87 protein-coding genes, 3 tRNA genes, 1 pseudogene and 1 riboswitch (2 of these 92 only partly in view) are annotated in these 115,343 nt (G+C 59.5%); of the genes and pseudogenes, 55 read left to right on the top strand and 36 right to left on the bottom strand.

Going from position 1 to position 115,343, the window contains the following annotated elements; all coding sequences use genetic code 11:
- Positions 1-3,097 carry the 3' portion of a M56 family metallopeptidase gene (locus tag Enr8_RS14040; protein WP_146432539.1) on the top strand. 1,010 nt of this gene lie to the left of the window's left edge, so 3,097 of the gene's 4,107 nt are visible here — the last part of the coding sequence; its start codon lies beyond the left edge, outside the window; it ends in the stop codon at positions 3,095-3,097.
- Between the two features lie 411 nt (positions 3,098-3,508).
- A complete protein-coding gene (locus Enr8_RS14035) occupies positions 3,509-4,807 on the top strand; it encodes an MFS transporter (protein WP_186767652.1) in 1,299 nt (432 codons plus the stop codon).
- Between the two features lie 348 nt (positions 4,808-5,155).
- Here the strand turns inward: Enr8_RS14035 and rsfS are convergent, their stop codons facing one another.
- A complete protein-coding gene (rsfS, locus tag Enr8_RS14030; RefSeq protein ID WP_146432535.1) occupies positions 5,156-5,611 on the bottom strand; it encodes a ribosome silencing factor in 456 nt (151 codons plus the stop codon).
- Between the two features lie 374 nt (positions 5,612-5,985).
- On the opposite strand from rsfS, the gene rpmI reads away from it, so the two are divergent.
- From rpmI to pheT, 4 genes are all read left to right on the top strand, one after another.
- Positions 5,986-6,189, top strand: coding sequence for a 50S ribosomal protein L35 (gene rpmI, locus Enr8_RS14025; RefSeq protein ID WP_146432533.1), 204 nt, complete (start codon positions 5,986-5,988; stop codon positions 6,187-6,189).
- A gap of 113 nt (positions 6,190-6,302) precedes the next feature.
- Entirely contained in the window at positions 6,303-6,659 is a 357-nt protein-coding gene (gene rplT / locus Enr8_RS14020; protein ID WP_146432531.1) for a 50S ribosomal protein L20, read from the top strand.
- Positions 6,660-6,759: 100 nt separating this feature from the next.
- The gene (gene pheS / locus Enr8_RS14015) at positions 6,760-7,788 is read left to right on the top strand and encodes a phenylalanine--tRNA ligase subunit alpha (RefSeq protein WP_146432528.1); all 1,029 of its coding nucleotides are present in this window, start codon (positions 6,760-6,762) and stop codon (positions 7,786-7,788) included.
- Positions 7,789-7,809: 21 nt separating this feature from the next.
- Positions 7,810-9,825, top strand: a complete 2,016-nt coding sequence (pheT, locus tag Enr8_RS14010; protein WP_146432526.1) for a phenylalanine--tRNA ligase subunit beta — start codon at positions 7,810-7,812, stop codon at positions 9,823-9,825.
- Between the two features lie 105 nt (positions 9,826-9,930).
- Here the strand turns inward: pheT and Enr8_RS14005 are convergent, their stop codons facing one another.
- Genes Enr8_RS14005 through Enr8_RS13995 form a run of 3 tightly spaced genes read right to left on the bottom strand, consistent with a single transcriptional unit; the run spans position 9,931 to position 11,945 of the window.
- Positions 9,931-10,269 carry a zinc ribbon domain-containing protein YjdM gene (locus Enr8_RS14005; protein ID WP_146432524.1) on the bottom strand — a complete coding sequence of 113 codons (339 nt, stop codon included), beginning with the start codon at positions 10,267-10,269 and terminating at the stop codon, positions 9,931-9,933.
- Position 10,270: 1 nt separating this feature from the next.
- Positions 10,271-11,203 (bottom strand): lipoyl synthase, encoded by a 933-nt coding sequence (gene lipA, locus Enr8_RS14000; RefSeq protein ID WP_146432521.1) that lies wholly within the window; start codon positions 11,201-11,203, stop codon positions 10,271-10,273.
- On the bottom strand, positions 11,178-11,945 hold the full coding sequence (locus tag Enr8_RS13995; protein ID WP_146432519.1) for a lipoyl(octanoyl) transferase LipB: 768 nt from the start codon (positions 11,943-11,945) through the stop codon (positions 11,178-11,180). The genes lipA and Enr8_RS13995 overlap by 26 nt, the downstream gene beginning before the upstream one ends.
- Positions 11,946-12,158: 213 nt before the next feature.
- On the opposite strand from Enr8_RS13995, the gene smpB reads away from it, so the two are divergent.
- Positions 12,159-12,653: an SsrA-binding protein SmpB gene (gene smpB, locus Enr8_RS13990; RefSeq protein WP_146432517.1), complete on the top strand. Its 495-nt coding sequence runs from the start codon at positions 12,159-12,161 to the stop codon at positions 12,651-12,653.
- Between the two features lie 100 nt (positions 12,654-12,753).
- Here the strand turns inward: smpB and dgt are convergent, their stop codons facing one another.
- Positions 12,754-14,130, bottom strand: coding sequence for a dGTP triphosphohydrolase (gene dgt, locus Enr8_RS13985; protein ID WP_146432515.1), 1,377 nt, complete (start codon positions 14,128-14,130; stop codon positions 12,754-12,756).
- 493 nt (positions 14,131-14,623) lie between these two features.
- Complete coding sequence (locus Enr8_RS13980) at positions 14,624-16,153, bottom strand: AAA family ATPase (protein WP_146432513.1); 1,530 nt, start codon at positions 16,151-16,153, stop codon at positions 14,624-14,626.
- Between the two features lie 1,409 nt (positions 16,154-17,562).
- On the opposite strand from Enr8_RS13980, the gene Enr8_RS13975 reads away from it, so the two are divergent.
- The 5 genes from Enr8_RS13975 (at position 17,563) to thpR (ending at position 23,083) form a co-directional block, all read left to right on the top strand.
- The gene (locus Enr8_RS13975) at positions 17,563-18,927 is read left to right on the top strand and encodes an MFS transporter (protein WP_146432511.1); all 1,365 of its coding nucleotides are present in this window, start codon (positions 17,563-17,565) and stop codon (positions 18,925-18,927) included.
- A gap of 140 nt (positions 18,928-19,067) precedes the next feature.
- Entirely contained in the window at positions 19,068-20,414 is a 1,347-nt protein-coding gene (locus tag Enr8_RS13970) for an MFS transporter (RefSeq protein ID WP_146432508.1), read from the top strand.
- A gap of 69 nt (positions 20,415-20,483) precedes the next feature.
- On the top strand, positions 20,484-21,245 hold the full coding sequence (locus tag Enr8_RS13965; RefSeq protein ID WP_146432505.1) for a DUF3891 family protein: 762 nt from the start codon (positions 20,484-20,486) through the stop codon (positions 21,243-21,245).
- Between the two features lie 288 nt (positions 21,246-21,533).
- A complete protein-coding gene (locus Enr8_RS13960; protein WP_146432502.1) occupies positions 21,534-22,436 on the top strand; it encodes a PfkB family carbohydrate kinase in 903 nt (300 codons plus the stop codon).
- A 77-nt stretch (positions 22,437-22,513) separates the two neighbouring features.
- Positions 22,514-23,083 carry an RNA 2',3'-cyclic phosphodiesterase gene (gene thpR, locus Enr8_RS13955; protein ID WP_146432500.1) on the top strand — a complete coding sequence of 190 codons (570 nt, stop codon included), beginning with the start codon at positions 22,514-22,516 and terminating at the stop codon, positions 23,081-23,083.
- Positions 23,084-23,194: 111 nt separating this feature from the next.
- On the opposite strand, the gene Enr8_RS13950 is transcribed toward thpR, so the two are convergent.
- On the bottom strand, positions 23,195-23,929 hold the full coding sequence (locus Enr8_RS13950; RefSeq protein ID WP_146432497.1) for a hypothetical protein: 735 nt from the start codon (positions 23,927-23,929) through the stop codon (positions 23,195-23,197).
- A gap of 101 nt (positions 23,930-24,030) precedes the next feature.
- Here Enr8_RS13950 and Enr8_RS13945 point away from each other — a divergent pair, with 101 nt between their 5' ends.
- A complete protein-coding gene (locus tag Enr8_RS13945; RefSeq protein WP_246120082.1) occupies positions 24,031-25,326 on the top strand; it encodes a sialidase family protein in 1,296 nt (431 codons plus the stop codon).
- 28 nt (positions 25,327-25,354) lie between these two features.
- On the opposite strand, the gene Enr8_RS13940 is transcribed toward Enr8_RS13945, so the two are convergent.
- Positions 25,355-26,689 (bottom strand): voltage-gated chloride channel family protein, encoded by a 1,335-nt coding sequence (locus Enr8_RS13940; protein WP_146432494.1) that lies wholly within the window; start codon positions 26,687-26,689, stop codon positions 25,355-25,357.
- Between the two features lie 532 nt (positions 26,690-27,221).
- Between Enr8_RS13940 and Enr8_RS13935 the strand changes: the two genes are divergently transcribed.
- Positions 27,222-27,434 (top strand): hypothetical protein, encoded by a 213-nt coding sequence (locus tag Enr8_RS13935; RefSeq protein WP_146432491.1) that lies wholly within the window; start codon positions 27,222-27,224, stop codon positions 27,432-27,434.
- 84 nt (positions 27,435-27,518) lie between these two features.
- Here the strand turns inward: Enr8_RS13935 and Enr8_RS13930 are convergent, their stop codons facing one another.
- From Enr8_RS13930 to Enr8_RS13915, 4 genes are all read right to left on the bottom strand, one after another.
- A complete protein-coding gene (locus Enr8_RS13930; RefSeq protein WP_146432488.1) occupies positions 27,519-28,400 on the bottom strand; it encodes a hypothetical protein in 882 nt (293 codons plus the stop codon).
- 36 nt (positions 28,401-28,436) lie between these two features.
- Positions 28,437-29,018: a hypothetical protein gene (locus Enr8_RS13925; protein WP_146432486.1), complete on the bottom strand. Its 582-nt coding sequence runs from the start codon at positions 29,016-29,018 to the stop codon at positions 28,437-28,439.
- Positions 29,019-29,229: 211 nt separating this feature from the next.
- Entirely contained in the window at positions 29,230-29,730 is a 501-nt protein-coding gene (locus tag Enr8_RS26625) for a DUF1883 domain-containing protein (RefSeq protein WP_146433354.1), read from the bottom strand.
- Positions 29,689-29,761, bottom strand: a tRNA-Ala gene (locus tag Enr8_RS13915). The genes Enr8_RS26625 and Enr8_RS13915 overlap by 42 nt, the downstream gene beginning before the upstream one ends.
- A 197-nt stretch (positions 29,762-29,958) precedes the next feature.
- Here Enr8_RS13915 and Enr8_RS13910 point away from each other — a divergent pair.
- Positions 29,959-31,032 carry a lysylphosphatidylglycerol synthase transmembrane domain-containing protein gene (locus Enr8_RS13910; protein ID WP_146432483.1) on the top strand — a complete coding sequence of 358 codons (1,074 nt, stop codon included), beginning with the start codon at positions 29,959-29,961 and terminating at the stop codon, positions 31,030-31,032.
- Here Enr8_RS13910 and Enr8_RS13905 read toward each other — a convergent pair.
- A complete protein-coding gene (locus Enr8_RS13905; protein ID WP_146432481.1) occupies positions 31,022-32,065 on the bottom strand; it encodes a right-handed parallel beta-helix repeat-containing protein in 1,044 nt (347 codons plus the stop codon). The two genes, Enr8_RS13910 and Enr8_RS13905, sit on opposite strands and share 11 nt — an antisense overlap.
- A gap of 165 nt (positions 32,066-32,230) precedes the next feature.
- Here Enr8_RS13905 and Enr8_RS13900 point away from each other — a divergent pair, with 165 nt between their 5' ends.
- From Enr8_RS13900 to Enr8_RS13885, 4 genes are all read left to right on the top strand, one after another.
- Positions 32,231-32,773, top strand: coding sequence for a macro domain-containing protein (locus tag Enr8_RS13900; protein ID WP_246120081.1), 543 nt, complete (start codon positions 32,231-32,233; stop codon positions 32,771-32,773).
- 295 nt (positions 32,774-33,068) lie between these two features.
- Positions 33,069-36,431, top strand: a complete 3,363-nt coding sequence (locus tag Enr8_RS13895) for a PSD1 and planctomycete cytochrome C domain-containing protein (protein WP_146432474.1) — start codon at positions 33,069-33,071, stop codon at positions 36,429-36,431.
- A gap of 11 nt (positions 36,432-36,442) precedes the next feature.
- Positions 36,443-37,855 (top strand): DUF1501 domain-containing protein, encoded by a 1,413-nt coding sequence (locus Enr8_RS13890; RefSeq protein WP_146432472.1) that lies wholly within the window; start codon positions 36,443-36,445, stop codon positions 37,853-37,855.
- 187 nt (positions 37,856-38,042) lie between these two features.
- Positions 38,043-38,115, top strand: a tRNA-Lys gene (locus Enr8_RS13885).
- A 641-nt stretch (positions 38,116-38,756) separates the two neighbouring features.
- On the opposite strand, the gene Enr8_RS13880 is transcribed toward Enr8_RS13885, so the two are convergent.
- The 5 genes from Enr8_RS13880 to Enr8_RS13860 form a co-directional block, all read right to left on the bottom strand.
- The gene (locus Enr8_RS13880) at positions 38,757-39,215 is read right to left on the bottom strand and encodes a DMP19 family protein (RefSeq protein ID WP_146432470.1); all 459 of its coding nucleotides are present in this window, start codon (positions 39,213-39,215) and stop codon (positions 38,757-38,759) included.
- A 338-nt stretch (positions 39,216-39,553) separates the two neighbouring features.
- Positions 39,554-40,369 (bottom strand): rhamnogalacturonan acetylesterase, encoded by an 816-nt coding sequence (locus Enr8_RS13875; RefSeq protein WP_146432468.1) that lies wholly within the window; start codon positions 40,367-40,369, stop codon positions 39,554-39,556.
- Between the two features lie 170 nt (positions 40,370-40,539).
- Positions 40,540-41,211 (bottom strand): class I SAM-dependent methyltransferase, encoded by a 672-nt coding sequence (locus tag Enr8_RS13870; protein WP_146432466.1) that lies wholly within the window; start codon positions 41,209-41,211, stop codon positions 40,540-40,542.
- Positions 41,212-41,354: 143 nt separating this feature from the next.
- Complete coding sequence (locus Enr8_RS13865; protein ID WP_146432464.1) at positions 41,355-44,771, bottom strand: PVC-type heme-binding CxxCH protein; 3,417 nt, start codon at positions 44,769-44,771, stop codon at positions 41,355-41,357.
- A gap of 67 nt (positions 44,772-44,838) precedes the next feature.
- A complete protein-coding gene (locus Enr8_RS13860; protein ID WP_146432462.1) occupies positions 44,839-46,035 on the bottom strand; it encodes an SGNH/GDSL hydrolase family protein in 1,197 nt (398 codons plus the stop codon).
- Between the two features lie 198 nt (positions 46,036-46,233).
- Between Enr8_RS13860 and Enr8_RS13855 the strand changes: the two genes are divergently transcribed.
- The 4 genes from Enr8_RS13855 (at position 46,234) to leuB (ending at position 51,205) form a co-directional block, all read left to right on the top strand.
- On the top strand, positions 46,234-47,466 hold the full coding sequence (locus Enr8_RS13855) for an LL-diaminopimelate aminotransferase (protein WP_146432460.1): 1,233 nt from the start codon (positions 46,234-46,236) through the stop codon (positions 47,464-47,466).
- A 264-nt stretch (positions 47,467-47,730) separates the two neighbouring features.
- The gene (locus tag Enr8_RS25825) at positions 47,731-48,378 is read left to right on the top strand and encodes a hypothetical protein (protein ID WP_222434871.1); all 648 of its coding nucleotides are present in this window, start codon (positions 47,731-47,733) and stop codon (positions 48,376-48,378) included.
- 186 nt (positions 48,379-48,564) lie between these two features.
- On the top strand, positions 48,565-49,950 hold the full coding sequence (locus Enr8_RS13845; RefSeq protein ID WP_146432458.1) for a hypothetical protein: 1,386 nt from the start codon (positions 48,565-48,567) through the stop codon (positions 49,948-49,950).
- Positions 49,951-50,119: 169 nt separating this feature from the next.
- Positions 50,120-51,205, top strand: coding sequence for a 3-isopropylmalate dehydrogenase (gene leuB / locus Enr8_RS13840; RefSeq protein WP_146432456.1), 1,086 nt, complete (start codon positions 50,120-50,122; stop codon positions 51,203-51,205).
- 76 nt (positions 51,206-51,281) lie between these two features.
- On the opposite strand, the gene Enr8_RS13835 is transcribed toward leuB, so the two are convergent.
- From Enr8_RS13835 to Enr8_RS13825, 3 genes are read right to left on the bottom strand one after another with little or no spacing between them, the layout of a single operon-like run.
- Positions 51,282-52,832, bottom strand: a complete 1,551-nt coding sequence (locus tag Enr8_RS13835; RefSeq protein WP_146432454.1) for a sulfatase family protein — start codon at positions 52,830-52,832, stop codon at positions 51,282-51,284.
- A gap of 51 nt (positions 52,833-52,883) precedes the next feature.
- A complete protein-coding gene (locus Enr8_RS13830) occupies positions 52,884-54,572 on the bottom strand; it encodes a LamG-like jellyroll fold domain-containing protein (RefSeq protein ID WP_146432452.1) in 1,689 nt (562 codons plus the stop codon).
- Entirely contained in the window at positions 54,572-55,114 is a 543-nt protein-coding gene (locus Enr8_RS13825) for a sigma-70 family RNA polymerase sigma factor (RefSeq protein WP_186767651.1), read from the bottom strand. The genes Enr8_RS13830 and Enr8_RS13825 overlap by 1 nt, the downstream gene beginning before the upstream one ends.
- A 599-nt stretch (positions 55,115-55,713) precedes the next feature.
- Between Enr8_RS13825 and Enr8_RS13820 the strand changes: the two genes are divergently transcribed.
- The 3 genes from Enr8_RS13820 to Enr8_RS13810 all read left to right on the top strand — a co-directional run bounded on the left by Enr8_RS13820 (position 55,714) and on the right by Enr8_RS13810 (position 59,116).
- The gene (locus Enr8_RS13820) at positions 55,714-56,796 is read left to right on the top strand and encodes a DUF1559 domain-containing protein (protein ID WP_146432448.1); all 1,083 of its coding nucleotides are present in this window, start codon (positions 55,714-55,716) and stop codon (positions 56,794-56,796) included.
- 66 nt (positions 56,797-56,862) lie between these two features.
- Positions 56,863-57,258 (top strand): carboxypeptidase-like regulatory domain-containing protein, encoded by a 396-nt coding sequence (locus Enr8_RS13815; protein WP_146432446.1) that lies wholly within the window; start codon positions 56,863-56,865, stop codon positions 57,256-57,258.
- A gap of 52 nt (positions 57,259-57,310) precedes the next feature.
- Positions 57,311-59,116: a DUF3472 domain-containing protein gene (locus Enr8_RS13810; protein WP_146432444.1), complete on the top strand. Its 1,806-nt coding sequence runs from the start codon at positions 57,311-57,313 to the stop codon at positions 59,114-59,116.
- 556 nt (positions 59,117-59,672) lie between these two features.
- Here the strand turns inward: Enr8_RS13810 and Enr8_RS13805 are convergent.
- Both Enr8_RS13805 and Enr8_RS13800 read right to left on the bottom strand, forming a co-directional pair.
- Positions 59,673-59,745: transfer RNA gene (locus Enr8_RS13805), tRNA-Arg, on the bottom strand.
- Between the two features lie 353 nt (positions 59,746-60,098).
- Positions 60,099-61,199 carry a glycoside hydrolase family 5 protein gene (locus Enr8_RS13800; protein WP_146432442.1) on the bottom strand — a complete coding sequence of 367 codons (1,101 nt, stop codon included), beginning with the start codon at positions 61,197-61,199 and terminating at the stop codon, positions 60,099-60,101.
- A 404-nt stretch (positions 61,200-61,603) separates the two neighbouring features.
- On the opposite strand from Enr8_RS13800, the gene Enr8_RS13795 reads away from it, so the two are divergent.
- Positions 61,604-65,101: a tetratricopeptide repeat-containing glycosyltransferase gene (locus Enr8_RS13795; RefSeq protein ID WP_146432440.1), complete on the top strand. Its 3,498-nt coding sequence runs from the start codon at positions 61,604-61,606 to the stop codon at positions 65,099-65,101.
- 2 nt (positions 65,102-65,103) lie between these two features.
- On the opposite strand, the gene Enr8_RS13790 is transcribed toward Enr8_RS13795, so the two are convergent.
- From Enr8_RS13790 to Enr8_RS13780, 3 genes are all read right to left on the bottom strand, one after another.
- On the bottom strand, positions 65,104-68,193 hold the full coding sequence (locus Enr8_RS13790; protein WP_186767650.1) for a tetratricopeptide repeat protein: 3,090 nt from the start codon (positions 68,191-68,193) through the stop codon (positions 65,104-65,106).
- Positions 68,194-69,030: 837 nt separating this feature from the next.
- The gene (locus Enr8_RS13785; protein WP_146432436.1) at positions 69,031-69,324 is read right to left on the bottom strand and encodes a hypothetical protein; all 294 of its coding nucleotides are present in this window, start codon (positions 69,322-69,324) and stop codon (positions 69,031-69,033) included.
- A gap of 108 nt (positions 69,325-69,432) precedes the next feature.
- Positions 69,433-69,849, bottom strand: coding sequence for a VOC family protein (locus tag Enr8_RS13780; RefSeq protein ID WP_222434870.1), 417 nt, complete (start codon positions 69,847-69,849; stop codon positions 69,433-69,435).
- 183 nt (positions 69,850-70,032) lie between these two features.
- Here Enr8_RS13780 and ccsA point away from each other — a divergent pair, with 183 nt between their 5' ends.
- From ccsA to Enr8_RS13765, 3 genes are all read left to right on the top strand, one after another.
- Complete coding sequence (gene ccsA, locus Enr8_RS13775; RefSeq protein WP_146432432.1) at positions 70,033-70,935, top strand: cytochrome c biogenesis protein CcsA; 903 nt, start codon at positions 70,033-70,035, stop codon at positions 70,933-70,935.
- Complete coding sequence (gene hemA / locus Enr8_RS13770) at positions 70,932-72,209, top strand: glutamyl-tRNA reductase (RefSeq protein ID WP_315851760.1); 1,278 nt, start codon at positions 70,932-70,934, stop codon at positions 72,207-72,209. Before ccsA ends, hemA begins: the two co-directional genes overlap by 4 nt.
- 131 nt (positions 72,210-72,340) lie before the next feature.
- Positions 72,341-73,414 (top strand): PP2C family protein-serine/threonine phosphatase, encoded by a 1,074-nt coding sequence (locus tag Enr8_RS13765; RefSeq protein ID WP_186767649.1) that lies wholly within the window; start codon positions 72,341-72,343, stop codon positions 73,412-73,414.
- 183 nt (positions 73,415-73,597) lie between these two features.
- Here Enr8_RS13765 and Enr8_RS13760 read toward each other — a convergent pair whose 3' ends face one another.
- Positions 73,598-74,914 (bottom strand): polysaccharide pyruvyl transferase family protein, encoded by a 1,317-nt coding sequence (locus tag Enr8_RS13760; protein WP_146432428.1) that lies wholly within the window; start codon positions 74,912-74,914, stop codon positions 73,598-73,600.
- A 197-nt stretch (positions 74,915-75,111) separates the two neighbouring features.
- Here Enr8_RS13760 and Enr8_RS13755 point away from each other — a divergent pair, with 197 nt between their 5' ends.
- The 5 genes from Enr8_RS13755 (at position 75,112) to Enr8_RS13735 (ending at position 78,489) form a co-directional block, all read left to right on the top strand.
- Positions 75,112-75,963, top strand: coding sequence for a uracil-DNA glycosylase (locus Enr8_RS13755; RefSeq protein ID WP_146432425.1), 852 nt, complete (start codon positions 75,112-75,114; stop codon positions 75,961-75,963).
- Positions 75,964-76,029: 66 nt separating this feature from the next.
- Positions 76,030-76,089: riboswitch (guanidine-III (ykkC-III) riboswitch) on the top strand.
- An 18-nt stretch (positions 76,090-76,107) separates the two neighbouring features.
- Positions 76,108-76,428, top strand: a complete 321-nt coding sequence (locus Enr8_RS13750; protein ID WP_146432423.1) for a DMT family transporter — start codon at positions 76,108-76,110, stop codon at positions 76,426-76,428.
- 180 nt (positions 76,429-76,608) lie between these two features.
- Positions 76,609-76,806: a CPXCG motif-containing cysteine-rich protein gene (locus Enr8_RS13745; RefSeq protein WP_146432421.1), complete on the top strand. Its 198-nt coding sequence runs from the start codon at positions 76,609-76,611 to the stop codon at positions 76,804-76,806.
- Positions 76,807-77,107: 301 nt separating this feature from the next.
- Entirely contained in the window at positions 77,108-77,686 is a 579-nt protein-coding gene (locus Enr8_RS13740; RefSeq protein ID WP_146432419.1) for a hypothetical protein, read from the top strand.
- Between the two features lie 293 nt (positions 77,687-77,979).
- On the top strand, positions 77,980-78,489 hold the full coding sequence (locus tag Enr8_RS13735; RefSeq protein ID WP_146432417.1) for a hypothetical protein: 510 nt from the start codon (positions 77,980-77,982) through the stop codon (positions 78,487-78,489).
- Positions 78,490-78,694: 205 nt separating this feature from the next.
- Here Enr8_RS13735 and pgi read toward each other — a convergent pair whose 3' ends face one another.
- The gene (pgi, locus tag Enr8_RS13730; RefSeq protein ID WP_146432415.1) at positions 78,695-80,329 is read right to left on the bottom strand and encodes a glucose-6-phosphate isomerase; all 1,635 of its coding nucleotides are present in this window, start codon (positions 80,327-80,329) and stop codon (positions 78,695-78,697) included.
- Between the two features lie 335 nt (positions 80,330-80,664).
- Between pgi and Enr8_RS25820 the strand changes: the two genes are divergently transcribed.
- From Enr8_RS25820 to Enr8_RS13705, 6 genes and pseudogenes are all read left to right on the top strand, one after another.
- Positions 80,665-80,991: an amidohydrolase gene (locus Enr8_RS25820; RefSeq protein WP_222434869.1), complete on the top strand. Its 327-nt coding sequence runs from the start codon at positions 80,665-80,667 to the stop codon at positions 80,989-80,991.
- A 41-nt stretch (positions 80,992-81,032) separates the two neighbouring features.
- Positions 81,033-81,299: an amidohydrolase family protein gene (locus Enr8_RS25815; protein WP_222434868.1), complete on the top strand. Its 267-nt coding sequence runs from the start codon at positions 81,033-81,035 to the stop codon at positions 81,297-81,299.
- A gap of 257 nt (positions 81,300-81,556) precedes the next feature.
- Positions 81,557-83,965, top strand: a complete 2,409-nt coding sequence (locus Enr8_RS13720) for a DUF1592 domain-containing protein (RefSeq protein WP_246120080.1) — start codon at positions 81,557-81,559, stop codon at positions 83,963-83,965.
- A gap of 34 nt (positions 83,966-83,999) precedes the next feature.
- Positions 84,000-85,289 carry a DUF1552 domain-containing protein gene (locus Enr8_RS13715; protein ID WP_146432409.1) on the top strand — a complete coding sequence of 430 codons (1,290 nt, stop codon included), beginning with the start codon at positions 84,000-84,002 and terminating at the stop codon, positions 85,287-85,289.
- 493 nt (positions 85,290-85,782) lie between these two features.
- Positions 85,783-86,067, top strand: a pseudogene (locus Enr8_RS13710) (DUF1559 family PulG-like putative transporter); the annotation flags it as partial.
- 181 nt (positions 86,068-86,248) lie between these two features.
- Positions 86,249-86,515, top strand: coding sequence for a hypothetical protein (locus Enr8_RS13705; protein WP_186767647.1), 267 nt, complete (start codon positions 86,249-86,251; stop codon positions 86,513-86,515).
- Between the two features lie 89 nt (positions 86,516-86,604).
- Here Enr8_RS13705 and Enr8_RS13700 read toward each other — a convergent pair whose 3' ends face one another.
- Together Enr8_RS13700 and Enr8_RS13695 are read right to left on the bottom strand one after the other, a co-directional pair.
- Complete coding sequence (locus Enr8_RS13700) at positions 86,605-86,997, bottom strand: hypothetical protein (RefSeq protein ID WP_146432407.1); 393 nt, start codon at positions 86,995-86,997, stop codon at positions 86,605-86,607.
- A 158-nt stretch (positions 86,998-87,155) separates the two neighbouring features.
- Complete coding sequence (locus Enr8_RS13695; protein ID WP_186767646.1) at positions 87,156-88,352, bottom strand: Gfo/Idh/MocA family protein; 1,197 nt, start codon at positions 88,350-88,352, stop codon at positions 87,156-87,158.
- Positions 88,353-88,700: 348 nt separating this feature from the next.
- On the opposite strand from Enr8_RS13695, the gene Enr8_RS13690 reads away from it, so the two are divergent.
- The 4 genes from Enr8_RS13690 (at position 88,701) to Enr8_RS13675 (ending at position 93,239) form a co-directional block, all read left to right on the top strand.
- Positions 88,701-89,567, top strand: coding sequence for a phosphatase PAP2 family protein (locus Enr8_RS13690; protein WP_186767645.1), 867 nt, complete (start codon positions 88,701-88,703; stop codon positions 89,565-89,567).
- Between the two features lie 12 nt (positions 89,568-89,579).
- The gene (locus tag Enr8_RS13685; protein ID WP_146432402.1) at positions 89,580-90,722 is read left to right on the top strand and encodes an LptF/LptG family permease; all 1,143 of its coding nucleotides are present in this window, start codon (positions 89,580-89,582) and stop codon (positions 90,720-90,722) included.
- A 13-nt stretch (positions 90,723-90,735) separates the two neighbouring features.
- Complete coding sequence (locus Enr8_RS13680) at positions 90,736-92,334, top strand: ArnT family glycosyltransferase (protein WP_146432400.1); 1,599 nt, start codon at positions 90,736-90,738, stop codon at positions 92,332-92,334.
- A gap of 125 nt (positions 92,335-92,459) precedes the next feature.
- On the top strand, positions 92,460-93,239 hold the full coding sequence (locus Enr8_RS13675) for an FkbM family methyltransferase (protein ID WP_186767644.1): 780 nt from the start codon (positions 92,460-92,462) through the stop codon (positions 93,237-93,239).
- 222 nt (positions 93,240-93,461) lie between these two features.
- Here the strand turns inward: Enr8_RS13675 and lepA are convergent, their stop codons facing one another.
- Positions 93,462-95,273, bottom strand: coding sequence for a translation elongation factor 4 (gene lepA / locus Enr8_RS13670; protein ID WP_146432396.1), 1,812 nt, complete (start codon positions 95,271-95,273; stop codon positions 93,462-93,464).
- A 327-nt stretch (positions 95,274-95,600) separates the two neighbouring features.
- Here lepA and Enr8_RS13665 point away from each other — a divergent pair, with 327 nt between their 5' ends.
- From Enr8_RS13665 to Enr8_RS13635, 7 genes are all read left to right on the top strand, one after another.
- Complete coding sequence (locus Enr8_RS13665) at positions 95,601-97,307, top strand: aspartate:alanine exchanger family transporter (RefSeq protein WP_146432394.1); 1,707 nt, start codon at positions 95,601-95,603, stop codon at positions 97,305-97,307.
- Between the two features lie 514 nt (positions 97,308-97,821).
- The gene (locus tag Enr8_RS13660) at positions 97,822-99,243 is read left to right on the top strand and encodes a hypothetical protein (RefSeq protein ID WP_186767643.1); all 1,422 of its coding nucleotides are present in this window, start codon (positions 97,822-97,824) and stop codon (positions 99,241-99,243) included.
- A 180-nt stretch (positions 99,244-99,423) separates the two neighbouring features.
- Positions 99,424-99,912, top strand: a complete 489-nt coding sequence (locus Enr8_RS13655) for a MarR family winged helix-turn-helix transcriptional regulator (protein WP_146432390.1) — start codon at positions 99,424-99,426, stop codon at positions 99,910-99,912.
- A gap of 24 nt (positions 99,913-99,936) precedes the next feature.
- A complete protein-coding gene (locus Enr8_RS13650) occupies positions 99,937-100,263 on the top strand; it encodes a hypothetical protein (protein WP_146432388.1) in 327 nt (108 codons plus the stop codon).
- A 46-nt stretch (positions 100,264-100,309) separates the two neighbouring features.
- On the top strand, positions 100,310-101,107 hold the full coding sequence (locus Enr8_RS13645) for a peptidase associated/transthyretin-like domain-containing protein (protein ID WP_146432386.1): 798 nt from the start codon (positions 100,310-100,312) through the stop codon (positions 101,105-101,107).
- A 385-nt stretch (positions 101,108-101,492) separates the two neighbouring features.
- A complete protein-coding gene (locus tag Enr8_RS13640) occupies positions 101,493-102,377 on the top strand; it encodes a DUF1559 domain-containing protein (RefSeq protein WP_146432384.1) in 885 nt (294 codons plus the stop codon).
- Between the two features lie 213 nt (positions 102,378-102,590).
- Entirely contained in the window at positions 102,591-102,989 is a 399-nt protein-coding gene (locus tag Enr8_RS13635; protein ID WP_146432383.1) for a hypothetical protein, read from the top strand.
- A 253-nt stretch (positions 102,990-103,242) separates the two neighbouring features.
- Here Enr8_RS13635 and Enr8_RS13630 read toward each other — a convergent pair whose 3' ends face one another.
- From Enr8_RS13630 to dxr, 3 genes are read right to left on the bottom strand one after another with little or no spacing between them, the layout of a single operon-like run.
- Positions 103,243-103,935: an HAD-IA family hydrolase gene (locus Enr8_RS13630; RefSeq protein ID WP_186767642.1), complete on the bottom strand. Its 693-nt coding sequence runs from the start codon at positions 103,933-103,935 to the stop codon at positions 103,243-103,245.
- A gap of 7 nt (positions 103,936-103,942) precedes the next feature.
- Complete coding sequence (locus tag Enr8_RS13625) at positions 103,943-106,030, bottom strand: site-2 protease family protein (RefSeq protein WP_146432381.1); 2,088 nt, start codon at positions 106,028-106,030, stop codon at positions 103,943-103,945.
- The gene (gene dxr, locus Enr8_RS13620; protein ID WP_146432380.1) at positions 106,012-107,178 is read right to left on the bottom strand and encodes a 1-deoxy-D-xylulose-5-phosphate reductoisomerase; all 1,167 of its coding nucleotides are present in this window, start codon (positions 107,176-107,178) and stop codon (positions 106,012-106,014) included. The genes Enr8_RS13625 and dxr overlap by 19 nt, the downstream gene beginning before the upstream one ends.
- 350 nt (positions 107,179-107,528) lie before the next feature.
- Here dxr and ftsH point away from each other — a divergent pair, with 350 nt between their 5' ends.
- Positions 107,529-109,589 (top strand): ATP-dependent zinc metalloprotease FtsH, encoded by a 2,061-nt coding sequence (gene ftsH / locus Enr8_RS13615; protein WP_146432379.1) that lies wholly within the window; start codon positions 107,529-107,531, stop codon positions 109,587-109,589.
- Between the two features lie 239 nt (positions 109,590-109,828).
- Positions 109,829-110,842 (top strand): methionyl-tRNA formyltransferase, encoded by a 1,014-nt coding sequence (gene fmt, locus Enr8_RS13610; protein WP_246120079.1) that lies wholly within the window; start codon positions 109,829-109,831, stop codon positions 110,840-110,842.
- Here the strand turns inward: fmt and Enr8_RS13605 are convergent.
- Positions 110,820-111,821 (bottom strand): quinone oxidoreductase family protein, encoded by a 1,002-nt coding sequence (locus tag Enr8_RS13605; RefSeq protein ID WP_146432378.1) that lies wholly within the window; start codon positions 111,819-111,821, stop codon positions 110,820-110,822. The genes fmt and Enr8_RS13605 overlap by 23 nt on opposite strands.
- Positions 111,822-112,561: 740 nt before the next feature.
- Between Enr8_RS13605 and metG the strand changes: the two genes are divergently transcribed.
- The gene (gene metG / locus Enr8_RS13600) at positions 112,562-114,613 is read left to right on the top strand and encodes a methionine--tRNA ligase (protein WP_146432377.1); all 2,052 of its coding nucleotides are present in this window, start codon (positions 112,562-112,564) and stop codon (positions 114,611-114,613) included.
- A 384-nt stretch (positions 114,614-114,997) separates the two neighbouring features.
- Here the strand turns inward: metG and Enr8_RS13595 are convergent, their stop codons facing one another.
- On the bottom strand, positions 114,998-115,343 hold the 3' end of the coding sequence (locus tag Enr8_RS13595) for an ATP-binding protein (RefSeq protein WP_146432376.1). Its footprint extends 422 nt past the window's final position; 346 of the gene's 768 nt are visible here — the last part of the coding sequence; its start codon lies off the right edge, out of view; the stop codon is at positions 114,998-115,000.

Raw genomic sequence — 115,343 nt, 5'->3', positions numbered from 1 at the left:
TGGCGCCGGGTTGCTGATGATCGTGGGACTTACGATCGCGCTGCTCGGGAACATGGCCCCAAATGCGACGGCGGACGATGCGATTCCGCCGGTAGAATTGTTCATCGAAACCCCTACCCTCCGGCTGCAACCGATCGCGGGACGCGTTTTCGGCTCTGACGTAAAGCCGGCCGCCGACGTCGAAGTCATCCTCCGCAGCAATCATTGGTTCTCTACGAACGACGTCCTCTCGAAGCCGCGAGGAGATATCGCAGCCACGCGCACCAATGCCGAAGGGCGATATCGATTCGAGGACGTTCCTTTCAACCTCGGGCAGCGGCATGAGCGCATTCAACTTAGCTACCTGCCGCTCGACGTCGCCGCCGTCGGACAAGGACAATCGGTCGGCTGGCGGCATCTCCAGGGAGACCAACCTCATTTAAGTGCCGATATCACGCTCTCGCCGCCGGCAACGCTGGCTGGTCAAGTTGTCGATCCGCAAGGCCGCCCGGTCGCCGGAGCGCAGGTTCGGGTGATGTACGGCATGTCGATCCGGCACATCACCCAGGCCGATCTGGAAGAGGGACGGTGGCCCAAATACTCGGACCGCGACTTCATCAATTTTCGCGACAGCCGGGCAATGCCCCAAACAACCACAGACGCCGAAGGCCGTTTCCGATTGACCGGCCTGCCGCCGCGGCGCGGCTTTGGCCTTCAGATCCGGCATCCTAATTTTGTCGATGACTTCGCCTTCGCCGCCACGATCGCAGAGCTCGAAAAACGTGATCGCGATTTGATGAAACGAAACGTCCAAACCGGCGAAGTTCGGATCGAACTGCAAGAAGGGCGGAAATTGACGTTCCAGGTCGTCGCCGACGACACCGGCCAGCCGCTGAAAGGGGCAAAGCAGCACGATTACGGCCACTATCGCGAAACTGCCAAGCAAATCGCCGACGAGCATGGACGCATGACTTCGGTAGAGCCGCCAACCACCAAGTCGGTCGCTTATATCATCAGCCCGCCGGCTGGCGCCGACTATCTGCCTACCTCTAGCATCTTCAACTTTGAGGAAGACCAGCGCGAGGCCCTGATTACCGTACGACTGCAAAAAGGGGCGGTCATCGCCGGAAAGGTCGTCGATCAGGAGACAGGGAAAGGGATGCCCAATCTGGCATTCAACCTCACGAACACAAAGGGATCTCCAGAGCGTTCTGGGTATAACCCCGTCGCAACGGACGCCCAAGGGAAGTTTCGGACGGTCGTCGCGCCCGGCAAGATCGTCGCGACACACGGCGGTGCTATCTACTCGCAACCATCGTATGAGTTCGCGCGGGAAGACCAGCGACCGCCCAGTTGGGACGCGGCGCTACAACGTCCGATTGACGATGCGTTAATCCCAATCAAATTGGCTCCAACGATCGACGGCATGATCTACGACTCGCACGGCCAGCCGCTTGGCGACGTGGCGATCAACTATCAAATTCCGTTCGCCTCGTCCGCAGATGGAATTCGAGGTTACATAAGCCAACAAGTCCTGGCTGACGACCAGGGACGTTTTTCCCTGATTCACCTGAATCATGTTTGGAAGCAGGATTGGGTCAAGACGATTCCCGTAACTTTTCGGGATCGCCGCTCGACCCAACAACGAACGATCTCGCTAGATGAGTCGGCCTGGCAAGCGCCGCTGGAAGTCTACATGCGATCGACATCGGTCGTTTCCGGCCGCCTGATCGACGCCGACCTGAAACGCCCGATCCGCAAGGGCTCGGTCGATCTCTACTATTTGGTTCCGCCAGCCGACGGCGAAGGCGCCGCCAAGCGTCATCATGCGAGCTTCCATCCGAATCAGGAGGGGAGATTTCGCCTGGAGATTGAGCACGAAGGGGAGTGCGAAACGCTGCGACTCACGCCGGCGGACTACCAAGAGCGGATGCTGTCTGGCGATGGGGCGCAAAGACAGCTCTCCTTCGACAAGCCGCTTGACCTGGGAGACATTCTCGTCGAACCAGTCGGCTCTCCGGAAGAGCGCCAAGTCGATCGCTTTGTCATGCCTCCGTATGACCCGGCGCTTGGCAAAGCCGAATTTGCGCGGTTAGAACGGCAGTTCGCTGTTGATCACGCGGCCTACCAGCAAGAGCGGACCGCGACCAGCTCGCGCCGGATCCAGCAACTACTCGATGAACGAGCCGACCCAACGCCAGAGTATCTTTTCGCAATGCTGGCGATCGCCAAGGCCAACCGCGATACCGAAACCTGCTTTGCCGCACTCCACTGGATTGCGAAGCTCCCCTACGATCACCGCCGTGCGGCAGCCCACTACCCACAGCAACGTCACGAAGCGGTCGAGATGTTGCTGGCCGGCTACGCACATCGCCCTCAGCTGGCCGACTGCGTCGACAAACTCCTTTATCGGCAAGATCCAGATGCCGATCCGATTTCAAAACGAATGGAGCGGGCCGACCAATTGATCGCCAAAAACCAAAGCCGCGTCGCACGGGGACGGGCCTGCTATTCGATCGGCATGCAACTGACCGAAAAAAACTACCCACCCCTTCCATCCCCCAACAAGGCGAACGAACTGGCGAAACAATACCTGCAACGCGTGATCGACGAGTTCGCCGACATACCGCTCTACCAAGGGCGAACGATTGGCGAATCGGCCGAACGTCAACTTTACGAGTTGCGATACCTGCAGCCAGGATCGCCGGCGCCGGAAATCTCCGGCATCGATTCAGATGGCAAGCCGCTGAAACTTTCGGACCTGAAAGGCAAGATCGTGCTGCTCAACTTCTGGGGCAGTTGGTGCGGCCCCTGCATCTTCAAGCTGCCAGGCCTACAAAAGCTGGCGGAAGATTTTCCCGACCAGCTTGTTATCCTGGGCGTCATGAGCGACACGCCGGAAGCGGCGCGAAAGGCGATCGACGAGCATCAGGTCCAGTTCCGCAATTTGGTCGACGGTCCGCACGCCGAAGGAAAAATCGTCCGCCAGTGGAACATCAACCGCTGGCCGACCTCCTATCTGATTGATGGAGAAGGCAAGATCGTGTCGGAAGTGCAGGGCGAAGAAATGATTCGCGCGTCGATCGAGCGTCTGGCAACCCAGGCGTCGCCACGCTAGCAGCACGCTTCGTCCCTATGCCGCCGCGATTAAGAGGAATTAATCGCGCCCGCGCATTTTGAGTTTTTCTCGACCATTCACCGTACACACGGCATCTACGCTCAAAGCCCCATCCGCGATCGCCAAATGGGGCCCCTATTCTGACCATCGCCCACTTTGCGGCAATCAGACCGCCAATGCAACAAGGGAATTCTCGCCCCTTAATTCTCAATATTCCGTGAGGATTGTCGCAAATTCTCCCGCAAGGAAAAACACAACTTGTCGACTTGGCGATCGATTGTGAGAATCTAAGCACTCTCTCCCACCCCATGGATCGTCGACAAGCAGTTCGCCCACATGGCGGACGATACCGCTGTCGACGACGCCCACCTGAGATTACCCTGCCACTTTTGTTGGAATCTGAGATCGCATATGGATGCGTCTGCTGCCGCTGCTTATGAATCGTCTGTCGGACCTGTACCGAAGAACCCTGGCGCCGCGTTGCTGGCGCTGGGCATGGGCAGCTTTGCCCTGGGCACGACCGAGTTCCTGCCGGTCGCACTGTTGCCGACGATCGCTGGCGACCTAGAGGTGACGTTGCCGGCGGCCGGACTGCTGGTCTCGGGCTATGCAATGGGCGTGACGCTGTTGACCCCGATCTTGTCGGCGGTCTTTTCGGGCTTGCCGCGCAAGGGGATGCTGATCAGCTTGATGGTCCTTTTCTTTGTGACCAACATGGCGTGCGCTTTGGCGCCCAGCTATGGCTTTCTGCTCGGCGTGCGATTCTTTACCGCAATCTCGCACGGCGTCTTCTTGGCGGCGGCAACCACCGTCGCGACACAGTTGGTTGGGAAGGGAAGAGAAGCGCATGCGATCGGCGTCGTCTTCGCAGGCCTCTCGGTGGCGATGGCGACGATCGTGCCGCTCGGTTCACTATTGGGACAAACGCTCGGCTGGCGCGTCGCTTTTGGCGGAACCGCGTTTCTCGGGCTCTTCGCTATGCTTGCGCAAGCTCGCTTTCTGCCGAAGACTCCGGCGCCAACCAAACGGATGACGCTTGCCAGTCAGGCAGCCGTCATGAAACAACCGCGGGTGCTGCTCGCGTTGGCGATGACGTCGATCGGTTATGCCGGCACCTTCGCCACATTCACTTACATGACCGCGATCCTCGAAGAAATCTCTGGCTTTCACGCGATTGCAGTGACGTTGATCCTGGGCGTGATCGGCGTCTGCATCACCTTTGGCAACATCATCGGCGGCAAAGCGGCCGACAAGAAGATCTACCCAGCGCTGGCCGGACTCTTCTGCCTGGTCGTGGTCGGCATGCTCGGCATTTGGCTGGCCGCTCCGTTCAAGATCGCCATGATCGCGGCGGTGATCTTCTTTGGAGTTTTCATGTTCAGCCCCGGGGCCGGACTGCAACTGTTGGCGGTGAATCAAGCTCGCCGCTGGACTCCCGGCGCGGTCGACGTCGCCGCCGGGTTGAACCAATCGGCCTTCAATCTGGGCATCGCGATGGGCGCCGCAATCGGCGGTCAGGTGGTCGCTTCGCCGCTGGGCCTGGGCGGAACACCGCTGGTCAGCGCTGGCGTGGTGATCGTGGCGATCGGCATGGTGCTGATTGGCTGGCGCATGGATCGCGATGTCGATCCGGTCAGCGCAGAGGCAACCGAGCCGCAAGCGCGGAATCTCGTCTTGGAAGCTGAGCCGGCGACATCTGCCGCCAGCTAACGCAGCATCTCTAGCGCAGTAGAGCGTTTTTCTGATCGCTGTAGCGTTTCTGGCGTTAGCAGTCCGTTGATTTTCTCGACGGACTGCGTGATCGCACGGATGCGATCCCAAAATAGCGACGTAAGTCGTTATTTTGCGAGCCGCGAAGAGCTACGCTCTGAGCCTGGCGAGGTTGAAAAATGCCACGATGGCATTTTTCAACAGGCAGTTAGTGAGGCAAGCTGGTCAAGGCGACCGAAGCAGGCGAATCCTCAAGATTCGTCGATGCAGGTCAACGCCGACCAGCGCGGCCACAACCAGCCAGAACGATACAGATGGAGGAAAACCGCTCTAGAAACTCTCGTCCGACTAGAAGCCTTCGTCGGACTGGGCCGCCGCCTTCGACGCTTCGTTGGCGGCATGATCATGCAGCACTTCGCTAAGATCAAGCCGGGGCGCTTCAGCCCACAACTCTTCCAGCGAGAAGTAGTCGCGGGTCTCTTCGTCGAAGATGTGAATCACGACATCGCCGTAGTCGAGCAGAATCCACCGCGAGTCGTCGTAACCTTCGCGGCCCAGGCGCGTATCGCCCAGATCTTTCTCGAACTTGTCGTCGATTTCGTCGCTGATCGCATGCAACTGCCGGCGGCTAGCGCCGGTGACGACCACAAAGTAGTCGAACGCGGCCGTCAGCTTACGCATGTCGAGGACGACGATGTTCTTAGCGCGATTCTCTTCCGCAACAACGGCGGCCGCGTGGGCCAACTCTAAGCTGCTGGCGGTGGTACCTGAAGCGCGTTTTTTGGGGGAAGTCGTCTCCGACACGTCGGTCCTCTGTGGGTCTAAAAGCGAAAAATCGGCGTGAGAAACTCGGGCGTTTGCCCGGTAATAGAGCGCCGTGCAGTCAATGCATTCTACTGACGAACGCGGGGTCGGCTAGACGCAACCCGCCAAGGAAAGGCGCAAGAGAGGGGCCGAAGGTTCGTTTGGAGGGACCGGGGAGTAAATATTCACGGGACGGCCGCGCCAGACCCGAAATCGCCAAACACTTACCCTGAAACCACTTTCGACAAATCCTTGTTCCCCGTGAACCGGATGCGAATTTTTCGCTTCCCCCTTACGAAGTTGCCCAGAAGGGCGTATAATCTTGGGTTTTCGACCGTTTCCAAACCTTCCTTAGAGAGAAAGTGGGTCTAACGATGCCAAAGATGAAGACGCACAAGGGAACGAAGAAACGGTTCCGACTGACGGCCAAAGGCCACATCAAGCATCGCCAATGCGGCACCAGCCACTTGGCCACTCGCCTGACTTCGAAGCGCACCCGCAATCTTCGCGGCACCCGCGTCTTGGCCGAAGTTGACGAGCCGATGCTGATCAAAGCCCTGAACGGATACAGCTACTAGTAGCGATATCCTCGTCGGAATTGTGGATTCGAGCTTTTTATTCCCAGTGCACGGGCACAAACGCTTCGCCGCCAATTGAGCGAAGGGCCTAGTGGACGAAACGAGGTGACACGATGAGAACGACTTACGGCGCCGCACGGCACAAGTCGAAGAAGCGTCTGTTTAAGAAAGCCCGCGGTTTCCGCGGCGGTCGCGGTAAGCTATTGCGTACCGTGAAAGAAACCTTGCTCCGCGCCGGCGTTTACGCCTATCGCGACCGTAAGGTGCGCAAGCGTGAATTCCGCAAGCTGTGGATCATCCGCTTGAACGCCGCCGCCCGCATGCGTGGCGTCCGCTACAGCCAGTTCATCTACGGCCTGAAGAAGGCTGGTATCGAACTGGACCGCAAGACGTTGTCGGAAATGGCGATCCACGATCCGGGCGCCTTTGACGAAGTGACCGAGCTGGTGAAAGCCGCCCTGGCCGCGTAAGGCGCACGTACAACGTGCAATCGATGCCGAAACAACATGAGCCGCCGGGACCTCTCGGCGGCTTTCTTACTTTCCAGAATGTGCCGCGAGCGAGAAAGCGATGTCGCTGAACGATTTCATTCGCGAATTGGACAACTTGGTCGACTCGGCCGTCGAGCGTTTCAATGACGCGGTCGACAAGTTTGACGGCGAAGTGCTGGAAGCGGCCCGCGTCGAGTTCCTGGGCGCCAAGAGCGGCAAGCTCAAGTCGGCTCAAAAGGGACTTGGCAAGGTCAGCAAAGACGACAAGCCGGTTGCCGGCAAACGCTTTAACGAAGTCAAACAGCGAATCGAAGAGCTGTTTGAGTCGGCCGTCGCCAAGCTGAGCGAAAGCGGCGGCGACGGCAAGTCGAGCGAAGCGTTCGACGTCAGCCTGCCCGGTACGCTGCTGCCGGTCGGTCACGTTCACCCGATCACCCAGACGATCGAAGAGCTGAAAGACATCATGGGTCGGCTCGGCTTCTCGGCCGTCGAAGGGCCCGAGATCGAAGACGACTGGCACAACTTCGAGGCGCTCAACATTCCGCTGGAGCACCCGGCCCGCGACCCGCTCGACAACTTCTACCTGAACGCCGCCGCCAAAGCGGCTGGCGGCGACATGCTGCTGCGAAGCCAGACCAGCACCGTGCAGATCCGCGTGATGGAGAACACGAAGCCGCCGGTCCGGATCGTTTCGCTCGGCCGCGTTTATCGCCCCGACGAAATCGACGCGACCCACTACGCGATGTTTCATCAGATCGAAGGGCTGATGATCGACACCGACGTCACCATGGCCGACCTGAAAAGCGTGCTGCACCTCTTCGCCAAGACGTACTTGGGCCAGGACGTGGAGATTCGCTTTCGCCCGTCGTTCTTCCCGTTCACCGAACCGAGCGTCGAAGTCGACATGCGGTGGAACGATACCTGGCTGGAGTTCGGCGGCGCCGGGATGGTCGATCCCAACGTACTGCGGTCGGTCGGCTACGATCCGGAAGAAGTGACCGGGTTCGCCTTCGGCCTCGGCGTCGAGCGACTTTGCATGCGTCGCCACGGCGTCAACGACATTCGGCATTTGTACAACAACAACGTGCGATTCCTGTCGCAGTTTTAAGAGCGGAGAGAGCAGGGCGCCATGTTAGTTTCCTGGAAGTGGCTCAACGATTATCTGCAGCTGGACGTTTCGGAAGCGGAATTCTGCGACCGCGTCACGATGGCGGGCCTTAACTATGACGGCTCGGAGTCGGTCGGCGACGATCGCCAGCTCGATCTGGAAGTGACCAGCAACCGCCCCGACTGGCTTGGCCATGTCGGCATCGCGCGAGAAGCGTCGGTGCTGTTCGATCTTGATCTGAAAATCCCGCCGGCCGACGTCAGCGGCACAGGCCAGAAGATCAGCGATTACGTCACCGTCACGATCGAGGACGAAGCGTTCTGCCCCCGCTACATCGCCCGGGCGATCAAAGGCGTGAAGGTTGGCCCCAGCCCCGAGTGGCTGACGCGCCGTCTGGAGACGCTCGGCATCAACGTGATCAACAACGTCGTCGACATCACCAACTATGTGTTGATGGAAATCGGCCAGCCGCTGCATGCGTTTGACTTGGCCAAGATCGACGGCGCCGGGGTCACCGTTCGCCAGGCTCGCCCCGGCGAGAAATTCATGGCGATCGACCACAAGACGTACGACCTGGAGCCCAACGACTACGTTATCGCCGATGAAGTAGGCGCCGTCGCCATCGCCGGCGTCATGGGTGGCGCCGACTCGGAAGTGACCGAAGAAACGACCGACCTGCTGATCGAAGCGGCTCAGTTCGCCGCCCTGCCGGTTCGAACCACGTCGCGCCGGTTGAAGCTGAAGAGCGACTCCAGCTACCGGTTTGAGCGGGGCGTCGATCCCGAGATGATCGACTGGGCTAGCCGACGCTGCTGCGAGTTGATCCTCGATCTGGCCGGCGGCGAATTGGCCGAAGGCTCGATTTATGCCGGCAGTCAGCCGCAGCCCCGCAAATCGGTCACGCTTCGCCTGCCGCAGCTGAAGCGCATCCTTGGCATCAATGTTCCGGCTGACGAAGTGGAGCGAATCCTCTCGCGTTTGGGGAACGACATCGAATCGGTCGCCAGCCAGAAGATCACCGTCATTCCGCCCAGCTGGCGTCGCGACATTGATCGCGAGATCGATCTGGTCGAGGAAGTTGCTCGGATCCATGGCTACGACAAGATCCCGCAAGACGCCGCGGTGAAGATGTCGGCCTCGCACCGTAGCGACGCCGACCGCGTTCGCAATCGCATTCGCACGCTGATGGTCGCCGCCGGGATGAACGAGGCGGTCACGCGGAGCGTCGTCAGCAAAGAGTGGTCGGCGGCGTTCCATGGCTGGAGTAAAGCCGAAGCGCTGACCGTCACCACGCCGATGGTTCGTGGCGAAGATTGCCTCCGACTGAGCGTGCTGCCGAGCCTGCTGGGCGCCCGGCGGATGAACGAGAAGTTCGACAACACGCCGATCGAGCTTTACGAGATCGCCAAGGTTTACCTGCCGCGGAAAGGCGAGCTGCCGGATGAACGGTACGTCGTCAGCATAACCAGCGGTCGCGACTTCCGCGGACTCAAGGGAGTGGTCGAAACGCTCGTCCATTCGCTCAGCCCCGACGTTCGCGTTACCGCGTCGCGGTTCGCTGATTCGCTGCTCGACGTCGAACAGGCGTGCGAACTGAAGGTCGACGGCAAGACGCTTGGCTATCTGGGCCTATTGAGCGGTTCGGCTCAGAAGGCGTTCGAGCTGCAGCAACCGGCGACCGTCGCCGAGCTCGATCTGCGGGTGCTCGAAGAGCTGACCGTACTGATCCCGCAGCATCACGACTTCGGCACCTACCCGACGATGACCCGCGACCTGAACCTGATCGTCGACGAGACGCTCGCCTGGGATCAGCTGGAAGCGACCGTCACCACGTCAGCTGGCGAACTGCTGGAGCAAGTCGAGTACCGCGAGATCTTCCGCGACACCAAGAAAGACGGCCCAGGCAAAAAGCGGGTGCTGCTGACCATCACGCTACGCGCCGAAGATCGCACCCTGACCGGCGAAGAAGCGGACGCCGTCCGTGACGCCATCGTCACGTCGTGCGAAAAGCAACATGAAGCGAAGCTGTTGGGGTAATGCGCTAGACGCCATGGCCACGTCTTTGTGGCCATGCTTGCGGCAGGGCAAAGACATGCTTACCCGGCGAAGACGCCGTGAAAGCATGGCGCCGCAGATCCGCGCCTACGCCTTCTTCACAAACTCCGACTTCAACTGCATCGCGCCGATGCCGTCGATCTTGCAGTCGATGTCGTGATCTCCGTCGACTAGGCGGATGTTCTTCACCTTGGTGCCAACTTTGACCACCAGCGACGAGCCTTTCACCTTCAGGTCTTTCGCGACCGTCACGGTGTCGCCGTCTTGCAGCTCGTTGCCGTTGGCGTCGCGAATGATCGCGGCGGCGGCCGCTTCTTCAGCAGCCGCTTTGGTCCATTCGTGCCCGCAGCTGGGGCAGACCAGCAGATCGCGGTCTTCGTAGGTATATTCCGAAGCGCACTCGGGACAGTTGGGTAGTTTGCTCATCTTAGTAGGCTTCCGCCATATCGCGGGCATGGTAGCTAGAGCGAACGAACGGGCCGCTGGCGACCTGCTTGAAGCCCATCTCTTTTGACTTGCGGCCGAACATCTCGAACTCTTCCGGCGTCACGTAACGCTCTACCTTCAAGTAACGCTTTTCGTCAGGCTGCAGGTATTGACCAAGCGTCAGGAAGTCGACGTCGTGCGCTAACAGATCTTCGAGCACCGCAAAGACCTCGTCATGCGTCTCGCCCAGGCCCAGCATCAAACCGCTTTTGGTTTTGACCTTGGGATTCAGCTCTTTGACCCGCTTCAACAGGCCCAGCGTCCAGGCATAGTCCGACGTGACGCCGCGAACTCGCTTGTAGAGCCGCGGAACCGTTTCGGTGTTGTGATTGAAGACGTCCGGCGAGGCTTCGACGATGATCCGGTCCAGCGCGTCGCGGCAGTGAATGAAGTCCGGCGTCAGCACTTCGACCGTGGCGCCGGTTCGCTCTCGCACCGCAGCGATACAGCGGATGTAGTGATCGGCGCCGCCGTCGGGCAGGTCGTCGCGGGTGACCGACGTGATGACCACGTGCTTCAGTCCCAAGCGATAGGCGGCTTCGGCCAAGCGTTCCGGCTCGTCCCCAGACAGTTCTTCCGGCTTGCCGCGGGGGACCGAGCAGAAGCTGCAGGCCCGGGTGCAGACATTCCCCAAAATCATGAAAGTGGCGGTCTTCTGCGAGTAGCACTCCATCCGGTTCGGACATTTAGCGCTGTCGCAGACCGTTTCCAGCTGCAGTTCTTCCAGGAGACTCTGCGTAAAGTGATTGGCGTTCCCCTTGGGGACGTTTCGCTTCAGCCACTTCGGCAGACGTTGTTTGGGATGGTTGCCTGGTGCGTCGATGACCGGCAATTCGACGACCGGTAGGTTAACCAACTCGTGCGAGTCGCTCACGTTGATGCTCGGAGATTTCAAATAGCAAAGGATGCCCCTCGTGCCAGCGTCGGTCGACGCAGTCGAAGGAGTCAGCCAGCCGTCGCGCTGCGACTCGGGCCACAGTCTCAATTCTAACTGGTTGATCCGTTTCTGACAGCAGGCTCCCCATAATGGGCGAATCGCCTGGCGCCGCCAATTCGGGCGGGTTGGCCTCGACAAACGACTGAGCGTCGCCGCTGGCGTGGATGTTGAGGAAGGCCCCGTGACTGGTGATCCAGTTCTGCACGGCGGCGCCAACCGCCGCTAAGAGGCCGCTTTTTCCCCATATGCCGTAGCGACCAGGTCGAGCGTACGCCGGCACGCCGTGTGCTACTGCGGTGGCGACCATCGCTTGCTGCAGTCGCTCTAAATATTCGCCGACGGTCCAATTGCGGCTTCTCAGCGGTACAATGGGATAAATCGCAAGTTGGCCAGGGCCATGCAGTACGCAACCGCCCCCCCGTCCGACCCAGCGAACCTGCCATCGCAGCGTTTCGAGCTCGTCCTGCGTCAGGCGAATATGTTGCCGCGAACCTGCTCGGCCGACAGTGATCATACTCGTATGTTGGCACAGCAGGACGGTAATCCGTCCGTCATCGCGGCCCCCGGCTTCGTAAACCAGACGGCGCTGTAATGCCAGGCACAAGTCGAAGTCGATCGTTCCCAGGTAGTGGAAGTCGACGCCTGTCGATTCGTAGTTGTTTTCGATACGAGAAGACACGGAATATCGTCACCGCAAGAGGCTGATTTTTAGCTGCGATCAAGGACGGGGAGAGTAGCAATTCCCTCCACCCGGGGAAAGGCCAGCCGGGAAGCCAGATTGCAGCTAAACCCGTAGCCCATAACGACTAGCAATCGAAGCGGCGATTTTCCGCTTCGCAAGATCAATTCATGAAAAAGCGCCCCGCCGCTAGCGACGAGAGCGAAAGCACCCATGGCGAAAAAAAAAGACTCCAAAGAAGACGACAAGAAGAAGCTGGAACGCCCGATCGGCGAAAACCGGAAGGCCCGGCACGATTACGAAATCATCGACACGCTGGAGTGTGGCATCCAACTGGTCGGCAGCGAGGTAAAAAGCCTCCGCGACGGCAAGCTCTCGCTCAGCGAGTCGTTTGCCCGCGTGCTGCGCGGCGAGGTCTTTCTGGTCAATTGCGAGATCCCCGAATACAGCAATACCAGCATGTTCCTCAACCACGAGCCCAAGCGTCCTCGCAAGCTGCTGCTGCACAAAACGGAAATCGCCAAGTTCGCCGGCAAGAGCGAAGACCGCGGCCTCAGCCTGGTCCCGCTCAAAATGTATTTCAAACAAGGCCGCGTCAAAGTCCTCCTTGGCGTCGGTCGCGGTCGCAAACAACATGACAAGCGTGACAAGCTGAAATCGCAAGACGCCAAACGAGACATGGCCCGGGCGATGCGCAATCGGGGGTAACGATAAATCAGGGGTGCCGTTGCCACGTCTTCGTGGCAATGAATGCGGCCCGACGAACACGATCGACATCCCACCGCCAACACGCTCCCCATCCAACCTCTTACCCTTCCAACGCCAACCCATCCAACTCTCGCGACAACCGCGTCGCGTAGTTGTCGGTCATCCCGCTGACAAAATCCATCACCTGCCCCAACCACCAGGCGTGCGATTTGTCGAGGTTCGCTTCGACGTACTCTTTGCTCCACGCCAGCTCGGCGCAGTTCTTTGATAGGAAGTGTAGCTCTCCATAGTTGCTGGCATTACCGATCGATTCGACCGTCTTTAGCAGCGCTCTTAGAATTCGCCCCAACACCCGGTAGGCGCCCAGCTCGGTGACGATCTTTTTGCGGTGGCCGAAGATCTCTTCGTACATCTCGGCGACCTGCTGCAGGTGCTCTTTGAACTCACTGGGAAGCGACGACTTCAGATCGTCTTGGCGGTCCCCCTGCATGATCGCCGCATAGTCGCTTTCAAACACCTTCCAGAACTCGCCAACCAGCTGGTTGATCGCCTGACCGCGCAGCTGGGCCAGTCCCATCCAGTGGTTCTCCTGGTTGCCGGTAATCTTGAGCATCAGTTGGTGGACTCGCTTCTGCTCGAAAATATGCATCGCCACCGCATCTTCCAGATCCAGAATCCGGTAACAAATGTCGTCGGCCGCTTCGGTCAAAAACGAGAGCGGATGCCGACAATAGCTGCCGTCACCGCGAACCAGCCCCAGCGACTGGAACGTCTCGGCAAAGATCTCCCGCTCGTGCGAATGGAAATTGTGCTTCCGCTTGCCGCAGCGTTTGGCGTCGACCGATCCCCACGGATACTTCACCACGCTGCCGAGCGTGGCATACGTCAGTCGCAAGTAGCCGGCTTGCGGGTTGTCGCGCCGCGAGGCGATCCGAAAGCCTTGAGCGTTCCCTTCAAAGATCTCCCAGTCGGCCCGAATCTGCGCTTCCTCTTCCGCGGTCCAGTGCTGGCGCTCGGGGTCATTGCGCAGCGACGCCGGAAAGATGTAATCCCAATGCTTCTGCGCCCAGGTCCGGATCACCTCTTCGCCGGCATGGCCAAAGGGCGGATTGCCGATGTCATGGATTAAACAGGCGGACTGGACGATCCAGTCGATCGAGGTCCGTTGCTTGGCCGAAAGATCCGCCGGCGCGATCAGCGCCGCTACCCGCCGGGCAAACGACCGGGCGACGCTGGCGACTTCAATCGAGTGGGTCAGCCGATTGTGAATATGGTCGTTGCTGGCCATCGGATGGACCTGGGTCTTTTTCGCCAGCCGCCGAAACGGGGGAGAAAAGACAATCCGGTCGTAATCCTGCTCAAACGAGGTCCGCCGTTCGCCATCGGGAACTTGCCGCGACGGCGTCGTCTCGCCGGCCGGTTTGCGGCGGGTCCGCTCGCTCGATAGCAGTTGCGTCCAATTCAAAGGGCAATCCATTCGTCTCCGCCTCTTACAATTCCAAGACTCCGGTGCAGTATAGCGAAAATAGGCGATCCGCCGGCTGCCTGGCAAACGCCCAAAGTAGTAGCCCGATGCGCCAGCGAGGGAAATGCGGCCGCAAGGCAAAGCGGAAAGCGGACGAAAAATCCCACACTAACCCGAGGCGCAAGCCGAGGGAATGCGGCGTCCATTCCCAATGACGAATGCCGAAACCAGAATGACGAATCGAATCCGAATGCCCGAATAACGAACCGGACCGGACGATTCTTGAATTCCCCGGGTGGCCCGACCAGTCTGCCAAGACTGGCTCACGTTGCGCAGCAACAAGATGCCTCAACATTCGGTCTGCCCCTTAACAAACGCCGCCATCACCAATCTCTCAGGCCGGGAGGGCCGTCCCAACCTAGCCTGGGGCGCAGTCGCGCTTCGCGACGCAGCCCCAGGTTGGTGCGATTCAATCGATCGTTGACGCTGGACTGGACCGTTTCTCTTATTGGGTCGCCCCTCCGGGGCTTGCGATCATGGTGGCGACTTTTCCTAGGGCTGCGTCGCTGGCGCGACTTCGCCCTAGGCTAGATTGGCGGCGCCCCTCCGGGGCTTTTTGGGTCGGACTCGACTGTTTCGTGGATTCGTGCGGTTCGACGGGACTGGACTGTTTTGGTTTTTCCGTGACGGGACTCGCTGGCGACTCTTTCTTGTTCGTGGCGTTGTTGATGACTTGATCATCGTCATCGTTTGGCGGGGTCTTGGTCCGCATAGCGGACCCTACGGGCGGTTCTTGCAACTCGGGCGGACCGGACTGGACTGTTTCGTTTTTTGGGGTGGGTGGACTTTGTTCGGGGTGGTCGCTCGTGCTCTCGGCAGGCACGGCCTGCCCTACGCTGGATTGCCCTACGTTTTTCAACTGGAAGGTGGCGAAGCCGCTTCGCCGGGCGGGGGTTACTGCTTCGATTTCGCCATTCGCCAACAAGCGCTCCCACGCGGCCGCGAACATTGTGCCGTTCATCCCGGCATGTTCGCGAACCGTTTGCTTCATCGCTCGGTCGGGGCCGAGGTTTTCGATCACGACGCGCAGTTTTGCATCGTGCCGCTCGTCGCGGGTCATCGCTTCGCGGGCGGCTTGTTCGTTCTTCAGCGACTCCGGCGAACGAACGCTCGTCTGCCATCTTCTTCCCGTTGCATCACTCAACCGACCTTCGTCGACATCAACGCCCCACAGATCATCTTGCCCGGCGTCGCCGCCAACAGTCAGCCATAGTTGATGCCTTCCGCTGCCGAGTTCATAGCTTTGGCGGCGATTCACCAGCAGCCATTGCCGGGCCAGGTCGTGACAGCCGGCGCTTTGCAAGTCGGTCACATTGAGCGTTCGCGGCCGAATCGTCTTGCGCGTCGCGCAGCACAAAATCGGCGTCGCGCCGCACTCGAGACAACAGCGGATCATCGCCTGCAGATGCAGCGTGTGGGCCCGTTTTGTTTTGGCCGCGACGTCGAGCGGGTCGATCATCACCACTTCCAACTCGTACTTGCCGATCCACGCGCGCAACTGCCGCAGCTGTTTTTCAAGATTCGCACTCGCCCCTTGCAGCGCGCAGACGAACCGGGGCGTCTCTTGTTTCTGTTTGCTCGTCATCCACCGCCGCGTTAAGTCGGTCAGCGCATGCTTCGCTTGCTCGCCGCTGAAGATGCCGACGCGCACCTTGCGCTTGGTCGCAAATCGCCCCAAGAACTTTTCGCCCGTCGACAAGGCCGCCACCAGGTCGACCGCCAGCGACGTTTTCAAACATTTGCTCGGCCCGCAAATCACCGCCGGAGCGCCGCGCGAGAGCAGGCCGGGCACCAGCCAGTCGACTTCGTGCGGCTGCTCGAGCAGTTCGACCGAGGTGAACTCTTGCAGCGGTTTGTTGGTCGAGTCAAACCGGTCGACCGCCGCCTCGATCATCGGATCAGGCACCGCGATCGGGAACATCCCTTGCCCTTGCAACAACTCCCGCAGCCGCTCGATCCGATCACTACGATTCATGATTTTGCCTCCCCAAAAAGTTGAACGAGAAACCGGCCGGAATGAGAAACAGGGCCGATTGAGAAACAGGATCTGGTCTCTTTTTCGCGAGTAAGTTTTCCACACGCGCAGCACGCGACCGCGAAAAAGCGACCTGACCCTTTTTCGAATCGCGCAAGCAAACGCGCTGCCGTAGTCCGCACAGCGGACCCTACGAGTTATTTACGTTGCCTGCAGACGTTGCTGGACAAGCCAGCAGTGGCACACGTTTCGTTACATTTCGTCATGTTTGATGGCCACGGCGAAGAGCGTCGCCAGGCCGGCGGGAAGAATCGACGGGCATCCGTCACCCATGTTGCGAGAGGCATTAGCCCAAAAGTCGAGCAATTTGTCAAACCAATTTTGACCCGAGAAAACAAGGGCGAAATCGCACAAAATCGTAGCCCGACGCGCGAGCCGAGGGAATGCGGCGTCCATTTCAATGACGAATGTCGAAGGAGCGAATGTCGAATCAAATCCGAAGGTCCGAATGACGAACGTCATCAGGCCCGGAGGGCCGTTCCAACCTAGCCTGGGGCGTAGTCGCGCTTCGCGACGCAGCCCCAGGAACGGTGCGCGAAATCAATCGTTGACGTTGGACCGGATTGGTCGCTCGTTAGGTTCGCCCCTCCGGGGCTTTCGATCAGGGTGGCGACGTTACCTAGGGCTGCGTCGCCTGGTGGGCGACTTCGCCCTAGGCTAGGTTGGCTTGCCCCTCCGGGGCGGAAGAAGGATGGGGATGTTGGTTGCAGGGCATGACGGATGGAGGCGTTGCTGAAGAGACAATCCGGATGGTGAGGCATCTTGTTGCTGCGCAACCCGGCCAGTCGGAAGCCGACGTGACCGGGCCACCCGGTTTGTTGTTCGTCATTCGTCATTGACCTTGCGGCCGCATTCCCTCGGCTTGCGCTGCGGGCTACAACGACGCCGCTTTCCGCACTATCGTCTTGGCTTCTTTGTTTTCTTGGCTTGCTTTTTTTTCAGTGTCGTGCGGCGTTTCTTCAGGCGATCACGGCCCATTCTTGGCGTTTTTATGCGCGATTCTCCCCTCTTTCGCTCGTCACTTGCGCTTGCCGCGGACTAGCTGCCTGTTGAAAAATGCCATCGTGGCATTTTTCAACCTCGCCAGGCTCAGAGCATAGCTCTTCGCGGCTCCCAAAATAACGACTTACGTCGTTATTTTGGGATCGCATCCGTGCGATCACGCAGTCCGTCGAGAAAATCAACGGACCGCTAGACCGTGTCTTTCCTGGGGCTTCATTTCGGTTCTAATCAATTTGTCTTGCGGTGAACGACAATCGCGACTATCTCTCTTGGTTTGACCAGCATCGTGGGGCGGCAACTGCTTTTCCGCTCTAGACTTACCACCCCGACCGCCCATTTAAGCCCTCATGTCCGCCGACGACGTCCCGCCAACTCCCTTCGCCCCCCGCTCGGTCTTTGGACCGCTGCTGCGCCATCCCAATTTTCGCTACTTCGCGTTTGGCCAGGCAGTTTCGCAGACCGGCACCTGGCTGCAGTACACGTCGATGGCGTGGCTGACCTATGACCTCGGCCATTCGACGTTTGTGCTCGGCCTGGTCGCGTTCGCTGGGCAGATCCCGACGTTCTTTCTCGCGCCGCTGGCCGGGGTGCTGTCGGATCGCGTGAACCGCCGCCAGGCGATCATGCTATTGCAGTGGATCGCCATGCTGCAGGCCGCGACCCTATCGGCGCTAGTCTGGGCGCGGCAGATCAACCAATGGGAGATCATCGCGTTTAGCTTGGTGCTGGGGATCGTCAACGCGTTTGAAGTGCCGCTGCGGCATGCGCTTGTCGCCGATCTGGTCGATGACCGGGAAGACCTGGGTGGCGCCATCGCGATCAACTCGGCAATCGTCAATGGCTCGCGGCTGGTCGGACCATTGGTCGCCGGCCTGTTGCTCGCGACGCTGGGAGAAGCGTACTGCTTTCTGATCAACGCGATCACTCACATCCCGGTGATCACGGCCCTGTTCTTCATGCGCAACCTGGCCGAACCGGCGCCGGCCAAGAAGATGGCCGTCCGCGATGGCATGGTCGAAGGGTTCACCTATGCGATCGGCTTGCCGCCGGTCTATTCGCTGCTGCTGTTCATGTGCCTGGTCAGTGTGATGGGGATGCAGGGCTCGGTCGTGCTGCCGGCGATCGTCGAAGATCTGGTGCACGCGGGTCCCGATCTTTATGGCGAGATGACCGGCGCTACCGGCGTCGGCGCCATCCTGGCCGGCTTCTACCTGGCGACGCGCAAGACGGTGATGGGAATTGGCCTGCGGATCGTCATGGCAGGCTTTGTCTACGGCGGCGGGATGTTGCTGTTTACCTGGACGAAGGTCCCTGGTTTGATGCTGGCGATTCTGGCGATCACGGGGTTCGCGTTGATGCTGATCAAGGCTGGCGCTAACATTGTGCTGCAAACGGTCGTGCGAGAGGAGATGCGCGGCCGGGTGATGAGCTTCTACACGATGGCGGTACTAGGGACGGCGCCCTTTGGCAGTTTGATCGCCGGGACGATCGCCCAGTTTTATGGTCCGCTGGCGTCGATCACCGTCAGCGGCGTCGTCTGTATCGCCGGCAGCCTGGCGTTTGCCTGGATGCTGCCCAGTTTGCGGAAAAAAGCGATCGAGATGCTGGACGTCGCCGAGGGAGGTTCTCCGCTGGGAGACGCCATGGAAACGACCGCCGAAATCCCGCTCCCTTCCACCGGTTCACCGCTTCGGCCGCCTGAAAAAGAGTAGTGATCTCGCCCCCAATGGCGGCCGCCCGCACGCCAACATGAACGAAAGTTCATCCGATTGGCCTTGCCTCGACTCGTTTGCATGCGAATTATTAAGGGAATATCACGCGCCTTTCCCTTTTGCAGGACCGTTCGCACGCCATGGCAGGCCATTCCGCCGAGATCTCCAGTCCCCGTTCGCAATCTGGAGGGATCGTGCGCGCCCTGGCGCATCGGAACTACCGCCTGTTTTTGGTGGGGCAAAGCGTCTCGCTGATTGGCACCTGGATGCAGCAAACGGCGCTCGCCTGGCTGGTCTACGAGATGACCAACTCGCCGCTGCTGCTGGGCATTGTCGCGTTCGCCGGGCAGATTCCGACCTTTTTTCTCGCCCCGGTCGCCGGCGGACTTTCGGACCAATTCAGTCGCCGCCGCACGCTGTTGGTCACCCAGGCGATCGCCATGTCGCAGGCCGCAATTCTGGCGCTGCTAATGTGGACCGGGCAAATCGAAGTCTGGCAGATCATCTTGCTCAATTTGATCTTAGGGGCGACCAACGCGTTTGACATGCCGACCCGCCAGGCGTTTCTGGTCGACATGGTCCCTAATCGAGAAGACCTGCCCAACGCGATCGCGCTTAACTCATCGATCGTGACCGGCTCGCGGCTGGTCGGACCATTTGCGGCCGGTTTGATGTTGGCCGGCATCGGCGCTACGCTTTGCTTTGCCGTCAACGCGATCAGCTATGTCGCGGTGATCGGGGCCTACCTGCTGATGCGCGATCTCCCCCAGATTCGGCCTGCCCCAGGAGCGAAGCTGGGCGCCGGCATTGTCGAAGGGTTTCGCTATGCGTTTGGCTTTCCGCCGATCTGCGTGCTGTTGCTGTTGATGGGGATGGTCAGCATGATGGGAATGCCGATGTCGGTGTTGTTGCCCGCCGTGGCGAGCGAAGTATTGCATGGCGGCCCTGACCTGTTTGGCCTGCTGACCGGGGCGACCGGCGTGGGCGCGCTGGGAGCGGCGGTCTATCTCGCGTCGCGACGGTCGGTGTTGGGACTAGCGCGACGGATGGCGCTGGCCGGCGCCGTACATGGCGTCGCGATGATCACATTCGCCTTCTCGCGCAACATCCCGCTGTCGCTCGGTTTGTTGATGGCGATCGGTTTTACGATGATGATGCAGTTGGCCGGCGGCAACACGCTGATCCAAACGATCGTCGACGAAGACAAACGAGGCCGAGTGATGAGCCTCTACACGATGGCCATCATGGGCGCCGCTCCGATTGGCAGCCTGATCGCCGGCGCCATCGCCAACCATTTCGGCACGACGGTCGCAATCGTCATCTGCGGCGGCTGTTGCCTGCTGGGGAGCGCCGGGTTTGCGGCGGTATTGCCGAGACTACGCAAACACATTGCGCCCGTCTATCGCCGCAAAGGAATCTTGCCGGCCATCGCCGAAGGACTCGAAGCGAGCGCCGAGATTCAGGTACCGCCGGAACGTGCGGCGTAACGCGATTGCGCCTCTTTTCACAACCACATGCCCGCGACGATCGCGTAGAATAGAACATGGAGACGCCCCATGATTGTACGCGAAGCTATCGACAAATTCGGTGAGCCGGTTTTTCAGCTCATTTTTCAGACTGCCCATGCGCATGTCTCAGGCCGCTTTGCCGAAGCCTGGGGCGCCGGGCCGTTTCTCGATTTGCCCTGCCGCGTGAACACCTTGCCGGCGATCTACCATCATGACGACGGCTGGGACCAGTGGGATCCGCTGCCGCGGGTCGATCCCGAGACCGGCCGCCCGATGTCGTTTCTCGACATGCCGCATGAAGAGGCCGAGACGATCTGGCGGCATTCGATTGACGCCGTCGCGCCTTGGGGACCGCTGGCGCAGTACATTGTCGCCCGGCATTTCTCGATCCTGCGGTCCGAAAGTCACTCGGCCAATACGCCCGGCGGCCGGGCCTTTCTGTATCACTACGAAAAGAAATGCGCGTACTGGCTGGCTGGTTGGATGGCCAGCGATCGCGATCGGAGCGAAGAGCGGGCGCAGCGGGCCTTGGAAGAGCTCCGCTTCTTCGACTGGATCAGCCTCTGGTTCTGCATTGCCGAGCGGACCGAGCCCCACCAGATGGAGACGCCGGACAAGATCCCGCTGCAGATTCAGCCGCAGGGAGACGGGCGATTCACCATTTCGCCGTGGCCCTGGAAAGTGAACGAGATCGATCTGTCGATTATGGCTCGCGAAATCCCGCGGAAGTCCTACTCCAGCGACAAAGCGCTCCAGGCCGAGCAAGGGCGAATCACCACTCTCCGCTGGGAACTCGTCCCAGGCGGCTAGCTGCCTGTTGAAAAATGCCATCGTGGCATTTTTCAACCTCGCCAGGCTCAGAGCGTAGCTCTTCGCGGCTCGCAAAATAACGACGTACGTCGCTATTTTGGGATCGCATCCCTGCGATCACGCAGTCCGTCGACAAAATCAACGGACTGCTCGCCAAGCCGGTCCGCTCCTTTCGCCCTGGTCGACGGAACCGCCCCAGATTTCTTATAATCAGCCCTTTTGCTGGGCGTCTGTGGTCAAAGCGGGCGCGAATGGCTTCGTCCGTCCCCTTGTTTGGAAACCATCGTTATGCCACTGCTCGTCGTCGGTTCTATCGCCCTGGATAGCGTTCACACCCCCACCGAAGCCCGCGAAGACGTGCTCGGCGGTTCGGCCGTTTATTTCTCGTATGCGGCCAGCTATTTCACCGGCGTCAAACTGGTCGGCGTCGTCGGCGAAGATTGGCCCGCCGCCCATACCGAACTGCTGCAGGCCCGCAACGTCGATACCAAGGGTTTGGAAATCGTCAAAGGGGGCGAGACCTTCCGCTGGACCGGCAAGTACCAGTCGAACATGAACGACCGCGACACGCTGGAAGTTCATCTGAACGTGCTGGAAGACTTCAGCCCGACCTTGCCCGAAGACTTCTGCCGTAGCCCCTTCCTGTTTCTGGCCAACGGCGCTCCGTCGACCCAGATGAAGGTGCTACAGCAGATGACCGGGCCGAAGCTGGTCGTCGCCGACACGATGGACCTGTGGATCGAGATCGCCCGCGACGATCTGGAAGCGATGCTGAAGAAGGTCGACGGCCTGGTGCTGAACGACAGCGAAGCGAAGAAGCTGACCGAAGACGAGAACCTAGTTCGCGCCGGCCGCAAGGTGCTGGAGATGGGGCCGAAGTTCGTCGTGCTGAAGAAGGGGGAACATGGCGCCATGTTCTTCTCGGAGCACGAAACCTACGTGATGCCCGCTTACCCGACCGAAGAAGTGGTCGACCCGACCGGCGCCGGCGACAGCTTTGCCGGCGGCATGATGGGTTACCTGGCCGAGAAGAACGACTTCTCGCCGGCCGCCCTGAAAGAAGCGATGGCGTACGGCACGGTCGTCGCCAGCTTCAATGTCGAAGACTTCAGCCTCGAAAAGATGAAGAAGATCGAACGAGCCGAAGTTGACGCCCGATTCGCCGAGTACCGTCAAATGCTCAGCTTCTAAGCGAAGCGAGCCAAGGAAAAATCGATCCGCTTCACTTGGGAAGCGGATCCCTACCGCGAGCAGCCGAGAACCCCGCTATGAACGTCACGCGCTGCTTTATCGCGATGGCCGTCACTGACGAAGTAAAACGCCGCGCTCAAGACCTGATCCGCCTGCTGGCCGCCAGCGAAGCGGACGTCAAATGGGTCGAGCCGGAAAACATGCACATCACCCTCAGCTTCCTGGGGGATGTGACGCCGGAAGAAACGGTCGACATCAGCCGGGCCGCGATGCGCGGCGCCGAAAGAGTTGCGTCGTTCGACTTCACCATCGCTGGCGCCGGGGCATTCCCCGATATCGAACGTCCCCGCACGCTGTGGCTGGGTATGACGCAAGGCGAAGAGCGGTTCTGCGACATGCAGCATGCCATCGCTGAAGAACTGGCCGATATCGGCTACCCCGAAACGGCCCGCAAGTTTCACCCGCACCTCTCGCTGGGCCGCATCAAACGCCCCACGCCGCAGCTAAAGAATCTCACCGAGCTGCTGAAAGAACACGCCCACTTCGAAGCGGGCGTCAGCCCCGCGATGGAAGCGAGCATCTACGCCAGTCAACTGGAACGACGCGGGCCGAAGTACACGCTGATTGGGCATGCGGAGTTGGGGTGATTTCGTCAATTCGACGATTAGTTTCCGAGGCGATCCAACAAACGCCAATCTGGACCAAATGCTTGGATCGTTTGTAGATCCTATTCCGCATGAACTAGCTTCGCCTTCGCCTTATCTGCCTCTTCCTGAGTCATCAGCTTCGCCTTCACCATCAATTGAACTCGATCCGTCATCGGCATCGCCTTCAATTGTTTGACTGCTTTCTTGATCTTCAAACTCGATGTCGATCGAGGAAGCTTCTTCACTTTCTTTGACGCCATCGGAACCCTCAAGTTCTTTTGTGTGGTAAAGCCAAGTGCCTAATATACAGGCTTGATTTCTAACGCAAACCTGAATGTGGGTATCTCTGGAAATCCAGCTTCTTTCCCAAATCCGCTTGGTCGAATCGGTAGGAACGTAAACGGCACGTGCGGAGTCGACCTTTTCTCCACTTGCTTCGATTGCTGCATAGGCATATTGGAAGATCGCGCAATCTAAGTACTTGTAGTGATTAGCATTCCTTGGAATCGGCACGCCCGCCGCAGTGTTTACAGTCTTGTACTCTTGGTGAATTTCGTCCAGATAATTGATATTGTGCGGGTCGAGAAGATCGAAACAAAACCCAAGGCGAATCATCGAGGCGACGATCGCAATCGGTTCGTTCCAATTATGGCGTTTTTGCCGCCGCTTAGCCCACCATAAGGCCTGCTGAGGGGCATACTCCCAAAAATACACACCATGTCCTAACCAATCATCTCGGTTCTTACTGGCTCGGAATTTACTCTTGCCACCGACTATGCCCTGGGCAATACTCGCGCGAGTTCCGTGATACCCAATGATTGTCCGGTGATAATCATCAAAACGCATGATTTAGCCAATCGAATTTCACCTAGAGCGACCACGCCAAATCATACTACACCACCCCACCCAACAGAGGCAAGCAATTGCCGGACGCAAGAGACGATTCGATGAACCTGCTTTCGCTCACAGCCTGCGGAAACGACATCATGCAGAACTTAAGATGCAAATGTTACACGGCACTAACTCTCCTTATCACTCTTGCTGCCGCCCATGCCGAAGAACGCGACTTTGCTAACATCACGCCCGAACAAGCGAAAGCCTACGAAATCGAAGTGATGGAATCGATCGCCGATCTCGCGCTGATTCCTCCGACACTCAACACCATGCCGCTGCCAAAGTACGGGCTCGACAAGCTTGACTATGGCATGACGATCGGCATCGCTCAGACGCCCGGTGGGCGGATCTGGGCCAGTTGGGTCGCTGGGGGTGATAGCCCCAAGGCGTTCTTTGTGTTGGCCAGCAGTGACGACAACGGCGAGACCTGGTCGCCGCCGCGACTTGTTGTTGATTCGCATTCGCCGTCGCTGCCGATGGACCGCAGCGTGCTGGTTGGCAATCTGTGGACCGATCCGCTGGGACGACTCTGGCTGATTTTTGATCAGTCGATGGAGATGTTTGACGGGCGGGCCGGCGTGTGGGCGACCGTTTGCGAGAACCCGGACGCCGATCAGCCGGTCTGGTCAAAACCGCGGCGGATCTGGCATGGGGTAACGCTGAACAAGCCGACCGTGTTGTCGACCGGCGAGTGGATGCTGCCGATCTCGCTCGACCAACGGCCCGGCTTTGGCAAGTTCAAACGTTGCTTTACCGAGCTTGATCCGCTGCGCGGCGCCAATGTCTTCGTTTCGACCGACCAGGGAGAAACGTGGCAGCGCCGCGGCGCCGCCACTTTCCCCAACCCTGACTGGCACGAGCATATGATCGTTGAGCGGAAGGATGGTTCGCTCTGGATGCTCGCCCGGACGGCGAAAGGGATTATGGAGACGACCTCGCCCGATGGCGGCAAGACCTGGGCCGAACCAACCGAGCCGAAAGGGATTCGCCAACCGAACGCCCGATTCCATGTGCGGCGTTTGGCCAGCGGCAAGATCTTGCTGATCAAACATGGCGACCAGATCGACGACCACCACGGCCGCGTGCAACTATCGGCCTGGCTATCAAACGATGAAGGCAAAACGTGGACCGGCGGGCTGATCCTCGACGAGCGCAAGGGAGTCAGCTATCCCGACGGCTTTCAGGCGGCGGACGGGACGATCTACATCTCGTACGACCGCAACCGCGCGACCGACGGGGAGATCCTATTGGCCCGATTTACCGAAGCCGACATCGAAGCGGGGAAGCTGGTGAGCGAGCAGGGGAAGCTGAAGATGCTGATCAGCAAACCGCTAGGCGGGAAGAAATAAATGCGCTCACCATCGTAGCCCGAGGCTCCTAGTCCGTTTCTGGCGTTTGCGTTTCTTCGCGCGGCTCCTCATCCCGCTTCTGAGCATGATAGATGCTTGAGCTTCCGCTCAGAAAGTACGACAGGAAACAAGCGACCGCCGCATAGACGACCAATCCGCTGCTGAGTAGCGTGCCGTGCCCGGGGCCGAACAGCTCGATTGCCATGATCGTGCAGGCGAGCGGCGTGTTGGTCGCTCCGGCGAAGACGGCGACAAAGCCCAGCCCCGCCATCAAATCGACCGGCGCTCCCATGGCGACGCCCAGCACGCTGCCCAGGGCGGCGCCGATGAAGAACAACGGCGTCACTTCGCCCCCTTTAAAACCGCTGCCGACGGTGACCGCGGTAAACAGCAACTTCCACCACCAACTCAGCCAACCGGCGCCGCCAGCGTAGAAGCACGACTCGATACAGATGCGCTCGGCCTCGGGCGGATGGGACGAAACGCCCAAGCCCAGATAGTCGCGGGTACCCAGTATCCAAACGAGCGCGATGACGACGCAGCCGCCCACCGCCGGGCGCAGCCACGGAATCGGAATAAGGCGTTTCGCCGTCCAGCTGACGCCATGCGTTAGCTCGGCGAAGAGCACGCTGGCCAGGCCAAAGAAGATCGCCGCGATCGCCACCTTGGCGGTCAGCGCCCAGTCGAGCGACACCGCCGACATGTTGCTGGTGATCGCCGCTTCGAAGGCGATGTGGTAGTGCGTGTGCCCGATTCCCCAGGCGGTGTTGACCTGATCGCCGATGACGCTGGCCATCAGGCAAGGGATGATCGCCCTGTAGCTCATCCGCCCGATCGCGATCACCTCGACGGCGAAGATCGCGCCGGTGAGCGGCGTACCAAACACGGCGCCAAAACCCGCCGCAACGCCGGCCGAGAGCAAGATCCGCATTTCGTCAGGCGACAGCTTCAGCAGCCGACCAAGCCCGCCGGCCAAACTTCCCCCCATCTGCACCGCGGTTCCTTCGCGACCGGCCGAACCGCCAAACAAGTGCGTGATCAACGTACCGATCAAGACCAGCGGCGCCATCTTCAGGGGCACGCCGCCGCCGGGCTCATGGATTTGCTCCATGATCAGGTTGTTGCCCCCTTCGGCCTCTGGCCCCAGATAGTGATACATCAGCCCGGAGGCGATTCCGGCCACCGGCAACAGGTACAGCAGCCAAGGATGGTCCCACTGCGTCAGCGTGACGACGTGCAGGGACCAGAGAAAGAAAGCGACGCCTGAACCGACGAAGATGCCCACCGGTAGACAGATCGCCAGCCATTTCAGCACAAACCACGCGAGCGAAACGTGCTGTCGATAGTCCCAACGAAATGGCATGCGGCGAAATCTCCTGCGATCGATCGCAGGCAAGAGGTCGCCTGCGTTGGATGCAAGCGTAATTGAGCCGCCGCTTTACGACAAGGCGAAGCGGCGAGGTGGAAAGCCCAGGCCGTCTTCTGGAGCGCCGTCGCGCAAGTCTGCGCCAACAGCCCAGCGATTTTTTGCGATGATCTGATGAACGAGCCGATCGTCCCCGGCGGCGCCAAACCGCAAGCGAATTGGCTGGGGCCTGGGCGATAAGTTCTTTGTGCAGTTCATTACCCGCGATCGTGCGGGCCGCGACCGCGCCGACGTGGCGCTCGCCTGGCTCAAGACGCTCGTCGCAGCGATTCGCCAACATGACGAGTAGCATCTGATCACGGTCGACCTGGTTCCGTGGAGTCTCGATCGGCCTGGCCTGACCGGCGGCTTCGCGTCCGAGAAGATCGCCGCCCCGCTCGACTTCGTCGCCGTTCACCTTTATCCCGAGAAAGACAAACAGGCCGACGCGTTAGAAACGCTGGCCGGCTTCGCCGCGGCTGGCAAACCGGTGATCATCGAAGAAATGTTCCCGCTGAAGCGTTCGGCGGAGCAACTGAGCGACTTCATCGACAAGTCGAAACCGCACGCGAGCGGCTGGATCGGCTTCTATTGGGGTAAGACGCCGGAAGAATACCGCAGCGGCGAAAAGTCGATCGGCGCCGCGATCACACTGGCGTGGCTCGAGATGTTTCAAGCGAAGTCGGAAGCGATCAAACACTAGCCCGCAGCGCCAGCGAGGAAATGCGGATGCAATCACAAAATACGGTGCGCCGTCGGGCGAAAGCCTGACCTGCCTTTGCTCTGTTCAATCGAAGCCAAAACTGTAATACGCTCGCTTCGCATCGCGGTCGTAGACCACGCGATACCCACTACCTGCTCCATCGTTGTATCGAGAAACTAGTCCGGCTTTCACGGTGGCAGTATTTGGGCCCGAGAACTCCTCCGCACGCAATACGGTTTCTGGCGTGACGATCTCCTTGAATTGCCGATTGGGAGTCTCGTCATGGAACGGAAAGGTTTCCTCCTGCAGCCAAACTTCCAGTTCATGCTCGTCGACGAGGAACTCCGCCTCGAAGCCGTAGCGAAAGCGGCGACAATAGGAAACGTCGTTCGCGCCTTCTGGTAAGTCTAAAGGGACGCTTGCGGCATCAACATGATCTGCGACTAAGGGCGGTATCGAGCGCGCCGTGGCGGTAGCGATCGCCAGCATCGCGCAGATCGTCGCAGAAAGGGTCATAATCTCCAACAGCGTGAATTGAAATCGACGACTTAGTTCTATGCCCCGTGAAAAAGCGACCAATAGACGATCCCGCCAGCGGAGATTTAGGAAGACTCCAACCGCACAATAAACGGCGACCGCAAAACCTATCCCAGCGTTAAGCCGGTCGTGCTCGAAGGAGACACTTCCCAAGCAAAATGTCGCGATGACGGCGATTGATTGCAAGAGGGCTGCTAGTAGCGTGCTCGACTCGCGACGCCAAAACGTTCCATCGTATTGCAAGAGCGCGAATAGGGCGAAAGGTATCGCCAGAACGCCAAACGCAATCTTCTCACATGGATGCAATCGAGAGGTTAGCCCTCCTAGCACAATTGCAACGAACAGGAGCGATCCCCCGATCGCAACCAGCGAATGCATCGCCAGCCAGATCGAAGGACGCGGCGGCGGCTCCTCGTCAGGTTCTTGCATCGCGTAGACTTTCCTTGCGAGGTTCGACCGAACTGCTCAGTTCGCCGGCAGACATTGGCCATCATCCAGTCGAAGCCGATAGACGTCGCCGTTGAAATCGACAACACGAACCGCGTCTTCTTCCAGCTTGCACTGGCCCGTGAAAATATCGGGGCCGCCGGTCTGCCATTCTACTTTGCCTGCCCGTGAGAACCGAGCGATCGTTAGTTCGCCGTGCGTAATTAAGCAGTCGCGCTGCTCGCAGTAGAAAACTCCAAAGCAAGTTGCGTTGTCCGCCTGGGCTGACCACGTCAGCTTCAATGTGGGAAGCGACAGCGCCGCAAGTTGATCTCCCACCGCAATGTACAGAACATCTTCCACCGGCACCGCAGAATTGTCATGAATCGCCGAAGCTCCACCGCCAGCGATCAAGATGCAAGACGCGATTTCCTCGTCGTTGCGGAGGACGCGGACGACATGGAACGAACGGGGACGATACGCAGCGCTCGCCTGCAAAACATACTCATGACCCACGCGAATCGAGTTGTCGGCTGACGCAGGATCGTAGACGGGGCAGTCCTCCAAAATCACTTCGTAGCTTTCGCCGGCCATCTCCATTACTGCCCCCTGGCTAATCATTAGCTGCCTGTTGAAAAATGCCCTCGTGGCATTTTCCAACCTCGCCAGGCTCAGAGCGTAGCTCTTCGCGGCTCGCAACATAACGACTTACGTCGCTATTTTGGGATCGCATCCCTGCGATCCAGCAGCCCGTTGAGAAAATCAACGGACTGATAGCGGAGCTACCCGGTATTCAGGAGAGGGCTGTTCTTGCGTCATGCAATGGACACTTTCAAACAAGCCGAACAGATGCGGTCACTTGTCCCGCAGCGCCACCCAAATCGATAGCAACGTGCCACTGTCCATTCCGCGGAATACGGATGCGAAAGGGACTTTTAGTAACATGGCCGCCATAGTATCGATACGACTCACCTCGCTTTTGGAGAGCGAGATTTGCTGCATCCATCAGTTGAACATTAGCACTGCCGCTGAGCTTGACCTCAACAATTCGATCTTTGGAGCATTCCCCCCAAGTCGTAGTGCAAAAACTGCGGAGCTTGTGTTGTCGCCATTTAGACCTCCTCGCTGGTTTGTTGAATTCTAATCTCCCCCCTATCTGGGAAAAGAGAATTCTTTGCCCAAGAGCGTTTGGTTCGCTTGCACGACCTGCACAACCCCTATGGACACTGGCTTCTGCCGCAAAGCGCAGAAAAAAAGGCCGCTTGCGATCTAACGCAAACGACCTTTTTAGTGGAGGATACAGGGATCGAACCTGCGACCTCTTGCATGCCATGCAAGCGCTCTCCCAGCTGAGCTAATCCCCCGGCTGTTGTGGCTGGTATCAGCAAAGATGCTGACCACCGACTTCGGAAACTACCTTACGTCAGCGGCAAGTCCAGCAACAAAGAACTAAAATTATCAACCGACCCGGTCAGTGTCAAGGACGCCAAGCGGCCCGCCCTAATCTGAGGCGAAATTTTTTAACTCCTTACGTGTTTAACTCATTACGTGGACCTGAGTTTTGGTAAAGAAGATCCTTTTCGCGCTGCTGAAGTTCGCGGTTCCCGCAGGAATTTTGACCTATTTGATCCGCGATCTGGTGGTCAATCATGGGGATGAACTGCAGCAGATCGTCGATTCGCCCAAAAACTGGGGGTTGCTGTCGCTCGCCTTTCTGCTGGCGATGACCGCGCTGATCTGCACTTTCTTGCGGTGGCGGCTGCTGGTGGTGGCGCTGGAGATGCCGTTTCGGGTCACCGATGCGCTGCGGCTGGGGTTCCTCGGCTTTCTGTTCAACTTCGTCGGCGCCGGCGCCGTTGGCGGCGACCTGTTCAAGGCGATCTTCATCGCGCGGGAATATCCCCAAAGCCGGGCCGCCGCGTTCGCCACCGTCGTCGTCGACCGCATGATCGGGCTCTACGCGCTGCTAGTGGTTACGTCGCTGGCCACGCTGGCGATCGATCGCTCGTCGGCCGACACGGCGATGCTGACCGCACTGAACATCATTTACGGCCTGACGATAGTCGGCGGGCTCGGGGTTGGCATGATTCTGCTGCCCGGCTTCACGCAGGGGAGCGTCTCCGAGTTCTTCCGCGGCCTGCCCAAAGTCGGCTCGAAAATTGGCAACGTGATCGACGCCGTCCGGCTCTATCGCCGCCAACCGCTGGTACTGACGACAATCGCCGTGATCAGCCTTTCGATTCACTGCCTGTTCGCGCTGTCGATCTACTGCATCGCCACCGGGCTGTTTACCGACGCCCCCAGCTTGATCGAGCACCTGGTGATCGTACCGCTGTCGATGCTGTTCGCCGCGCTGCCGATCGCCCCCGGCGGGATGGGAACGTTTGAATTGGCGATGAACTATCTCTATCAGAACGTCCCGACGCCCCCCGCCCCCGATGGCATGGGAACGATCGTGGCCCTTGGCTATCGCATGATTACGATCTTGATGGCCTTGGTCGGCGTCGTCTATTACTGGCTCTATCGCAAGGAAGTGGGCGTGCTGATGCACGAAGCCGAGGAGGAACAAGAGCATCCGCACGAGGACCAGGCGTACGCCGACATCCCAACCGATTGTTCGACCGCTAGCGAGTAATCACTTCCAGGTGCAGCAGCGTCTGCTCCAGATAGTTGACCGACGCCCATTCGGCGTACGGCTCGACCGCCTCCACTTCGATGGGCAATTCCGCCGAAGCCTGTTGCACGGCCGGCGGCGCTGGTTCGAAAGGCTTGCCGTCCACAGAGACGTCGCCCCCTTGGCGATCGATCGCCGGGCCGGTGTTCTCGAGCAACTCGCTGCCCGAGATCGCCGCGCGGCAGAACCCTTCGGTCCGCACTTGCGCGACGCCGTTGTTGCCGGCCAAGGCGCCGCGGATGGCGACCCGCGAAGCGCCGCCGACCGAGATGCCGCTGCGGGCGTTGCCGCGGGCGGTGATGCCGTTCAAGTTGACTTCCAACGCATTGTCGAAGGCGTTGATCCCGTCGAGTTGAAAGCCTTGGACCGTCAAATCGCGGATCTCGACAAACCGCACGTCATACAGCGTGATGCCGACCGTCAGACCGGTGTAGGTCAGACGATAGCCCCCCAGCCCGAGGTTCTTTTCCGATTTGAAGTAGATAAAGCCGTCATGCAGCGCCCACTGCAGGGGTTGCATCTGAGCCAGGTCGGCGTCGGTTTCGACCTGCGCTTCTTCCAGCGGCTTGTCGTCCATGAACAGGATGTTGTACGCCTTTCGCCAGGGGCTGAAGCGATACAGATCGGGGCCGGCCACTTCCCAGGCGTCCAGCGGCACCAGGGCCGAGCCGTCCAGCGTCGCGCCGTTGCCTTCCAGGATAAACGGGCGATCATCATAGAACCCGCTGTGCCGCGCCGCTTGAAAGGTGATCGACTCGCGATACGGAATGCCGTTGTTCTTCAGGACGATGCGGTCTCCCATGCAGGCGACTCGCAACGCTTTCGCAATCGACCGGCAAGGGCCGTCGACGTTTTCGCCTAGTTCTTCCGAAGTGCCGTTGTGATGATCATCGCCGCGCAAATTGTCGACATAGATGTCACGAGCCGTCGCAACGCTAGCAAGCGCCGCGGCGGTCAGCATGGTCAGGCCCACAAGAGTCAGGCGTTGTCGCATGTCAGCGGTTCTCATATTCAAACAGGCGAATCTAGTCTGGGTCATCTCTCTCATCGGCAGAAATTTCGTTTCGACCCAACGAACTCTTAAAATTGGGGTAAACCCACCGACTGGCGCAGGAGAAGTTTAATGGAGAGAAGATGGGGAAACCAGCGTGTTGAGCTAATGATTGGCGACATTTCCAAACAAAACGTCGACATCGTCGTCAACGCCGCCAACAGTCGTCTGGCCGGCGGCGGGGGAGTTGATGGCGCCATCCACGCAGCCGGGGGGCCCTCGATCATGATGGAGACCCGCCGTCGTTATCCCGATGGCTGTCCCACCGGCGAGGCGGTCATCAGTTCGGCCGGCGAGCTAGCCGCCCGCTATGTGATCCACGCGGTCGGTCCGATCTGGCAGGGGGGCTCGGCCCAAGAGGAGAAAGAGCTGGAGTCGGCCTACACGCGCTGCCTGGAACTGGCGGCTGCGCACGACGCTACCAGCGTTGCGTTTCCAGCGCTCAGTTGTGGCGCCTATGGCTATCCGCTCGATCTGGCGGCCGAGATTGCGCTGAAGACTTCGATCCTGTGGTTCAAGTATCACCAGCAGCCGCGGCTGATCCGCTTCGTCTTGTTTAGCGAAGGCCCGTATAGCGTTTTCGCCGACAAACTGGAGGAACTGACTGGCAATAGTGGAAAGCCTCGCAAGACGCTTGAGGATGACGCCTAGCAGTCCGTTGATTTTCTCAACGGGCTGCTGGATCGCAGGGATGCGATCCCAAAATAGCGACGGAAGTCGTTATTTCGCGAGCCGCGAAGAGCTACGCTCTGAGCCTGGCGAGGTTGGAAAATGCCACGAGGGCATTTTTCAACAGGCAGCTAGAAGTTCCAGCGACCTACTTTTGTATCCCCGAATCATCTTTGACCTCTCCTCTGGCGACGGCTACGATGAGGGAGCGTCGGCGGCCCCCGCCGATCCCCACCGCGCTCCTTTTCCCCCTTCCTCCCGCCTGACGAGTTGCCGCATGTCGCGCTACATCGCCGCATCGTTGTTTGTTTCGCTGGCCGTCGTTTGGGCGACGCCTGGTCAGACCGCCGAACCGGCGCCGGAGTTTCCCGACGCCCACCTCGAGTTCTTCGAGAAAGAAGTCCGTCCGCTGCTGGTGCGTCACTGCTACGAGTGCCATAGCGCCGACGCCGAAGAGCCAGCCGGCAGTCTCCTTCTCGATTCTCGCGCCGCGATCCTGACCGGCGGCGACAGTGGCGCCGCCATCGAAGTCGGCAATCCCGCAGAGAGCCTCTTGGTCGACGCGATCAATTGGGACGACCTCTACGAGATGCCTCCCAACACCAAGATGCCGGCCGCCGAAATCGCCATCCTCACTCGCTGGGTGAAGATGGGCGCGCCCTGGCCCAAGGAAGAAGCGCCCGAGTTCGTCAAAAAGGCGTTCGACATCGATGCCCGCAAGTCGCAGCACTGGGCCTGGCAGCCGCTGTCGCATCCCCTTCCCCCGAAGGTTTCGCAGGCCGATTGGCCCTTGGACGATATCGATCGCTTCATCCTGGCGAAGCTCGAACAAGCCAAGTTCGAGCCGAACGCACCGGCCGACAAACGAACCTGGCTGCGCCGCGTCACATTCGACCTGATCGGCTTGCCGCCGACGCCCGCCGAGATCGACGCCTACCTGGCGGACGAATCGCCGCAAGCGAAAGAGACGGTTGTCGATCGACTCCTCGCTTCGCCCCGCTATGGTGAGAAATGGGGTCGGCACTGGCTCGACTTGATGCGCTACGGCGAATCGCGCGGCCACGAGTTTGACTACAACATCCCCAACGTCCATGAGTACCGCGACTACGTCATTCGCGCCCTCAACCAAGATCTGCCCTACAACCAATTGGTGATCGAGCACCTGGCCGGCGACTTGCTGGAAGAGCCGCGGTTGCACCCGGACCAGCACTACAACGAATCGATCCTGGGAACCGGCTTCTGGCATCTGGGCGAATGGGTCCACTCGCCGGTCGATATTCGCAAGGACGAGGCCGATCGCTTTGACAACATGGTCGACGTGATGGGCAAGTCGTTCATGGCGCTCACGATCGCCTGCGCTCGCTGCCATGATCACAAGTTCGACGCCATCTCGCAGGCCGACTACTACCGCCAGTTCGGTTTCCTGCAAAGCTCCGAGTATCGTCAGGTCCGCTTCGAGACGATGGCGCACAACGACCAGGTCGCCGACCAGTTGGCCAAGCTTGACCAGCAAACGCAAACGACGCTGACCGCCGCCCTGCGCGAAGCCGCCGCCGCTCGACAATCGAACTGGAAGTCGCTGCTGTCCGCAGCGATCGCCGTGTTGCAAACGAAGGATGCCGATCGAGCCGCGATCGCTCAGGAGCATGGCGTGCGGGTCGAACAGCTTTCGCCCCTGGTGCGCGAGCTGCAGCAAGCGTCCGGCGAGCCGCAACACCCGCTTCACCTGTTTGGCAAGCTGGCGACCAGCGGCGATGATCAGCGTAAAGAAGCGTTCGACTCGCTGGCGTTCACGCCGCTTGATGGCGAGTTCCCCAATCACCAACATCTCATCGACTTCAATTTCGCAACCGAAGCCCAGTGGCGAACCAACGGCTACGCCTTCGGCACGTCGCCGCAGCGAATCGGCCAATTGCAGCTCTCGGGCAAGGGGATGCCGGAAGGGGTTCGTTTGGCCGGCGCCGCCGTGCGCGACGCCCGCTGGAATCGGCTCGCTCGAGCCGACGGCGTCGAGCCTGACCAAGGCCGCCATGGCAAATGGGAACAAGCGGGCCGCACCATCCGCACGCCCACGTTCGAGCTTGCCGACGGTCGCGTCTACTACCTGGTTCGCGGCAGCGGCAATGTCTTCGCCGTGATCGACTCGCACCGGATGATCAACGGCCCGCTGCATGGCGCCTCGCTCAAGTCGTTCCACTTCGACGCCGCCGAAGGCCCGCGCTGGGTCACCCATGACCTGCGCGATTATCAGGGGCATCGGATCCACCTCGAGTTCTCTCCCGACGGAGACGCGCCGCTGGAGATCCTGCAAGTCGCCGAAGGGGACGCTTGTCCGACTTACGCCCCGCCGACCACCGGCAAGTTCATCGCCGCGAAACTGAAAGACCAACCGCTGACCGACGAGACGATCGCCGAAGCGTTCGCCGCTTCGCTGCTCGATGCGACCGCCGCCATCGGCGACCCGACTAGAGACGAGGCCGCGCCGTTGGCCGACTGGTTGGTGCAAAGCCGGGCGATTGCGTTCGACCATGATCGCGACCTCGACATGAAACTTCGCCAGATCGCCGCCGACCACCAGGCCCAGGAGACCGAGCTGATCGACCAGATACGTTTCCGCTCGCGCATGGCCCCGGCGATGTGGGACGGTTCAGGAGAGAACGAACGGGTCATGATCCGCGGCGCGACGCGCAACCTGGGAGACGAAGCGAAGCGCGGTCTGCCGGTCGCGTTCGGCGGCAGCCACGAGTTTGACGCTCTCGGCAGCGGTCGCTTGCAAATGGCCCATGAGATGATGTCTCCTACCAATCCGTTCGCTTCGCGGGTAATCGTCAATCGGCTCTGGCATCACTTGCTGGGTCGCGGCATCGTCGGTTCGGTCGACAACTTCGGCGTGCTGGGCGAAGAGCCGACCCATCCCGAGTTGCTCGACTACCTCTCGAACGAGTTCATCGCCGACGACTGGTCGATGAAGCGAATGATCCGCCGCATCGTGCTAACGCAAACCTATGCGATGTCGAGCGAGCTAGGCGGCCCTGAAGAGACCGCCGACCCCAACAACAAACTGCTCCACCGGATGCGCATCCGCCGCCTGACCGGCGAAGCGATCCGCGACGAAGTCCTCGCCATCAGCGGGCGGCTCGATACGCAAATGTATGGCCGGAGCGTGCCGACCTACCTGACCGAGTTCATGCAAGGTCGCGGTCGCCCGGCGAGCGGGCCGATCGATGGGGATGGCCGCCGTACCATTTACCTTTCGATCCGCCGCAACTTCCTCTCGCCGACGCTGCTCGCCTTCGACGTGCCGCAACCGGCGTCGACCGTCGGCAAGCGGAATCAATCGAATGTTCCCGCCCAGGCGCTGATCTTGCTGAACGATCCCATGATCTACGCCGAAGCGCAGCGGTGGGGCGGTCAAGTCGCTGCGCAAGCCGAGCCGCGAGCCGATCGAATCGCGGCGATGTTCGTCACCGCGTTCGGTCGCCTGCCGCACGAAGCGGAAGCGAACGCGGCGACCGCCTACTTCGCCGAGCGAGCCGCGCAACGGCAGCTGACGCCGGAGGCGGCTGACGCCAATCCCGAAATCTGGGGCGACCTGGCCCACGCGTTGTTCAACGTCAAAGACTTCATTTACCTCCGTTAGTCAGAGCCGTCATGTCGCATTGCCATCGTTTTCGTTCGCAGCCGCTGTCGCGTCGCGCTTTGCTGAAGTCGGCCTCGTGCGGGTTCGCTTCGGTCGCGCTGCACGCGCTGTTGGGCGACGCCGCGTTCGCCGAGTCTGACAGCGCGTCGGCTCCGCATCACGCCGCCAAGGCGAAGAACGTCATCTTCCTCTACATGGACGGCGGACCTTCGCAGGTCGACACCTTCGATCCGAAGCCGGCCCTGGCCAAGTACGACGGCAAGCCGTTCCCGACCAAAACCGAGCCGACCCAGTTCAACAACAACGGCGCCACGCTCGCCAGTCTCTGGAAGTTCAACCAGTACGGCGAGAGCGGGCTGCCGATCAGCGACCTCTTTCCGCATCTCGGCACGCAGGCCGACAAGTTGGCGATGATCCACTCGATGACTTCCGAGTTTCCGGAACACACCAGCGCCAACTACTTCCTGCATACCGGCAGCGGCTTGCAAGGTCGGCCAAGCATGGGCGCCTGGACGACCTACGGCCTGGGAAGCGACAACCAGGACCTGCCGGGCTTCGTCGTCCTGAACGCCGGGCTGATCCCGCCGGGCGGCATCGACAATTTCAACAGCGGCTTTTTGCCGGCCGCCTATCAAGGTTCGATCTTCAATCCCGGCAATCCGCCGGTCGCCAACATTCGCCCCGCCGATCGGACCGCCGACTTGCAGAAGAGCAAACTTGGTTTGATCGAGCGGCTCGATCGCGTTTCGCAAGCCAACAGCGGCGGCGATGACCAACTCGAATCGGCGATCCGCAACTACGAACTCGCCTATCGCATGCAGACCGCTGTGCCGGAACTGATGGACCTGCGCGACGAAAGTAAAGCGACGCTCGAAATGTACGGGCTCAACGATGAGTTCAAAAACACGCAACTCTACGGCCGCCAATGCTTGACCGCGCGCCGCTTGATCGAACGGGGCGTTCGCTTCGTCGAACTGACTTGCCCCGGGGGCAACGGCGATCGCTGGGATCAACATAGCAACCTCAAGGATGGTCACGAGAAGAACGCCAAAACGGTCGACAAGCCGATCGCCGCGCTGCTTGAGGATCTGCAGCAGCGGGGGCTGCTCGACTCGACGCTGGTCGTCTTCGCCGGCGAGTTCGGCCGCACGCCGTTCGCCCAAGGCGCCAACGGCCGCGACCATAACCCGTTCGCGTTTACGATCTGGATGGCTGGCGGCGGCGTCCAAGGCGGCATCCGCTACGGCAAGTCGGACGAGTTCGGCTACAAGACGGTCGAAAACCGCCTGATGATCCACGACCTACACGCCACGATGCTGCACCTCTTGGGCGTCGACCACGAGAAGCTCACCTTCCGCTTCAGCGGCCGCGACATGCGTCTGACCGACGTCCACGGCCACGTCATCCACGACATCCTGACCTAACGTGTGCCACGGCTCTATGAGCCGTGTCTTCGCCCCCCCAATCCAGAGGCCCAACCTCCCTTTTTCCGGAATTCGCTGCAAAGGCGAACCTGGCAAACCCCTGATTTCTCTATTCTGTAGCCCAGTGGCGAAGCCCGCCCCCTTGACGGTCCACCCAATTTCGCAAAAACTGGCATGTTTCCCGCCCGAGGTTGTAGCTCAGTCGGTAGAGCAACGGACTTTTAATCCGTAGGTCCTGGGTTCGAGCCCCAGCAACCTCACTTCCTAAAGCCGGAGTCCCGCAAGGACTTACGGCTTTTTTCATGCGCATACCAACCGGGCATAGTAGCCCGCAGCGCGAGCGAGCGAAAAGCGGTCACCATCACCCCCCAAAGCCCGCGTCGCCAATGCCCACGGGTCTTCTCAGGGACGAATCCCATCCGAATGCCCGTATAGCGAACCGCCGGACTGGACCGACGCGCACCGATTTTCCCCGCCTCGAACTTCCGCACCGCCTGGCAAGCTAGAGAAACCTGCCCGACCGACCGGACCGGACTGTTTCCCTCTTTTCGGTCCGCCGCGCGACTGGACTCGCTCGCGCATTTTTTTCGCCCGCCACGCCAACTCCATACCAGGCCCAACGATCCGGCTAACCGCGAGACTGGACCGGACAGATTCGTTTTTTTTGCGACCGCCGTTGTGGACCGGACTGCGAACTTTTTTTCTTCGCTGCACCCCACCAAGCGACGCCGATGGTTCGTCTACAAAACTTCGGTGGACTGGTCGGCGCGTTTTTTTTCGCGCGGCAGCGTCGTCGATACGCCGCCATGCGATTGGCTCGCCCAACGCCAACTCACCACCCCGAAGTCGACCAGAAATCCGTGCGCTTTGTCAATCGTTTTTGCAGGGCGTCGGGCGATACCTACGGCGCAGGATTCTTCCGCACCCAGGCGGCCAGATCGGTCCAGACTTGCTCGTCGCCGCAGATGCAGTCGTTCCAGGGGATTCCCTCGCTGACCTCTTCGAACTCCTCGTCGTCCTCGTCCTCTCCCAAGAAACGATCCATGTAGGCCTGACGCTGCTCGCGATGCTTCTCAGGCTCGGTGATCCCAAACGACTCGGCCGCTTCCCGCAGCGCCGCGGCCGCTTCGACTCGCCCGATCCGCTGGTAAGCGTCGGCGAACAGAGAATAGGGAGGCTGCCCCGGCCAATCGCTCTCGAAGAAGTAAATCAGCCCACCATTGTCGATGACGCCTTGGGCGGCGTAGATGATGGCGACCGTTCGATAAGGCTCTTCGATCTGGGTCGGATCGTTGTCCACTTTCTTCAGCATCTTGAAGGCGGTATCGCTGACTTGCTCGAGCAAGGCTTCGTCGTTCATGGGGAAATTGCCTGGTGATCCAATGCCTGCCAGATGAAACGTCGGCGCGGCGATTTTGAGGAGCGCCTTCAACGGGAACGTTAGGCGAAATCGTGTCCAACGTCAACGATTGATGGTGCATTCCGTCCTAGGGCTGCGTTGCGTGGCGCGACTTCGCCCTAGGCTAGGTTGGGTCGGCCCGCTGGGCCGAAGAGGACGGGGCGAATCGCGAGCAAGCAATCGCGAGCGAGGAATCCTAAGGCCCGACAGGTTCGTCATTCAGTCATTCGGTATTGATTTGGCATTCAACACTCGTCATTGCCCCCAATCCGCATTTCCCTCGCTCGCGCGTCGGGCTTCTATTGGGCCGGCTTCGGCTTGGCCAGGTAGTTTTTCAGCGGGCAATCCTTTAGCCCCTTCACTCCTTCCACCACGCAGGCGGCGTTGATCACGGCGCCCGGTTTGGTGGTGTGGGTCCAGTCGGTTTCGGTGAACAGGTCGGCGCCAACCTTGGTTTCGCCCAGCTCTTCGTACTTGGCGGCGACCAGTTCGTTCAGGTCGACGAAGTAGGCGCCGGATTGCTGGGCCGCTTGGCGAGCCCAGAGGCCGTAGTCTTGGTCGGCTCGCAAGACGCGGCTATCTTGCCAGCGATCGCGGGGGACCGGCGACAGGATGATCGCGGTCGCTCCTTTCGCTTTGGCGTCGGCGACATACTTGCGCAGGTACCAGCCGTAGCTGTGGACCGTTTCGGCTTTGCCGGTGGCGGCGACGACCCCCTCTTTCGACTCTTCGCCGTTTCCCTTGATTGAGGCCCGGGGGCGATCGCCTTCGAACATCTGCCCGCCGTCGTTGTGGCCAAACTGAATCAGCACGAAGTCTCCCTTGCGGAGCCGGGCGAGCGACTTCCCCCACAGCCCTTCGGTCAGATAACTGCGACTGCTGCGGCCACCGAGAGCCCGGTTCTCGACCTGAATCTGCTGCGGATCAAATTGGGCGTCAATCACCTGGCCCCAACCCCACAGCCCGCCGTCTCCCTTGCCGCCGCCGTTTTTGACGGTCGAGTCGCCAATCAGGACCAGCCGCGGGAGAGAGTCGTCCGCGGCCTGGCTGGTGGCGGCGAAGTTGAGCGAGAGCAGAGCGCAGGAGAAGGCGGCGGCGTAAGCGAGGCGAAGCATGGGGCGAATCCTAAAGCGCGGGGCGAGACTAGCGATAAGGCTATTCTTGGCTCGCCAGGCGAGAATAGCAACCGCTTGACGGGTAGTCGCATGCCCCCGTCGCCACACAGGAGGGGCGTTTGCTTGCGGACGAAGTTCCCTCGCTCGGGCTTCGGGCTACTATTCACTGACTACTTCGGCCGCGTCGCAAGCAACGCGATATTGTCGGCGTAGTCGCAGCCGAGCAACCGAGAAGCGACGTAGGCGGAGGCCTTGTCATGGATCTTCTGGAAGAAACTTCGCCGCTCTGTCGTAAAGACGACGCGATAGCCGCTCACATTGAGATCATGACATGTGAGATAGGCCCACAGATCGGTGATGTTGTAGCAGTGGAGATGAGTCATATCGGTGCCCCACGGATTTCGCACGCATCGGGCGTTGGGGGTCTGCACAATCAGCGTTCCGCCGGGGGCCAACTTGGACGCCATTTGCGACAGCATATGTAAACCGTCGGTCAGCGTAAGATGCTCGATCACATCGAGACAAATGATCGCATCGTAGGTTCGCTCAACCTCGTCCAAACTGGCGTAGGTATGGTCGAATTCTTGGCCGATGTCGAGCGTGTGGTACTCCTTGTCGAAACCCGCCGCTTGCAGCTTCCGCATCACGCGGAGATCGCCAGCGCCTACGTCGAGCAGACTCTCGGCAGAGCGAATCTGATCAAAGAAGATCTGCTCGATTTCGCACAATCCGTCGGTCGCCCACCAGCGCTTGGCAGGAAAGGCCGGGACATTTTGGGCGAGCATTTTCTTGCGTGCCCAGTACTTGGAGTAGGCTGAGTCTTCCGTGTTGGATTTGTCCATGGTGCGCTACTGCATCTCCGTCGCAAACTTGTGGCCGCATTTCCCTCGCTCGCGCTTCGGGCTACTATTGGCGGGGCGGCACGGTTCGTAGAGCCGTGCCGCAATTGTATCCGCTTTCCCGTTTCCGCTTCCCGCTATTCTACCTACTTGCCGCCGATTGGTTCGGCCCGGCCGGTCGACTGGGCTTCGAGGACCTCGACTTTGATCGGCGTCTGGCGGACTTCGCGGTCGATTTCCAGGGTGATTTGTTTTTCTCCCTGGGGCCAATCGAAGGTCATCTGCTGTTCGATCGGGGTTGGGCTGGGGCCGTCCCATAGCTTGAGGCCGGTGACGTCACCCAGGTCGAGCGTGATCTTGCCTGCCTTGGCGACATTCAGCTGGAACCGCACGAACGAGATCTGCGGCGTGTTGCGGTGCGGCCGGAACTTTGGCAGTTTTTCCAGCGGCAACGTGCCGTCGACCTTGCTATAGCGCGAGCCCCACTCCATGGCCGGATCGCCCGTGGCGGCGAGGTTGCTGCTGGTGCGGTTCAAGCGGTTGCTGGCGGCCTGCGTCCACTCGAGCGCCTCCCAGCGGCGGACGATTGGCGTCGGGCTGATCGAGTACGGACCGACCTTACCCAGCTGCGACAGGAACGCGGCGAGGTCGACGATCTCTTCGGTCGTCAGCTGATCGACGGCGCCGGCCGGCATCAGCGACTGCCCATCTTTCTGCTCCTCGATCGCTTCGATCGGGACGGCGACTTCCTTGTCTTCGGCATCACGTAGGAACAACTCTTCGGCGGTCCGGCGAACCGGAATGCCGCTGACGACGCGGCCGTCATCCAGCAGCAAGATCAGCGAGTTGTAGTTCTCCTTCAGCTTGGCGCTGGGCCGCAGCAGCGACTCGACCACGTAGTCGGGCTGAGCGCTGGCGCCGAGGCTGATCAGGTTCGGGCCGACCAAGCCGCCGGCCGGGCCGATGGCGTGGCACTTGGTGCAGTTGAGTTCGGCCTGGCGGAAGATCATTTCCCCCTTGGCTGGATCGCCGCCGGGGATCGCCTTGGTGATGCCGGCCAACTCTGCGTCGGTCCACTGCTTGGCGTCTCCTTGACCCACGCCGCCGGCCGAGCCAATCGCAGCGATCAAGCCTTGCTCGGGCTGGGGCGAAGTTCGCACGGCGCGAATCGCCATCTTGGCGACGTCGCCGTTCAGCTTGGCGCCTTCAAGCGCGGCGGCCAACGTGGCCTGACCACCTTTTCGCATCAGGTAAGGGGCGACAATGTCGGCCACGGCCGACGGCTTCGCTTCGGTCAGCAGGGCGACCGTGCGAGCAGCGGCCGCTTTCGGCACGACGCCCACCAAAGCGGCGGTCGCGGCGGCTCGCAGCTGCGGGCTCTCCGACTTGTCGGCCAGGGCGATCAGGTCTTCCCGGGCTTTCAACTGCGCGAGGGCGCTCAGCGCGGCTTGCTGGATGGCGGTCGAATCGGCGGTCGCTAGGGCGGCCAGCTCGTCGCGCAGGTCGGCAACTTGCCACAAGCCAACCGCGTTGGCGGCGGCGATCGCGACGGCGTCGCTATGGGCGTCGAGCAGTTCGCCGACCGAAGTCAAATCGCCGGCTGGTTTCACCTTCCGCTTTTCGTAGGCGGAAGAGAGGGTCGTCAGCAATTCAGCGCGGCGAGCGGCATCGGTGCTGGCCGTTTCGTCCAAAACAATTTCGAGCAGCTTCCGCAGTTGCTCTGGGTTGCCCCGTTGGGCGGCCAGGTCGAGCGATTGGCGTCGGGCGCCATCGGCCAGGTTAGGCGCGTTCAGCAGCGACAGCGCCGGGGCGACCACTTCGCCCGATTCGACCGCGGCGAAGGCGTAAAGCCATTTCTCGGGCGCCTTATCCAGGGCAACCTCGCCTTTGACCGCCTTCGGCAGCCAGGCAGGCGCAAGTTCGTTCAGCGTGCTCCAAAGGGCGAAGTCGAGGAAGCGATCCATCGGATAGTCGAGGGCGTCCAGCGCCGTCTCGGTCGCTTCCAGGCTATTCAGTTTCGACAAGGCGCAAACCGCCTCGAGTCGAACGCGGGGATGCGGATCAGTGACCGCTTCGGCGAACATCGGCAGCGGATCGGCCAGGCGATCGGCCCATTGCGACGCGACGCGGACCGCGGCCGCCCGGATGTTGTGATCGTCGCAGACCAGCAGTTCGCCCAGGACCGCGGCGTTGGGGATGTTCAGGTTCTGGTAGATCCACAGCACCTCGAGCTTCTTCTGCAGGTAGAGCGGATCGTTGCCGTCGAGGTTGGCGACCCACGGCTCTAGTTCGGGCAGCACCACATCAGCGCCGCGCGACTTCAGCGTCAGCTTGGCCCACAGGCGAACCCATTCTTCCTGGGCGGTCAGCATCTCGAACAGCTCCGGCTCGGTCGCGCCGACGATCTCTTGCCGCTGGAGCGGCGTCATGTCTTTGCGCGTCACCCGCCAGATGCGGCCGTGCGTTTGGTCACGACGCTCGTCGCGGAAGTCGACTTCGCCATGTTGGATGATCGGGTTGTACCAGTCGGCGATGTAGATCGCGCCGTCTGGGCCCATTTTGACGTCGACCGGGCGAAACGCAACGTGCGACGTCTTGATCAACTCTTCGCCTTGGCGGCTCGAATAGCCGGAGCCTTCTTCGTCCAGGATGAAGCGGCAAACGCGGTGAGCCCGGAAGTCGTTAGTGATGCAGTTCCCTTGCCAATCGGCCGGCAACGCGCCGCCACTGAGGATCTCGAGCCCGCAATGTTTGGGCGAGCCGGGATTCAAACCATTGACCAACCGGCGGGCATTTGGCGACGAAACGAAGACCGAATCGGGGAAGACGTAGTTGACCCCTTCCATGTAAGCGCCGTCGGTAGCGAAGTTGGCGCCATACCGATTGAAGTGATGCCCCCACGGATTGACGAACCCTTTGCAGAGGACGTCCAGGTCCATCGTCTCTGGCCGGAATCGCCAGATGCCGCCGCCATCGAGCCGGCGAACGCCGTACGGGGTTTCGACATGGCTGTGGATGTAGATCGACTGGTTGAAGTACATGTTGCCGTCATGGCCCCACCGCAACGTATGCAAAATGTGGTGGGTGTCTTCGGTACCAAAGCCGGAGAGGACAACGCGAGTCTGATCGGCTTTGCCGTCGCCATCGGTGTCGCGCATGTGGAGCAGTTCGGTGCTGTTGGCGACATAGACGCCGCCATCGCCGGGCAGCACGCCGGTCGGGATCAGCAGGCCATCGGCAAAAACGCGGCTCGTCTCGGCGACGCCATCTTTGTCTTTGTCGATCAGCACGACGATCTTGTCGTCCGCTTTCTGGCCTGGTTCGATCTGCGGATAGATGCTGCTGGAAGCGACCCAGAGGCGGCCTTCAGCGTCAAAGTTCATTTGAATCGGCTTGGCGATCGCCGGGTCGGAAGCATAGAGATTGACCTCAAAACCGTCGGCGATGAGGAAGGTCTCCAGCTCTTTGGCCGGATCGGGATCGGGGATGTCTTTCAAGTCGCGCTGCGCGAAGACGTTGGCGGTCAGGGCGAGCGTAAAGAGGCAAGCGGCGATGCGTTTCATAGGAATAGCGTCTCACGTCGACGATTGGGTGATGTTCGGTAGATGGGGCAGGGCGGAAGGAGGGCGACTACTCGACCGGGGCGAGCGCGATCGTCAGCTCGGCCGGTTGCCGCAGCTTGGCGATAGTTTCTTCCTTGGCGCCGATCAGCGGATCAAACTGCGGAATTTCGACCGCGTTGTTCCCCTGCTCATGCTTGCGAAAGAGGAAGAGATAGGTTTCGTTCTGCGGGCGATAGCGATGGAAGAAGAGTTCGTTCTTCGCGACAATCTCTTTCCGCAGCAATTCGGCCGCGTCGGCGAGCTTCGGCACGTTGACGCCGACGCCGGTCTTCCACTGCGCGGCGGCAGCTTCTCCCAGCTTCTCGCCATCGACGCGCAATTGAAGCGTTCCGCCGCTAGCCGCGTTGGAACGAACGATCATGTCGGAAGCGACGTCGGTCACTTCGCCGCCGTAGCTGACCGATTTGGCCGGCAGCGAAACGGCCGCGCTGAGCAGCACCTTGGTCGTCAGCGACGGCTTGTCGAGCGTCACGACCGGGACCGGCTTGCCGAGCGCCTTGGTGATGACGCGGGCCGCTTCCCAATAGCCATACTCAGTCAGGTGAACGCCGTTGCTGGTCAAGTTCGCGTTGCCGCTGACGCTGGGCTCAAACTCTTTGCCAAGTCCGGCAAACAGATCGACGTAGGCACATTGATGGTAGTAAGCGATCTCTTGAATCGCGGCGCCATACTTGGCCAAGTTGGCGTTTTGAGCGCTTGGGTCGGGTAGCGGGCGTCCCAAGTCTTCGAGCGGCGGCGGCGAGAGGAGCATGATCTTCTTGGTGTGCTTTTGCACGGCGGCGATCAGGCGCGAGTAGCCGTCGCGAAAGTCGTCGAGTCCCGGCTCGCCACTGAAGGCGGCGTTCGAGCCGTAGCAGATGATCACGGCGGTTGGCTTGGTCAGGTCGAGCGATGCGTTGAGGTGCTTCCAACCTTCGTCGACATTGCCGAAGCGGGCCCGGGACCGTCCGTAGACGTTGTCGCCGCTCCAGCCAAGGTTGCGGAAGGTGATGTTGCGGTCGGGGTAGGCGGCGGTCAGCGCGGTCTCGATATAACCGTCGCGCTGTTCTCGTTCGACAAAGGTGTTGCCGAGGAAGACGACTCGTTCGCCGTCGACCAGCCCGTCTTGCCAGTTCTGGGGGAATTCGGCCAGGGCGACGCTGGCGGTACACAAGGTCACAACAGCCCAGGCCGTTGCCCAGGCGATGGGGCGAGAAGAAATCACGACGGATCCTTGGAATTTGCGGGGGTGGGGGGGAAGAGCAATCGGGGGAAGTCACGCTCTAGTTTACCTCCCGCTTGTGCGGTTTGCCACGCTTGCCGAGCGAACATCCAGGGCGGTTGCCGCCTCTGGCGCAGAAAGGTAGGTTAACGGTTCTCTATTTCCCCGACCCTTTACCTCCGAACTACTGCAAATAACACGATGAGCGATCCGTATTTTCAGCAACTTTTCGCTGACCGCATCGGCGGCGCCAACTATGGCAAAGGGACCGAAATCTACAAGTTCGAGAAGATCAAGCGGGCCAAGCGCAAAGCCCTGGCCGATCATCCCGAGCGGAAGCTCATCGACTTCGGCATCGGCGAAAACGACGAGATGGCGCCAGAGTCGGTTCGCCAGGTAATGGCGGCCGAAATCAATAAGACCGAAAACCGCGGTTACGCCGACAACGGCGTTGCGACGTTCAAAGAAGCGGTTGCGCGGTTCATGCAGCGGATGTTCGGCGTCACGCTTGATCCAGCCACCGAAGTCAATCACTGCATCGGATCAAAGACCGCGCTGGCCATGATGCCCGCCTGCTTCATCAACCCGGGCGACGTCACGTTGATGACGGTCCCGGGTTATCCGGTCGCCGGCACACACACGCGTTACTATGGCGGCGAAGTCTTCCGTCTGCCGCTGTTGGCCGAGAACGACTTCTTCCCTGACTTCGACAAGATTCCGGAAGACGTCCTCCGCCGCACCAAGCTGCTGGTGATCAACTATCCGAACAGCCCGACCGGCAAAGTGGCGACCAAAGAGTTCTACGCCAAGGTGGTCGAGTTCGCGAAGAAGCACAACATCGTCGTAATCCAAGACGCGGCTCACACCGTGCTGACCTTTGAAGGGGAGCCGCTCAGCTTTTTGTCGGTCCCCGGCGCCAAGGATGTTGGCGTTGAGATCCACTCGCTGTCGAAGGGCTTCGACATGATCGGCTGGCGGATCGGTTGGGTCTGCGGCAATCCGTTGCTGGTCCAGGCCTTCTCCGACGTCAAAGACAACTGCGACTCGGGCCAGTTCATCGCGATTCAAAATGCGGCCGCCGCGGCCCTCGACGACGAGTCGATCCCGGGCCGCACCAAGGCGAAATACGAGCGCCGCTTGAAGAAGCTGGTCGAGATGCTGAAGCGGTGCGGCTTTGAATGCGAAATGCCGGGCGGCACCTACTTCCTGTACGCCAAGAGCCCGAAGGGAATCGCCGGCGGACCGAAGTTCGACTCGGGCGAAGCGGCTTCGCAGTACCTGATCACCGAGCACTCGATCTGCACGGTGCCATGGGACGACGCCGGAGCGTTCCTCCGCTTCTCGGTCACCTACGTCGCCGCCGACGAAGCGGCCGAAGACGCCCTGATGGCCGAGACGGAGTCGCGGCTGAAAGAGATTCAGCTAGAGTTCTAAGCGAAGGCGTCCAATTGGAAATTCTAAAGCGGCCGAGTTCAGCTCGGCCGCTGTTTTTTTTTGCGCGCGTTGCAGAGCAAACGACCGTTTATTCCTTCCGCAGCGGCCGCTGAGACGATTCGCCAAGCTCAATCGCTACAACCGTCGCCGGCGACGTTGGGCATTGGGTTGGCGGCGCCCGCGCGTACGTCAAACCGCATGCTAAAGTCGCGATAGGCTGGGCCTTGTCTGGACTGGCCATCCCCCTGTTTTTAAGGCGTTTTTATGGTTCGTTGGAATCGTCTGTTTGCGTCTTTGGCTCTCTGCACGCTGCTCGCCGCTCCCCTCTGTGCGGAAGAAGAAAACGAAATCTACGGCTACCCGGCCGTCAGTAAAGAGTGGGACGACTTCACTCTGAACTATCCCAAAGGACGCTGGAAGCTTGAAAAGCTGGAGGAGCAAGAGAACCAGGTCAGCTACAAATTGACTTCGAAAGCGAATCCGACGATTAGCTTGAGCGTCAGCTTCACCCGCGGCCTGGCAAGCGAAGATCCGCAGTACGACAAAAACCCGAACATGACCAACATCGCCGTTCTGTTGCCGGCGGTGCAAGAGTTGACCGGCGGAGACGACGCGAAAGTGATCTTCTCGACCGGCATCGTCAATTTGCCTGCATATTCCGATACCTCGGCCCGCGCGGCGGTGCTGCTGGAAGAGAACGTCGTCCTCAACATGGAAGCGTGCCACTTCTTGCTTCCGAAAGAAGAGAATCAATCGAAGCTGGCGATCGCGATCGTCTTCACCTCGTCCAAACGAGGCGAGATCGAAGAGTCGCCTGAGTATCCGCAGATCGTCGCCGAAGCGTATGCGATCATTGAAGGGATCGAGTACCCCGGATTGGATGACGAGGAAGAAGAAGACGACGACCAATAGTCGACGTCCACCAAAACGAGAAAGGGGGCCGAATGCCATTCGGCCCCCTTTCTCTTGCGCTGGGGTCTTGTTGGTGTGCCACACGACGGCTTGCGCGGCGGCATTTGGGCCGTGCTTCTCTGCAGAAATGCTCTATAATCAACTCCGATGAAGGCTTTCGCCGTTCCTAGCCGTCAAGAGTTCGTCATGACTTGCATGCAAGATCTGCCGCGCAAGGGAGTCGCATCCGCGATGCTGGCGATCGTCTGGACTCTGCTCGCCTCGTCGTTGCACGCCGAGCCGTACGTCTTCCTAGAGCTGAGTCAGGAACACGCGATCGAGCAATGGCGCCAGGATTCGACGCTGGTCATTGGTACGGTTCAAGAATCGGAACCGATCGTCGACTCTCCGCTTCGTCCGCGCGACGAAAATTCGGTCCGCAGCGTTCGCCTGGTTCTGGAGGTCGAACGTCAGATGTGGGGCCGACCACTGCAAGACCAGGTGATGCGGATCAACCTGGTCCGCTATCGCCAGGCCAACTTTGGTCCGGAAAAAGATCCGCGCGTCGGCGCCAGGATCTTCTATGTCGTCGGTCATGACGGTTACAAGCCGGAACAGGACGCTTGGTTTGGCGGGGACATCGGCACAGCACAAAGCGGCGAAGAACTGCGTCTCGACCGGTTCAAGCGTCTGCTAGAGATCGAATCGGGGGACGAAGCGACCGCCGCGTTGATCGCCGGTTGCTTGGACTCGGACGGCTGGTACGCGGCGTGGTGCTTGAACGTGCTCCGCGAGTCGCACCTGGCGCGGGCGGGCGAGCGTCCTGCGATTCACAACAAGGTTCGCTCGCGGGTCAGCTATGAACAATCGTACGACCATTGCTGGCGCGTGTTGGAGCATCCGACGACGACGATGGTCGCCTACAAGAATGCGATGCGTCGTTTGCAGGCGAAAAAGCTCAACGAAACGGAGCAACGCCGCCTTCACCAATGCCACTTGCAGCGAATCGTGCGGCTGGGGGCTATGCCGGCGAACTACCACGATCCGCAATCGCTATCCGAGGAACTGGGCGACCTGGTAAAAGCTTATGAAGATCTGCCAGCCAAGTTGAAGCTGGAGGCGCTTCAAGCGTTGCCGCCGGTCGCCGATCCCAATCGCCCAGCGCGGCTTCGCGGGACCGCTTGGTTTGCGGCGCGGCGGTTGTTCAATCCACGTGATCCCGTGAGCCGGCAAGAGACCTTGGCGATTTTGCAGGCCTACGACCTGTCAGACCGTCAATTAAGCCTAAACTATCTCGGCCAGGTGCAGGCGGCTACGCTTGCCGACACGCGGTATCACTATCGTCATTGCGAGGAGGGGATCTCGATTCTCTATCTTGGCATGCTCTCGGCGGACGAAGCGGTTTCGTACAAGGCGGCGCGCGAGTGGATCGACTACTGCGAACAATGTCGCAGGCGCAGAATCCATTGGGAGGAACTTCCCGACAAGACGTACGAAATGCGCGACGCCGTCTTTTTTAAGAAGACGCGCGATCACCTGACGAAGGCATTGTGCGATTGGGAAGTCCCCGATCAACGTCCCAAAGCCTACTGATCGCTTCGGGGCGACAAATCAATCCTGCCGTAAGGCGGTTTAATCTCCCTTGGGTGCAGGTTCTCACGACGAAAGCGCTTTCCCCCCACCTTCGCGGACCGTGGCCGAGAAGTTAAGCTGGGGGATTGCGATTTGTTCCGTCACTGAAGCTGCCCACCCCCGAACTACCATGAACAAGAAACTCCTCCTGCTCCCTGGCGACGGCATTGGCCCCGAAATCATCGCTGAGGTTCGTAAGCTGATCGGCTGGATCAACGAACATACCGACCTGACGATCGATACCGAGGAGGACTATTTCGGCGGCGCCGCGATTGACCAGTATGGCGTGCCGCTGCGGGATGAGACGCTGGAAGTGGCTCGCAAGTCAGACGCGATTTTGATGGGCGCCGTGGGCGGGCCGAAGTGGGATAACGTCGACTACAGCATTCGTCCGGAAGCGGGCCTGTTGAAGATCCGCAAGCAGTTGGACCTGTTCGCCAACCTGCGTCCGGCGATCGTCTTTGACGCGCTGATTGACGCGTCGTCGCTGAAGCCGGAGATCGTGAAGGGGCTCGATATCCTGATCGTCCGCGAACTGACCGGCGGCGTTTACTTTGGCGAACCGCGCGGGATTGAAGACCTGGGCAACGGCGAGCGCCGCGGCGTCAACACGCAGGTCTACACCACCAGCGAAATCCGTCGCGTCGGCAAGGTCGCTTTTGAGATCGCCCAGAAGCGACAAGGCAAAGTCACGTCGTGCGAAAAGGCGAACGTGATGGAGTCGGGCAAGCTGTGGCGCGAAGAGATCACCCGTCTGCACGGCGAAAGTTACTCGGACGTTACGCTGGAGCACATGTACGCCGACAACGCCGCGATGCAGCTCTGCCGCCGCCCGTCGCAGTTTGACGTGATCGTGACCGACAACCTGTTCGGCGACATCCTGTCGGACGAAGCGGCGATGCTGACCGGCTCGCTTGGCATGTTGCCTTCGGCGGCGCTGGGCGCCCCGGGCTCGCCGGGCTTGTACGAACCGGTCCATGGTTCGGCCCCGGACATCGCCGGCCAAGGCATCGCCAACCCGCTGGCGACGATCCTCAGCTTTGCGATGCTGCTGAAGTACTCGCTCGACTCGGTTGAGCTGGGGGACAAGATCGAAGCGGCCGTCCAGTCGGTGTTGGCCGAAGGGCTGCGAACCGCCGACATCATGGTCGAAGGTTGCAAGAAGGTTTCGACCGTCGAAATGGGCGATGCGGTGATTGCGGCGCTGAAGGCGTAGTCGCGACCGCAAACACGTTCAACAAAAAAAGGGGCGATCGCAGGATCGCCCCTTTCGCTTGCGCGGTAATCGAGCGTTACTCGTATTTCCACTTGATGATCCACGGATCATCCAACCGCTTCTGATCCGCCTTCAGCTTCGCTTTGTATTCTTCCAGCGTGCTGGCGTAGGCGGGATCGTCGACCAGGTTCTTCGACTCGTGCGGGTCGCGCTCGATGTCGTAGAACTCGAACTCCGGACGCTGGATATACTCGCCGACCGTCTTTTGGCCGTAAGGCGCTTCCAGCCCCTTCTTCCACTGCGCTTGCCAGCTGGACGCGGCCCACAGGTCGGAAGCGAACGGATAGTCGAGCTTGTGGGCGATGTTCCAGATCAGCTTGTACTGCTTGTCGCGGTAGACGCGCATCGGGTAGTACATCTGGATTTCGTGGAAGGTGTGCGACGCAATGATCGACTGGTGATGCTCGGCGTCCGGCTTGTCGAGAATCGGAATCCACGACTTGCCGTGGTAAGTGTTGAACTTGTTGCCGCCATTGCGATTTTCGGCGACCGCTTCGCCCCGCTCTTTCCAGAACTTGTTGGCGTTGATCGGGTTCTTCGGGGCGTTCTTTTCGCGATCGAGCGCACCGGCGAAGTCGAGCAGCGACGGCGTGATGTCGACGTGGCTGATCATCGCGTCCGAGACGACGCCGCGGTGATCGTTGTACGGATCACGCACGATAAACGGTACCCGCAAGCCGGGCTCATAGACGGTCGTCTTGCCGCCGGCGAACGCCATGCCGTGATCGGCGGTGAAGACGATCAGCGTCTTGTCGTAGAGATCGGCCTCTTTCAAGATCCGCACCAGGTGGGCCAGGCCTTGATCGATCCGCGCGACCGACTGGTAGTACTGCGCCAGCTCTTCTCGCGTCTCCCGGGTGTCCGGCAGAAACTCCGGCGCCACCACGTCATCCGGATCGTAGAAGACTTCGTGGATGCCGGGATAGCTCCCTTTGTTCCGCTTGTTGCCGAAGAGATCAGGCTTGAGTTCCGATTTGGAGGTCTTGTCTTCGCCGCCGCCGCGATGCGGATCGGACAGCGCGAAGTAGAGGAAGAACGGGCGATCATCTTCCTTCGTCATAAACTCGCGGCAGTTCTCCGACATCTCGACCGGTGAGCGAGTATTGCCGGGGATGACGTTCTCGAAGTGGAAGACCGCTTCCGGCGCGACGTGATACTTGCCGCATCGGGCGGTCCGATAGCCGGCGCCTTCCAGCAATCGCGGCAGCGCCAGCTGGACGACGTCGTGATACGACTGGAACTTGTGATAGTGGTGCGTGTGCCCATACTGACCGTTCATGTGGTTATGCAAACCGGTCAGCACCACCGACCGACTGGCGCTGCAACTGGCCGTGGTCGCAAAGGCGTTGGTGAAACGCGTTCCGTCGGCGGCGATGGCGTCGATCGCCGGCGTCTTGGCGACCTTGTCGCCATAGCAACCAAGCGTCGGGCTCTCGTCGTCGGTGATGAAGAAGACGATGTTGCGATCAGGTCGTTCGGCTCGCAGCGGCGCAGCAACGAGCAGCGCAACGACAATCGCCGCCGCGAGCGTCGACAAGCGCGCGGCCGGCGCATAGGAGATACTCATGCGAATCATTTCCCGGGGTGTATTCTGGCTGGTAGTTTGGGGCGTCGGCGCTTAGTGTCGTACCGGCACGATTTCGGTAGGAGCGGGGGGAGAGTTCGTGCGCCGCAAACTATAAATTTGACTGGGAGTGAGCGCCCCGTCAAATAGATACATCTCGTCCAGCGAGCCGTTGAAGGTCGAAAACTCCTGTTCCGCCGCCGGATTCGCCCGATATTGGCCGAAAGATACGAGGTTTCGCTCCTCAGAAACCTGCGTGTTGACCTTACCGTCGCGATAGGATGAAAGAGACTCTAGTTGCCCGTCGACGTACATCCGGATGCGATTGCGGATGTCTCCGTCCGTCTCTTTTTCGGTTCCGCCCAGGTAGACGATCGCGATGTGATGCCATTTGCCATCCCGCAGATCGTCCGTTCCCACGACATAGCCGCCGGAGATTTCGGTCCGAATGGCTCCCAGGTTGCCGTCCGGCATAAATTTACGCGGATTCCAACCGACCTGAAACTTGCCGCCGGAGGTGGTCCAGTCGCCCCAACTGATCATCGAATAAGCTTGCTCAGGCGTCGCGTCTTGCGGAATGCGAACCCAAAAGCAGATGGTCCGCGGATGATCTTCGGCGATGCCTGGCAGCTCGGTCTTTAGGTAGCCGCCGCGACCGTTCATCCAGATCGCCCGACCGAAGACTCCCTTGACCGAATGGAGCACGGCGCCGCTGGCGTCCGGCTCTTGCTCCGACGTGGCGGGAAAGTTGCGATTGCCGGGGTTCCAACCCTCTTCGCGCCACGTTCCTTGCGCGACTTCATCCGACTCGTCAAATCGCCACAGGTAATAGGGGACCGAACTCTGGGAGGTAAACGTGTCGAGCGGCTTCTGCTGCGACAGCCCGACCGGCATATCGATCGGCGTGATCGCCGGCTCGTCCATACGAACGCGAACCGCCTGATTGACCGCCACGATTTGCTCGTGCGGATCGGTTCCGAGCCGCGATCCGACGCGGACTTCTCCTTCCAGCACCAAGATGTCGGAGTCGCCCGCTTCCGAGACGTTTAGCGCAAAGCGGGTTCCCAGGTCTTCGACCTCGGCGGTCGGCGTGTCGATCGTAAAGCCGATTGCCGGAAACGGCACGTCGGCGTAGACGCGGCCATGATGCAGCGTCGCCGCCGAAGTTGACTGCAGCGTGATCGCGGCCGGGCCGACCAACGTCACCGCCGCGCCCCGGTCGAAGGTGATTTCGGCTTCGCCGGAGATCAACTCGAGCCGCCGCGGCTTCAGCACGCGGCCGATCGCCAGCGATTCTTCATCCCGCCATTTCGCATTCTTCAGCTGCGTAATCCGGGCGAGAAACAGTTGATCGGCGTTAGCGGCGGGCGGCTGGGCAGGATCGTCCTGCGCGATCGGCGAAGAGCCGGCGCTCAGATAGATCGCAAAAAATCCGATCGCCAACAGCAGCGACAACGCAACCGCCCAGGCCGTTTCGCGTCGCTGGTACCAAAGGATCGCGGTGGGCGACATGGCGACGTCGGTCTTGGCCTGCAAGATCGCCTCGGCGGTCAGGTACTGATCTTTCTGCTGATGCAACATCGCATGCAGCCCCATCCGCTCGAGATATTCGTCGCGCGCTTCCGGCGACTCTTCCAAGATCTGGACCAGCGCGTCGATCTTCGCCGCGTCAGGCGACTCTGCGTCGATTAGCGCCGAGATGATTCGGTCGAGTTCCGCAATCTTGGTAGGATCAAGCGTCATTAGTTCTTTTGCTCGGCAAGCGTTTGGCGAACGCAGGCGCGAAGTTGTTTTCTGATTTTGAATAGGGCCCGCTTCAGGGCGTCGACAGTTCGGCCGATTTCCTGCGAAAACTCGGCCAGCGTTTTCTCACTCCAGTAACGCCCCCGCAATACCGACCGGTCGGCGTCGTCCAGCTTTTCGATGCACGAGGCAAGCGCCCCCATCTGTTCGGCCTGGCGAGCGTCCAACTGCAACGATCGCTCAAGCAGCGAATCGATCAGCTCGGTATTGAACAACAACTTGTTCTCTCGCTGCCGACGTTTGCAGTAGGCCATCGCTTGCCACCGCACGATCTCAAACGCCCAAGCCTGCAGGTTGGTTCCCGGCTCAAACTCGTTCGCCTTCTCCAGGATGACGCGATTGGCCTCTTGGATAACGTCTTCCGCCCCTTGATCGCCAGCCAGGATCGAGATGCAGAAACGCTTCATCGAACCTTGAATCGCGGTCAACTCTTCGATAAAGGCGACCTGGCTGGGCGATAGCTTGCGGATTGGATCGTTCAACGGTTTTCCCCGACTTAGGAAATAGCTGGAATGGTCGATCGGTGCGCAAAAATAGCAGTCAGTTTTCTTCGGCGTCGCCCAATTGCATTGTAACTCGTTGCCAGGCAAGCGATTGCCGCAAGTCGGGGGGAGCAACATTTTGTTCGCCCGAAGTACCCCCACTTTTTTTTCAAAACCTGCGCACCAAGCGAGGGACTTCGCTATTCCCATCTCGGAGGCCAAGAATCATACCCGATACTTGGCAGCCCCCCATGTTCATGCCTGCTGATTTTTTCAGCAATTTGCCCAGCAAAACGACGACGGCGAGTCGTCTTTCTCGTGGTCACGAGTTAGTCAGCCGCCACTTCCGATCGTTCCTTCCGATCACGCTTCGGCGAGTTTTTCGGGAGGAATGAATCCAATAGGAAGCGTTGCGCGCCCCTACCCGGGCAAATCGAATCGATCATCGCCGCATCATCCGCTGGCAGCGTCAAACGGCATCCCGTTTGCCTGCACGATATACCTTCCAGCGCGCGACGCCAGCGTCGCCTTAAAGACTATTATTTGCGGCGTCCGCCCATCCATCCCCTTCTCTACGTCATTTATCCGAAGGAAGAACCATGGCAACGACATCACGGCGAAACGTTAAGACCACGCACGCCGGCTTCACGCTAGTCGAACTGTTGGTGGTAATCGCCATTATCGGCGTCCTGATCGCCCTGCTACTGCCGGCCGTGCAACAAGCCCGCGAAGCCGCGCGACGCATGCAGTGCGGCAACAACCTGAAGCAGATCGGGCTGGCGATCCACAACTATCACGACACCTATCAAAACTTGCCGCCGGGCGGCATGCCTCAAGGAACCTGGGCAGGCAACGACCAGAACCAACCTTCGTGGATCGTCATGATCCTGCCCTTCCTCGAGCAATCGACGATCACCAACCAGGCCGTCTTCGCCAATACCGACTGGTCGGGCCGTGGCGAAGACCACAACTGGCAACTGAAACACAACACCATCCTCAGCATGATGCAGTGCCCATCGTCCGACTTGGAGCCGACCCGCGCGCAGAAAGCCAACTCGGCGACCCAATCGCTGGGCGCTCCGGCGACGATCAACGTGCAGGTCGCCAACTACGTCGCGATCGCAGGCGCCGCGTTTGATCCTGAGAACATCTCTTCGCGGCTGGGCATCTCGCGGGCCGGCGTCGGCTACATGCACTTCAACGGCGCCATGCCGGTCGTGAGCCAACTTCCCAATGACGGCAGCAAGAAACCAGCTCGCCAATCGGCCCTGCGGTTCGCCAATATCATCGACGGAACCAGCAACACGGTTTGCGTTGGCGAACAGTCGTCTCTCCTGCGTTCCACCGACAACAGCGGCGATCCAGTCATCAAAGACTGCCGCGCCGGCAACGTCCCCGGCGGCATGTGGTCGGTCGGCAACGGCCACGCTGGCGCCAACTGCCAGGCCTACAACACGACGACGATTCGCGAACCGGTCAACTGGCATCTCTACAACAACTACAACTGCACCGCCTGGCACGGTTTGGCGAAGAACACGTCGATCCGGTCGAACCATCCCGGCGGCGCCCAGTTTGTGCTGGTCGACGGTTCGGTCCACTTCGTCACCGAAACGGCCGACTTGCGTACCCTGATGGCGATCGCATCCCGCGACGATGGCGCGGTTGTCGGCTCCGCCTGGTAAGCGCTCCCGCCGCTTCGACCGACGCGTTTCTGAACAATCGCTCCTCTCAGACTGGAAATACGGATCGTGATTCAACAGCAATCCAACGCCGCCGCGGCGGCGTTCCCCTGTTCCGCCGCTCTGCTGGTCTTGCTGACCGGCTGCGGCGGCAATGACGGGCTGGCCGACGTACAAGGCCGCGTCACCGACCGCGGAGAGCCGATGCCTGGCATCGTGGTAATGTATGTGCCCGACCAAGGGGGCGGCGCTCCCTCTGGCGGCAACACCAACGCCAACGGCGAGTATCGACTGACCTATTCCAACGGCAGGGTGGGCGCCATGGTCGGCCCCCACACCGTCATGATCTCGATCCCCGAGCCAACCGGCAAAGAAAGCAAGCCAACCACCAAGGCCGGCTACAGCACCGCCGTGCAGGTTGTCGAAGGTGAGAACCAATTCGACTTTGACCTCTCCGACTTTTAATCACCCGCCTTACCGCTCTCTGCAACTTTCCTCTGCGATTGCCAAAACAAACATGCATCTCCACTCCGTTTCGCGCACCTACCTGACCACTTACCTGTCACTGCTGATGATCGGCCTGATCGGCACCCCGCATTGCGCCGCTGAAGTTGTCGGACAATTGGAGCAAGATCCGCAACTCTTCCGCGGCGGAACCGAAGCCGATGGCCGCGACTATTTTTTATATGGCCAGCCAGCCGTCGACGGCAAATTGGTCCTCACCGCCAGCAACGGCTTCTTCGACGCCGGCGTCTGTCGTGCCGAGGGACAATCGACCTTGCCGCGAGCCGACGATCAAAACCTGATCGCCCCCAACTTTGAATGCCTGGACAACTGGAAGAAGACCGACGGCGGCCTCCGCTGGCACTTTTGGACCGACAAGCCAGGCGCCGTCCAATTGCAGGTCTGGCTACAGGTCTCCGAAAAGCAGGCAGGCTCCGAGATTCGCGTCTCCCTGGGCGGCGACGTACAAACGGTGCGTACCTCGGGCGCCGACGCGACTTCCCCGCAGCCCTGGAACTTGAAGTTCGACCTTCAGCAACCGGGCGAGCAGACGTTGGAGCTGACCGCCACATCGATCGCTTCGGCCCAACTAGGCGTTGGGAAGTTGCAGGGGATCGTTCTCGCCGGTTCGGCAATCGAGTCGGCCCAACTGCTGCGGGCCCGTTGGCGACCGGCCGCCGTGCATGGACATTACTCGTCAAGCGTCTGCCCCGAAAGCCGCGTCTGGGTGATGACCACCCGCAGCACCACCGACACCGGCAGCTACTCGCCCATCACGACGCCGTTCGGCTACTACGGCACGTCGTTTCGCGCCGACGGGCGCAGCGAAGGAGGCTTCAATTTTTCGATGTGGGCCGCCAGCCGCAAAGGGAGCGTTCCTCCGCTGCAGGAAATGCCGCACCTGTTGGCGGCTGGCTCTCCCGATGCCCAGTTCAGCGGGTTCGGCCACGAGGGCTCCGGCGTCAAACTGCGCGGCTGGACCGCGATGCCTGACCAACCGAAGACCGTCATCCAGTCGCTCCGCGTCGAGAACGACGGCGACTATCACACCTACTACGGCTACTTCTGGGATCATCCGACCAAGCGTTGGAAGCTGTACGCCGTCGGTCGCAAGTGGAGCAACGGAAAAACGCTCTCCAACCTGAAGCCCGGCTCGTTTTGCGAAGTCCCCGGGCCGCCGCACATCCAGCGAACCGGCGACCTGCCGCGCGAAGTGGTCCGCCGCGGCTGGGCTCTCGAAGAAGAGGGCAAGTGGCGCCCGCTGGATCAGTTTCATTGCTCCAAAGGGAAAGGCGCCCCGATGAACAAAAGCTGGTCGCTGACCGCTGCTGGCGAGTTCGCCATGACGACCGGAGGCATGCGTTACTACGAGCCAGTCAAGACCATTCAGCTGACCAACCCGACCGAAATTCCTCCCTACCTGTCCCCCGCCGCGACCAAGCAGCTGTATCAACTGCCGGCCACGTTCGCCGAGCCGGAAACGGTCGAAGCCGGCGCCGCCGACGCGACCGTCAACCTTCGCCTGGAGGACGCCGGAACCAACGCCAAACTGATTGTCTATTACGGCGAAACCGACTGCCTGACCTTCGCTCCCCGCCGACTACACGCCACCGAACGCCGCTCGGAAGTGAGTCAGGCTGGGCAAAGCGATGATCGCACCTGGTCGCACGCCACCGAGGCGCAATCGGCCGGCGATGGCGACAACCTGGTTCGCCTGACCGGACTAGAGCCCGGCAAAACCTATTTCTATCGAGCGCTGGTGGTGAATGAGGAAGGACAGACCTGGATGTTTGATTCCCATTCGCTGTCGGCGAAGTAGTCAGCAGGCGCAGCTTGCGTTTGGGCCGATCGCGCATCGGGGCAAAGACCGCTCGGCCCAAATGCTCGCTCGCAATGCGGGTTGCTCCTAAAATGTACGGTCGCCTCGTCCGCATTGAGTCAGGAGCCCTGCTCGCGCCACGTCTCCTTACCCTACTAATATTGTCGCTGCTGGCGGCCCATCTATCCGCCGCCGAAGACTACCATCAGCTTCCGTTTCAGTGGTTGGCTACAAACCAACCTTCTACCGCGCCGACCTGAAGCCAGGCGCCCCGCAGGTTGGCGATCGCGTCTTTTTCATCAAACGCGATCAGCCGGATAGGTACGACCTGAACCCCAACCCGCTCGGCTGCTTGCCTAGCTGCCTGTTGAAAAATACCATCGTGGCATTTTCCAACCTCGCCAGGCTCAGATCATAGCTCTTCGCGGCTCGCAAAATAACGACTTACGTCGCTATTTTGGGATCGCATCCATGCGATCACGCAGTCCGTCGAGAAAATCAACGGACTGCTAAGGCTACCAATCTCCGCCATTTCAGAAATTGCAGAAAAGAAAAGTGCCCCCGGGAGGAATCGAACCTCCGACCTGCGGTTTAGGAAACCGTCGCTCTATCCCCTGAGCTACGAGGGCCAATACTCTAACTGGACTTAGGGAGTAAGCTTCTGGGCTTTTTGGGACCAGAATTTCAGACCAAAGCATTGGACCAGAAGAGTTGCTTGGAATCCAGGCCATAGGGTAATGGGGATGGCTTCTCGTGAAGAGTTGCCATTCATCTTCGTCTATCAGTCTGTTGAAAAATACCATCGTGGCATTTTCAACCTCGCCAAGCTCAGAGCGTAGCTCTTCACGGCTCCCAAAATAACGACTTACGTCGCTATTTTGGGATCGCATCCCTGCGATCACGCAGTCCGTCGAGAAAATCAACAGACTGCTATGCCAATCACTTAACGATGCGAGTCGTTTCTCTCAATTTTAAAACACCGTTATCCCATGTTGGAGACGACCGTTTTCATCTGAGCCGGGAGGGGGGCGTCGAAGTTTTTTGGCTGTACCGACAAGGGATAGTCGCCCCACCATTCACCTGCGGCCCAATAGCTGACAGAGGCATTCGCTTCATGGATCAAACGACAGGCCTCGGCCAACAGTTCCAGCCATTGGGGCTCGTTCGGCACGCCAATTTCACCAACGAAGCCGTAAACGTGGTTGCGCTGGCACCAATTCAAGAAAGGCTCGAGCGTCTTTGACGGACGCTGGGCGATGTGCGGATCACGTTTCGCTTCTTCCGCGAAAGATTCAGCATACTTGCCACTGGCATCGGAATCGAAGTAGGCATGGGCTTCGTACATAGTTCGCTGAGCGGGATCGTTGATCCAGGCAATTTCGCCGTTGACCTCCGCAAACCGCTCAGAAGTTGCCCAGTCGATGCCAGAGACCGAGATCCAACGCTGCTGGTCTACCTCACGGATTGCGGCGACAACCTGATTCGAAGCGGTAGCCCAATCCAGCCCTTGGAGGTTGTGCGGTTCGTTCATGATTCCATAGGCGGCAATCGAGTAGTGTCCTTTTAACTGCTGAGCAATTCGTCGCCACACGCTGGCGAGATCCTCTACTGAGAGCAGCACTTTCCCCTTCTTCGATTCCCCCAAGACTGCTTCGATGGGACGACCATCGATCGACCGTCGGTATCGCCCATAGTTATGCAAGTCGAGGATCGCGTTCCCACCGACGTCGGTAATCCACGAGAGCAGCTTCTGGAGGCCGCCAAAGTAAACGACGTCGAGTTCTCCTCCTAGTTTCGGTTGGAGCCTTTCCCAGCTGATTGGGATGCGAAAACTCTTCACGCCGTGGTCGAAAAAGTATTGAACCGTTTGGCGGGAATTGAACGTGTAATCGCGTCCAAGCGTACCGGGATTCGCTTGCGAGAACTGCGGATCGTGTGTGCCGAACTCTGGTCCCGCCAGACTGACGCCCACACCCAACTGCGGACCAATATCCTCGCTGCTCCCGCGCGCGAGATCCCCAAGGCTCCATAGGCCCAGTGTCGTCGCCGTCCCAACGGTGAACATTCTTCGATCAAGCTTCATTTTTCTTACGCTTCTCAAGCAAGACGTCCGTCTTAGTTTCGTCGTTAAGAGAAAACTAGCTTTCAGTCAGCCAGATGCCACGAAAGTCGTCCGACACTGCCTAAATGGTTAACATATTGCTACGATCCGTATCACTTGCATAACCCCGATAGGCGGCACATTGATTGCACGCGATTAGCTGCCTGTTGAAAAATGCCATCGTGGCATTTTTCAAACTCGCCAGGCTCAGAGCGTAGCTCTTCGCGGCTCGCATCCATGCGATCACGCAGTCCGTCGAGAAAATCAACGGACTGATAGGTTTTTGATTCTGGAACTGCGCAAGAAGTAATCGTGACGTATTTTAGATACGAAACCGTCATCGATCGCACTCTAGCTCGCGGATGCCATTGCGAGAAAGCTCCACTATGACCGACCGACAAACAGCATCGCATTTTTCACCAGGACTCCGCCAACTGATGATCGTGCTGGCGGTCATTTCGGCGACCACCTACCTCGCTTACCGCGTATTATATACGATCAATTTCGAGAGCACCTACGCGATCATCGCCTCGGTCATGCTGCTGGGAGCCGAATTCTGGGGTGTGTTCTTAATGTACCTGTACTTCATGCAGGTTTGGCGGCAAATCGACCCCGAGCCGATACCGCCGCTCGAGAACCGATCGGTCGACGTCTTTCTTCCCACGTACAACGAAGATGTACAGCTCTTACAAGGCTCGATCAATGCGCTCAATCAGCTCGACTATCCGCATACGACGTACGTGCTGGACGACGGACATCGCCCTGCGGTCGATAAATTGTGTCGTGAAATGGGGGTCAATTACATCTCGCGCGATACAAATATTCATGCGAAAGCTGGTAACCTGAACCACGCGTTGGATCAAACTAACGGGGAGTTCGTGGTCATTTTCGACGCCGATCATATCGCTCGACCGAACTTCATCTCTCGTACGCTGGGTTATTTCGCGGACGACAAACTGGCCTTCGTGCAGACGCCGCATGCGTTCTATAACTTCGACAGTTTCCAATCGCATGTCGACTTCAAACGCGGAATCTATTGGGAAGAAGGGCAGCTTTTTTACAACGTGATCCAGCCAGGAAAGAACGCTTGGAATGCGAATGTGTTCTGCGGAAGCGCGGCGATCTTCCGCCGCAAGGCTTTGGAAGATGTCGGTCTGATCGCGACTGAAACGATTACCGAAGACATGCATACCGGGCTGCGGCTGCATGCCAAGGGTTGGAAGTCGTTGTTTGTGAACGAGCGGATGATCGCCGCCCAAGCCGCCCCCGATATCACGACCTTCGCTGCGCAGCGTTTGCGTTGGGGTGAAGGTAATCTCAGCATCTTCGCCTACGACAACCCGTTGACATTAAAGGGGCTGACGCTTGGACAGAGGTTGAACTATCTCGGCTCGATGCTGGGCTGGACGACCGGTCCGGCCAAGGCCTTGCTATATGCCGCACCGATCCTGATGTTACTGACGGGCGTCTCTCCTGTGGGGCAGTTCACACTAACGCTGCTGGCTGTGACGCTGACCTATCTACTGATGACCTGGACGGCAGTGAAAGTGGTAAGTAACGGATACGGTCGCTTATGGGATATGGAAGTTCAGGCAATGACCAACTTCTGGATTCAATGCTGCTGTCTATACCGCGCAATAATTCATCGGGGACGCGGGAAGTTCGTGGTGACGAACAAACGTGGGCGGCAAAGCACCAAATTCACGATGTTGATCGCTCCGCACGTGTCCGTGATCACCCTGGGCATAGCAGCGATCGCCTGGGCCGCGGCGAAGATCTACTTTGGCGCCAGTAACGACTATGTGGCGTTGGCCGTGGGTGGCTTGATTATCACGGTTCAATCGCTTATGGCCTTCGAAGTTGTCCGCAAGGCATTTCGTCCTGCCGATGGAAGATTCTCCTGGCGTCATCCAACCAATGAAGTTCACATTCAGTACGAAGGGGATGGTTTGAAAGGTCAGGCCATCAGCGTCGATGTGAACGAATCGGGCCTGGGAGCGATCGTCTATCAACCGATCCCCGTGGGGGCGATCGTCACTTTGAACATCTCTTCTGGCACTCGGCAGTTGACTTGCCAGGCCGAGGCGCGCAGTTGCTGGCAGCTAACGGAAGGACAACCAGGCTTTCAGGCATTCCGCGCAGGCTTTCACTTCTTGAACTTGTCTCATTCGCAGGTTTGCGATCTGTGGTCGATATCGGCGGAAGCGGCCGTCGACGATCAATACAAGCGTCTGGGGCCCAATGCCGCTCGTCACCGGCGTAAAAATGTCATGCGACTGCCCATCGAGTTGGCAACCAGTGAGGGAGCCCCAACTTCAATCAATGTGGTTTCTTCGGTTCTCGAAAATGAGTCGATCCTGTTTGATTCCACATCACGTTTGGAACTGACCCCGCAGGTCTTTTTCCGAATCAACTCTCCGGTCGGTGCGATTGAAGGCATGGGCAAGCTGGAGAAGACGGAGCGTTCCGAGGAGTATCGCCTACGTTTCATGAAGTTCGATAATCAGTCGCGGAGCTTGCTGAAGAGCCTGCAAGCGTCGGAGCGACAATCGAAGACGGCATCGGCGTTGAATCCAATTTCGAAGACGGCTCCGAGACCTTTGGTTCGCCCCTTGATTCATGGAGGCTGGATGGCCTTGGCGGCATCTGTCATGTGCGTGCTGTGCGCCTGGCATGTTTGGAAAGACAACTATTTCCTATCGACTTTGGGCCAGGACCATCAACCGATCAGTATCCAGCAGCGTGACAAGGCGAACGCCATTTTGGCGAACATCATGGATGCTCCCTTGGAAAAGCAAAGCCCGGCACTCCTCTTCGAGGCTCGTCGGGCGCTCGAATTACTGGGTGAGAAGGAGCGGCTGGACAAGCTTGATCAGGTTCTCGTGAAGGATTTCCCGAACGACGTGGGCTTGAAGCTGGCTCGTGCCAGTGAACTGAGTAATCAAAAGGAATTCGCCGCCGCCTACGACGCGTTCAAAGAGATCGGAGCCGCCACGTCGGCCGGAGAGATCAAACCGAGCAAAACGCAACAATTCCAGATTGATGTTGGTCTGGCTCGCAGCGCGATTTCGATTAAAAAACCAGAGGTCGCCGTGGCTGCCTATGGCAAAGCCTTGAGAATCAAGCCCGACGCCGAGGTCTCGCTTGAACTGGCCAACGTGCTGTTCGATCAGAAGCAATTCGCCGCCGTGCGCGAACTGCTTGCCGAGATACCTCCCAGCTTCAATGCCCAGCAGATTCAAGCTCGACTTGAGCTGGCCGAAGGCAATCCGGAAGGAGCCGTCAAGCTACTAAGCAAATTGACCGAGCAGCATCCTGATGCCGATGAATTACGAAGCCTGTTCGCCAATGCCCTTGAGGATAACGGCGAATACGAACAAGCAATCGCACAGCTCCAGAAGTTGATTGACCAGGGTTATCAACTCACGGATACAAAACTTCGGCTGGTGAATTTGTTGATGACCGACAAAAAGTTCCAGCAAGCAGTTCCGCTGCTGGATGATCTATCGCAACAGATCGTTCAAGACTCGTCGCTTTGGCCATCGTATGTGAATGCCGTGCGTCACTTGAAGCGGCCTTCGCCCCAGATGCGAAGCAACCTGGACGCCATCTACGATAAGCTGACGACCCAGAAAGGCCGTGAACCACTTAAGGAAGATCTTGCGGAGTACTTTGCCTCGGATGATCAATTGGATCGGGCAACCAAGTTGATGTCGCAATGCATGCGAGATCAGCCTGACAACTTGCATCTGCGAAAGCGATATGCGGAAATGCTGCACGACGCCGGTCAGTATGTAGCCGCCGACGAGCAGTACCAGTTGCTTTTGAAACTAGTTGACTCTCCCAATATACAGCCCGTTTCGATCCAGCGAGACCCAAGCTGATTCTACGGGAACCAGAGGATCAAGTAGGCATAAGCGACATCGTTATTATAAACCGCCGAACGGGTAAGGCTCGTTTCAACCCCGGCGGCTAGACGACCGTAGATGTCACAATAGCCACGCACGCGCCCGATGTTATAGAATTGTCCTTGCGAGTCCCATTGCCCACGATACTCGAGCGAAACCCAACGCTGCGGCGCGCCTTCGAAGTCGTATCGGCTAAGGTGCAGCTTGTACTCGAGCCCGAGGCTGACTTGCGAGAAACCGGAGGGAGCAAAGTAGGGGTGAACGGTCCCTGCGATGCCAGGTCCTGGACCGAAGATCGAACCTTCGTCAAATGATAGGAAGTCGTAGTCCGCCAGCAGGTTCAGCTCGTGCGGAGCTTTCATCAGTTGGACACGATTGTGTACGAATAGATCGTGCCGGACGTTGTGATCGGAGTAGCCGCTGAATCTATATCGGCTTTGGGCGGTCCACCACGAGGTCGGCATTATGCATCCCGCCAAGCGACCGCCTCCCATGTAGATGTCTTGGGCGATCGACTCGCTATTCTCGGCGACATTTTCCAGAAAGCCGCCAATCTCAAACCGGCCATCGCACCAGGTGTCTACCGACACGCCGGTATTGAAGACCGGTCGTGGGGAGAATCCATCATCGAAGACTTGGACATCCATCTCGGCGAAGTAGCGAAAGTCATCCCAGAATCGCTGGTGAATGCCGGCTCCGAAGGAATTCCCCAAAACGGTGTCGGTCGTTTTCGGATCGTAAATCAGATGAGCGTAGTCGAAGCGAAGGAACTGATCGACATCGCCTAGCGGAATCTCCGCTCCCCATTCCAGAGAGACGCGATTGATATTGGCCAGGCCGTTTCGCCCACTTTGTCCGAAGTAGAGGAAGTCAAACGTACCTCTTGGCTGCACATCGCGGCTGATGCCTGACAAAGCGATTCCAGCTGGCTGGTTGCAAGGGTTAACGTAGAGCAGTTCCTTGTAGGTATTCATCGCCGCGCATGTGCGCCGCTTTGCCAAGTATTGCTGTCCCAGATCGAAGTAGGCGTCTTCATTCGCTGGTTCCACGGCGATCAACGATTGGTAGTCACAGATTGCCTGGCTCGGCCGCCAATCCTTACAAGACTTCGCCTGGCGTTCCAGAGAGATCGCGCTGGTCACGTTCATCGGATTCGGCTGTCGAGCAGAAAGCGTTAACGCCGGCCCGACATGTATCGGTTGAACCGACATCGAAGCAGCCGACGGAGCATCACGCAGCAGCGCCGAATAGACCGCGTCACCGGCCCTGCGGCCATCCACCGCATACGTCACCCGAGCATACTCTCGGCGGGCGGTTACAAAGGTCGGCATGTCTTGATTCAACCGAGCATAAATGGCCGCCGATTCGACCGGTTGATCCATCTTCAAGAGAACTCGTGCAAGCCCTATCCGGGCTCGGGCATTGGTGGGCGAAAGAGTGATGACGCTCCGATAAATCTCCGCCGCGCGGCACAAGTCCGGCATGCAACTGCCGGCCGCGTAAGCGTCAGCAAGTCGAACGGCAATCGAGATCTGACCCGAACTTATTTGACTGGCTTGCTCGAGGATACACGCCGCCAGTGAGTCGAGACACTGTGCGAGCGCCTCGTCCGACATCCGTATCGAGAGTTCTAGAGACTGCCCGCAGCACCCCAATAAGCTTGCCTTGGCGGCTTCAATTTGGCTCGGTTCGCCAACGAAACATGCGGCCTGATACATCACCAGGAATCCGTCTGGCAGTTGCGTCCGTGAGGCAGGCTCATGATTTCTCAGCAGTTCAATCGCTTCGATCGCCTGGCCCAGCTTTGCCAATAGAAGCCCTTGTTCAATGCGAAGCGTTGACGTCAGCAGCGGTTCGAAGGGACGCGTTCGCTGCAGTTGATGAATCAGTGCCGCGGCTTCATCGTAGCGTTGTTGACGAATCAGTAGCCTTAGCAGCCCACGGTAGGCGAATACGACGCCCGGCTCTTCGGCGATAATCTCTTGATAGATGAACTCGGCTTGATCAAGATGCTGCTGGTCGATCAACAATTGAGCCAAGCGGAAACGTGGCCCCAGTTCTTGCGGAAAAGTCTGAGAGTAGCACCGCAACGTCGCTTCCGCGGCGTCATACTGTCCCAACGCTTGCAGCAACTGGGCTTTCCCGTAAATGGCTCGCCGGTTATTCGGTTCCTCCAGCAGGATCTGTTCGAAGTCGGAGATCGCTTCGAGATAGTTGCCGGACCGCTGCAGAATTTCGCCCCAAAGTAAGATGCGATCCCTTTCTGGAATCAGATGCTTGAACTCTTCGATCATCAGTTGGGCGAGCGGAAGCTGATATTGAGCAACGCGTGCTCGAGCCAGGAGCGTTAGGACCTCGCTGTCGGGAGGAACCTGCGTCGCGATGATTTCCAGGATGAACAACGCGGCTAAAGAATCTTCTTCGTCCAGTAGATCAGAACTCAGCTCAAGCAGCGTGCTGATGTTGTCCGGCTTGGCCTCAGTGTACTGCGCAGCGAGTTGCTGCATGGCATCGTAGTTGCCCAACGATACCTGACACCTCAGCGCCAGCTTAAGTCCATCGTGGCCGAGGGTTTGATGCTGGATCAACGGGGCTAGCATCTGCAGCGCCGCGGTCGGATCGTTCAAGGCGCGTAGCACCTTAGCAGCCAAGATGCGATCAGCATTGGAGAGCTGGTTCTTCAAGACCGACTGATGGAGCGTTTCCATCGCTGCGGCGCGATGCCCCATTTGAAGGAAGACACTCGCCAAACGGAGCGCCACCGAGACATTGTTCGGATCAAGCTGAAGTTGACTAGCGAGAAGTGCGTTTGCTTCTTCGAGCTGATGCTGACCGATCAACAAGTCGGCCAGCGTGAGCGAGGCTTGCGTGTTCCGCGGATCTAACTTGAGAACCTGGCGATAATTGGCAATCGCTTCCTGTTGGCGACCCAAGCGGAGAAGTATTCCCGCAAATTCCAGACGTCCTTCTAGATCATGGGGATAGCTATTGAGCAGCGTCTCGAAACGCTCAGCCGCGACATTCAGATCGCCCAGGGCCACCGCATTGCGAGCAGCTTCGAGCAGCACTTGGTGTTGAAGATCATTGCTAATGTTCGGATCGGTTCCCAGGGAATGCCGAATTGGGTTGCTCGGCAAAATCTCCTCAGCAATGGGCGCGGTGTGGCGTGGCCCCAGATGCAAATTGGATTCGCTTGGAGGCGACGAAGGCGCCTGCGACTTTAGGAAACTCTCATCATTTACCGCATTACCAGAAGGTGTGAGCGGCAGCAATGTATCCTTGCTTACTTTCGGCGCCGATGTTGGCAAGGGACGTCTTCGCGGCATACTTACCTCCGCCGGCGGAGCTGCTTCAACCATCCACGCCGACATCAACAAATAAACGATCGCGACAGAACGAGAAACGGTGATTGCTAGCGAGCTGTGCCAGCAGCAACCCCCATAGTCGAGTTGACTTTGATTGCCTAGTTCTGGATTGAGATTCCTCTCCATCACGCCCCTACAACTCGCTTGATAAATCAACGTTGCTTGCTTACTCTGCCAAATGCTTCGACTATCGGCATCATTCGATTCACTGAAAAGCGGCGAAACTGGCGTAGTCGCGAAAGCTAGCAGTGGTTGATGCCTATTTTGCAGAATGCGTAATTTCGGATGCGATGGCAGGAAGACTATTCAGTGCACTGCTTGCTACCAGTCCGTAGATTTTCTCGATGGACTGCGTGGTCGCAGGGATGCGATCCCAAAATAGCGACGTAAGTCGTTATTTTGCGAGCCGCGAAGAGCTATGCTCTGAGCCTGGCGAGGTTGGAAAATGCCACGATGGCATTTTTCAACAGGCAGCTCGTCAGCGACGACGGCTCTGCCTGACTAAGAGAACGAAAAGTTCAATCGCGAATGCTCGCCACATCACGGCAATTGCAACTGCTTGTGAGTCGGGTTTTTTGGCCAGGTAGCGACAAGGGCGATCACTTCCTCCGTGGAGATGCTCTCCCACCGGGATTTTAGGGCTTGTTGCTGTGGGGCTTTCGCCTCGTTTTGAAACGGGTGCAAAAAGACGTAGCGTTTCTTGAGAAATCCGTAGATGGCGCTCTTCAGGGCGGCTACCCGCTTTTCCAGCGCTGCGTCGCTGGCGTCGCTGCTGACCGCATGGATCAGTTCGACGCGGCGACGTTCCAAGATTTGTGCCTTGTCTGAACTCACTGCCGACGATTGGGTTGGACGACGAATCTAGATTTCCACAGGCATTTTTCTTTCGCACTGCTGCCTGCTTGCTAGATCCCAATCAAGCCGCCAAGTTCGCGCCCACGCCTACTCCAGAATCAAACACCCCCGTTCATCAAACTTCCACATCGCCCCATGCGCCACTTCCCAGTGATAACCATCGGGGTCCGTGAAATAGCCGCTGTAGCCGCCCCAGTTGGTTTCGTGCGGGGGTTTGACGATTTTGGCGCCTAGCTGCTGGGCTTGGGCCATGACCTGGTCGACTTCTTCTTTGGTGCGGGTATTGTGGGCCAGGGTGATGCCGCCGAAGCCGGGCTGCGGCACGGGGACATTGGGGCCGATATCGGCGGCGAGCTGCTCGAGCGGAAAAATCGAAAGGACCACGCCCCCGGCCGAGAAAAATGCGATCGGATCGGTTGGTTTGGCCGTCGTTTTAAAGCCGAGGTCACTATAAAACTGGTACGATCGGGCGAAGTCGCGAACACCCAGACAAACGATGCTCATGCGGGATTCCATCAAAAACTCCTGGGGTTCGCTGGATTTTGCGGCCGAGGCCGCCTGACGTAAGCCGTGGCCCGGATTATCCTTAGAATCATACGCTCACGCCAGACTCCCCTGCTGGGTTGCCGATGAAGCCCTTGCGGCGAATGATGAAGGCGACCGAATCGCGAGACACCTTACCCCCCCATGCTCTCCGGCATTACGATCTTTTGCTTTGCGGCCAGTTATGGGGTCGCCCTCCTGCTCGAAATCGTGCGGCTCTTCTTCCGTGCGCAAATGCGGGCAATTCTGTCGGTCGGCTTTATGGCGGCCGGCCTGATCGCCCACACCATTTACCTGGTCGGCGAGCAAAACGGCTTGGTCGAGGCGGGGCCAATTTCGTCGTGGCATCACTGGTGCCTGATTGTGGCCTGGGTGCTGGCGGCGACCTATCTGGCGATGTCGCTGACCAATCCGCAAACGGCGCTGGGGCTATTTATGATCCCGCCGATTTTGCTGCTGCTGGGGATGGCGTACTGGATGGACCAGGTGGCGCCGTTCGATCCGCAGAACCGCGTTCGCCCACTGCAGATCATCCATGGGGTGCTGCTGCTGGCGGGCACGGCGACAGTCTTCTTGGGGTTTGCGACCGGCATCATGTATTTGATCCAGTCGTACCGACTAAAGCATAAGATGCTGCAGCGGGAAGGCTTTAAGCTGCCAAGTCTGGAATGGCTGCAGAATTTCAATCGCCGCACGATGATCGTTTCGACCTGCTTGCTCGCCGGCGGTCTGCTGGCGGGCGTATTGTTGAAGATCGATCGCGAAACGAGCAGCTTCCCTTGGAGCGATCCGGTCGTCTGGAGCAGCGGACTGTTGTTCTTGTGGTTGGTCGCGGCGACGACATTTGAACTGATCTACAAGCCGGCGCGGCAGGGGCAAAAGATCGCCTACCTGACGCTGGCGAACTTTTTGTTCTTGGGACTGGTGCTGGGGCTGATCTTGTTCGGCCCGACGCAGCATGCCCGCGCCGCCAATGGTCAGGCGACCAAGCAACCGATCGAGCAGCCAGCGCCGGTCGCTCCTCCGACCGAGGAGGCGCCAGCATGATGAAGCTGCAGATGATCGGTCTGAGCCATCACAATGCGTCGGTCGAAGTGCGCGAGCGGTTGGCGTTTAGCCCCGATCAGGCACAAGCGGCGCTGCAAACCTTCCGCGATCGCTATCCCGATATCGAGACAGTGCTGCTGTCGACCTGCAATCGGACCGAGATCTACACGGCGGCGATCGACGGCAACGTCTGCCCGACGCATCACGACATGGTGCAGTTTTGGGCCGACTTTCATCATGTCGAACCGCAGGACGTGTTCGACAATGTGCTGGAGCGGACCGGCGAAGATGTCGTACGGCATCTGTTTACGGTGGCGGCCAGTCTCGACAGCATGGTCGTCGGCGAAGCGCAGATCTTGTCGCAAGTGAAACAGGCGTACGATCTGTCGACGCAAACCGACAGCGCCGGCACGCTGACGCACAGTTGCTTTCAAGCGGCGATCCGCGTCGCCAAGCGCGTCAGCAACGAAACGACGATCCACAAGAAGCGGGTCAGCATTCCCAGCGTTGCGGTCAGCGATTTCGCCAGAAACGTGTTTGACCGGTTTGACGACAAACAGGTGCTGATCATCGGCGCCGGCGAAATGGCGGAGGAGACGGCGCGATACCTGGTCGACGTCGGCGCGAAGTCGTTTACGGTCGTCAATCGTAGTCTCGACCGCGGGGCGCGGCTGGCGGCCAGCTTTAATGGGCGAGCGCTGCCGTGGGATCAATTGAACAAGGCGATCGTTAACGCTGACCTGATCGTCTCGACCACCGGCGCCACCGAGCCGATCGTGCGGTTGGAAGAATACAAACAGCTGGAAGCGGCGCGGTTCCAGCGGACGCTGTTCGTCCTGGACCTGGCGATCCCCCGCGACTTTGATCCGCGAATTTCCGAACGAGTCGGCGTCTATCTCTTTTCGATCGACGACCTGCGGCATACCTGCGACAAGAACCGGGCGGCTCGCGAGCGCGAATGGCCCAAGGCGGAGCGGATCATCGAGGATGAGACCGCCAAGTTTATGGCCGACCTCAACCATCGCGCCACCGCTCCGACGATTCGCCGTTTGAAGCAGCGTTCGGACGAGTTGAAGGAAGAGGAGCTGAAGCGGCTGCTGAACAAGCTGGGGGATATTGACCCGAAAATGGCGGACGAGATCACCCGTTCGTTTGATCGCCTGGTCAACAAGCTGCTGCATCCGCCGCTCGAATCGCTGCGCGACGAGGCAGGCAGCGGCTCGAGCGACGGGCTGCTGGACGCCCTGAAAAGGCTGTTCCGGCTGTACGATTAGCAGCCGTCCGTTTCTTCACCCAATCTACTTGTTCGCACTTTTTCGCCGCGTGACGCGCTGCCGCCGATTGAATGCGTACGGCGATTACGAGACAATTCTGCTGTAACTCTTCCCTGTTGACGACGGCAAACATGACGGCGTTCAAGATCGTATTAGGATTGGCGGCGGCGTTTCAAATCGTTTCGGTCTTATTGGCCTTGCGGCTCAATGCGATTTATCGACGGCGATTTGCCTGGCTGTTTATCAGCGGCGCGGCAGTCTTGATGGCGGTAGGAATGTTGGCGTCGATGTGGCGGATCTGGGACGCAGCTACCGATCTCGAGCATTCTCCAGCGCTCTGGGCCGAGTCTTTGGCGACGCTGATGATGGCGATTCTCTTCTTCGCCGGCATTGCGACAATCGAGCCAATCTTCAAAGAAAACGAAGCGGCGCGGCGATCGGCCGAGCATGAGAACCAGCGTTTGAACGCGGCGGTTCAGCATACGATGGAAGAGATGATGATCGCCAAGCAGATACAGCAAAACTTTCTGCCGCAGAGTCCGCCTGAAGCGGAGGGTTACGATCTGGCGGCGATCAGCCTGCCGGCCGAGTGGACCAGCGGCGACTACTACGACTTTCACCAGGCCGAAGATGGACGGTTGATCGCGGTAATCGCCGACGTCGCTGGTCATGGAGTCGGCCCGGCGCTGATGATGTCGTCGGCGCGCTCTTATTTTCGAGAGATCGTCCAGCATTACGACGAGCCAGGCGAGATCCTCACGCGGTGGAACCAGATCATCTCGAGCGAGATCAAGTTTGGCGACTTTATCACCGCCTGGGTCGCGGTAATTCATCCCGAGCGGCACACGCTGAAGTTCGCCGGGGCAGGGCACAACGCCTGGCTGATCAACAGCGACGGCAGCGTGCGTAACCTGGAAGGGGAAGGCCCGCCGCTGGGCGTGATCGGCGATTTCACGTTTCACGGCTCCAGCGAAGTCGCGCTCGCCCATGGCCAGATCTTGCTGATGGCGACCGACGGCATTCCTGAAACCGAAAACCCCGAGGGAGAGCAGTGGGGGAACGACCGCATGCTGGCGGTCATTCATACCCGCCGCAATCAACCGGCCGAGCGCATCGTCGACGACATGGTCGACGCGGTCTCCGGGTTTGCGACCGATACGCCTCGGCGAGATGACGTGACCGCGATTGTGGTGAAGGTAGCGTAGCGGGACGCCGCAAGGTTAGCCGCGATAGTTCTTGCTATCGGGGCCGACGAAGTCGGTTGGAAGCATCGCCCCGCGGCACGACGCGCTACGGCGGTGCGCACCGTATTCGCCTAGATTGCCGCGCATTCTCCACCTACCGCTGCGCCGCCCCGATGTTATCGGGGCCAACCAGCATTACGCCGACTACTGCTTCGCCTTTTCTAGAGCGGCGGCGATGATCTGGAAATTCTCAGCGTAGTTCGTCTCGATACCGGCCACGGCGTCGTCAATTCTTTTCTTGGCGGCGGGGAAGTCCTCCGCGATTTGCGTGACGGCCGTGGCGACATCATCGCCGGTCGTTTCCTCGATGGGGAAGTACCAGTCGCTCAGACCGACGTCGCGCCACATGTTCCCTTTGATGCCATCTTCCGGCTGGTGCAGATACATGCAGGGCGTACCGACCGAGGCGGCGATGATGGGCGAGTGGCACTCGCAGCTGATGACCGCTGCGGCGTCGGCATACAGCGTGGCGGCGGCGTCGGTGATCCAGTACTTCTCGTGCAGCAGGACGTTCCGCTTCACGTCTTCCGGCAGCGGATCAAACAGCAACGGCCGCATGATGTCGACCTGGTAGGTCATCTCGGGGCAGAGGACCGCCTTGCCGCCGGTCTTGCGCACCCAAGCGATGATCGCCGCTCGCAGCTTGGCGTGGTCTTCTTCGGCGTGCGCTTCGTTGACCGCTTCGCGCCGGGCGATCTCTTGTTCGTTTTGGTTGGTCTTGCGGATCTTGTGATACGGCGTGTAACGCAGCCGTGGGACGCAGACGATAAACTTGCGCGGCTCCAGGTCGTTCGCCAGCATGAACTGCTCAATGCTCGGCTTTTCTTTGAGCTTCAAATGGAACGTTCCGTCCGGGGCGAAGCCGAGCGCTGGCCCCGTGACGCCAGCATCTTTGACGTTTTGCAGCGAGTTTTTCTCGCGGGTGAAGACGAAGTCGGCCCCGTCGAGCAGATCCTTCAGTTGCGGCGTCAGCTTGCGACTGGCCGCTTCGCCGGTCGCGGTGATCGTGACGCCGAGGATACCGTACGGCTTGCCGGTCGCTTTCCGCCAGGCGGCGACATGCGAAGCGGCCACCACGCTGGGCCCTGATCCGTGCAGCAAAAAGTCGGCTTCGCCGAACGCTTGCTTCAGCTCTGCGGAAGTAAACGTGCCGTCGCTTTTGACGTGGCCGCTGACGATTTTCAAATTCGGAAAATTGGCGAGCAGCATTTCTCGCACGCCGCGGTCGAGCGCGTTCGACCACAGAATCACTTCCACGTTGGGCAGGTAGTCGCGAAACAGCTGCATCACGCCTGGCGTGTGGGCAATGTCGCCGATATTAACCGTCTGCCAACCGCTACGCAGCAGCACGGTACAACGTACGTCAGAAACCTCTTTGGCGGCCAGCGACGAGGCAACGAGCGGCAAGGCCGAAAGGGCGGAAAATTGGGCGACGAACGTGCGACGAGAGATGCTAAACATACGGGGCGGGGCTTTTCTGGAAGGAGATGCAGAGTGGGCAAAGTCCCTTATTTTGGCTGCTGAAATGGCGAAAGTAAATTCGCCGCCGGGCTGGGGCGCCAGTTTCTGCGGCGCGACTCCTTCACGCACGCCCTAAATTGCCGATAATCGAACGTTACCGCATTTCTTTTTCACCCTCGCTTTCGCAATTTTCCGATATGTCAGACGACCCGCAAGCTCATCTCCGCCGCGCGATGCTACAGCAGCTGCGCGACTGGCAATCGGCCGGCGTCAACGTCGCGCCGCACGGGCGTGTACTGGAAGTGTCGGAGGAATTACTGAGCGCGGAAGTCCCAGCAGCGCAAGCGGCGGTCGCTGCGGCGCCTGTCGAACCGCCGCCACCGGTAGAGCCGCCCAAGCACGACACGACCGTCCCGCCGACATCGCCAGAACCTTCGCCCAGCGAACCGCCAACGCCGGTCGCCTCTGGCAATCCTCAACAGCAACTCGATCAACTGGCGGCCGAAGTAGCGCAGTGCGTGAAGTGCGAAGAGCTGGCCTGCACGCGGACGCAAACGGTGTTTGGCGTCGGCAGCCCCACAGCGCGGATCTGCTTCTTTGGCGAAGCGCCCGGCGCCGACGAAGACAAGCAAGGAGAACCGTTCGTCGGTCGCGCCGGTCAACTGCTGACGCAGATTATCGAGGCCTGCACGTTCAAGCGCGAAGAGGTCTATATCCTCAACACGCTCAAGTGCCGGCCGCCGGGAAATCGCAACCCGACGCCGGAAGAGAACGCCAACTGCATGCCCTACTTCGTTCGGCAGCTGGAGATCATTCAGCCCGAGTACATCGTCTGCCTGGGCAAGTTTGCCGCCCAGAACCTACTGCAGTCTGAAGCGGCGATCGGCCGCCTGCGCGGGCAGTTCCACGAGTACAACGGCGCCAAGGTGATCGCGACCTATCACCCCGCCTATCTGCTGCGGAATCCGGCGGCCAAACGGGACGTCTGGGAAGACATGAAGATGATGCTGCGGGACATGGGGATTCCGATCCCTGGCGACAAGCGGTAAGCTGCGGCAAACACCACTTGCCCTGGATGCGAAACGGACTACGATTGTCCGTTCTGCTAACAATTTGCCCTGGCATTTCGCCCCGGACGAGACGCGCCGTACCCGGTCACGCTAAGACGACGCCTTTACCCAAAGGAGCGTCTTGTGGCGTGGTTGATCTTGATTGCGGCGGGGCTACTAGAAACTGGTTGGGCGATCGGGCTTCGCTATACCGAGGGCTTTACGCGTCCGCTGCCCAGCTTGCTGACCGGCGCGGCGATTCTGGTCAGCATCTATCTGTTGTCGGTGGCGGCCCGGACGATTCCGATCGGCTCAGCCTACATCGTGTGGGTGGGGATCGGCGCCTGTGGCGCGGCGATTCTAGGAGTCTTCCTGTTGGGCGAAAACCTGTCGCCGGCGCGCGGTTTCTTTTTGCTGCTATTAGTCGGATCGATCATTGGGTTAAAATTGACCTCTGGTCATTAACTGCCTGTTGAAAAATGCCATCGTGGCATTTTTCAACCTCGCCAGGCTCAGAGCGTAGCTCTTCGCGGCTCGCAAAATAACGACTTACGTCGCTATTTTGGGATCGCATCCGTGCGATCACGCAGTCCGTCGAGAAAATCAACGGACTGTTAACCCTCCTCGTTCGGCGGAGCCCCTGCCATGCAAGAAGAAGCGACCTACGTCTGCGACGCGTGCGGCGAAGAAATCGTGATCCCAATCGACCTGACGCAAGGACATAGCCAATCCTATGTCGAAGACTGCCCGGTCTGTTGTCGTCCCAGCGTGATTCATGTCGAGGTGGATGAAGATGGAAACGTCGAATCGTGGGCCGAACCGGAACAGGATTATCACGACTAGCTGCCTGTTGAAAAATGCCATTGTGGCATTTTCCAACCTCGCCAGGCTCAGAGCGTAGCTCTTCGCGGCTCGCAAAATAACGACGTACGTCGCTATTTTGGGATCGCATTCCTGCGATCACGCAGTCCGTCGAGAAAATCAACGGACTGCTAGTGTGAAGAATCGCCGTCCTCACCAAGAATTCGCTGGACACCCCTCCAGAGGTAGATAAAATCGACCGCTCAGGCGGATGCGCTCGTGCTGTTTTCCTCACCGGCGCGTTGTTTTTTCTACCTCTCTTCGGAATCTTGGGGGTCGGTTCATGTTTGGTTCTTCACGTCAAATCACCTGGCTCTTGGGCTTGGTCGCGGTGGCGGCCTGCGTGGGCTGCAACGTGCAGGTCTACGACCAGGGAGAGACGTACAGTTGCTGCAACAATCCGCTCGAATCGATCGGGTTCTTCTTCGGCGGGCTGGGACTGGCGGGACTTGGGTGGATGTGCATGTCGTTCTCGTCGCGACTTGGTTTTCTGATGATCATTGCCGGAGCGATGGGGACGCTCTACTTTGCGCCCGCCTCGTTTTTTGAAAGCGGCAAGGTCAACGCTGAGGGTTACCAGTCGACCTCTGGATTTCTGGGGCTCTGGAAAGAGGACGTGAAATTCGACAACATCGAGTCGATCAGCCTGGTGACGGAAGAGTCGCGCGGGCGGCGGGGGCGCATCAACTATGACGATTACATCGTCTGCCGATTGAAGGATGGCGGCGTCAAGAAGTTCGATTACGACGCCAAGGTGCAGCACACCGCGGGGAGCCACTTCCTGAAGGTCTGCCAAGAGAAAGGCATTGCGGTCGCTGATCTGCGGCCAGGCAATCGCCTCGATCACGACTGGCAAAACTAGCTGCCTGTTGAAAAATTCCATCGTGGCATTTTCCAACCTCGCCAGGCTCAGAGCATAGCTCTTCGCGGCTCGCAAAATAACGACTTACGTCGTAATTTTGGGATCGCATCCGTGCGATCACGCAGTCCGTCGAGAAAATCAACGGACTGCTAGCGCCCCCTTGGAGACGCCAGCGCCGTTCGCCAAGCTGGCCGCTATCATTTAAAATAGATGGCGGCTGCCGACGAATAGCTTACTACAGCCGCCGGCCTGCAGGATTGGCTGGCCTCGTCTCCTCTTCTCGAAGCAAAGTGATGCCCAAACCACAACGCGAGACGCAATACTCTGAGTCGTTACCGCTGAAGCCGGAAGCGGACTACGTGATGCTACAGCGCTGGCCGCAGGATGGCGATGATTGGATTCATCCCGATGATCGTGGGATGGCGGCCGGGATGATCCCCAGCGATCGCATTTTTCGTCGCGAACTGCAGGAAGATGGTTACTACGAACTGACCTACGGCCCCCGCAAGATCCGCGTCCGTCCGGTGATGTGCGAAGACGCGCCGAAGCCCGTCTTCGAGATTGGTCAATTCGTCAAACTGAAGATGGCGTTCGAGTCAGACCGGACCGAAACAGGCCGCATCTTCGCAATCCGCTACAGCCAATACCACGACGCCCCGCAGTACTATCTGATCCGCGGCAACATGAAAAGCCGCACGCCGTATCTGGCCGACGCCCTGGAGTTGTTCACGCCGGAAGGGAAGCTGCGCGAACTGGACGAGTCCGAAAAATGGACGACCCCGCCGCCCGAAGGCGGGCAATAGCGGATTCGCTAATCCCGCGGGCGCCGTTGCCACGTCTGCGTGGCAGTGAATGCGGCGTCCACCGCGTAAAGCATCGACGCCTGGCGCCATACTCTTCTCGCGTCTTTGCGAGAAGAGCATGTCTTCGTTCCCAGCTTTAGTCAAACCCGCCTACTGCTTGCAACCGCATTGTTGGGTTTCGCTCCGCTGCACCCAACTTGCGAACTTACTTCCGCTTTAGCTGGCGATACCGCGTGATCAACGCGTTGGTTGAGCTGTCATGTTCCAGCAGCGGTTCGCTGGTGGCGGACAATTCCGGTACGATCCGTTTGGCCAGCACTTTGCCGAGTTCGACGCCCCACTGATCAAACGAGTTGATCCGCCAGATCGTGCCGAGCGTGAAGACCTTGTGTTCGTACAGGGCGATCAGCTTGCCAAGCGCCCCCGGCGTCAGCTTATCGATCAAAATCGTGTTGGTCGGCCGGTTCCCGGGGAAGGTGCGGTGCGAGATCTGGAACTCGGCGACGCCGTCCGCTTTCACCTCTTCGGCCATTTTGCCAAAGGCGAGCGCCTCGGGCTGGGCGAAGAAGTTGGCCATCAGCTTGTCATGGTGATCGCCCAGCGGATTGAGCGATTGGCAGAAGCCGATGAAGTCGCACGGAATCAACTTCCTTCCCTGGTGGATTAGCTGGTAGTAAGCGTGCTGACCGTTGGTCCCCGGCGTGCCCCAAACGATCGGCCCGGTCTGGTAGTCGACCGGCGTGCCGTCAAGCGTCACCCGCTTGCCGTTGCTCTCCATGTCGAGCTGCTGCAGGTACATGCTGAACTTACCCAGGTAATGATCGTACGGCAAAACGGCCTGGGTTTCGGCGCCAAAGAAGTTGTTGTACCAAAGGTTAATCAGGGCCATCAGCACCGGCAGGTTTTGCTCAAATGGCGCGGTGCGGAAGTGGGTATCCATCTCATGGAAACCAGCCAGCATCTCTTTGAAGTTGTCGCCGCCGATCGCGATCATCAGCGACAGACCAATCGCCGAGTCAAACGAATACCGCCCGCCGACCCAATCCCAAAACTCGAACATGTTCTCGGTATCGATGCCAAACTTCGAGACTTCCTCGGCATTGGTCGACAGCGCGACGAAATGCTTGGCGATCGCCGCGTCGTCCTTCAGCGCCTCTAGGCACCAGAGTCGGGCGGTGTGGGCGTTGGTCAGCGTCTCTTGCGTGGTGAAGGTTTTCGACGCGATGATGAAGAGCGTTTCTTCGGGGTCGAGGTCGTGGATCGCCTCGGCCATGTCGGTGCCGTCGATGTTCGAGACGAACGAGAAGTGCAGGTTCCGATCGCTGTAATGCTTCAGCGCGTCGTACGCCATCGCCGGACCGAGATCCGAACCGCCGATCCCGACGTTGACGACGTTCTTGATCGGCTTGCCGGTGTAGCCCAACCAATCGCCGCCGCGGATCTTGGCGGCAAAGGCCGACATCTTGTCGAGCACCGCGTGGACCGCCGGGACGACGTTTTCGCCGTCGACGTTGATCACCGAGCCTTCCGGCGCCCGCAGCGCCGTGTGCAAGACGGCGCGATCTTCGGTGACGTTGATCTTCTCGCCGCTGAACATCGCCCCGATCCGCTCTCGCAGCCCCGACGCCTCGGCCAGCTCGACCAGCAGCGAGATGGTCTCGGCGGTCAGGCGATTCTTCGAGTAGTCGAGATAGAGCCCCACGACGTCGAGCGACAACTTCGTCCCCCGATCCGCCTCGGTGGCGAATAGCTCGCGGAGATGGACATCGGCGATCTTGTCGTAATGCGACTGGAGAGCCTTCCAAGCGGCGGTTTGGGTCAGCGAAGGTTCGGCCGTCATGGTACGTATCTCCAGGTAATGCGTGCGAACTCTTGGGTATTGCGAGAAGGCGGAACCGTCCCGGGCCGGGACAGCGCCGTCTGGCCTTCAGTTTAACGCTCTGGCCGCGGCGGTCGAAGCGGGCTAGTAGAAAAATGCCCTCAGCCGGGGAAACACTGCGATACCTAGCCCAGCAGCACCAGATGCCGGGCATTCGTCTGCATCCCGGCTATCACGGCTACGACCTCAAGAGCCCGCTGTTTGCTGAACTCCTGAAGCAGGCAGCCGAGCACGACTTGATCGTCGAGCTTTGCGGTTGACTCGAAGATCCGCGTACACAACCGCCGTAAATGCGCGTGCCGACGGTCAATCTTACCCCACTACCGAAGCTCGCCGCCGCAACGCCGAACGTAAAGCTGGTCTTGATCAACGGCGTCAATTCGCCCGGCGGAAAGCTACAGGAAGAGCGCTTCTCGCTGCCGAACGTCTATTGCGACATCGCCCAGCTGGAGACGAGCGAAGGAATCGCCAAACTGCTGAAGGTGATCCCGGCCGAGCGGCTCTTGTTCGGCTCTTACTCGCCGATGTTCTACTTCGACGCGGCGCGGCTGAAACTGGGCGAATCGGTTTTGACCGCCGAGCAAGAGAGGGCGCTTCGCCGCGGCTTCTGCATTGCGGCCTGACTACTCCCCGGCGAGAACATCATGAAGATCTGGGACATGCATTGCCATCTGCCGTCGCCAAGGCGCCCAATGTCTCGATCGGCATCGGCGGGTTTTATCCAACTTCTGGCATCGTCGAGATGGGAGTGCGTCTGCTGGGCGCCGAGCGGGTGATCTTTGGCAGCGACGCGCCAGGGCGAAGTTTCTCGTCCCAACTCGGCAAGGTTCTGGGCGCCGAATTGCCCCAGGAGCAGAAGCGACAGATCCTGTACGACAACTTCGCCAAGCTGATGGCGCCGATTGCGAGCCAAAAGGGCTGGATCGGTTAGGGGCGGGTATTCCAGCCTACGCCTAGACGTTTTTCGTCCCGCGGTGGACGATTCGCTGAAACTCCCGAAATCCAGGGAGTTCACAACGCAAAGTATCTCGCTTTCGCCGATAATCTTGGTAAGATCGCCTAGTAGCGCCCTCGCTTTGGGGCGGCGCTGCTCCCACCCTGCCGATCTGCTGCAACCCCAGCCACACTCCTACCTTACGGCCTACCCGCACCATGGCGCGAATCACGTTCGCCACATCCCGAATGCGCATGCAACAACCCCTCGCGGCGAAAGCTGCGCTCTCGCTGCTGATGATGTCATTGCTAGCGACCGTGGCGGTAGCGGCGAAGCCCGAACTGCCGAAGACGCCGGAAGCGATCCGCCAGTTTGTGGCGACCAACTGCTACGACTGTCATCAAGGGGACGCGTCGGAAGGGGGACTCGATTTCGAGCAACTGTCGTTCGACCTGCAAGATCACGCCGTGCAGGATCGCTGGGTCCGCATTTTCGATCGCGTCGAAGCGGAAGAAATGCCGCCAACCGATTACGGCGAAGCGGACGAAAGTGAGAAAGAAAAATTCCTCGCCGCGACCCGGCTTCATCTGCAACGGCAACAAGTCTCCCAGCACGAGACGCGGGGGCGCGTTCAAGCTCGCCGGCTAACGCGCACGCAAGTCGAACGTTCGCTGCAAGACTTACTGGGCATCGACATTCCGCTGACCGACTTCCTGCCGGAAGAGACGCGCTCGCACCGCTATACGACGGTCGCCGATGGCCAGTCGATGTCGCATTTCCAGCTGGACGCCCATCTGAAGACGGTCGATCTGGCGCTCGACGAAGCGCTGCGTCGCGCCTTGTCGGCGGAAGACGTCTACGAAAAAGACTTTGACGCTCAGGGGGTCGCCCGAACCAACCCGAAGCGGCGCTGTCGAGAGCCTGAAATGCGGGAAGGGAAAGCGGTCATCTGGTCGTCTGGATTGATCTACTACGGACGCATTCCGGCGACGACCGCCCGGGCTGACGGTTGGTACCACTTTGATGTCTCCGTTTCTGGCCTGAAACCGCCGAAGACCGGCGGCGTCTGGTCGACCGTTCGCACGGGGCTTTGCGTTTCAACCGCTCCGCTGCTGCAAGAAGTCACCACGTTCGAGGCGATGCCGGAACCGAAAACGATCTCGTTTGACGCCTGGCTGCCGAAGGGGCACATGCTCGAAATTCGCCCCGGCGACGCCACGCTGAAGAAGGGACGTTTTTCCGGGGGCCAGGTTGGCGTTGGCGAAGGGGAGCCGCAAGACCTGCCGGGCATCGCGTTCGACCGCATTACGATGAAACGGATCCATCAGAACGGCGACGACGATCATGTTCGCCAGCTGCTGTTCGGCGACCTGCCAGTTGCCCCGCACAAAGACAAGAAGAAACCGTACCAGGTGATCACCAAGACGCCGCGGGAAGATGCGGCTCGCTTGATGCTGGCCTTCGCCAATCGCGCCTTCCGCCGGCCCGTCGCGGCTGATGAAATCGCCCCTTACGTTGAAGGAGTCCAAGCGGCGATCGACTCCGGCGACGACTTTGTCGCGACAATGCGAATGGGCTACCGGGCGCTGCTCTGCTCACCGCGGTTCCTCTACTTCTCCGAGATTCCTGGTTCGCTGGATGATCACGCCGTCGCGACTCGGCTCAGCTACTTGCTGACCGGCAGTACGCCCGACGAGCAACTGCGTCAGCTGGCCGACGCCGGCAAGCTGCAAGACAAGAAAGTATTGCAGGCCGAAGCGGCTCGGTTACTGGAAGGGGAACATGGACGGCGGTTTGTGCATGACTTTGCCGCCGAGTGGCTCGACCTGGATCAAATCAACTTCACCACGCCTGATCGCAAGCTCTATCGCGGTTTCGATACGATCGTGCAGCAATCGATGCTCAACGAGACCGAGACCTTTCTCGAGACGATGCTGGCCGAAAACCAGAGCGTGGCCCAGCTGATCGACGCCGACTACACCTACCTCGACAGCCGCCTGGCGCGATACTACCAGATCGACGGCGTTGAAGGGGACGAGCTGCGGCAAGTGAAGCTAGAGCCAAATTCGCATCGCGGCGGCTTGATCACCCAAGGCGCCGTCCTGAAAGTGACCGCCAACGGGTCGAACACTTCGCCCGTTTTGCGGGGCGTGTGGATGCTGGAGCGAATTCTGGGCGAAACGGTTCCTCCGCCGCCGACCAACGTTCCGGCGGTTGAGCCCGACATTCGAGGCGCGACGACCATTCGCGAACAGTTGGCCAAACACCGATCGCATGGAGAATGCTCGAGCTGCCATGCCAAGATCGATCCGCCGGGCTTCGCCCTGGAGAACTTTGACCCGTCCGGCCAATGGCGCGACAATTACATCACCATGGCCGGCGCCAAGAAGAAAAAAGGGCCGGTGATCGACGCCGGTTACCAAATGGCGGATGGTCGCGAGTTCAAAGACCTGCAAGAGTTTCAATCGCTGACGATCAGCAAGCCGCGGAAGTTGGCGGCCTGCTTTGCCGAGCAGTTGCTCATTTACGGGACTGGCGCTCCGATCACGTTTGTCGACCGTGAGGCGGTTGAAGCGATCGTCGATGAGTCGGCCAGCGACGATTACGGGATGCGTTCGATCGTGCAAGCGGTCGTCGCCAGCCCGGTTTTCCTCAGCAAGTAAAGTTTCCACTTTTAGATACGAAAGACGGTGACCTATGTCGCGTCAGGTTCACTTCAGCTTTGGCAAGAAACTGAGCCGCCGGACGATGCTCCGCAGCGCCGGCGTCGCGCTCTCGATGCCGTGGCTCAGCGCCATGAACCAGGCCTTCGCCGGCAGCGACAAGCCGGCCGCTCCGCGCCGCTTTGTGGCGATGACGCTTGGCTTGGGCCTGCATGCCGAAAACCTGAACCCCAGCGGCGTTGGTCGCGACTATGAGCCCTCTCTCTATCTAAAGAGCCTTGAAGACATCCGCGACCGTTACACGGTCATCTCCGGCACGTCGCACCCTGGCGTCAACGGCGGTCACCGCGCCGAAGCGAGCCTGCTGAGCGCCACGCCGATGGGGAGCGGCGCCCAGTCGCGGACCACGATTTCGGTCGATCAGTTGCTCGCCAAGCACCTGGGCAATCAGACGCGGTTTCCGTCGCTCGTCCTCAGTTCGGCTGGCAGCAACAGCCCGTCGTACACCGAGAACGGCTCGATGATTCCGGCCGAAAGCTCGCCGGCGCGGCTCTTTATGCAACTGTTTGTGACCGATTCGCCGGCGGAACAAAAGAAGCAGATCCATCGTGCTCGTCAGGGGCAGAGCATTATGGATCTAGTCGCCGAAGACGCGCGAGCCTTGCAGCGCGAACTGGGCGACAGCGATCGCGATCGGCTCGACGCTTACTTCACCAGCGTTCGCGAACTGGAGAAGCGGATGCTCGACGCCGAACAGTGGGCCAATCGCCCCAAGCCGGAAGTCGACTACGCTAAACCGATCGACATTTCCAACCCGAACGACTTCATCGGTCGCCAGCGACTGATGAACGACATGATTCGCTTGGCCCTGACGACCGATTCGACTCGGTTCGTCTCGTACCATCTGGGCGGATCGGGCGGCGTGCTGCCGATTAAGGGCGTCGATGAAGGATACCACTCCCTCAGCCACCACGGCCGCGACGAAGAAAAGCTGGCGCAGCTGGCGCTGATCGAAACCGAGATCGTCAAAGCCTACGGCGACTTCCTGCGCGGCCTGGAAAAGGTTGAGGAAGATGGCGAGACGCTGCTCGACCGCACTTCGGTCCTGCTGACCAGCAACCTCGGCAACGCGTCGAGCCACTCCAACCGCAACATGCCGGTCTTGTTCGCCGGCGGCGGTTTCCAACACGGGCAGCATCTGGCGTTCGACGAGAAGAACAACTACCCGCTGCCGAATCTCTACGTCTCGATGCTGCAGAAGACGGGTCTGGAAATCGACCAGTTCGCCACCAGCACCGGCACGATGACAGGTCTGGACGGCTAAGGCACGTCCAACTTCAATCAACCGTCGCCCAAGCCAAGCAAGCGCCAGTCGCTTGCTTTTTTCTTCCCCGCAATCGCTTGCGCCCGCATTGTTGGGTTTCGCTGCGATGCACCCAACCGCTTGACGTATAAGACAGTCGCTACACGCGCCGAACACGCCGCGCTCACATGCGCACTTTTGAAAGAGAACTGCGTATTTACGCATGTTCTGACCGCGAATCGCGTGGTACCGTCGAGTTATCGAATTTATCTAACGCCATGCGTCTAGCAGTCCGTTGATTTTCTCAACGGGCTGCTGGATCGCAGGGATGCGATCCCAAAATAGCGACGGAAGTCGTTATTTTGCAAGCCGCGAAGGGCTATGCTCTGAGCCTGGCGAGGTTGGAAAATGCCACGAGGGCATTTTTCAACAGGCAGCTAGCGGAAATCGCCTTATCCCCTCATGCCGACGGACGCATTGATTCATTCTCTATTCCCAATGCAGCGAGCTTGCTATGACTTCGATTCGTAATCATTCCCGCGGTTTTCCCCTCGTTGAGTTGTTGGTGGTGATCGCCATCATCGGCGTCTTGATCGCGCTGCTCTTACCGGCCGTACAACAGGCGCGCGAAGCGGCTCGGCGGATGTCGTGCAGCAACAACCTGAAGCAGGTTGGCCTGGCGATCCACAACTATCACGACACCCACCGCAAATTGCCGATTGGAGCCCAATACTATTGGCACTCCAACTTCTTGGTCCATCTGTTGCCGTTTTTAGAGCAGGGGAACATCTACGATCAATTGCAGTTCAACAACAGCTCGGCGATGCTGTTCGACTCGACTTCCATTTCGGGTTATCGGCTCGACAACTAGAACGTGATGAAGGGGTTTAACGCCCCGGCCTATCAATGTCCTTCGAGTCCGCTGCCGGAATGGGCGGCCAACCCAGGCGGTCCGGTCGAGTGCGGCACGACGTCGTAATTTGGCGTCGCCAGCGCTCCGACCAGCGCAACAGCAGCCGACGCGGCGCCTATCTGACCGGTTATCCAGGCGGCCGGCGCTGCTGATCAATGGGATCGACGATCCGATCTTCCCAATTGCTGGGGCGCGCGAAGGGTTCGCCAAGCTGAAAGAGGTTTATGGCGTGCTAGGCGTCGCCGACCATGTGGACGCCGACTTTTTCGATGGCGGCCACTCGTGGTCGAACAACAAAACGATCCCCTTCCTGAAGAAGCAATTTGGGGAGTAAGCCGCTTTAGCGCGTCAGGCGAATGACGCGCTGGATGTCATCGCCGCCCCCATTCTCGTGGCGGCGATTACTGCCGATGCTGCGGACAATCAGCGTCTCCGAGTCTTTCCGCAGATAAACCAGTGGCGAGTCCCAGGCGTCGTGCCCATCCGCAACGGCGCTGGCCGGGGGGACGCGAAATCGACGCCGCTTTGGCGGAGCGCTTTCAGCGCTTCCTCCAGCGTCTCGCCTGGGAAGGTTCCGTGGGCGTCCACGTACTTTTTTACCAGCGTCTCGAATTGATTGAGGCGGTCGGCGGTCTCCAAGATCGTCAACGGTTTCTCGCCCGAGCCGCGAAACTGCAGCCGTGCCGCATTGATCAGCAAAGAAAGCGCCACCAACCCGGCAACCGCGGCGATGATCACGCGCAAGATCGACGAGTTTCGCCGCTCGGGCGATTTTGCCGAGGTAGAGGGAGCGGAATCGAGAATCGGATCAGCCATGACCAATTCGTTTGAGGGGCCAAATACCAGCCAAACGATCTGAATTAACGAACCGTGTCGATTCGTACTATTGATTGGCAAAAGTTTCTGAACAATTCACGCACAAAAAAAGGGACGCGCCAGGGCGCGTCCCTTCGTTACATTTCGTGGTCACTTACCTAGCGACGCGCCGCCGCGTGCTTCAGCGGCAACCACACGCCGTTCTCCTGGCTGCTGGCGACGCATTGCTGGACGAAGTACATCCCTTCGACCCCGTCGTAGACGTTCGGGTAGATCGTATCTTTCTTCTCGAACGACTGCCCCAGAGCGCGGGCCGCCATCGCGTCGTACGACGAACGATAGACGTTGGCGAACGCTTCAAAGAACGCTTCCGGGTGACCGCTCGGCAAGCGACATGCAGCGGCGCCTAGTTCGGTCATGTACGGGGCGTTCGGGTCGCGGGTGTAGATCTTGTGCGGCTCGCCGTTGGCGCGAACGATCATTTCGTTCGGGTTCTCTTGCCGCCAGAGGAGCGAAGCCTTGGTGCCGTCGATTTCGACCATCACGTCGTTTTCGCGACCATGGCTGATCTGCGAAGCGGTGACCGTTCCGAGAGCGCCGTTTTCAAACTTGATAATCGCCGTGCCGTAGTCGTCTAGCGCCCGACCGGGTACGAAGGTCCGCAGATGGCAGCTGATTTCTTCCGGCAACAGCCCAGTGATGTAACGGCCCAGGTTGTAGGCGTGCGTGGCAATGTCGCCAAAGCAGCCCGCGGCGCCACTCTTTTTGGGATCAGTCCGCCACGCGGCCTGCTTCTGATCGCTGTCTTCCAACTTCGAGCGCAACCAGCCCTGAATGTACTGTACGCGAATTGCGTTGATTTCGCCCAGATCGCCATTTTGGACCATCGCCCGAGCCTGGCGGACCAGTGGATAGCCGGTGTAGTTGTGCGAAACGGCGAAGACCGCGCTGGAGCCTTCGACCACCTTCAGCAGCTCTTCGGCCTGGGCCAGGTCAAAGGTCATCGGCTTGTCGCAGATGACGTTGAAGCCGGCTTCGACGGCCGCCTTGGCGATTTCAAAGTGGGTGAAGTTGGGGGTGGCGACCGAGACGAAGTCGATCCGCTGATCCTCGGGCAGCGCGTTTTCCTTTTCGAGCATCTCGGCAACGCTGCCATAAGCCCGGGCTTCCGGAATGTCATAGTCGGGCGCCGAAGCTTTGGCCCGCTCGGGGTTGGAGCTAAGGGCGCCGGCGACCAGCGCCGCACGATTGTCGAGCACCGCGGCGGTTGCATGGACGCGTCCGATGAACGAGCCAGAGCCGCCGCCGACCAGGGCCATGCGCAGCTTGCGGTTGAGATCTCCGTTGGTTGCCATGCTCAATTTCCTTCGATTTGCAAGTTGGGGGACATATGGAGTGTAGGCGGCGGTGGGCCTCGTAAACTGCGTGTTTTATCAGATCGGCAAGCTGCTGTCATTCCGACCGCCTTGGGGAATTCTGGGTGGCGTCAAAATGGAAACTCTGGTACCGATAGGGGGAAAATGATGCAAGCAGACAATTCGCTGCTGGCTAAAGGCGCCACGATCGCTTCGTAAAGTTTTGCGATTTCGCAATTTATGGCTGACAAATCGATTAATTTTGGCTCACGCGCCTTCCGAGAAGATAAACAGGAAAACCACCCCTCATCTTGGAACGCTGTCGCTGCTAGCATCACGCGGGGTCGAATGTCGACGAATGAATCTAGTCAACGAAAAGCGGTACTGCCGCTTCGCTCTGCGCCCAGCGGCGACGAGCAGCCGCAGACGCTCCGGCAGGCTGTTTGGCGCGAGCGGTGGGCGATCCTGCTTCCCCTGGCCTTGTTAACGGCCTTTACGGTCCTCTGCTACCTGCTGCCGCTCGACCAAGCCTGCTCACGCTACTTCTACTTTGGTGGGCATGACGGCTGGGCGGGCGAATATTGGTTCCTGGAGGACCTCTGCTACTCGATTAGCCCGCTGCCGGGCATCGTGATGGGGATCGGAGCGATCACTGTCTTGGTCTTGGGTCGCTGGTTTCCCGAACTTGCCGCTCGCAAACCGCTCGCTCGTTTTTTGCTGCTAGTTGTACTTGCTGGCCCGTTATTGCTGGTGAACACCCTAGTCAAGCCGGTGATGAGTCGCCCGCGTCCGCATCAATTGACCGAGTTTGGCGGCGATCTTCCCCAAGACGTCGCATACGTCGCTCCTTGGCAATTGTCGGCAGTCGATGGCAAATCGTTCCCCAGCGGTCACGCGTCGATGGGCTTTCTGTGGATGGCGCCAGCGTTTTTCTTCTGGCGGAAAAACTCGCTAGCAGTCGGCCTCTGGCTGTCGTTGGGGGTCGCATTTGGAGCAGGGATCGGATTCTTTCGCGTCGCGGTCGGCGCGCATTTCCTCAGTGATATTGTCTGGTCTTGCGGAATTGTCTATTTTTCCGGCCTTGCTATGTACCTGCTCGTAGGCGGCTGGCGCGAGGGAGCTTTCCAAGCCCGGCGGTCCGATCAGGGAGACGAGATCACGGCCGCATCGGAAGCGGCTGCTCAGAGCCTGCAACCGGAAGCAAAAGCGGCTTAGTCCGCTCCGCATATGAGGACGATTCAAACGTACGTCGTGTGGGAGGTCTTTAAGATCTTCGCACTCTGCCTGATCGCCAGCGTTCTATTGATGGTGGTGGGGGGCGGTGTGAACGAAGGTCTGAAAAAGGGACTTCCGCCGAGCATTATCCTAGGGATGATGCCCTATTTCGTGCCGGAGATGCTCCGGTTTACGATTCCTGGCTGTTTGTTATTCGCCATCTGCACCGTCTTCGGCCGGATGTCGGCCTCCAACGAAGTCGTCGCGCTTAAATCGGCCGGCATCAACCCGATCGAAATCATCTGGCCGGTGCTGGTCGCCACGTACGCTTTGAGCTTCGTCACGTTTGGCCTGTACGACATCTGCGCCGGCTGGTCGCGGCCCAACATGCACCGAATCATCATCCAATCGCTCGACGACACCGCTTACAGCATGTTGCGAACGCAAAAGTCATTCGCCATGCGGGGCTTTTCGGTTCGGGTGAAAGGGGTCGAAGGCCGCCGGTTGCTAGAGCCGTTCATCACCGTGCAGCCGTCCGACGGCGGTCCCGAAGTGACCCTGACCGCCGAAGAAGCCCAGCTCGAATCGAATCCGGAGACTGGCGCGCTGCAGGTCGTCTGCCGCAACAGCTTCATCGAGACGAGCGACGACCACAGCTTTTGGCAGGCCGAACCGTTCGTCCAACAAATCACGCAATTGGGGACGCTGGAACAAGACTTGAACAGCGCGTCCCCTGCGGCGCTGATGCTAAAAAACATCCCGAGCCAGATTGCTCGCGAGGCGAAGCTGCTGGAAGACACGATTTACTCGCTGCAAATGGGAGGCGATCCTGACGCGGTCGCCCATCAGGCCGAAGCGCATCAGAAACGGCTCTGGCGACTTCAGGCGGAACGACAACGCCGGCTCTCTAACGGGCTCGGTTGTTTTTGTTTCGCGTGCGTCGGCATTCCGGTGGCGATGTGGCGGAAGACGAGCGACAACGTCACCACGTTCTTCCTCTGCTTCCTGCCGATCTTAGGAGTCTACTATCCGCTGCTGGTTACCGGCGAAACGTTGGCGCGCGATGGAGTGTTCGCCCCGTATTCGGTCTGGTTAGCCGACGTCGTCCTGTTGGCGATCGGTGGATTGTTACTGTGGAAATTAAACCGCAATTAAGCGACTGACAGATATGACCGCGACGAACATGGATGTTCCTGCGACCGAACAAGCGACCTTCCCCTGGCGCAAAGCGACCTGGTTGTTGATCGCTGGGCTGCTCGCGTTCCGCATCCTCTATACCGCCTTCGTACCGCTCGACCTGGTTCACGACGAAGCGTATTACTGGGATTGGTCGCGGCAATTGGACTGGGGCTATTACAGCAAGCCGCCGATGATCGCCTGGATCATTGCGCTGTCGACCAGCGTTTTTGGCGATACCGAACTGGCGGTCCGCTTGCCGGCTGCGGTGATGGGAACGTTGGGCCTGCTGTTCGTCTTCCTGCTGGCCGAACGGATGTTCAACTCCCAGTGCGGCTTCTTCGCCGTGCTGCTGTCGGCGCTGACGCCTGGCAATGCGGCGCTGGGCCTGCTAATGACGATCGATGCGCCGTTCCTGTTTTTCTGGGTCGCGGCCCTTTACTTCTTCTGGCGAGCGCTGGAAGAAGACTCGAAAACGTGGATTTGGTTTCCGCTGACCGCGCTGGCGATTGGTCTGGGGCTGCTCTCGAAACAAACGACCTTTGGCTTTTTGGCGCTCGGCGGGCTGTTCATCCTGATTAGCCGCAAAGATCGCGGGCAGCTGGTGCGTCCCGGCTTGTGGCTCTGCGCGATCGCCGCGCTCGCCTTTTTGACGCCGGTAATCATCTGGAACGCCCAGCACGATTGGATCACCGCGCAGCATACCTCCGAACATTTCCAGGCCGAGCCGTTTGGCCCGGTCAAGCGGATCTCGCTGGCGCTCGAATTTATCGGCGGTCTGTTTGGCGTCGTCTCGCCGGTGACGTTCTTCTTGTTCGCGTCGCTGTCGTTTACAGGGTTATTGTCAATCCGCTCGCTCGATCGCCGCGAACAATACCTGCTGTGCTTTAGCGCCATCCCGTTAATGCTGATCGTTTTGCTCAGCCTGAAACAACGCATTGAATTGAACTGGCCGGCGCCCGTCTTTCCGGCTGGGATTATCTTGTGCGTCGGTTGGGCGCTGAAAAAGGCCGAGATTCCGTTTCCGTTGGCGGCGGGGGCGTTTCATATCCGCCGGGCCGTCGTCGCCGGCGCCATCTTTACGCTCGCGACCTACGCGCTGCCGTTCGCCTTGGGCATGTTTGGCCTGGTCGGCAGCAAGGTTGACCCGATCGTCCGACTGCGCGGCTGGGAACAACTGGGGCAGATCGTGGGAGAAGAGATCGAACAAGCAGGCATCGAAGACGCGTTGATCATCACCACCGGGGGGCGCGTGTCGACCGCCGAGTTGGCCTTCTATCTGCCGAATCAGCCGCGGGTCTATGCCTGGAAAGCGGACGACCAGGTGATGTCGCAGTACGACGTCTGGGGTGGTCCGACGCAAGTTGCCGGCCGCACGGCGGTGTTGGTGACGCCGGTCTATCAGCATGTTCCGCCCGAGCTAGCGGCGGCGTTCTCGAGCGTGACCAAGATTGGCCGCGTGACGGTGGCGATCAACGAAACGCGGAAGCATGAGTTCGACCTCTACCGCGCCGAGAACTTCGCTTATTGGCCTGGTCCCCAAAACCAGACGCTGGTCGCCAATCGCGACGGCGAAGCTCAAACCCGCTGATTTTCGTCATAAACGACGAAAGTCGGCTAGACGCGATTAGGGGCAATCTCTACTATCCGCCGTCGCCCCATACGTATGGGGGCGTTGCAAATTGCATGTTTTGCGCCGGCCAGGAGATGAACCCCATGACGTTGTTTCAGCACCTGCATATGTTGGCCCGTTGTTGGCGCTATCGCTTGCGGAGCGAGGCGGCGGACATCGCCGAACTTGCGCGTCTCGACCTGAAAGGGCGGACCGCGATCGACATTGGCGCCAACCGCGGCATCTACTGCTACTGGCTTAGCAAGTTCGTCGGCCCACAAGGGAAAGTGATCGGCTTTGAGCTACAGCCGGAACTACACGACGCCCTGGAAGGGTTCAAGCGTCGCAGCTCGCTGCGCAACGTCGAAGTCGTGATGCAGGGACTTTCCAACCGCGATGGGTTGATTCAGATTAACCGAAACTATCCAGGCTCGACCGGGGCGCAGGTCACCGGCGAAACGACCCCGGCCACTTCGGCCGAGATTCCGCCTGGGTTTGGCAAGCTGACCCGCTTAGACGACTATTGCCGCAAACATCAGGTCAGCGATATCGCCGTGATCAAGTGCGATGTCGAAGGGCACGAAATGCAAGTCTTCCAAGGCGCCGAGGAAACGCTTCGCCGTCACAAGCCAGTGCTTCTGTTTGAAGCGTTCAACGACCAAATTGAACAGACCGGACTCTTCGACTATTTGGCGAGCCTTGGCTACGCCGGTTATTTCTTCAACGCCGGCAAGCGTTACGACGCCAAGCAGTACAAGACCACAGCGTTCCGCAAGAAGATTTGCGCTCATCGCAACTACTTCTTCGTCCCGGCCGCAGTCACGTCGACGAAAATGCAACCTACCGCCGTTCGTCATCCGCAGTCGTACCCCGTTTCGGCGTAAGCGACGCCTACTAGGTTAGCCGCGATAGCTCCGCTATCAGGGTCGACAAAGTCGACAAGAGGCATCAGCCCGCGGGCTGTCGAAAACCGGCGGCTTCAACCCCGTTTGAGCAAGCGCACCGCCCAGAGACTTTCAGCCGGGGAGTGATGCCTCCTACGGCTGAGTCGCCCCGATGTTATCGGGGCCAACCAATATTTTGACGACAGGGCAGGGCGAAGCGGACTACTTGTCGTCGCCCGTTTCCAGAACCGCCATAAAGGCTTTCTGCGGGATGTCGACCGAGCCGATCGACTTCATCCGCTTCTTACCTTCCTTCTGCTTGGCCCACAGCTTGCGCTTCCGCGAGATATCGCCGCCGTAGCACTTGGCGGTCACATTCTTGGCGAGCGCTTTAACCGTTTCACGAGCGATGACCCGCGTGCCGATCGCCGCCTGCAGGGCGACCTCGAACATGTGACGGTCGATCTCGCTGCGCAACTTCTTGACCACCGCCCGACCGCGACGGTCGGCGTCGGCCCGGTTGCAAATGATCGAGAGGGCGTCGACCCGCTTGCCATTGACGAGAATATCAAGACGGACCAAATCGGCCGGGACATAGTCGCGGACTTCGTAGTCCATCGTGCCGTAGCCGCGGGTCGCACTCTTGAGCTTGTCGTGCAGGTCGTAAATCACTTCGGCCAGCGGCAGATCGTAAACCAGCATCGCGCGGGTCGGCGAGAGGTATTCGGTCCGCACTTGCACGCCGCGGCGTTCGGTACAAAGCTGCATCACGGGGCCGATGTACTCGGCCGGTTGCAGCAAGCTGACGCGAACAATCGGCTGCAGGAAGGTCTCGATCTCACCCGAGTCCGGCACATCCTGCGGCTTGTGGATCTCGACCTCTTCACCCTTCTTGTTGATGATGCGATAGGTGACGTTCGGCGCGGTCTGCACCAGGTCGACGTCCGACTCCTGCTCGAGCCGTTGCTGCACGATCTCCATGTGCAACAGACCGAGGAAGCCGCAGCGGAAACCGAAGCCCAGCGCGTCGCTCGTTTCCGGCTCGAAGACGAAGCTCGGATCGTTGATCCGCAGCTTGTTGAGCGCCTCGCGCAGTTGCTCGAAGTCTTGACCGTCAGACGGATAGAGCCCGCAAAAGACCATCCGCTTCGGCTCTTGATAACCGGGCAGCGGCGTCGCGGCGTCGGGACCAGGAATGCTGATCGTATCGCCGATGTTGACCAGTTCGAGCGATTTGATATTGCAAATCATGTAACCGACCTGGCCTGCGCACAGCTCGTCGCAGGCCCGCGGCTGAGGCGCGAACTGACCGACTTCGATCACATCGTGGGTCGTTTCCCCCTTGATGAAGCGAATCTTGTCTCCCTTTTTGACGCGACCGTTCATGACGCGGACGTAGGTGACTGCGCCGCGGAACTTGTCGTAGTGCGAGTCGAAGACCATCGCCTGCAACACATCGTCGCGCGAGCCGGTCGGGGGCGGAACGTTTTCGATGATCGCTTCGAGCAGGTCTTCAACGCCGGCGCCGGTCTTGCCGCTGATCGCCTGGACTTCGTCGGGCATGACGGCAAGCGTCTGCTCCATTTCCTCGATCACTTCCTTCGGACGGGCATGATTGAGGTCGATCTTGCTCAAACAGGGAATGATCTTCAGGTCATGGTCGAGCGCTAGATAGGCGTTGGCGACCGTCTGGGCTTCGACCCCTTGGAATGCGTCCGCCAGCAGCACGGCGCCTTCGCAGCAGCTAAGCGACCGAGAGACTTCGTACTGGAAGTCGACGTGGCCTGGGGTGTCGATCAGGTTCAGTTCGTACTCTTTCCCTTTGTACTTATAGCGCATCGCGACCGCTTTCGCTTTGATCGTGATGCCGCGCTCCCGCTCCAGCTCCATCCCGTCGAGCAGCTGCTCTTTCATTTCTCGCGAGGTCACCGTCTCCGTCTTTTCCATCAGACGGTCGGCGAGCGTGCTCTTGCCGTGGTCGATGTGAGCGATGATGCAGAAGTTGCGAATGTATTGTTGGTCGATCGAGGCCATGGATGTTCCGTACGAAACTGAATGCCGCAACTCCCCCGCGGGCGTTACGTTTTTCCTGCAGTACGCCTGGGCGAAGAGCTTGCCGGCGCATAGCGTTCCCCGGGCGATTGGGGAGAACAATTCATTATACACGTCAGGCCGTTTCAGCCGATAGGCGGACGTAGAAGCCGCCGCGGGGATCGCTCCAAGCTTCTTAGGCGAATCAATTCGCCCGCAATTGCCGATAATGGAGCTGCGACCGAAAGTCATGTTGTGCCAACGACATCGGTTGACGCCCCCGTTACAGTAGAGGCGTTTCCGGTCATCCCTGCCGACACAAAGCGCGCCATGATTTCGCCCAAACTCCGCTGCCTGACTCTGATCGTCCTGAACACGCTGGCCGCGACGGTTCTGACCGTTCCGACCGCCGTCTGGGCGGCCGCTGGCGACGCTCAGGCCGCGCCAGCCCCAATCCGGGCGCCCGCCATCCTGGTCCTGGCGGCGGTCATCTCGCTCGGGCTGCTGCTAGGTCAGGTTTCGCTGTTTGGGCTGACGCTCGGCTCGGCAGGCGTGCTGTTTGTAGGTTTGGTCGCGGGACACCTCCAGCTGCATGTGCCTGGGGGGACTGGAGAAATCGGCCTGGCGGCGTTCGTCTACTGCGTTGGCCTGGGGGCAGGCCCCACCTTCTTCCGCTCGCTGGTGCAGGATGGCCGCAGCCTGGCGATGCTGGGGGCGGTGATTGTTGCTAGCGGCGCCACGACCGCCTGGGGTGTAGGCAAGCTGCTTGGCCTGCCGGCCGAACTGGCCGGCGGCGTGTTTGCTGGTGCGATGACCAGCACGCCCGCCTTGGGAGCTTTGACCACCGCGATCCCCGACAGCCCCGACGTGGCGGTCGGCTTTGGCGTCGGCTATCCGTTTGGCATCATCGGCGTGGTCGCCTTCGTGCAGGTGCTGCCGAAGCTGCTGGGACGAGAACTAAAGTCTTCAACGGCTGGCGATCCCAGTGCGGCGGCGACCCAGATCGTGCGGAAGCTGGTCGAGATCCGTAATCCGGCGATCGTTGGCAAACGCCCCGGCGGCGTTCCGATGCTGGAAGCGGCCAATTGCCAAACGCCGCGGGTTCGCGATGGCGAACTGTTGCGTCCGACGCCGCACGACTTCCAATTTACGATCGGTCAGCAAGTGATGCTGGTCGGCCCCGAGAAAAACCTGGCCACCGTGATGGACATGCTCGGCACCGAAGTCGAAGGCGCCGACCAGTTGCTGCTCGACGCCGAACGACAACGGCGGCATATCGTGGTCACCTCGCCAGAGATGGTCGGCAAGTCGCTGAAAGAGCTGCATCTGCTGTCGACCTACGGCGTGACGATCACCCGCATACGGCGGTACGACGTCGAGTTCGTTCCCTCGGCGATGACGACGATTGAGTTTGGCGACCAACTAACGGCCGTCGGCGAGCCGGAAAGTTGGCCCGAGGTCGAACGTCTAGCTGGGCATCGCCCCAGCACGCTCGATCACTCCGACATCTTGTCGCTGGCGATCGGCCTGTTGTTTGGGATCGCGCTGGGCATGATCCCAGTTTCGATCGGCAATCAATCGATCCAACTTGGCTTGGCTGGCGGACCGCTGATCGTCGGCCTGATCCTGGGACACTTTGGTCGGCTTGGCCCAATCGCCGGACACTTGCCGCGGAGCGCCCGGATGCTGTTGATGGAAGCAGGCTTGGCTCTCTTTCTAGCCAGCGCCGGCGTCTCGGCCGGGGGCAACTTTGTGGCCGTGCTGCAGTCGCAAGGGATCTGGCTGTGCGTGGGCGCTGCGGCGGTGGCGATCGTCCCGCTGACCGTCGGCTTCTTGCTAGCCGACTTTGTGCTGAAGCTGCGACTGCTGAAATCGCTGGGAGCGATTTGCGGCGGCATGACTTCGACGCCGGGCTTGGCGGCGATCACTTCGGCGACCGATGCCGCCGAACCGGTGATCGCGTATGTCGCCGCTTATCCGATCGCGCTGTTCCTAGTGACGATCTTGGCGCCGATTCTGGTGGAGATGCTGCGGTAGCGGAAAAGCGACGACGTTGCCAAAACGCAACCAAACGTCCCTTTGACGCTCTCTTTTTCCACGCGTCTTCTGTGGCGCTCCGAATTCGAATTTCGTGCGGTTGAGATTGCGCAATCGCTGCGATAGCGCGAGACGCACGTCGGCGTGTTGACGAAAGGCGACGCGCGATGATTCTGCGAAACATTGTCGATTGGGTTGAGTTGCCTGCGCTGCTATCACAAGCTGCAACGATTGCTCGGAAATTAGCGATAAGGCGCTCGGTCGACAGCTTGAAAAACTTGAAAGAATTTCTAGTCGCGTAAATCCCAGCGACGTATGATTTTCCAGCGTTTAGACGACCCGAGCCGCAAAATAATCTGTTTGTGTCCGGCGCCGAATTTTGGCAATCTTGTAGTAGGAATTGCCTTCCACAAGGCTGCCCGGCGACGGACTTGCCGCGGCTCGTCAAGCGAGAGGGACTTTGCCCAGAGCACCTCTGGTCGTTTTGATGACCCCCGGTCGAGGAACCGAAACCATGAATCACATGTTCTCTAAATTCGTTTTGACGGCGCCCTTGGTGGCGGCCGTCGTGTCGCCGACGTTCGCTCAGTCTAGTTGTGCCCCGTGCCAACCGGCCTACAAGGTCATTCAGAAAACGGTCTACGAAGACCAACCGGTCACCGTTCGCCGCCTGCAGTATCAGCAGGTCCAGGTTCCCAAAGAAGTGACGACCTACCGTCCGGTTTGGGAAACCGAAATGCGCGAGCGGCGCTATACGGTCGCCAAGCCGATCACCGAAACCAGCGAACGCGAAGAACGCTTCCGCGTCATGAAGCCGGTCTGGGAAGAAGAAATCCGGGACCAAAGCTACAACCAGGTCCGCTACGTCGAAGAGACCGAAATGCGTGAACGCCGCACCACCGTGCTGCGTCCCGTTTGCGAAACGACCTATGTCGAACAGCAAGTTCGCGTGCAGCGCCCCGTGACCGAAACGGTCATGCAGACGCAGACGACCGTTCAGTACACCCCCAGCACCACGCTGCAGACGCAGATGGTGACGCAAAACCAGGTCGTCAACCAAACGGTCTACGAACCAGGCCCAACCCGCAATCGTCTCCGTTGGCTGCCGGGCGCCAGCTACATCGATCCGGCCACCGGTCGACCGATGTACGATCGCGCTGGTCTGCACTGGGTTCCGGAACAACGCCCCGGCACCTATCAGAACGTCCAGTCGGTTGTGCCGACGACCGTCGCTCAGCAAGTTCCGGTCACGACCTACTTGCCGCAGCAAGTGACGCAGCAGATTCCGGTGCAGCGGATCCGCTACGACGAAGAGATCCAGGTGCAGCGGATTCCGATGCAGACCACCCGTTACGAATCGGTCGAACAGGTTCAGCAGATCCCGGTCACCGTTCGCAAGCCGGTGGTCGAACGGATCGAGAACAAAGTTCCGGTCAAAGTTTGCCGCTGGGTCGAAGAGGAAGTGGTCCGCAAGGTCCCGGTCACCTCGACGCGGATGGTTTACGAAGAGAAGGTGGAGCAGACTCCGGTTCGCGTCCAGAAATGGGTCGCCGAGACCAGCACCGTCTATGAAACCAAGCTGGAACCGGTCTGGACCGAGCAACAGATGGTCAAACGCACTCCGCGCGTCGTGACGATGCGGGTTCCCTACGATTCGTCGGGCGCCGTGATTGTCCCTTCGACCATGCCGAGCACGACGATCACGCAGTACGCTCCGCTCTCGACCGCCCCGGCGGTGATCGTTCAACCTTCGCCGACCGAAGCCAAGAAGCCGGCGACCAAGGAAGAAGAGTCGAGCGAAGAGTCGGAAGACCCGATGGAAGAGATCGGCCAAGTGGGCCCGATGAGCCCGCTGGACGACGCCAAAAGTCCGTCGCTGACCGACGAAACGGAGCCCAAGGACAGCGATCCGACCGGCACGCCGTCGCTGCAATAAGCGAACGAGCGAACAACTCGCGAGGGTCTTTCGCCGAAACCCATGTGGCCGCCTGCAACCGAGCGTTGCAGGCGGCTTTTTTTATGCGCTCCTGGTTCTCGCTGGCGGCCGTGGCTTGACAGATTTGGTTGTGAGAACAATTATTGTTCGTGCTACTTATCCTTTTCGGAAGCCGCCGGCGTGTCTAAATCGACCCTGCAGCAACAGCTGAAAAAGTCCGCTCCGTTCGACTCCTTGCCGCAGGAGACGTACCTGAACCTGCTGCGCACGCACAACATGATCGCCGCCGCCCCCAGCCATTTGCTAAAGCAGCATGGCCTGTCGAGCGCCCAGTACAACGTGCTGCGAATCCTGGAAGCGGCCGATCCACCGGGCCTGCCCTGCCTGGAAATCGTCAGCCGGATGGTGACCCGGGTGCCGGACATCACGCGGCTGATCGACCGCCTGAAAGAGGCCGGTTTGGTCTCGCGTACACGCTCGCAAACCGATCGTCGGGTCATTCGAATCAAGCTGACCAAGAAGGGTGAAGCGTTGATCGCCGAATTGGCCGAGCCGCTGGTCGACATCCACCAGTTGAACCTGGGGCACATGACCAAGGCGGAACTGGTCGAGTTGAATCGGTTACTGGTCAAAGCCCGCGAAGCGGCGGAGAACGCCGCCGCCAAATAACGAGGCTGCGCATAACGGTGTTGCATGTCGTCTCGGCTCGAACAAATTGCGCAACATGCGATCGCCCCGGCGATCTTGGTCGCGATGTTCTTGCTGGTTTCGTACGTTGTCCAACTGCTCACCTTCTCCAACACGCACGCGATCTTTCTGTGGCTGCATGATACCGGCGAGTTTGGGTCGGTACCGCATACGCATCGGCTGGCGATTCCGCTGTGGATGTTTCCTTTCGCGCTGTTGACATCGTTGGCGCTGCTGACTTTTCTTAGCTTTGGACTGACGCGGCTTTGCTGGAAGCGAAGTTCAGGCGGCGCCGATTTTTCTCGTACGTCGGAGAAAGAACCGCTAGACTAGCGGCACGCCCTCCTCATTCCATCCCGCTTAGTGAAGGTCCCGCCCCATGAAGCTCAGCACGATTCTGTTCGCGTTCCTGGCGTCGTTCGCGTTTGCCGGGTTCGCCACCGCCGACGAATGGGGCACGATAAAGGGTAAATTTGTCATCAATGGCCCGATCAAGCCGCCCGCACCGATGCCAGGATTTGCCGGCATGGCCCGGATCCCTAACCAAATAATTCTTGTCGGCCCCAAAGGAGAACTTCAAAACGTCGCGGTCTGGCTGACCGTTGAGCGCGGCGAAACCTATCCCGATCCGCACCCCAGTTACGCCGAAACGGCTAGCGACACAATCGAAATCAGCAGCAACCGTTTCGCGATTACTCCCCGTGTAACGTTCATTCACACGTCGCAGACGATCCGCTTTCGGAACGTCGCCCCAGTGGTGGAGAATTTCGTCGTCGACGGTTTCGTGAACGCCCCGGTGAACCTGCTCTTGGACGCCGGCAAGAAACAGGACCTTCGATTTGTCCACGAGGAACGCATACCCATCGTTATCTGGAGCGGTATCCGCCACTGGATGCAGGGCTATCTGCTCCTACTCGACTCACCCTATGCCGCCATCACCGACGCCAATGGCGAGTTCGAGATCAAGAACCTGCCAGAAGGAACCTGGACATTCACCTTCTGGCATGAGTCGGTTGGCTATCTAAAGGAGATCACGCTCGATGGCAAACCGCAAAGCGAGCGAAAAGGAGGGTACGAAATCGAAGTCGTCGTCGGCGGAAGCGACCGACCTGGGGCGGATCGAGATACCCGCCAAGCTGCTGAAAGAGTAGCCGTTCTGTCTGGCCACCGTCTCTAGAGCGATACTGCACCCCGGCCGAGCCGCGAGAGCCCCCTCTCTACTGGCGCCGCCACACCCCGACCAATGAAAAATATTTCGAATTCTTGCAGAAAACACATGTATTCGCCTAATAAAAATCAGGGAAATCTGTAAAATCATGGATCTCTTCTTCGCGACTGGTTAAGGGCCAGGCCGTCGCGTTAATACCGATTTAAGACTCTTATCTGAATATTACGGGAAACCCCAGAGCGATCGTTTTTTCGTCATTCACCACCTTATCGATGGTCGATAACGGAACTGATTGAGGGGAAACCCTTTGATTTTTCGGACGCGAAAGTTGCTTTACTGCAGCCGTCGCGCCCCCTTTTCATCTGCTTTTCTCTTCCCATTCTGAGGTGTCCGTATGTCCGTTTCGTTCTTATCGCGGTCAGGTCGTCGCGCGGGGTTCACTCTGGTCGAACTGCTGGTCGTGATCGCCATCATCGGCGTCTTGATTGCGCTGCTGCTGCCGGCCGTTCAACAGGCTCGCGAGGCCGCGCGTCGCATGTCTTGCACCAACCAGCTGAAGCAGTTGGGCCTGGCGCTGCACAACTACCACGACACGACCAAGAGCTTTCCGTACGGCTCGCGGGGCAGCGGCAACCAGGTCGGTTGGCACGTCGCCATTCTGCCATTTATCGAACAGGGGAATCTGTTCGATCAGATGGACATGACGGTCGATTTCCACGCTGGCGTCAACGCACCGTTTCGCGAAACCCGGATGGAACCGTTCCTCTGCCCGAGCAGCCCATCAGAAAAAGCGGACGATAACAGCGCCCACTTCACCACACACTACTACGGCGTGATGGGTCCGACCGGCACCAATCCAGCGTCCGGTACGGCTTACCAAGAGAACACCAGCGGCAGCCATGGTGGGTTCTCTAAGGAAGGCGCGTGGTCCCACGACGAAGTCCACAAAATGCGCGACATCACCGACGGAACCAGCAACACGTTCTTCCTGGGCGAAATATCGTGGACGCAGCGCAACGGCAACGCCACTCGCTATCGCCCCTGGTCGCGCGGCGGCCGAACGAACAACTTCATGGCGCCCTGCAAGAACGTCGCCCAGCCGATCAACGCCGACTTCATCGCGCTGTTTAACGACATGAGCTACGGCAGCAATCACCCTGGCGGCTGCATGTTCGCCTTGGGAGACGCTTCGGTCCGCTTCGTCGCCGAAACGGTCAATTACGATACGCTGCTGTCGATGGCCAGCTGCGGCGGCGGTGAGACGGCGACGCTGGACTAACAGCCCGTTGAGAAATGCCAGGATGGCATTTTTCAACCTCGCCAGGCTCAGAGTATAGCGCTTCGCGGCTCCCAAAATTACGACTTACGTCGCTATTTTGGGATCGCATCCCTGCGATCACACAGTCCGTCGAGAATACCAACGGACTGCCAAGCGTCTCTGTATGCAGCCCAACTCATCTCGCATCCTATCCCGTTTAAGACGATGTCAAAAATGATTCGCTATTGTGTATTGAGCATGATCGCCGCCGCGGCGATCATGCTGGCCGGCGGCTGCGGAGCGTCGCAGCCAGCCGGACATGCGGCCATCGGCAAGGTGACCTACAAAGGCAAACCGGTTCCCCGCGGCTCGATTCTGCTAAGCCCCGATTCGTCGAAAGGGCATACCGGCCCGGCGATCTCCGCATCGATCGTCGATGGTATGTTTGATTCGTCACAAGCGAAACAGCGACTCACCAGCGGCGCCTATCGCGTGCGGATCAACGGCTTCGACGGCAACGCCCAACCCGACCGCGAGCTGCCGCTGGGACAACAGATGTTCGCCGAGTACACCACGACGATTGAAGTCACCGACGACAATGCAGGGGACCTGATGATCGAGGTCAAACCGTAGCGAAACCGGCTTTCGTCTCTGACGAAAGCAGTTTCGCCAAGATCGGGGGAACGCTTGCGCGGCGTTCCCTTTTTTGATGCGCCGGCGGCGAACCTTAGAGCGGTTTTCCTCCATCTGTATCGTTCTGGCTGGTTGCGGCCGCGCTGGTCGGCGTTGACCTGCATCGACGAATCTTGAGGATTCGCCTGCTTCGGTCGCCTTGACCAGCTTGCCTCACTAACGCCAGAAACGCCACAGATATCAGAAAAACGCTCTAAGACAGTCGCTTCACCACATCGGTCAAAGAAGCGATCGTCGCCGACGCTTCAATATCGGACGGCGACTCGCCATCGCGAGACAAGAAGAGCGACTGATAGCCGGCGGCGATCGCCCCGTGATAGTCGTTTCGCGGATCATCACCCAACAGCAAGATCTGATGCGGCTGCAGCTGCAGCACCTGCGCGACCAGGCTGAAAAACTTCGGGCTCGGCTTCGCCCAACCCACCTCCGACGAAACGAATAACAGCGCGTCGGCCAAACTGGGCCAGTGCCCCGCGACGGTTCGTAGACGCTGATCGAAGTTCGACGCCAAGCCGATGCGGTAGCGCGGGCTTAACGCTTCAAGAGTCGGCAGCGCATCTTGATAAACGCTCCAGCTCTTCTCTTGGGCGAAGTGTCTCCAGAGTTGGTCGAGAATCGCGTCTGGCTGTTCCGACTCGGCGAAGACATGCGTGACGATCTTCCGCCACCGCTCGCGTTCCATCGTCTCATCGCTGCGCAAATCCGCTGAGACCGAGTACAGGGTGAGCGCTTCACGAAACCGCGTACGGATCGTCTCGATGGGCAGGTCGCAGCCAAGAGCGACGCCGGCCGATTGGTAGACCGACGCCACGCTGGGATGCGGATAAATCAAGGTTCCGACGGCGTCAAACAAGACGCAGCGGATCAGATCAGGCGATCGAAGCAATGTCGCGTTACCCCGTGATCCAGGGGAGAAAGCGATTGATATCGAGCCCGATCACACAGAGCATCAGCAGCGCCACAAAGGCGAAGCCTGCGAAGGTTAGCCGCATCATCCATTCCTCGTTGAGCGGTTTGCCCATGATCCCTTCGTAGGCCAGAAAGACCATGTGCCCCCCATCGAGAACCGGAATCGGCAGGAAGTTAATCACCGCCAGGTTAGCGCTGATCAGCGTCAGGAAGAGGAGCAGGCGTCCGATTCCTTGCGACGATTCGCTGGTCGCCACGGCCAGGATCGTGCCGGGTCCGCCAAAGCCGGCCAGCGGCACCGAGCCGGTCACCAGCTTGCGAAGCATCGCGAAGACCTGTCCCATGCCGCTTCCCGTTTCCTGCACGCCCAGGGCGAACGCTTCGCCGACCGATTTGGCGACGTACTTGGGAGCGGGGGAGACGAACACCAGGTAGCGATGTTCGACAAACTGATCCTCCGAATCGACCGGCGTGATCAACACCGTTTGCGTTTCGTCGGTTCCTTCGCGGTCGGCAATCACCTCGACCGGAACGCCGGCCGGTAGATATTGAAACGCCGCGTTGAACGCGTCTTGCCAAGCGATTTCTTCATTCTTGACTAGGCTGAGCGGCTCATCATGCGTCGGCCAGCCATAGCCCGATTCTTTTTGCGAATCGGTCGGCTTGAGTCTCAGCGTGCGGATTTCGTCTCCGGCTTGCAAGCCAGCCGCTTCGGCTGGGCTGCCAGGCAACACCTCGGCGACTCGTCGCTCCAGCGAGTAAGAGACGCCCAGCATGTCGACCGCCAGTTCGCTGCGGTAGCCGCTTTGCGTGTTGTACTGCGTCGGCTCTCGCATTGGGACCGAGATGGTCACCTCTTCCCCATCGCGGTTGACCACGACGTCGACCGTCTCGCCGGCGTACTTCGCGGTGCGAGACGACAAGGTATATCCGTCGGCGGCCGGCTCATCGCCGATCGACACCAGTTTGTCCCCCACCTTCAATCCATGCTCGGCGGCGGGCGACCCCTCCTGGATATGCAGGATCGGCGTCATCTCCATCACCAGGCCGGTCTGACGATACGGCGTCGGCGGCACTTCCACTTCGAAGGTTGTTTTTTCGGCAGCGTCGCCATTCCCTTCGGTTCGCTCAAACTTCAGCTTCAGCGTGTCGGCTGGACGGGTCGCGAGAATCTGCTTCAACTCAACGTAGGTGCTGATCGGCTGGCCATCGACCTCGATCAGCAGGTCGTCGGTTTTCAGCTTGTCCATCCACGCGGGATTGCCGGCGGCCAGCTCGAAGTCTTCTCCTTGCTTGGCGAACTTCAAGGTGTTCTCATGCGAGATCCCCAGCAGCGGGAAATCGGCATCGGGGAACGGTTTCTTCGGCTGCACGTCAAAGTCGATGATCTTGTCGCCGCGGCGAATCATGATCGGCATCGGCTGTTTGTCGCCGTTCATGACGACGGCCAGCGTCAGATCTTTGCGGTAGCGGAGGTTTTCGTTCGGCTCTGCGCCCGGAGTCACCGCCAGGATTTGGTCGCCAGGTCGAATGCCGGCAACCCAGGCCGGTCCGCCTGGCTGGGCCAAGGCGACGTCGCACGGCGTGTAGCTGACGCCGATCATGTAGGCGATCGCGGCGAAGATGACCGCCGAGATCACGTTGAACGTCACGCCGGCCGAGATGATCATCATCCGCTGCGGAACCGACTTGGCCCGGTAGTCGCGCGGATCGTATTGTCCCTCACGCCCTTCGGCTTTCGCCTTGGCCCGCTCTTCTTCGGCGGCGGCAGGATTGTCGTCCTGTCCCAGCATTTGTACGTATCCGCCTAGCGGTACGATACCGATGCCATATTCGGTCTCGCCCCACTGCTTTTTCCAGAAGTGGCTGATCGTCCAAGGGCCGATCTTAATCGACGGATTGAAACCGACGTAAAACCGGAGGCACTTCACGCCACACGCTTTGGCGGCCAGGAAGTGTCCCAGCTCGTGAATGAAAATCACGAGGCCAAGTCCCGCGACGCCCATGGCGAAATAGCCGAGGTTGGTCAGCATGCCCCAGTAGTTTGACTCGGCTAGCAGCACGTAATCCACGCGGAAACCTCCCTACGCGCCCATGCGTCGAGCGCGAGTAGTTGTTCAATAGTTGGGTTCGGGTCAAAGTCATGGCTGTCCAGCGCAGCCCGGCATGCCCGGGGGATATCGGTGAAAGAGATCTCGCCGTCGAGAAAACTCTGCACCGCCGCCTCATTGGCGGCGTTCAAGACCGCACCGGTCGTCCCCCCGCGTTCGGCCGCCTCTTTCCCTAATCCTAGGGCAGGAAAGCGGTCAAAGTCGGGCGGCTGGAATTCCCAAGCGGACGCGATGCTGAAGTCTAGCCTTCGAGCCGGTCCAGGGAAGCGCTGGGGGTACGACATTGCGTATTGTATCGGTAATTTCATGTCCGGGGGGCTCAATTGCGCCAGGACCGACCCGTCGACATATTCAACCAGCGAATGGACCACCGATTGGGGGTGGACCACCACATCGATCTTTTCGGCCGGCATATCGAACAGCCAGCGAGCCTCGATCACTTCCAGCGCCTTATTCATCATGGTCGCTGAGTCGATCGTAATCTTGGGGCCCATTTTCCAAGTTGGGTGATTTAGGGCCTCCGCGGTAGTTACCTGTTCGAGCTGCGCCTGAGTGTGATTCCGGAAAGGCCCACCAGAAGCGGTCAGAATGATCCGGGCGACTTCGGTCTCTTTGCCTGACTGCAGGGCCTGAAAGATCGCGCTATGTTCGCTATCGACCGGCAAAATCGGGGCGTTTCGCTCTGCCGCCAGCCGCATCGCCAGGCCGCCCGCCAAGACGAGCGTCTCTTTATTCGCCAGCGCGACCCGTTTTCCCGCTTCCAAGGCGGCCCAGGTCCCTTCCAGTCCAGCTCGCCCGACAATCGCCGCGACGACAATATCGACGTCATCATGTCCGACCAGGTCGGCGATCGCGTCAGGGCCGGTTCGCAGTTCGGTCTCGGGCGGCAGATCGGACCAATCGCGACTTGCCGCCGCTTCGGCATCGGTAGCGACCACATAGCGGGGAACAAACTGTCGCGCGGAGGCCGCAAGTTCATCCAGTTTTTGGTGCGCCGTCAGCAGATAGCACTGATAGCGTCCTTCCGAGGCGGCGATCACATCCAGCGTGCTGCGTCCGATGCTACCGGTAGCGCCAAGCAGTGCGACGTATTGAGGAGCGGCCGTCATGGCGACGATTCGATCGATGGTGGTGATACGGGAAGACAGTGCGCGACGGAGCCGGGGGTGCGTAATCGCTACTAGCCGTCCAAGCGGCCCCGGCCGGAAAATGCATCGTGCATTCTACGACAACCAGGCGGCCGCGCCTTGGGCGGCGAGCGATGCGCACATCTCTAGATGCGACAAGCACTTGCGAAGCACGCGAATTCTAGGAAGAATCTCCTATCGCAGCAAGTCGAGCCGTTTTCGCCGTACTGGCCAATCCATTGGCTCGAAACAACGCGATGTATAATAGCGGCTGACTTGGACCAAACACCGAAATCAACCGGCTCCGCCGAGACACTCCCCCCTGAGAGCTCATGGATAATCACGACGAACCCCCTCGCCGTTCGGGCGATTCGCGCTCGAATAATTCCATCCTGTACATCGTGGTCGCGATCGTCGTCGCGTTCTTTATCGCGATCTACTTCATTCGACCTTCGCGCGACACCATCACGCCGGCCCAACTGGTCGACCTGATTGACGCGCACGAGCCCGACGCTTCCGGAAAACCAGTCGGCAGCCTGGCGATCGAGAACTCGAAGGGGAAGAAAATCCTCTACTCGAATCTCCGCAACGCGACCGTCAGCAAGTCGATGGTCAGCGCCGTCGTCGATCGCGAAGATCTTGACGCCGACAACAAAGACATCGCCTCGAGCAAAGAGAAAGGGGCGCCGATCGTCACCTACCTGCCGGGGGACGAACAGAGCCTGAACGAAATCACCGACGCCCTCAAAGCGCACGGCTTTAAAGACTACAGCGGCGATCCAGGGGATGGTTTCCTCGAGATCTACGGCGGTCTGCTGTTTATGACCGCGTTGATCGTGATCCTCTTCTACCTGATGATGCGCCGTCTCGGCGGCGCCGGCAGCGCGATCGCCTTTGGTCGCAGCCGCGGCAAGATGCACATGCAGGACGACCTCAACATCTCATTTGAGGATGTCGCCGGGATCGAAGAAGCGGTCGAAGAAGTCAAAGAAATCGTCGACTTCCTCCGCTCGCCCGACAAGTATCAAGAGCTGGGCGGTCGCATCCCCAAAGGCGTGCTGCTGGTCGGCCCTCCTGGTACCGGCAAGACGTTGCTCGCCAAGGCGATCGCCGGCGAGGCAGGCGTGACGTTCTTCAGCCTGTCCGGTTCCGACTTTGTTGAAATGTTCGTCGGCGTTGGCGCCGCACGCGTTCGCGATATGTTCCAACAAGCGGCCGCCAAAAACCCCTGCATCATTTTCATCGACGAACTCGACGCCCTCGGCAAGACCCGCGGCTCCGGCATGGTGGGCGGTCATGACGAGCGCGAACAAACGCTCAACGCGCTGCTGGTCGAGATGGACGGTTTCGACTCTAACAGCGGCATTATCATCATCGCGGCGACCAACCGCCCCGAGATGCTCGATCCGGCGCTGTTGCGTCCCGGTCGCTTCGACCGCCAGGTGCTGGTCGATCGCCCCGACGCGGCTGGTCGCGCCGACATCCTGAAGGTGCACGTCAAATCGGTCAAACTTGACGAATCGGTCGACGTCAAGAAGGTCGCTTCGATCACCGCGGGCTTCGCCGGCGCCGACTTGGCCAACCTGGTCAACGAAGCGGCGCTGTTGGCGGCCCGCAAAGGGAAACCCGCCGTCTCGATGGAAGAGTTCGACGAAGGGGTCGAGCGGGTCACCGCCGGTCTCGAGAAAAAACAGCGGGTTATGCACGAGGAAGAAAAGAACCGGGTCGCCTACCACGAGAGTGGTCACGCCCTGGTCGCCTACTGCCTGCCCAATACTGATCCGGTTCACAAAGTGTCGATCATTCCGCGCGGTCTGGCGGCGCTTGGCTATACGATGCAGCGTCCGACTGAAGATCGCTTCCTGATGACCCAGGGCGAACTCGAAAGCCGCATTCAGGTGCTGCTGGCCGGCACGGTCGCTGAAGAAATGGTCTACGACGAAATCTCGACCGGCGCCTCGAACGACCTGGAACGCGCCACCGAATTGGCCCGCGGCATGGTGACCGACTACGGCATGAGCCGCTTGGGCCGGGTCAACTATCGCCAAAGCGGCCGCTCGGCCTTCATTCCGGAAGCCCCCGATGAACGGATGCGTTCGCACAGCGAAGAGACGACCCGCGAGATCGATCTCGAAGTGAAGCGGATTCTGGACGAAATGCTGCAGAAGACCCGCTCGCTCCTCTCCGATCGCCGTGACTCGCTGATCGCACTGGCCGAGCGTCTGATCGAAGTCGAATCGGTCGATGGCGAAGAACTGCGCCGCGTGATCGAAGAGCACTCGCACGGACCGCGGATCGTCCCCGGCACCGACTCGCCCAAACGGTCGCGTCCGGCCGGCGAAGCGGATAAGCCGGAAGAGGGAGACGCTCCCTCGGCCGAAGGCGCCAGCTAACTGCAAACGCAGTCGAAATTCGTTACACTAACTGCCTGTTGAAAAATGCCATCGTGGCATTTTTCAACCTCGCCAGGCTCAGAGCATAGCTCTTCGCGGCTCGCAAGATAACGACTTACGTCGTTATCTTGGGATCGCATCCGTGCGATCCAGCAGCCCGTTGAGAATATCAACGGACTGCCAAACCAAGTCGCCGGTATGCATGCCGGCGGCTTTTATTAATGGCGAAGGAGGCGAACATGCTGCGAATTGTAATGATGGGAACCGGCCCTTTCGCCGTGCCAAGCTTCCGCCGTCTGCTCGACAGCGAGCATGAAGTGCTCGCCCTGCTGACCCAACCGCCGCGCGTCTTACGGGGCAATCGCCAGGCGCCTCCCAGCCCGATGCGGGCCGTCGCTGAAGAGGCGAATCTGCCGGTCCATTGGCCCGAAAGCGTCAATACGCCCGAAGCGCACGAAATTTTGAAAGGCTATGACGCCGACCTGTTCGTCGTCTGCGACTATGGCCAGATCTTGTCGGCCGAGTCGCTCTCGCTCGCCAAACTGGGCGGCATCAATCTGCATGGTTCGTTGTTACCGAAGTACCGCGGCGCCGCGCCGGTCAATTGGGCGATGTACAACGGCGATCCCGAGACCGGCGTTACCGTCATCCACATGACGCCGAAACTGGATGGCGGACCGATCCTGGCCATCGCCAAAACGCCGATCGACGCGGATGAAGACGCCGTTGAGTTGGAAGAGCGACTTTCGCAGCTGGGCGTTGATCCGGTGATCGATTCAATCGCTCTGCTCGAAGAGAATGGCATTAACCCGCCCGGCGAATTGCAAGACGCGGCGCAGGTCACCAAAGCGCGGCGGCTCCGCAAAGAAGATGGCGACTTGCCGTGGGCCCGGACCGCCGCCGAGATCTACAACCAACATCGCGCGTTTCAGCCGTGGCCGGGCACCTTCACCCATTGGCTGCGAGAAGGCGCCAAACCGCTCCGTTTGATCGTCAAACGGATGACGCCGGTCGCCAGCGACGCGCATGTCGCGCCGGGACAAATCGCCTCGGTCCAGGACGGCCGCCTGATCGTAGCGACCAAGTCGGGGCAAATTGCGCTCGAAGAGGTTCAACCGGCCGGCAAGCGAGTGATGCAGGCGGCCGAGTTCTTGAATGGCTACGGCATCCGGCCGGGACAAAGCTTCGGTTCATTTGAACCTCTGCTCGGCGGTGACGCCGCGCCGCCGGCTACCCCTGGCAACCGATCGTAATCTTGCCGAACTGCGTTGAGTGACGCATTTTCTCGATCGCGTCGTTGATCGCTGACAGCGGTAAGGTCTCGTCGACAACTGGCTTGATCTGATGTTGATCAACCAAGTCGAGCATCGCCGCAAAATCGTCAGGCGTTCCCATCGTCGAACCGATCAGGTGCAGCTGCTTCCAGAAGACCTTGAACAGGTCGAGCTTCGGCGGAGGCCCCGCCGTCGAACCATAGTTGACGATCCGCCCGCCGGGCGCCGCCAGGTCAAGCAACGCGCCGTATCCCGATCCGCCGGCGCTGTCGATGATCAGATCGACCGGACCAAACTGGTTATTCGCCTCGCCAACCCAATCGGTGGCGTTGTAGTCGTAGCCAAACTTGGCGCCATAACCAAGCGCAGCGTCGATCTTCTCCTGAGACGAAGAAGTGACGATCACCTCGGCCCCGGCCGCAACGGCAAACTGCAGAGCGAACGTCGCGACGCCGCCTCCGATGCCGCTGACGAGAACTTTCTCGCCTGACTGCAGCTTCCCTTGCGTGAACAGGGCCCGGTAAGCGGTCAGCCCGGCCAGCGGCAAGGCCGCCGCTTCGACCATGCTAAGGTGACTCGGCTTTTTGTGCAGGTACTCGACCGGAACGACGATCTCGGTCGCGAAGGTCCCATCGATCGGCATCCCCAAGATCTTGAAGGCCGAGCTTTGAGCGCGAGGATTGTTGCCCCAATTCCAGCCAGGATTGATGATCACTTCCTGATTGAGCCACTTCTCGCCCGCGGGACTTCCGGCTTTGCTCACCACGCCACAGCCGTCAGAGCCCAAGATGGTCGGAAACTCGATCCCGGGGTACATCCCTTGCATGATCCAAAAGTCGCGGCGGTTGAGGGCCGCCGCCTGTAACTGGACGACCACGCTGTCGCCGCTGGGCTCAAGATCGGCACGTTCTTCCAGCGACAGGGGGGCATCGGCTTGTGTTAGTACGGCAGCTTTCACGGGGTGAACTCCCATCCAAATATCAAACGACCCGGAATTGCCCGGGCCCGCAAAGTCGCCACAATCGACCAGGTCAAGGTGACCCCATTCTTGCGGCGACGGGAGCCAAGGAAATGCGATTGCCCGCAACGCGCATTCGATCTTGACTCTCTCACTACTAGTGTTGTAGTACCGCCCTTTAGATGCTAGTTTTTGCGGGAAATTCCACGCGATATCGAATGGCGGGCAAATTCCCGATTTTTTTCCGGAAAGCAGGAATAAGCACGCTGCGACGTAACGAATGGTTTCCTTAGTAGATCACACGGCACGCCTAACTGCCTGTTGAAAAATCCCCTCGTGGCATTTTCCAACCTCGCCAGGCTCAGAGCATCGCTCTTCGCGGCTCCCAAAATAACGACTTCCGTCGCTATTTTTGGGATCGCATCCCTGCGATCCAGCAGCCCGTTGAGAAAATCAACGGACTGCTAATCCAAGGCAAAGCCGGTTTTCCATAAGCCAACGAAGCGCGACGGTCGAAAATGTCATCTCTCGGGATGCTTTTCGACCGTCTCTTTTTCTTGTCGCTTCGCCAAGGGGCCCATCCGAACCCCTCTAGGCAACCGCCTGTCTTATTCTGAGACGATCCGGCAACAAACGGGTCGCCGACAGCGTCACCTCGCCCGGCACGCCGCGCTGCGGTACAATCCTCGGTTCGACTTTGCCCTAACTCTCGTCAGGAAAACGACTTCAACGGTTCTTCCATGACTGCGCGACGAATTCTCGTAACTTCCGCACTTCCGTACGCCAACGGTCCGATCCATATCGGTCACTTGGTCGAGTACATCCAGACCGACATCTGGGTCCGCTTCCAGCGGCTCCGAGGCGCCGACTGCCGCTACTTCTGCGCAGACGACACCCACGGCACCGCGATCATGATCAGCGCCAAACGGAACGGCGTGACCGAGGAAGAGTTCATCGCCAAGATGAGTACCGAACACCAGGCCGACTTCGCCGGGTTCGACATTGCGTTTGACAACTATGGCTCGACCAACAGCGACGAGAATCGGGAACTGTGCGCCGAGTTCTGGAAGTCGCTGCGCGACGCTGACCTGGTCGTCGAGAAAGAAATTCAGCAGCTCTACGATCCCGAAGCGGAGACCTTTCTAGCGGATCGATTCGTTCGCGGCACTTGTCCCAAATGTGGTAAGACAAATCAGCCGGGCGACAGCTGCGAGTGCGGGCACACGTACACGCCGGTCGACCTGATCGATCCGGTCAGCGTATTGTCAGGAGCGACGCCTGAACTGCGCAGTGCGACGCACCTGTTTGTGGCGCTTGAGCAGCTGCACCCATTTCTCGACGAGTGGTCGCAAAGCGGCGAGCATCTGCAGACCGAAGTCGCCAACTACCTGAAGGGACACTTCCTTCACGAAGAGCTCCGTGACTGGGACATCTCGCGTCCCGGACCTTACTTCGGTTTTGAGATCCCCGACAGTCCCGGCAACTACTGGTACGTCTGGTTCGACGCGCCGATCGGCTATATTGCTTCGACCTGGGAGTGGTGCAAGCGGAACGGCGAGTCGCTCGACAAATGGTGGAAAGATCCCGAGACCGAGATCCACCACTTCATCGGCAAAGACATCACCTATTTTCACACGCTCTTCTGGCCCGGCATGCTGAAGACGGCTGGCTTTAACCTGCCGACCAAGGTGCACATCCACGGCTTTTTGACCGTCGGCGGCGAGAAGATGTCGAAGAGCAAGGGAACGTTCGTCAAAGCGGCGAAGTACCTGGAGCATCTCGACCCGGCCTACATTCGCTATTACTACGCGACCAAGCTCGGCCCGCGTTTGGACGATCTCGATCTGAACGTCGAAGAGTTCGCCGAGAAGATCGACAGCGACCTGGTCGGCAAGGTGGTCAACATCGCCAGCCGTTGTGCGAAGTTCGTGCAGCAGACCGGGCTCTCCGAAACTTATCCGGATGATGGAGGACTGTTTGAGCACGCCGCCAAGGCGGGCGAAGAGATCGCCGCAGCGTACGAAGCGTGCGACTACAACCGGGCGATGCGTTTGATTCTGGAACTGGCCGACCGCGCCAATCCCTTCATCGAAGGGAACAAGCCATGGGAACTGCGGAAAGATCCGGCCAACGCCCAGACGCTGCAAGACGTCTGCACGGTTGGGATCAATCTCTTCCGCCAGATCATCGTCTACTTGTCGCCGGTGCTGCCGAAGTTGGCGAGCCAAGTCGGCGAGTTGCTCAACGACCCGATCACGTCGTGGGAGCAGTCGCAAACGCCGCTAACCGGAACGGCGATCAACAAATTCGAACACTTGATGAAACGAGTCGATACAAAACGAGTTTTAGCCATGATTGACGAAAGCAAAGAAGAATCGGTCGAGTCGGGCCCGAGCCCGGCCGACGAAGTCGCCGCCAAGTACAACGACAGCGCCGATGTGCTGGCCGCCGAACCGCTGGCCGAAGAGTGCACGATCGACGACTTCATGAAGGTCGACCTCCGCGTCGCCCGCGTGCTGCATGCCGAAGAAGTCAAGGAAGCCCGCAAGCTGCTGAAGCTGACCTTGAGCCTGGGCGGGGACGAACGTCGCCAGGTGTTCGCCGGCATCAAAGCGGCCTACAAGCCGGAAGAGCTGATCGGCCGCCTGGTGGTGATGGTCGCGAACCTGAAGCCACGGCAGATGAAGTTCGGCCTGTCGGAAGGAATGGTCGCCGCCGCCGGAGAAGGGGGCGCCGAAGTCTTCGTCCTGACCGCCGACGAAGGCGCCAAGCCAGGCCACCGGGTTCATTAAGCGAACTTCGAAATTCGTGCGAAAAAACGAAGCGACGCTGACGGTTATTCCGCAGCGTCGTTTTTTTATTGGGGGTTAGCCGCAGGAGGCATCAAAGCCAAGCGTGTGGAGTTCTGCCAACCGCTCCGGTATTGCAGCTTCCAATTTACGATCGAGCCGCGGAGCGATGCCTCCTGCCGACTTCGTCGGCCCCGATAGCAAGAGCTATCGCGGCTAGCCATCCTAACTGCCTGTTGAAAAATGCCCTCGTGGTATTTTCCAACCTCGCCAGGCTCAGAGCATAGCTCTTCGCGGCTCGCAAAATAACGACTTACGTCGCTATTTTGGGATCGCATCCCTGCGATCCGGCAGCCCGTTGAGAAGATCAACGGACTGCTAAGCGCCTTACAGCACGCCCAGTTCCCCGTATAACCCTTCGATCGTCTCCGCATCGATCTGCGGCAAGTGCTGGACGGCGCCGGCGGTCAGACTGAGATTGAGCAGTTGCGAGACGCGACGCGGGGTTCCTTCGGAGAGCGCGTGGATCCGGGCGATTGCGGCCTGATCGACTTCCGGAAAGTCGTCCTGCTCAAGCATCGTCGACTCGACAAAGTCTTGCGTCTCTTCCGCCGTCCAAGGCTCGAGATCAACCCGCAGCTCGCACAGCTCGAGAATGCGGCGATCGATGTTGCGGAGCGAACCTTCCTGCGCCGCTAGCACCACCATCAGCTTCGCGCCTTCTTCGGTGGGG

The sequence above is a fragment of the Blastopirellula retiformator genome, from assembly GCF_007859755.1.
Lineage (GTDB): Bacteria > Planctomycetota > Planctomycetia > Pirellulales > Pirellulaceae > Blastopirellula > Blastopirellula retiformator.
This window is presented reverse-complemented; position numbering and strand designations above follow the sequence as displayed.

What these genes read in the sequence shown, in the direction of transcription:
- pheS (WP_146432528.1), top strand. Translation starts at nt 6,760, where the DNA reads ATGTCGCTGAACGATTTCATTCGCGAATTGGACAACTTGGTCGACTCG.
- rpmI (WP_146432533.1), top strand. Translation starts at nt 5,986, where the DNA reads ATGCCAAAGATGAAGACGCACAAGGGAACGAAGAAACGGTTCCGACTG.
- Enr8_RS13900 (WP_246120081.1), top strand. Translation starts at nt 32,231, where the DNA reads ATGATTGGCGACATTTCCAAACAAAACGTCGACATCGTCGTCAACGCC.
- lepA (WP_146432396.1), bottom strand. Translation starts at nt 95,273, where the DNA reads ATGGCCTCGATCGACCAACAATACATTCGCAACTTCTGCATCATCGCT.
- Enr8_RS14005 (WP_146432524.1), bottom strand. Translation starts at nt 10,269, where the DNA reads ATGAGCAAACTACCCAACTGTCCCGAGTGCGCTTCGGAATATACCTAC.
- Enr8_RS13720 (WP_246120080.1), top strand. Translation starts at nt 81,557, where the DNA reads ATGCAACAACCCCTCGCGGCGAAAGCTGCGCTCTCGCTGCTGATGATG.
- Enr8_RS13970 (WP_146432508.1), top strand. Translation starts at nt 19,068, where the DNA reads ATGGCAGGCCATTCCGCCGAGATCTCCAGTCCCCGTTCGCAATCTGGA.
- Enr8_RS13680 (WP_146432400.1), top strand. Translation starts at nt 90,736, where the DNA reads ATGACCGCGACGAACATGGATGTTCCTGCGACCGAACAAGCGACCTTC.
- Enr8_RS13855 (WP_146432460.1), top strand. Translation starts at nt 46,234, where the DNA reads ATGAGCGATCCGTATTTTCAGCAACTTTTCGCTGACCGCATCGGCGGC.
- Enr8_RS13940 (WP_146432494.1), bottom strand. Translation starts at nt 26,689, where the DNA reads ATGCCATTTCGTTGGGACTATCGACAGCACGTTTCGCTCGCGTGGTTT.
- Enr8_RS13950 (WP_146432497.1), bottom strand. Translation starts at nt 23,929, where the DNA reads ATGCGTTTTGATGATTATCACCGGACAATCATTGGGTATCACGGAACT.
- Enr8_RS13890 (WP_146432472.1), top strand. Translation starts at nt 36,443, where the DNA reads ATGTCGCATTGCCATCGTTTTCGTTCGCAGCCGCTGTCGCGTCGCGCT.
- Enr8_RS13780 (WP_222434870.1), bottom strand. Translation starts at nt 69,849, where the DNA reads ATGAGCATCGTTTGTCTGGGTGTTCGCGACTTCGCCCGATCGTACCAG.
- Enr8_RS13740 (WP_146432419.1), top strand. Translation starts at nt 77,108, where the DNA reads ATGTTTGGTTCTTCACGTCAAATCACCTGGCTCTTGGGCTTGGTCGCG.
- Enr8_RS13660 (WP_186767643.1), top strand. Translation starts at nt 97,822, where the DNA reads ATGAATCACATGTTCTCTAAATTCGTTTTGACGGCGCCCTTGGTGGCG.
- Enr8_RS13870 (WP_146432466.1), bottom strand. Translation starts at nt 41,211, where the DNA reads ATGGACAAATCCAACACGGAAGACTCAGCCTACTCCAAGTACTGGGCA.
- Enr8_RS13640 (WP_146432384.1), top strand. Translation starts at nt 101,493, where the DNA reads ATGTCCGTTTCGTTCTTATCGCGGTCAGGTCGTCGCGCGGGGTTCACT.
- Enr8_RS13975 (WP_146432511.1), top strand. Translation starts at nt 17,563, where the DNA reads ATGTCCGCCGACGACGTCCCGCCAACTCCCTTCGCCCCCCGCTCGGTC.
- Enr8_RS13685 (WP_146432402.1), top strand. Translation starts at nt 89,580, where the DNA reads ATGAGGACGATTCAAACGTACGTCGTGTGGGAGGTCTTTAAGATCTTC.
- pheT (WP_146432526.1), top strand. Translation starts at nt 7,810, where the DNA reads ATGTTAGTTTCCTGGAAGTGGCTCAACGATTATCTGCAGCTGGACGTT.
- Enr8_RS13980 (WP_146432513.1), bottom strand. Translation starts at nt 16,153, where the DNA reads ATGAATCGTAGTGATCGGATCGAGCGGCTGCGGGAGTTGTTGCAAGGG.
- ftsH (WP_146432379.1), top strand. Translation starts at nt 107,529, where the DNA reads ATGGATAATCACGACGAACCCCCTCGCCGTTCGGGCGATTCGCGCTCG.
- fmt (WP_246120079.1), top strand. Translation starts at nt 109,829, where the DNA reads ATGCTGCGAATTGTAATGATGGGAACCGGCCCTTTCGCCGTGCCAAGC.
- dxr (WP_146432380.1), bottom strand. Translation starts at nt 107,178, where the DNA reads ATGACGGCCGCTCCTCAATACGTCGCACTGCTTGGCGCTACCGGTAGC.
- Enr8_RS13865 (WP_146432464.1), bottom strand. Translation starts at nt 44,771, where the DNA reads ATGAAACGCATCGCCGCTTGCCTCTTTACGCTCGCCCTGACCGCCAAC.
- thpR (WP_146432500.1), top strand. Translation starts at nt 22,514, where the DNA reads ATGAACGTCACGCGCTGCTTTATCGCGATGGCCGTCACTGACGAAGTA.
- Enr8_RS13830 (WP_146432452.1), bottom strand. Translation starts at nt 54,572, where the DNA reads ATGACGCTTGATCCTACCAAGATTGCGGAACTCGACCGAATCATCTCG.
- Enr8_RS13760 (WP_146432428.1), bottom strand. Translation starts at nt 74,914, where the DNA reads ATGTTTAGCATCTCTCGTCGCACGTTCGTCGCCCAATTTTCCGCCCTT.
- Enr8_RS13800 (WP_146432442.1), bottom strand. Translation starts at nt 61,199, where the DNA reads ATGAAGCTTGATCGAAGAATGTTCACCGTTGGGACGGCGACGACACTG.
- Enr8_RS13930 (WP_146432488.1), bottom strand. Translation starts at nt 28,400, where the DNA reads ATGCAAGAACCTGACGAGGAGCCGCCGCCGCGTCCTTCGATCTGGCTG.
- Enr8_RS13875 (WP_146432468.1), bottom strand. Translation starts at nt 40,369, where the DNA reads ATGCTTCGCCTCGCTTACGCCGCCGCCTTCTCCTGCGCTCTGCTCTCG.
- Enr8_RS13945 (WP_246120082.1), top strand. Translation starts at nt 24,031, where the DNA reads ATGAACCTGCTTTCGCTCACAGCCTGCGGAAACGACATCATGCAGAAC.
- smpB (WP_146432517.1), top strand. Translation starts at nt 12,159, where the DNA reads ATGGCGAAAAAAAAAGACTCCAAAGAAGACGACAAGAAGAAGCTGGAA.
- metG (WP_146432377.1), top strand. Translation starts at nt 112,562, where the DNA reads ATGACTGCGCGACGAATTCTCGTAACTTCCGCACTTCCGTACGCCAAC.
- Enr8_RS13675 (WP_186767644.1), top strand. Translation starts at nt 92,460, where the DNA reads ATGACGTTGTTTCAGCACCTGCATATGTTGGCCCGTTGTTGGCGCTAT.
- Enr8_RS14035 (WP_186767652.1), top strand. Translation starts at nt 3,509, where the DNA reads ATGGATGCGTCTGCTGCCGCTGCTTATGAATCGTCTGTCGGACCTGTA.
- Enr8_RS13650 (WP_146432388.1), top strand. Translation starts at nt 99,937, where the DNA reads ATGTCGTCTCGGCTCGAACAAATTGCGCAACATGCGATCGCCCCGGCG.
- Enr8_RS13965 (WP_146432505.1), top strand. Translation starts at nt 20,484, where the DNA reads ATGATTGTACGCGAAGCTATCGACAAATTCGGTGAGCCGGTTTTTCAG.
- Enr8_RS13925 (WP_146432486.1), bottom strand. Translation starts at nt 29,018, where the DNA reads ATGATTAGCCAGGGGGCAGTAATGGAGATGGCCGGCGAAAGCTACGAA.
- Enr8_RS26625 (WP_146433354.1), bottom strand. Translation starts at nt 29,730, where the DNA reads ATGGCATGCAAGAGGTCGCAGGTTCGATCCCTGTATCCTCCACTAAAA.
- Enr8_RS13700 (WP_146432407.1), bottom strand. Translation starts at nt 86,997, where the DNA reads ATGGCTGATCCGATTCTCGATTCCGCTCCCTCTACCTCGGCAAAATCG.
- Enr8_RS13755 (WP_146432425.1), top strand. Translation starts at nt 75,112, where the DNA reads ATGTCAGACGACCCGCAAGCTCATCTCCGCCGCGCGATGCTACAGCAG.
- Enr8_RS13735 (WP_146432417.1), top strand. Translation starts at nt 77,980, where the DNA reads ATGCCCAAACCACAACGCGAGACGCAATACTCTGAGTCGTTACCGCTG.
- Enr8_RS13645 (WP_146432386.1), top strand. Translation starts at nt 100,310, where the DNA reads ATGAAGCTCAGCACGATTCTGTTCGCGTTCCTGGCGTCGTTCGCGTTT.
- Enr8_RS13845 (WP_146432458.1), top strand. Translation starts at nt 48,565, where the DNA reads ATGACTTGCATGCAAGATCTGCCGCGCAAGGGAGTCGCATCCGCGATG.
- Enr8_RS13745 (WP_146432421.1), top strand. Translation starts at nt 76,609, where the DNA reads ATGCAAGAAGAAGCGACCTACGTCTGCGACGCGTGCGGCGAAGAAATC.
- Enr8_RS13635 (WP_146432383.1), top strand. Translation starts at nt 102,591, where the DNA reads ATGATTCGCTATTGTGTATTGAGCATGATCGCCGCCGCGGCGATCATG.
- hemA (WP_315851760.1), top strand. Translation starts at nt 70,932, where the DNA reads ATGATGAAGCTGCAGATGATCGGTCTGAGCCATCACAATGCGTCGGTC.
- ccsA (WP_146432432.1), top strand. Translation starts at nt 70,033, where the DNA reads ATGCTCTCCGGCATTACGATCTTTTGCTTTGCGGCCAGTTATGGGGTC.
- Enr8_RS13895 (WP_146432474.1), top strand. Translation starts at nt 33,069, where the DNA reads ATGTCGCGCTACATCGCCGCATCGTTGTTTGTTTCGCTGGCCGTCGTT.
- Enr8_RS25825 (WP_222434871.1), top strand. Translation starts at nt 47,731, where the DNA reads ATGGTTCGTTGGAATCGTCTGTTTGCGTCTTTGGCTCTCTGCACGCTG.
- Enr8_RS13715 (WP_146432409.1), top strand. Translation starts at nt 84,000, where the DNA reads ATGTCGCGTCAGGTTCACTTCAGCTTTGGCAAGAAACTGAGCCGCCGG.
- Enr8_RS13810 (WP_146432444.1), top strand. Translation starts at nt 57,311, where the DNA reads ATGCATCTCCACTCCGTTTCGCGCACCTACCTGACCACTTACCTGTCA.
- Enr8_RS13880 (WP_146432470.1), bottom strand. Translation starts at nt 39,215, where the DNA reads ATGAACGACGAAGCCTTGCTCGAGCAAGTCAGCGATACCGCCTTCAAG.
- rplT (WP_146432531.1), top strand. Translation starts at nt 6,303, where the DNA reads ATGAGAACGACTTACGGCGCCGCACGGCACAAGTCGAAGAAGCGTCTG.
- Enr8_RS13765 (WP_186767649.1), top strand. Translation starts at nt 72,341, where the DNA reads ATGACGGCGTTCAAGATCGTATTAGGATTGGCGGCGGCGTTTCAAATC.
- pgi (WP_146432415.1), bottom strand. Translation starts at nt 80,329, where the DNA reads ATGACGGCCGAACCTTCGCTGACCCAAACCGCCGCTTGGAAGGCTCTC.
- Enr8_RS13835 (WP_146432454.1), bottom strand. Translation starts at nt 52,832, where the DNA reads ATGAGTATCTCCTATGCGCCGGCCGCGCGCTTGTCGACGCTCGCGGCG.
- Enr8_RS13690 (WP_186767645.1), top strand. Translation starts at nt 88,701, where the DNA reads ATGTCGACGAATGAATCTAGTCAACGAAAAGCGGTACTGCCGCTTCGC.
- Enr8_RS13665 (WP_146432394.1), top strand. Translation starts at nt 95,601, where the DNA reads ATGATTTCGCCCAAACTCCGCTGCCTGACTCTGATCGTCCTGAACACG.
- Enr8_RS13695 (WP_186767646.1), bottom strand. Translation starts at nt 88,352, where the DNA reads ATGGCAACCAACGGAGATCTCAACCGCAAGCTGCGCATGGCCCTGGTC.
- Enr8_RS13795 (WP_146432440.1), top strand. Translation starts at nt 61,604, where the DNA reads ATGACCGACCGACAAACAGCATCGCATTTTTCACCAGGACTCCGCCAA.
- Enr8_RS13905 (WP_146432481.1), bottom strand. Translation starts at nt 32,065, where the DNA reads ATGCGACAACGCCTGACTCTTGTGGGCCTGACCATGCTGACCGCCGCG.
- dgt (WP_146432515.1), bottom strand. Translation starts at nt 14,130, where the DNA reads ATGGATTGCCCTTTGAATTGGACGCAACTGCTATCGAGCGAGCGGACC.
- leuB (WP_146432456.1), top strand. Translation starts at nt 50,120, where the DNA reads ATGAACAAGAAACTCCTCCTGCTCCCTGGCGACGGCATTGGCCCCGAA.
- Enr8_RS13820 (WP_146432448.1), top strand. Translation starts at nt 55,714, where the DNA reads ATGGCAACGACATCACGGCGAAACGTTAAGACCACGCACGCCGGCTTC.
- Enr8_RS13960 (WP_146432502.1), top strand. Translation starts at nt 21,534, where the DNA reads ATGCCACTGCTCGTCGTCGGTTCTATCGCCCTGGATAGCGTTCACACC.